Origin of the sequence: Hirschia baltica ATCC 49814 (assembly GCF_000023785.1) — a bacterium.
GTDB lineage: Bacteria > Pseudomonadota > Alphaproteobacteria > Caulobacterales > Hyphomonadaceae > Hirschia > Hirschia baltica.
Genome location: NC_012982.1, coordinates 3,054,632 through 3,169,974, shown reverse-complemented (window position 1 = coordinate 3,169,974; position 115,343 = coordinate 3,054,632). Strand labels below are relative to the sequence as shown.

Genomic DNA, 115,343 nt, shown 5'->3' with positions numbered 1-115,343 from the left:
TTCCTCTAGGGTAAGGGTGTGGGTAATCATTGAGTCGATTTCGATCTTCCCATTCATGTACCAGTCAACGATTTTAGGGACGTCAGTACGACCTTTGGCGCCGCCAAAGGCCGTACCTTTCCAGACGCGCCCCGTCACCAGCTGGAATGGTCGTGTGGCAATTTCTTTGCCCGCTTCTGCAACACCGATCACAATGGAAACACCCCATCCGCGATGACATGCTTCTAGTGCCTGTCTCATCACGACTGTGTTGCCTGTACAATCAAATGTGTATTCTGCGCCGCCATCAGTCAGCTCGACGAGGTGCTGAACGATATCGCCTTCAATTTCATTTGGGTTGACGAAATGGGTCATGCCGTATTTGCGGCCCCATTCTTCTTTGTCATTGTTGATATCAACACCAATAATTTTATTGGCACCAACCATGCGGGCGGCCTGCAAAACATTGAGGCCGATACCGCCAAGACCGAAAACAATGATATTGTCTCCAGCTTCTACTTTGGCTGTATTTGTCACGGCTCCAACGCCGGTTGTCACGCCGCAACCAATATAACAAGATTTATCAAATGGTGCGTCTTCTCTGATTTTTGCGACAGAAATTTCTGGCAAGACTGTGAAGTTAGAGAAAGTGGAGCAGCCCATATAATGGAAAATTGTTTGACCTTTATAGCTGAAACGAGATGTCCCATCCGGCATAACGCCTTTTCCTTGTGTCGCGCGGATGGCTGTACATAGGTTTGTTTTACCTGACAGACAGGATTTACATTGGCGACATTCGGGTGTGTAGAGCGGGATGACGTGATCGCCGGGCTTTACAGAGGTGACGCCTTTACCCACTTCACGGACAATTCCCGCGCCTTCATGACCGAGGACAGACGGAAATAAACCTTCAGAATCAAGACCGTCCAGAGTGTAAGCATCTGTGTGACAGATACCTGTTGCCATGATCTCGACGAGGACTTCGCCATCCTTTGGGCCTTCAAGGTCCAATTCGACGATTTCGAGTGGTTTTTTCGCTTCAAATGCAACGGCGGCACGTGTCTTCATGATGGAAACTCATTCTGGATTTTGCAATTTTGGAAAGTATACCTAATCCTAGTATTGCGATAAACAGACAATATTGAAATATATTATTGCAATATAGGGATAATTAATCCGTCATGAGTTTTAGCGGAGATTGAAGCTCATCTGATTGAAAATATGAGAATGTGTTGATGAATAAATGGCTTGGTATTGAAGAATTTGTAGCGGTAGCAAAGCGGGGGAATTTCAAGCTGGCGGCTGAATATCTTGGGCAATCAACCTCGCATGTAAGCCGTGCTGTGATGGGGCTTGAAGACCGTATCCATGCGCCATTGTTTTTTAGATCGACGCGGCAGGTGACGCTGACAGATACAGGGCGCGCTTTATTTGAACAATGTCGCCAGCTTGTGGATGATCGCGATGAAGCTTTAGCCATGGTAACGGGAAGTGGGGAGCCTCAGGGTGAATTGCGGGTGACGTGTTCTATGTCCATGGGCGAGCGTTTTATTGCGCCAATATTGCTGCGATATGCAGAGCAATTTCCCAATGTTTCTGTGTCTATTCATCTGACAAACCGGATTATTGATCTGACATCAGAAGGCTTTGATTTGGCTATTCGCACGGGGTATCTTGACGATTCCAAACTGGTCGTCACGCGGATTGCTTCGCGTCGGCTTATTTTGTGTGCTGCGCCAGAATATCTTGAAAAACATGGTCGCATAGACAGCATTGCTGATTTAGAAAATCACAATTGTTTGGCCGGAACATCGACGCATTGGCGATTTAAAGTTGATGGATCAGAAGTGAGTTGGCTGCCCAAGGGACGGTGGCGATGCAATAGCGGGGTGGCCGTTAGGGATGCCGCATTATCTGGAATGGGGTTATGCCAATTGCCGGAATTTTATGTCGCTGATTATCTCAAATCGGGGAAATTGGTGCATGTTTTGGAGACTGAAAGCCGCGTCTTTGAACCAATATGGGCTGTGTGCCCTGAGCGGCGTCACTTATTGCCGAAAGTGACGCGTTTATTGGACCTTTTAAAGTCGGATAAAGCTTTAAAGGGAGAGGGCGTTTAAGGCGTGCGCTGCTGAAAAAGGGTGAGGCACGCCTTTATGCTAAGAGAGGATTATTGATCATAGCCAGGATTGGTTCTTTTTAAGCTTCTGATGAGGGCAGGCCACACAAGATTGTCCCCCATGCCCGGCATGAAGGCGGCTGCGCCTTGAGAATAAACCCTGTTTCCCATTTCTGCGGGTTCTTCATGCAAAGCATCTTCGCTGCCAGCAGCTTGAGCGAGTATTTGGGCCTTACAGGCATTTTCAAGGAAATACATGCGTAAGAAAGCAATGGCGCAATTGGGGCCGACTGTTAATGTGCCGTGATTGCGTAGCATGAGTAGACTTTTGGAACCCAAATCTTTGACGATGCGCTCACGTTCATCAAGATCAAGCGCAATGCCTTCATAATCATGATAGGCGAGGTCATCTTGCACTTGCATTGAAAACTGGGTGTAGCGTCTTAAGCCGGCTTTTTGAACGGATACTGCAATGCCATAAGGTGTGTGGACATGGATCACACATCCTGCATCTTCACGTGCGGCGTGCACGGCGCTGTGGATGGTGAAACCGGCTGGATTGATGAAATAGGGTGTGTCCTGACAGATGTTTCCATTCAGGTCGATTTTGACGAGGCTGGAGGCCGTGATTTCACCAAAAAGCAAGCCATAAGGATTGATCAAAAAGCGCTCTTCCATGTCGCCATTGGCATTGGGCTCATCAGGAAGGCGGGCAGAAATGTGTGTAAAAACAAGGTCTGTCCAGCCATACATGGCGCAGAGGCGATAGGTGGCAGCAAGCTGGCAACGTAAACTCCATTCTGCATCAGACACAGATCCTTTTATGGATTCCAAATCTGCCGGATCGGGAATACCAAAACCGGGTTCTTTGTTCATGGCGTTCGACTCAGACATGTGTTTCCTCACTTATTTTGATTGTTTTTTTATACGATGAACGCGCTCAAAAAAATGTCAACTTCTTTACGATTTGACAAATTAATTTACGCCTAGACGTGCCTGTTTTAGAGTTTAGGAGAAGATATCATTTGTATCTATCACAATTTCACGCAGCCATTTATTGGCTGAATCTGCTTCATTGTCGGAATGCCAATATAGGTTTAGCTCAATAGGCGGCATGGAGAATGGCACATCCTGAATTTTGAGTGGGCGCGATTGTATCATGGATTGGGCCAGTCTTTTGGGCATGGTTAAAATTCGGTCCGAGCGCTCAACGATGGCCAATGCGCTAAGATAGTTTTGGCAACGAACTCTGACGTCTCTGAAAATGCCGCGTTGTTCCAATGCAGAATCTTCAAGCACTGTGCCAACGGTTCTGGCGGATACAGCGATGTGTTCTTGGGCGAGATAATCGGCTGCCGTTTGTATTGTGTGGGTTTTGGAAACAATACACCAATCATCAGCCGTGAGTGGATGGTGGCGCAATTGTTTTGAGGTTGGGAGCGCGATGTCTACGCAGATATCGAGTGTATGGCCTGATAGAGAGGCGACCATTTCATTGCGATCATATCTAGCGCTGATAATGCGTACATTTGGAGCCAGTTGTCGGATTTTCTCGACAAATTCAGGAAAGAAAACAATTTCCATGGCATCGGGCATTCCGATGGTGAAAACGATTTTGCTTTGAGCTGGGTCAAATTTTCCCCAGCTTTGCAGAAGGGCGCGCAGCCGGTCTATCTCATCGAGTAAATCTGGTGCCATACGGGCGCACACAGGCGTGGGTCGCATGATGCGTCCCTCTTTGACGAAGAGGGGATCGTTAAGGTGGGCTCTTAGGCGGCGCAAGGCATGACTGACAGCGGAGGGGCTGAGCGATAAGAGGTTGGCCGCACGGGTTAGATTTTGTTCTCGATAAACCGCTTCAAAGACTTTGAGCAGATTTAAATCGAGTCTGTCTGTTCTGCTGTGAATTTTATTCATAGTGTTGGTTTAATATATATCACTTGATTCATCAATCATGAAGGGAGAAGGTGATACACTATGTATGTCAGATCATCCGAAGAGATAGACTGACTTAGCTCATACGAGCAGTTTACGGGGAAGAAACAATGCCAAGCGACACAAGTGCGCAAGCACCATTTTGGACAAAAAATTATCCTGACAGCATCCCCACGACGATTGATCTGGGTGATGATACATTTATTGAAGTCATCAATGAATGCATGAAAAAATTCGCTGATCGTGAAGCGATTGAATGCCTTGGTGCTGTTTGGAGTTATGCTCGATTAGATAAAGAATCGGCGCAGATTGCGGCATCTCTTCAAGCTATGAAGTTGGATGACGGCGCACGTGTTGCGATTATGATGCCGACTATCCCGCAATATCTTGTGACTTTGCTTGGTGTGTTTAGGGCGGGATTGATTGCGGTGAGTGTAAATCCGCTTTATACGCCGCGTGAATTAGAGCATCAGTTAAATGATAGTGGTGCAGAAGTTGTTTTTATACTTGAAGACTTTGCGACAACCCTAAAAGAAGTGATTTCCAAAACACCTGTGAAGCATACGATTGTTACGACAATCGGTGATACAATTGGCGGCGTTAAAGGGCATTTGGCAAATTTTGTTCAGCGCCATGTGAAGAAGAGTGTTTTACCATCTGATATTCCAGCGGCACAGAAATATAAAGACTTCCTCCAGCGCGGAGCATCTCTTCAATGGAAGCCGCAAACACATCATCAAGATGACGTGGCAGTTCTGCAATATACTGGCGGGACAACAGGCGTTTCAAAAGGCGCAATTCTTCAGCAGAAGAATTTATTGGCCGCTGCTAAATGTTCAGGTGCTTGGGTCGATCTTGCACTAAATATCGAACCCAAAATTGATGTGCCGAAATTTTTGATACCTTTGCCATTATATCATGTGTTCACGCTCTATATTGTATCACTTGGATTATTTATGGGCGCGCGCTCGGTGTTTATTCCCAATCCGCGTGATCAAGATTCCATGGTCAAAGTGATGGCCAAATCCCCGTTCAATATGATGATGGGATTAAACACATTATATGCGGGCCTACTTAATCATAAAGATATTGGCAGTGTGGATTTCTCCAAATCGAGAGTTTTTATCGCTGGAGGAACAGCAACGCATAGAAATACTGCTGAAAAATGGAAAGAATTGACAGGCGAACCCATACTTGAGGGATGGGGCATGACTGAAACAACCGGAGCAGGGACATGTACACCTTATCCGCAGTCAGAATTTACAGGTTCAGTTGGTTTACCTGCGCCATCTATTCTCATCTCCATTCGAGATGATAACGGCAATGAAGTGCCAATTGGTGAAGATGGTGAGATGTGGATAAAAGGTCCCAATGTTATGGCGGGCTATTGGAATAGACCTGAAGCCACTAAAGAATCTTTTTGTGAGAATGGGTATTTTGCCACCGGTGATATCGGTCGATTTGACGAGCAAGGGTATGTAAGAATTATTGACCGGAAAAAAGACATGATCCTTGTCTCTGGTTTCAATGTTTATTGTAATGAAATTGAAAATGTACTCGCCAGCTTAGAGGGCGTTGCAGAAGCAGCTGCTATTGGTGTGCCTGATGAACAGACTGGCGAAGCCGTTAAAGTGTTTGTTGTGAAGTCACATTCGGACCTAGTTGAAGAGGATATTCGTCAATACTGCCGCGATGAGTTGACCGGATACAAGCGCCCTAAACACATAGAGTTTATCGACGTTTTGCCTAAATCACCTGTAGGCAAGGTTTTGCGAAAAGATTTGCGCTAGTTTCGGTCGTAAATCCATAAATGGCCCGCACGTTAAATGATGTGTGGAGATGGTGCAGAATATAATAAAATCTGGCTCAGTATCGTTGGTAGGACGGGCCTATTATTCAAAATAGGGGCGGAAGATGAGTAAAATAGATCGTGTATTTATAACGGGTGGAGCTGCTGGTTTAGGCAAAGCACTTGCGCTAAATTATGCCAAACAGGGTGTGAAAGTCTGCATTGCCGATATTGATGATAAAGCCGGTGAAGCAACTCTTGCAGAGCTGAAAAATATAGGGGCCGAAGCTGCTTATCTGCATTGTGATGTGTGTACTTCCAACGATTTGGAAGATGCAGCACAATGGTTATCTGACAATTGGAGCGGCGTTGATCTGGTTGTGAACAATGCTGGTGTGGCGCAAATGGGCCCCATTGAGAAGGTGTCTATTGAAGACTGGCAATGGATTATCGATATCAATATTTTGGGAATTGTGAGATCCACCAAAGCTTTCCTGCCATTATTCAAAGCCCAATGCTCTGGACGTTTTGTCAATGTCGCGTCAATGGCGGGTTATCTTTATATGCCTGATGCTGCGGCATATAACGCGACTAAAGCAGCCGTTATTGCAATGTCTGAAACGCTTATGCTTGAGTTTGAAAAGTATAATGTCGGTGTTCAGGTTGTGTGTCCTGCTTTTTTCAGAACGGATCTGGCAAAGAATATGCGCTCAAGTAGTGCAGAATCTGAGCAAATGACGAAGCGTTTGGTTGAGCGTGCACGTATTGGCGCTGATGAAATTGCAGAAAAAATTGCTGACGGCATCCGGCAGAATACGTCACACATTTTTACGCATCCAGAAGCCGAGCAAGCATTGAAAGCAAAGCACTCAATGCCTTTTGTAGATTTCCTAAATATGCTGCGGGGACAGGTTGCGCAAATAGCTGAACGTATGGCTCGCCCTGAAAGCTAATTAAAAGATCACAATTGTGATGACAAAAAGGTAGTGCATTAAGATGCCAAGACTTCATTTCGTCCGCCATGGACAGGCTTCTTTTGGGGCTAAAGATTACGATAATCTGTCTGAAATCGGGCATTTACAATCGAAGGTCTTAGGAAAGGCAATGTGGCGCGAGGGGGCAGGGAGGCTCTATAGTGGAACGTTAAAGCGTCATTGTCAGACCGCTGAGGGATTTGCCGCTGGAGTGGCATATGAGCAAGAGCCAAGATGGAATGAATTTGATTATTTAAATATCATTGGCGCGATGCGACCTGAGTTTGACTCCTCGCAGGCTATTGGCGATTTCGTTGCCAAATCAAAGAATCCAAACCTTGAATTCCAGGCCATATACGATGCAGCTGTTCAACGCTGGGCAGATGGCGAAAATGATCAAGACTACAACGAAAGCAGATCTGATTTTCGATTGCGTATTCGCAGTGCGATTGATGATTTGGCAAATTCGCTTCCAAAAGATGGAACAGCGTTTGTATTTTCATCTGGCGGTCCGATCAGCGCCGTTGTTCAAGAAGTTATGGACTTAAGCGAAACAACCACACGTCAGGTTGAGCGCGTGCTTCATAATGCAAGTGTCACCACGATCTCGGTCTCATCCAATCGCACACATATGATCGCTTTTAATCAACATCACCATTTGGAGGCAGAAGATGCCAAACTCATCACCCATCGCTGATAAAGCAGATCGTCGTCCAGTTATTGTTATAACAGGTGCAAGTTCAGGTCTGGGGGCAGGCATGGCTGTTCGCTTTGCAAAGAAAGGCTATGATCTGGCTTTGTGTGCGCGGCGTATTGAAAAACTAGAAGAATTGAAATTTGAGATTTTATCTGCTGCGCCTTTGGCTCGCGTTGAATTGGCACCTTTAGATGTGAATGATCATGATGCTGTGTTCACCGTTTTTGAAGATTTCAAAACGCGGTTTGGCAAAATTGATCGTATCATCATCAATGCAGGTATTGGCTCGGGAGCACCTATAGGGAAGGGCGGCTTTCAGAAAAACAAAGCTGTGCTGGAAACAAACCTTATCGCTGCTCTGGCTCAATCTGAAGCGAGTATGCAGATATTTCGTGAGCAAGGAGAAGGGCATCTCGTCATCATTTCTTCTATGAGCGCGATGCGTGGCTTGAGAAGCTCAATTGCTTGTTATTCCACAAGTAAAGCTGCGGTTGCGCATTTAGCTGAATGTATGCGGGCGGACATGTTGCGAAAGCCAAAAATTACAGTCTCCACGATATTCCCCGGCTATATTGAGAGTGAGATGACAGCGCAGGCACCAAAGGATAAAACGCCTTACATTGTCTCAAATGATAAAGGCTGTGACCTTCTCGTCAAAGCTATTGAGGCGAAGAAAGAGAAAGCCTGCGTTCCCGCTTGGCCTTGGGCACCAATGGGATTTTTAATGAGGAATTTGCCATTATCTTGGGTGATGAAACTGATTTAATTTAATAAAAACAGTGCCATGCTGGGGCTGGGTGATGTCCATACATGCTGGATGTTCCAGCCCGCGTTTTGGGCAAGTTGATCAATTTTCGAAACTGAAAACTTACGTGAATTTTCTGTGTGGATGGTTTCACCAGCGAGAAATTCAAAAGTTTGCTCATCTATCGTAACGGTTTGATCCTCTTTACTGACGAGGTGCATTTCAATCGTGTCAGTTGCGTCATTCCAGCGGGCGTCATGATAAAAAGCGCTGAGATCGAAATCCGCATTGAGGTCATTATTGATACGCGCGAGCAGGTTTTTGTTGAACTCCGCCGTGATTTGATCGGCATCGTTGTATGCAGGAATTAGCGTTTCAGGATTTTGGTTTACATCTACACCAAGCAGGAATTGACCATTCTCGGATAAGTCTTGGCGTGCTTTTGAGAGGAAGGTGTTTATCTCTCTATCATTTAGATTTCCAAGTGTGGAGCCAGGAAAAAATCCAAGAGATGGGTCACCGCTTGAGGGGATGTTTAGTTCTGGGTCGAGGAAGTTTCCAGTCACGGGCGAAACCTCTAATTCTGGATATGCTGTTTGCAAGCGTTTCGAGGCGTTGAGCAAAAATGTTTCGGAGACATCAATGGGTACGAACCCAGATGGTGTTTCAAGCGCATCGAGTAATATACGGATTTTGCGTAGAGCGCCTGCACCATACTCTACCACGCGAACATTTTTGGGAATATGAGCTGAGAATTCCGGCGCGCATTCTTTGAGAAGCTTTAGTTCGGTGCGTGTCGGGTAGTATTCATCAAGATTTGTGATCTGTTCAAAAAGGTCAGAGCCTTTTTCATCGTAGAAATATTTGCAGGGTAAGTGTTTTTGAGGTGAGGATAGGCCTGAGATAACATCGGATAGAAATTCACAATCGGGGCGAGTCATGAGGTCTTGCATTAGGTGATATCCTTTGCGAGCCGAAGGCCGGAAAATTGCCAACGTTTATCAGGGTGAAAAAAGTTTCGATAAGTGGAACGTGTGTGAGCGGGTGAAGTTCCACAAGAGCCGCCTCGTAATACCATCTGCCCGCTCATAAATTTGCCATTGTATTCGCCAATAGCGCCGTCATTTATTTGAAATCCCGGATAGGGCAGGAAGGCACTCGCAGTCCATTCCCAGACATTTTCAAACATGCCGGTAAGTGTATCACCGGTTTGAGCTAGCGGTTTTAGTGGCGGAGATGAGGATGGAATTGTTGCGCCGGTTTGTTTAGCAGCATGTTCCCATTCTGCTTCCGTGGGGAGGCGAGCACCTGCCCAACAGGCATAAGCATCTGCTTCGTAAAAACTGATATGACACACGGGGGCATCAAGTTCGACCGGCGCAAAGCCGCCAAGAGTCATTGTCCACCATGCATTGTCTTTTTTTTCCCAATAAAGAGGGGCGTGCCACTCATTTTGTGTCTTGGTGGCAAATCCGTCAGACAGCCAATATTTGGAATTTGCATATCCGCCCGCTTCTATAAAATCGATCCATTCAGCATTGGTGACATTACGATTTGCGAGTTTGAATGCTGGCGTCAGAGCTGGGTGGAGGGGAGTTTCACAATCGAATGCAAAACCATCTCCTGAGTGTCCTATCTGCGGTGTAGCAGGTTCAAATTGGGTCCAAGAAAGTGGGGGAGTGGTTGCTGCGCTTGAGTCCGGCTGCGCGGGAAATTCTGTAAAGGCTGGCTTTAGCGGATTTTGGGCAAAGAGATGTAGAATATCAGTATAGAATAATTCTTGATGTTGTTCTTCATGGGCTAAGCCCAATTCCAGAATATCGAGTGGAACTTTACCCTGTTGGATTAAGGCATGCATATGCGTGTTTACATGATTACGATAAGCATAAATTTCTTCTAGGCTTGGGCGGGTGAGCAAGCCGCGTTTATTGCGCAAATGGCGCGGCCCAACCGCATCATAATAGGAGTTGAAGAGATAGGCGTAAGCAGGATTAAATCTGGCGCTTTCACCTAATTCTGGGGCGATGATAAATTCTTCAAAAAACCAGCTAGTATGCGCTAAATGCCATTTGGCTGGACTTGCATCTGGCATGGATTGAGCTGTCGCATCTGCGTCGGATAGCGTTTTGCACATCGAGACTGTGCGTTCCCGAACTGCTGTAAATTTTTTAGCGAGAGTTGCATCTTTTGAGGTGTTTTGTGGGTGAGTGTTTGTGAACACGTGTCTTCCTCATAATTTGTTGCGTCAGTCTCATGCTGATCTTTTATATACCTTGCGACCAACAAAAATATGTCAGCAGCATCTAGTGAGTGTTTCACGATAATATCAAAACACAAAAATAGTGCGCATGCATGCCCCGACGTTAGATCTTGATGTCGTGGGTTTATGCCGTATCTAATGTTAAGTGCATTAAATACGAAAAGAGATGAGACGATGAAATTTTCCGGATCTGAAACCTATGTCGCGACTGAAGATCTGCAGGTTGCTGTGAATGCAGCGATTGCTCTGGAACGACCTCTCTTGATTAAAGGTGAGCCAGGGACAGGTAAAACTGTGTTGGCGCATGAAGTGGCGCAAGCTCTTGGTCGCCCGCTTATTGAATGGCACATTAAATCCACAACAAAGGCCCAGCAGGGGCTTTATGAGTATGATGCGGTTTCTCGGCTTAGAGATTCTCAGTTGGGTGATCCAAAAGTCGCTGACGTTAGCAATTACATTAAACGCGGAAAATTATGGGAAGCATTTGTTGCGGATGACCAACCAATCCTGCTGATTGACGAAATTGATAAAGCCGATATTGAGTTTCCAAATGACTTACTTCAAGAACTCGATCGTATGGAGTTTTTTGTGTACGAAACTGGAGAGACTATAAAAGCCGAAAAACGGCCTTTGGTGATCATCACCTCTAATAATGAAAAAGAATTGCCGGATGCGTTTTTGCGTCGTTGTTTCTTTCACTTCATTAAATTTCCAGATGCCGACACCATGAAAGCCATTGTGGATGTTCATTTTCCTGAGATTCAAAAACGTCTTGTCGCGAACGCTTTGAGCACTTTTTATGATATGAGAGAAGTTCCGGGTCTGAAAAAGAAACCATCCACATCGGAATTGATCGACTGGCTGAAATTATTGATGTCTGAGGATATAGATCCGGAGACTTTACGGACGAATGATGCGCGCACAGCGATTCCGCCTTTGCATGGTGCTTTGCTAAAGAATGAGCAGGACATTCACTTGTTTGAGCGTTTGGCATTTATGGCACGCAGAGAACGCTAGGCTTTTATAGATTGGCTGGATTTATCCGCTATGTTCACAAAATTTTTCTATGAATTAAAATCGGCGGGCATTCCTGTGTCTGTCAAAGAATACCTTATGTTTCTGGAGGTCATGGATGCTGATCTTGCTGAAAAAAAGGTAGAGAATTTCTATTATCTTTCTCGCGCTAGTTTGGTGAAAGATGAGCGTAATTTAGATAAATTCGATCAAGTTTTCGGACATGTTTTCAAAGGATTAGAGAGCGTTTCGGAAGGCTTGGAAAAAGAAATTCCAGAGGAATGGCTGCGTAAACTGACCGAAAAATTCCTGACCGAAGAAGAGAAAGCCGAAATAGAGGCGCTTGGTGGTTGGGACAAGCTGATGGAGACGCTGAAAAAGCGTCTTGAAGAGCAAAAAGAGCGCCATGAAGGCGGCAATAAATGGATTGGAACGGGCGGTACATCTCCTTTTGGTGCTAATGGCTATAATCCTGAAGGCATCCGCATTGGACAAGACAAAAGCCGTCATAAAAAGGCTGTTAAAGTCTGGGATAAACGTGAGTTTAAAGATCTTGATGACAGCGTTGAGCTTGGAACGCGGAATCTAAAAATGGCATTGCGTAAGCTTCGTCATTTTGCACGTTCAGGAGCAGATGAAGAGTTTGATCTAAAGAATACAATCGATTCAACGGCGCGGTCTGGATATCTGGATATCAAGATGCGTCCAGAGCGCCGCAATGTTGTGAAAGTGTTGATATTTTTTGATGTTGGTGGGTCAATGGACCCATATGTGAAGCTTGTTGAAGAGCTGTTTTCAGCGGCGCGTGCTGAGTTCAAGCATATGGAATATTTCTACTTCCATAATTGCCTCTATGACTATGTGTGGAAGGACAATTCACGTCGTTGGACTGAGAAGCTGAATACGTGGGACATACTCCACACATACCCGCATGACTACAAAGTGATTGTTGTGGGTGATGCTGCGATGTCACCTTATGAAATTGCTATGCCGGGCGGCGCATCTGAATATATGAATGAAGAGCCGGGGGCTGTTTGGTTGCAAAGGCTAGTCGATGTGTATTCTAAATTCTCTTGGATCAATCCAGAGCGTGAAGAGCATTGGAATTATACGCAATCTAATCAAATGATTAGAGAAATCATTGATAATCGGATGTATCCGTTGACAGTGGATGGTATTGGTCGTGCGATTACGAATTTACGCGGTTCCAGGTAAGTGACGAGGGCAGCTTAACTGCCCTCTGATACGAAGACCTATTTATAAACAGGCTTACGTTTTTGCATTTTAGCCGCGATGCTTTCGGCAAATTCGGGTGATTTTAACTGGTCCGCAAAATCAGAGAATTCAGCATTCATGTGGTCTGTCATATTGCCGCGGTAATTGCGGATCAAATCCTTAGATTTGCGCATAGATTCAGGGGCTGAACCTGCAATGCTGTGCGCGAGGGCCTCTATTGATGGCTTGAAATCAGTATCACTGAAGACGCGCGATATTAGCCCAAAGTCGAGTGCTTCTTGAGCGTTTAATGTTCTGCCTGCTAGCAAAATGTCGTTGGCAACTGCCATACCGACTGCTTCAGGCAAAAGCATGGATGACGCTGCTTCAGGCACAACGCCCAGCTTTACAAATGGTGCGCCAAAAGTAGCGCTTTCATGTGCGTAAACGAGGTCACAATGAAGTAGCATTGTGAGTCCAATGCCAATCGCGTGTGCATTGACTGCGGCGATAATGGGCTTGGGGCAATCACGAAGTGCGTCTAGAAAGCGTACCACTGGCGGTTTTTCGCTGCCGACCAAATCTGTTGTGAAGTCTGAAATGTCATTTCCAGAGGTGAACATGTCGCCAGCACCTGTGATGACAAAAGCGCGTGAAGTTTTATCTTCGCCATATGCCAAAATCGCATCAGCCATAGCACTATACATGCCTTTGGTGATCGCATTTTTCTTATCTTGGCGTGTGATAGTCAAAGTTGTGACCATCTCATTCTGGGTGACGACTATAAATTCGCTCATAATTGTGTCCCTCTATTCATTCTTGGGTAGGCGAACTGAAAATGCCTGTCAATAATGCCGCAAGGTGAGGGGAAACTGGTTAAATCAGGTGAATGTATGAGCTTTCACTTTCTTTTCAAAATTGCCCTTAGGGTAGGATTGATCAGGGAATAAATTTTAGTACCATTGTTAAAAAATGGTGCTATTTGTCTCCATTCTCTGCATTCAAAGGAAGTTGATTAATGTCATTGATTACAAATCGTCGCGATATAGATTTCTTGATGTATGAGCTGCTGGATCTCGACCAAATGCTTCAAACGGATCGCTATGAAGCATATGACCGAGAAGCAATTTCAGCTATTTTGGATACTGCGCAAGCGATTGCTGAAGATAAGTATCTCACATGTGCAAGTGAGCTGGATGCGAATGAGCCAACATTTGACGGCGAAAAAGTATCCATCATGCCCGAAGTAGGAGAGGCGCTAAAAGCTTTTGCTGATGCGGGCTTTTTTGGAGCCAGTTTTGATGAGGATGTCGGCGGGGCACAATTACCCGGGATTGTGAATTTTGCATTGGCTGGTTTTTTCTCAGCGGCTAATCCGGGGATAAACTCGTATGCATTTTTGACGATTGGTGCTGCCAATATGTTGAATGCAGTGGGTAGTCAGGAACAGAAAGACAAATATCTTGGTCCAATGCTGGAAGGCCGCTGGTTTGGGACAATGTGTCTATCTGAACCTCAAGCGGGTTCTTCACTGTCTGATATCCGTACCAAAGCAACGCCGACAGATGAGGGGCATTATCTGATTGAAGGCTCGAAAATGTGGATTTCGGGTGGAGATCACGAGCTTGCAGAAAATATTGTTGAAATGGTGCTGGCTAAAATTCCAGGTGGCCCTCCGGGTGTGCGGGGAATTTCTCTTTTTATCGTACCAAAATATCGTGTGAATGATGATGGAAGTCTTGGGCCGAAGAATGATATTTCATTGGCGGGTCTCAATCATAAAATGGGACATCGCGGCACGACAAATTGCCTTTTGAATTTTGGTGAAAATGGCGATTGTCATGGGTATCTTGTGGGGAAGCCGCATGAGGGCTTGAAATCCATGTTTCATATGATGAATGAAGCGCGCATTGGTGTTGGGCAAGGCTCCGTCATGAGTGCATTAACTGGATTTCTTTATTCATTAAAATATGCTGGTGAGCGTTCGCAAGGCCGCCACCCTCAAGATAAAGATCCGACAAAACCTCAAATTCCTATCATTGAGCACACCGATATCAAGCGGTTGCTCATGGCGCAAAAGGCGGCGGTCGAGGGCGCTTCTGCATTGCTTTTTTATTGTATGGACCTTGTTGAACAGCAAAAATTGACTGACGACAAAAACGAGCAGATGCGTTTGGCTTTATTGTTGGAAATTTTGACACCCTTGGCAAAATCTTGGCCGTCAGAATTTTGTTTAGAGGCAAATAAGCACGCAATTCAAATCCTTGGAGGATATGGTTATACGCGTGAATTCCCTGTTGAGCGGTATTATCGCGATAATCGTTTGAACCATATTCATGAAGGTACGCATGCGATACATGGCCTTGATTTGTTGGGTCGAAAAGTCTCTATGCATGACGGGGCAGCGCTAAATTTGCTTATGGCTGAGGTGCAAAAAACGTTAGCAGAGGTCGCTGGTGAAACTTCGCTAAAAGAGTATGCTACTGCATTAACTGGTGCAGTTGAAACGCTGTTGGATACAACAAAAACAGTAAAAGCCTGTGAAAATCAGAATATTCAATTAGCGAACGCCACGATATATCTGGACGCTTTCGGGCATGTTGTTGTGGCGTGGTTATGGCTGCGACAGGCTCAGGTATCTGTAAATGCGTTGAAGACGGCTGAGGGAGATGATGTTGCTTTCTATCAGGGTAAAATAGCAGCTTGCCGGTATTTCTTCCGCTATGAATTACCAAAAGCGGTCACGCAATTTCATCTTGTGGCGGATCTGGATCAAACTTGTTTGGATTTGGTTCCAGAGCAATTGATAGGCAGCAATCCCTTTTAAGTGAAACTAGCGACGCATTGAGATAGCTATAATGCCCCTTCAGAGTATCACTTTGAAGGGGCGTTTTAGTTATTGCGTGATGGTGTTTTTGTAGACAACACCGTCTTTCATCACAAAGTCGATGTCTTCCAGCTCGCTAACATCGGTTAGCGGGTTTGCTGACACCGCAACGATATCTGCGAATTTTCCAACTTCTATTGAGCCAGTGTTGGTCTCAGTTCCAAAGAGTGTCGCATTACCAATCGTAGATGCTTGTATGGCTTGCATGGGTGTCATTCCCCATTCAACCATTTTTGCAAATTGGCGTGCATTTAAACCGTGTGAATAGACACCGCCATCTGTACCAAATGCCATTTTGGCACCTGCTTTAACGGCTGCTTGAAAACGTTCTCTTTGAAGGCGTCCAACTTTACGTTCTTTTTCTAGAGATTCTTCAAGAATGCCGGCGGCTTCTCCTTCAGATAGGATAAAGTCGGACACATAGATATCCATGGAAAGATATGTGCCTTGTTCAATGGCGACTTGAATATCTTCATCCGTGATCATGCTTGCATGTTCAACGGAGTCGACGCCAGCTTTTAGGGCCGTTGCGATGCCATCAGAGCCATGAGCATGGACGGCAACTTTCAATCCTAATAGGTGTGCTTCATCAACAATGGCTGCCATTTCTTCAAAGGTGAATTGCTGTGCACCAAGTTTAGTGCCTTTGGATAAGACACCGCCTGTTCCACAAAATTTGATGACTTCAGCCCCGTATTTATTGTTTTGGCGCACTTTGGCGCGGACAGCCCAAGGTCCATCAGCCACACCTTCAGCTTTGTTTTGATATTCAAAAGGTAGCAAATTGGAATCGCAATGGCCGCCAGTAATCCCCAGAGAGGGGCCAGATGCGATGATACGTGGCCCAATTACTATGCCGTCTTCAATCGAGTCTTTTAATGCGATATCTGCATATCCGGGGGCACCTAAGTTTCTAACACTTGTGAACCCTGCTAGCAGGGTCTTTTTGGCATTCGCCACACCATTAATTGCAGCTCTAGGTGTTGAGATAGTCAGTCTTCTGTAGCCGTGATCAGAAGCGTTGGATGTGAGGTGAACGTGGCTGTCAGATAAACCGGGCAATAATGTAGCGCCGGCCATATCTAGGGTTTCCCAATCTCCATCAGGTGCTTTGGATGCATTGCCAACAAAAGTGATTTTTCCGTTTTCTATTGCGATAGCTTGATTTTTTACGAGTTTGCCTTTTACGACATCAATAAGGTCAGCATTTATAAGTAATGTTTTGGATGTGGTTTCCTGAGCCAAGCTGGGCGAGGAGATAAAGAATGCGAAACAGACCGAGAGCGCGCTTAGAATTTTCATAAATTTACCTGTATGACTGGCAAGGGAAGAATGTGTCTTTTCTTGTTTTCGTATAAGAAGTGGTATGCCAAGCTAAGGGAGAATTAAATTCTATCATAGTGTCTGTTTGGCTAAATTTTCTCCCAATATGGGTCTTCTCCGCCGCAATGTTTTGCAAGATGGTCAACGAGTTTTCGTACGCGGGCCGATAGATGGCGTGTTGGTGGGTATATGGCGTATGCACCAATTTCTGGCCATTTATAGTCGGGAAGTATTTGTACGAGACGTCCGTCTTTTAGAGCTTGGCAAAGTATAAAGCTTGGTTCGATGACAACGCCTTTTCCTGCTATTGCAGCATCTTTTAAAAAGTCTCCATTTGTAGATTTTAGGACAGATGGCATTTCAATTTCTCCTACCGAACCATCGGGTGCTGTATATTTCCAGCTTCTAACGTCTTTGAGGCCATAGCGCAGCTCGTTTAGCTTCTGCAAATCTTCAGGTGTACGCGGTGTACCATTTTTGGCTAGGTATTCAGGACTTGCTGCAGCGATAGCGCGAATAGGTGCAAGCTTGCGTGCAATTAGACTTGAATCAGGCAATTGGCCGATACGAATGGCGAGATCCATGCCTTCAGACACGAGATCAACTTTGCGATCACTAAAATCAATGTCGAGTTCGATATTGGGATTAGCATCGAGAAACTCAATAAAGGCTGCGCTAAGATGGTTTACACCAAAGGTAAGAGGGGCTGTGACTCGGATAGTGCCTGCTAACGCTGCCTGATTAGAAGTAATAGAGGCTTCCGCTTCTTGCCAGTCATGTAGCAAGATTTTAGCCCGCTCAAACAGAGTGTGACCTTGTTCCGTCAGCGTGATTTTACGCGTTGTGCGAATAATTAATTGTGTATCTAGGCGTGCTTCTAAGTCTTGAATGCGTCGGCTGATCGCGGATTTGGCAAGTCCTAATTGTTTAGCAGCAGCAGTAAATGAACCTGATTCAATCGTTCGAACAAAAGCTTCAATATCTTCATACCTGTTCATTGTTTCGTTTTCCAGAACAATAATATCTTAAATTGCACACTAATACTATATGGGTGGACAGTCTATCTGACTTTGTAGGAAATTTAGCAAAGGAAGACATGATGGAAAATCTAAACAAAATTCTTCGTATTGATACGAGCGCACGTGTATCTGACTCCGTATCACGTGGATTAGTCGATGCGATTATTGAACATTTGTCAGCTGAAAAAGCTGTACAAGTTGAGAAGAGAGATGTGTCAAAGGGCCTACCATTTATCAATGAGGATTGGGTTGGCGCAAACTTTACTCCGCCAGAGATGAGAACAGATGCTCAGGCTTCAACTTTGGCTCAGTCTGATCAGTTGGTGAACGAAATTAAGAATGCTGATACGCTTGTTATCGGAATTCCGACTTACAATTTTGGTGTTCCAGCAACTTTCAAAGCATGGGTCGATTTGATTGGACGTGCGGGCGTGACATTCAAATACACAGAAACAGGGCCTGTCGGACTGATGGAAGGCAAGCGTGCTATTATTGCATTGGCTTCAGGTGGTACACCGTCGGGAAGTGAGATTGATTTTGTCACACCATATGTGCGTCACATTCTGGGCTTTATCGGCATAACAGACGTTACGTTTATAATTGCGGACGCAATGGGCCAGCAGGCGGAAGAAAAAATTGCAGCAGCAATGGCGTCAATTAAACAGATTTAAAAAGGAAAATTGCGATGAGTACTCTAAATCTTATTCCTCAAGATGCTTTTACATTACGTCCGGCAGCCGAACGCGGACATGTAAATATGGGCTGGTTGCGTTCAGCTCATTCCTTTAGCTTTGGAAGCTATTTTGATCGTTCCCACATGCATTTTGAATCCCTTCGCGTGATCAATGATGACTATATTGAAGGTGGAAAAGGATTTGGAGAGCATCCGCATCAGAATGCAGAAATTTTCTCATATGTTCTTCAAGGTGCTTTGGCGCACAAGGACAGCATGGGAAATGGTTCGACTGTAAAAGCCGGTGGTATTCAATATATGAGTGCTGGCGCTGGCGTAAGGCATTCTGAGTTTAATCCGTCAGCCACGGATGAAACACGATTACTGCAAATCTGGTTGTTGCCATATGAAGATGGTGGCCAGCCTCGATATGAAACCCTAGACCTAACCAAAGAAGATAAGGACGGTAAATTGAAACTGTTTCTTTCAAAGGATGGCCGTCATGGTTCTATTCAGATGAAAGCAAATGCTGATGTTTATGCGGCTAATCTTGATGGAGATCAGTCAGTTCAGTTTGAAATTTCAGACGGGCATAAAGCTTGGGTTCAAGTTGCGGTGGGTGAAGTTGAAGTGAATGGTATGCATTTGCAGCAAGGTGACGGTCTTGCAATTCCTACGGATGGATTGCTTGAGTTCACCAATGGAAAAGAAGCTGATTTTGTCTTCTTTGATTTTGAAGCAGAGCCATTCAACTAAGCTGTGGAATGAGAATAAAAATAAGAGTGAGCCTTCCGTAGGGGAGGCTCACTTTTGTGTGATTTGGAGATGAAATTTCGGCTTATCATTTGTAAAGCTGAGCAATGGACATAAGTATAGTGCATACAATTCCTCGGTTTCTATATCCTCGGATGGCCAAACACTTATAGAATTTTACCAATGGACATATGCTCATGACAGACAAGCAAACATATACACCACCTGCCGTTTGGACTTGGGAACAGGGTAATGGCGGAAAATTTGCGAATATAAATCGTCCAATTTCTGGAGCAACGCACGAAAAAGATCTACCAGTTGGTCAGCATCCTTTCCAATTGTATTCATTGGCAACGCCCAATGGTGTGAAAGTGACTGTGATGTTTGAAGAGCTTCTAGCGCTTGGCCATAAAGGTGCGGAATATGATGGTTGGATCATTGATATTTCCGAGGGTGACCAATTCTCATCTGGTTTTGTTGAGGTAAACCCAAATTCGAAAATTCCAGCCTTGATAGATCGCAGCGGTGTAGAGCCGGTTCGCGTTTTTGAATCCGGATCAATTCTGGTGCATTTGGCTGAAAAATTTGGTGAGTTTTTACCAAAAGAAGGTGCAAAACGCACGGAAGTCATGAATTGGCTGTTTTGGCAAATGGGGTCTGCGCCTTATTTGGGAGGCGGATTTGGGCATTTTTACGCATATGCACCCGAGAAATTTGAATACCCGATCAATCGTTTTTCTATGGAAGTGAAACGAGAGCTGGATGTTCTGGATAAGGCGCTTGAGAAAAGCAAATTTATTGCGGGTGATGAATATACGATTGCAGATATCGCTATCTGGCCGTGGTATGGGGCGCTTGCCCTTGGTCATTTATATGAAGCGGCTGAATTTTTGTCAGTGCATGAATATAAAAATCTTCAGCGTTGGGCCAAAGAAATTTCCGAACGTCCTGCAGTAATCCGTGGTCGCCGTGTAAACCGCGTATGGGGCGAAGAAAGCAAGCAGCTTAAGGAGCGTCACTCTGCGGCTGATTTTGATTAATTCAAATCAGTGTCACTCGCTGATCTAGTTTGCGACCAGTTTTGAGATCCTCACTTCGACGCCGTTCAAAACGGCGTTGCCAGAGAGTGGGTCTTTGGTCGCTGGATCGGTGAGGTCGTTGATTGAGACACCTGGTTTTTCACCGGCGACAGAGAGTTTAGTGCCTTCTCGTGCGTGGCCGTAACCATGGGGAATTGATACCACTCCCCGCATGACATCTGTTGTGACTTCGGCAATTATTTCTACGCTTCCAACATGGTTTTGCACGCGAACCATATCGCCGGTTTCCACATCACATTTCACAGCGTCGTCTGGATGTATCATCAAAGTACAACGATCTGGTCCTTTAAGGAGGCGATGACTATTGTGCAGCCAGCTATTATTGCTGCGCACGTGCCTGCGGCCAATCAATGTGAGGTCTGGAATATTTGTGGTCACAAGTTCGTGCTTGAAACGTTCTAAATCTGTTAGGCATTCTTCAGGGGCGCAGTGAATTTTCTTGTCAGGTGTTTGTAATCGCTCTGGAAGTTGAGAATAGAGCGCACCTAGATCAACACCGTTGGGACTGTTTTCCAATTGCTCTAAAGTAAGGTCATAAGAAGAGGCTTTGAGCATGGCCGCCAATGCGTCTCTTGGAGTAATAATTGGTGGTGGTTCTTTCCCTATTGCTGTGCTGATTGCAGCAGAGATGCCGGCCACGATTTCCCAGTCTTCGCGTTCATCGTCTTGTCTAGGCAAAAGAGCGGGGGAGTAAGCTGCAAAATTACGGACTGCCATCGGAGCGAGCAATAATGGATAATGGTCGTTTTCTAATGGTCCACATGGCGGCAATATGTAATCGGCATGTCGTGATGTTTCCGTAACATACATGTCGACACAGACCAGCATGTCTAATGTTTCCAAAGCGGCATCCAATTGTCGTCCACCGGGGGCTGAGATGACTGGATTACCTGCAATTGTGAAGAGGGCACCAATTTGGCCTGCGCCTTTTGTGGTGATTTCCTGAGCGAGTTCGACGGTTGGAAGTTCACCCAAGACCTCAGGGCTGTTGCTCACGCGTGTGCTATAGCGTCCGTAGGAACCATTGCCTGCATTTTTTACTGGATCAATTGCGGGCTTACCAAACATCATGCCGCCTTCACGGTCGAGGTTGCCAGTCGCAATATTGAGCAATTGGATCAGCCATTGATTGACCGTGCCAAATGTCTGTACCGAAACACCCATCCGGCCATACACAATCGCTGGTTTGCCGCTGCCCAGCTCAGCTGCAATGTCGTTAAGTGTTTCAACGCTTACGCCGCAATGTTTGGAGAGGACGTTTAGATCATATTTTCTGATTTCGTCCCATGCTTTATCCCAGCCATTATCTAGCATTGGAGCTAGCCTTCCTGGGTTCACAAGGTCTGCATTATCTAGTGCTAGAAGTAATCCAAGGAAAAACGCAGTATCACTGCCCGGACGGATAAAATGATGCTCATCGGCAATTTTCGCGGTTTCGGTTTTTCTGGGATCAATAACCACGAGCTTCCCGCCGCGTTTTTGCATGCGTTGAATACGTTTTTTTACATTGGGCACCGTCCACAAACTGCCATTGGATGCCAATGGATTGCCGCCAACGATCAGCATGTATTGACTGCGATCAATATCAGCAACGGGGAAAAGGGCGTTATGCCCATAGACCCATCTTTGCGCGATCATGTGCGGAAGCTGGTCTAGGGTGGAGGCCGAATATATGCCGCGTACACCAAGGCTTTTTATGAAATTTCTTATCTGAGTTGTTTTGCTGTAATCATGCGTTCCGGGGTTTCCTAGAAAAACAGCTGGTATTTTTTCGCTTGATACAATATTGGCAAAACGTTCTGCAATTTCTGTGAACGCTGTGTCCCAATCAATTTCTTCCCAGCCATTTTCGGTCTTTTTGAGAGGGTGATGTAACCTATCTGGATCGTCTTGAATGTCTGGAATAGCCGTTGCCTTGGGGCAGATATAGCCCTCGCTCAATACGTGATCGGGATTGCCCTTGATGGATACAACCCGACGCTCATCAAGTTCGACAAGGATGCCGCAATTTGCTTCGCAAATGTGGCATGTGCGTGCGTGAATTGTTGTCATGATGTGGCCTCGGGTTGGATCTGGTGCGGGTGTTTAGTCGATTGTTACGACGACTTTACCGATTGCCTTTCGGTCTACGAGCCATTGAATGGCATCGCCGCCCTTTTCCAGAGGCCAAGTTTTGCCCACTTTAGGGTTGATCTTACCTTCTCCCCAGAGGCGCATAAGTTCATTGACGTTTGCTAGGTTTTTTTCTGGTGAGCGTGCTGTAAAGGCACCCCAGAAGACACCGCGAATATCACACCCTTTTAAAAGCGTAAGGTTGAGAGGCGGTGATGGAATACCAGCAGCAAAACCTATAACGAGGTAACGTCCTTCCCAAGCGCAGGCACGCAGAGCTGGTTCACAATAATCACCGCCAACAGGGTCATAAATGACGTCTGCTCCATTGCTTCCAAGAACATCTTTAAATTGCTTGGCGAGTTCTTTGGACTGCGCTTTATCAAATGGCTGGCGGGCATAAACGATTGTGTCATCTGCGCCAGCATCTTTGGCGGCTTGCGCTTTATCTTCACTGGAAACAGCGGCTACGACACGCGCACCCATAGCTTTACCAAGTTCGATTGCGGCGAGGCCAACACCTCCAGCTGCACCAAGAACAAGCAGCGTTTCACCTGGTTTCAAGTTTCCACGGTCTGCAAGTGCATGATATGTTGTTCCATACACGAGCAATAGAGCAGATGCTTGATTGAAATCTTTGTCAGCAGGTAGTGGAAAAGCCAGATTTTCTGGAACACTTATGTATTCAGCAAATCCGCCATGGGGAACTGTTGCGACGACACGGTCACCAACTTCCCAGCCAGATGTATTCTCTCCCACTTTTTCAACAACACCGGCGATTTCGCTGCCGGGGGCAAAAGGGCGAGGTGGTTTAAATTGGTATCTGTCTTCGATGACGAGAGAGTCTGGAAAGTTCACGCCACAAGCATGGATACGCACAACTAATTCATTCGCAGCAGCGTCTGGTTTTGGTAATTCAACGAGCTCCAGCGAGTCTGGACCGCCGGGTGTTTTTGATACGAGTGCTTTCATTGGACGTTTCCTCTTTTTGTCCCGCAGCGTGTATGATGGCGCGTTTTTATTTGGAAATTTTGTGCGCCACCACATTGCACGCAATGTTGCCCTAAGGTGATAAGGCTGTATTGATAGTGCCTTGTTTTGGAAAGTTATTGATACTCTTCTTGTTAGCCCGCAGGCTGGCATAATTTGTACATATGTTCAATATGTGTTTTTGTAGAAGGGTTTTTTAGAGTTGTATTCTCGGGAGTTCGTCTGTGTTAGAAGAAAAAAAAGCTCAGTTAACGATATCTCGATCTGCAAAAATGCGTCGTAAATTACGTGATGCTGTCATCATGGATATAGCCGAGTTTGGATTGTCACGTACAACGCATAGAAGTGTTGCTAAGCGGGCCAATGTCTCGTTAGCGTCGACAACATATTATTATGAAACCAAGATGGATATGATCAAGGACGCGTCTTACGTGCTTGCGAAGAAAAATCTTGAAAGTATGAAAGCTGTCCCAAAACGTAGATTATCGGACCCGCAATTTGCGGTCACATTTCGAGATTTTTGTGTTCGTTCCATTGCTGCTGGGGTCGCAAAGAAATTCAGAACCCCCACCATTGCGTGGCAAGAAATAATGATCGAAGCGGCGCGCAATGATGATTTAAGGTCTGTAGCTATAGAATGGTTTGACGGGCTTGAGGCGATTTGGTTGAAGCTGGCCAATGAATTTCCCGGCGAATTTAGTGAGTCTTTGATCCGTTCAGCATTAGATTCGACAATTGGACAGATTTTTCTTGCTCAACAATTTGGGTTCAACTCTGGTGATATTTATAACATTCTGGATAAGAATAATAATGTTGCAGAATGTATAAAAAACAAGAAATATAACAATCAATTACTTGATGATCCATCACTTGAGAAGGATGGAAAAAAAGCGCAAGCAACTCGTGCTAAAATTTTAGATGCTGCGATTGGGCTGATCGAAGATTATGGCGTTTCAGGGGTCACACACCGGGCGATAGCGGCGCGTGCAGGGTTGGCTCCAACTGCTCCAGTTTATTATTTTAAAAATTTGGAAAGCCTATTGCAAGCAACACAAGTACAGATTTTTGCACGTGCAAAAGCGCGGTACAGACATGTAATGGCGGGGATAGACTATGATGCCCTGAAGATTGATCAGCTTGCAGATCTGACAAGTGCAGTTTTTATGCGCGAAGTCACGGAGTTCAAATCTGTCAATCTTGCCGAATTATCTGTGTTTATGGATTTTCAGCGAAATCCTGCGCTTGGGCCGGTAATGCGGGATGTGAGCCTTGATCAGTATCTGGCTTGGGATCGCCTACTGAAGAGGATAGGCTATGGTGCAAGATCAATGGATGCTTATCTGATCTATGGGCTTTTTATTGGAAAAAAGCTTAGAATTCTGGCGACTGGCGTACAGACACATGACCTAGGGAGAGTTCGTCAGGAGTTTTGTGAGGATATAACCGCCATGATAGATGGGAAATATCTGATATAAGATTTTTCAGTAGTACGTTTGTTAAAAAAAATTTGACTTTGGGTGTGTCTCTGTAGAATAAATGTGTTGAATTGATAGTTCTGACTGTCAGTTTTTGATCAACTTCTAGCAGGAGAGCGCGTATGGATTGGCATAATAAAGTTGCAATTGTCACGGGCGGTAGTCGCGGAATAGGCAAAGCCTACGCTGAAGCGCTTCATGCTGCTGGAGCAAAAGTTGCTGTTGCAGATCTTGTCCGATCCGAAGCAGATGCCGTTGGCAAAGCCTGTGGCGGGTTTGGTGCGAGTGTGAATGTTGCTGATGAGGGTGAAGTTGCTTCTTTCATCACTGAAGTGACGAAACAGCTTGGCCCAGTCGACATATATGTTTCCAATGCTGGTATAGGATCTTCTGATGGCCCACTTTTTGGAGCAGCATCTGCTCCTAATTCGTCTTGGGAAAAATCTTGGCAAGTGAATGTTATGGCGTCGGTCTATGCTGCTCGCCATGTGGTTCCTGATATGGTCAAGCGTGGCGGTGGTAGTTTTGTTGTTGTTGCGTCGGCTGCTGGTTTACTCGCCCAGTTGGGATGTACGTCCTACACAGTGACAAAGCACGCGGCTGTCGCCTTCGCGGAAAGTCTGGCTGTTGCGCATGGTGATGACGGGATATCAGTGGCCTGTGTCTGCCCTCAAGCTGTGAATACGCGCATGATTGAAGATGCAAAAGAAAGTCTTCTATCTGTTGGCGGCGTGGTTGAGCCAAAAATTGTCGCAGAGATGACCTTAACTGCCTTGGAAGACGGAAAGTTCTTTGTGTTTCCGCATGAAGAAGTCGCCGAGTATATCAAAGGCAAAGCCGCAGAACCAGACCGCTGGTTGGGTGGGATGCGCAAACTAAGACGCGGTTTGATGGCAAAGAATAATAGGCCCATGTAGGCCAAAATACATTCGATAATAATAAATAAGGGAGGATGCTTAAAATGGCACGGCAGGATTTAACAGGAAAAGTCGCACTTATCGCGGGAGCTAGTCGCGGTATTGGTGAAGAAACGGCCAAAGCATTTGCAGAGCAAGGCGCGATGGTTATCGTCACCAGCCGTAAGCTAGATGCTTGTACTGAAGTTGCCGAGAAGATTATTGCCGCCGGCGGTAAGGCGCGTGCAATGACGCTCCACCTTGGAGAATTAGCCCATCATGACGCTGTGATCGCTTCTATTGAAAAAGAGGAGGGGCGCCTGGATATTTTGGTCAATAATGGCGCAACGAACCCGCATTTTGGTCCCGCAATTGAGACGCCTGTGGATGCGTGGAGCAAGACAATCGATGTGAACCTGAAAGGCCCATATTATCTGACAGTGAAAGCTGTTCCTTTGATGAAAAAATCTGGTGGCGGGTCGATTGTCAATGTGGCGTCAGTAAACGGATTTAGACCGGGTATGGGGCAAGGTGTCTATTCAATGACAAAAGCTGGTATTATCAGCATGACGCAAGTATTTGCGCAGGAGCTTGGATCTGACGGCATCCGCGTGAATGCTTTGGCACCGGGCCTAACCCAGACAAAGATTGCATCGGCTTTGATGGCAGATGAAGAAGCGACCAAAGCCATTGTGAACAGAAACTTCTCGCTGAAACGTGTGGGTCAACCCGAGGATATGGCAGAAGCTATTCTCTACCTTGCATCAGATGAATCTTCTTATGTGACAGGACACACATTGGTTGTGGATGGTGGTTTGACACAGCGCGGTCCGCTATGAGCCAAGCAGCTGAAAACATAGGTTCTGAAGTTCGCGCAGAAGATGCTTTTGATGTGGATGCCGTTGACGGTGTTCTCAAGCAGGAAATAGAGGGCCTGAAAGGTCAGCCTCTGGTGACGCAGTTTTCTAGCGGGGCTTCCAATCTAACATTCATGCTTAGATACCCTGACCGTGATTTGGTTTTGCGGCGTCCTCCGCGCGGGGCAAAGCCTAAATCAGGTCATTCGATGATCCGTGAATATAGTGTGATGAAAGCACTTAAATCCGAATATCCTAAAGTGCCAGACGTATTGTATTACGCGCCACACGAAGACTCCATTATTGGTGCTGAATTCTATGTTATGGAAAAAGTGCCGGGGCGACTTGTTCTGGATGCTTTTCCCAAAGAATGGAATTGGGGCCCTCAGGAAGTGCGCAATTTCTGTGAGCGTTTTTGGGATAAGCTGATCGAGCTACACGCTGTGGATCCCAAGAATGTCGGGCTGGAAGATTTTGGTAAATCTGAAGGCTATGTTGAACGTCAAATTTTAGGATGGAATAAGCGTTATGAAAAAGCGCTTACACCCGATGCAGATCCATTTGAAGATGTGCGACAATGGTTAGAGGATAACCGACCTTCCACAGAGTCGGGCAGTGCGATTTTGCATGGTGATTTCCGGATCGATAATATGATCATGGATGAAAAAGAACCCCATGAAATCCGCGCAGTGCTTGATTGGGAAATTTCAGCTCTTGGTGATCCATTGATGGATTTGGGCGCAAGCCTCGCATATTGGGTTCAAGCAGACGATCCGATGGAATTGCAAGCATTGAAACGTCAGCCTTCTGATGTTGAAGGCATGATGACACGTCAAGAAATCGTCGATTATTACGCCAAGAAATCAGGCCGTAAGATTGATAATTATCTGTTTTATTATGCCTATGGACAGTTCCGTTTAGCTGGAATCGCGCAGCAAATTTATTACCGTTATTACCACAAACAAACGACGAATGAGCGATACGCCGTCTTTGGTTTGGGGGCAAAAAATCTGGGTAATTATGTCCGCAAATTGATAGCTGAAAATACAAGATAAGTCCTGCAGCCAACGTTAGGGCTGTCGACGATAATAATAGGAAAAGGGAAACGAGAATGACGAGTATGGATTTAGGCCCAAGCGAAAAAGTCAAACCACTTATCGCTGCGGTGCGGGAAATTGTTCGCGAAAAAGTTCTTCCTTTGGAAGTCGAATTTCATAATGAGGTGGGTAAAGCTGAAGGTGGTCGATTTGCACATACCGAGCGCCAGAAAGAAATTCTCGATGAGATTAAAAAGGAGCCTAAAGAACGTGGCCTCTGGAATTTCTGGCTAACAGGATCAGACCGAGGATATGGCCTATCTACTGTTGAATACGCTTATCTAGCTGAAGAAATGGGTTGGTCTCCCCAGCTTGGAGCGGAAGCTTTTAACTGTTCAGCGCCAGACACTGGGAATATGGAAGTTCTCGAACGCTATGGCAATGAAGAGCAGAAAAATGCTTGGCTTTCTGACCTGCTCCAAGGCAATATTCGTTCAGCCTATCTTATGACAGAACCAGATGTTGCGTCTTCAGATGCAACAGCATTGCAATTTGAAGCAAAGCTTGATGGTGATGAGTGGGTTTTAAACGGTGAGAAACACTGGGCCTCTGGTGCCGGTGACCCGCGTTGCCGTGTTTATATTCTCATGGCGAAAACTGAAGATGATAGTGCTGGCCGTCACGGACGTCATTCAATGTTTGCAATTTCATCTGACCATGAAGGCATTGAGATTATCAGGCCCATGCAGGTCTTTGGTCATGATGATGCGCCCCATGGCCACATGCATATCCGCTTTACAAATGTTCGCGTTCCTAAAGATGCGCTTTTGCTAGGGCGGGGCCGTGGTTTTGAAGTCAGCCAAGGTCGCTTAGGGCCGGGCCGTATTCACCATTGTATGCGTGCGATTGGTCAAGCGGAACGTGCGCTGGAATTGCTTTGTAAACGCGCCACATCTCGTGAAGCATTTGGGCGTCCATTGCACAAGCTTGGTGCCAATTATGACATTATCGCCGAAGCACGCATTTCTATCGAGCAAGCACGTTTGCTTTGCTTGAAAGCGGCTTGGATGATGGATCAAGGAGATGCAAAAGCGGCTGGTATTTGGATTAGTCAGATTAAAGTTCAAGCGCCGCGTATGGCATTGAAAGTGATTGATGAAGCAATGCAGATGCATGGTGGCTTGGGTATCTCACAAGATACACCGTTGGCAGAGATGTATACCGGTGTGAGAACACTTCGTTTTGCTGATGGCCCAGATGCAGTGCACCGTATGGTCATCGCGCGGGATGAATTGAAAAAATATACGAATAGATAGGTGGGTATCTGGAACAGGTGTCACGTCCTGTTCCAATTGCCTGTTTTTAAAAGAAATTGTGAAAAGGGAACATAGCAATGGATCTGGCATTCACGAAAGAGAACGAAGAGTTCCGTCAAGAAATCAGAGATTTTCTTGATGAAAACTGGCCCGAAGAGAAACGCACGGGTGAAGTGACTGAGTTTGGCCGTGATGAATACATCGCTTGGCATAAAAAACTGGCGGCTAAAGGTTGGGTTGCACCATCTTGGCCCAAAGAATATGGCGGTCCGGGTTGGACACCAACGCAGAAATATATCTTTGCAGAAGAGATGGCGAAAGCGGAAACATTTAATGTGCTGCCGTTTAATATCGGGATGGTTGGTCCTGTTATTTATACCTTCGCTAATGAAGAGCAGAAAAAGCGTTTTCTTCCTGCAACACTAAACTGTGACATATGGTGGTGTCAGGGTTATTCTGAGCCGGGCTCTGGATCTGACCTTGCATCATTGCGTACTAAAGCTGTACGTGATGGTGATCATTATGTTGTTAACGGCTCTAAGACATGGACAACTTTAGCTCAGCACGCGGACTGGATTTTCTGTCTTGTAAAAACAGACTCTGAAGCCAAAGCTCAGGAAAGTATTTCTTTCCTTCTGATCGACATGAAAACGCCGGGCATAACGGTTCGTCCAATTATCACTATGGGCGGCGACCATGAAGTCAATGAAGTCTTCCTTGAAGATGTGCGTGTGCCGGTGGAGAACCTGATCGGTGAAGAGAATAAAGGTTGGACTTACGCAAAATTCCTATTGATGCATGAACGTTCGGGTATTGCAGGAACACATGTGTGTAAGAAAGCCTTATCTCGTTTACGTGAAGTGGCCAGCGATAAAAGCCTTTATGGTGATGCGCCCATCTTAATGGATGACGCAGAGTTTCGCCGAAAAGTGTCTGAGATCGAGATGGATCTTATGGCGCTTGAATATACCGAGTTACGCGCACTTGCAGGTGAAGAAGCGGGTAAGGGACCGGGTGCTGAAAGCTCGATCTTGAAAATTCGCGGAACAGAATTGCAGCAACGCATTTCTCACCTTGCTGTGGAAGTGGCGGGCTATTACGCCATGCCATTCCAGCGTGGTCTGACGGGTAATGAAACACCTTCTGGTCCAGAGCACACGGTTGATGCAGCTGCGGGATATTTCAATAAACGTAAGACCTCCATTTATGGGGGATCAAATGAGATCCAGCGCAACATTATCGCTAAAGCAATTTTGGGGCTCTAGGGCATAGATTCGAGGAAAGATTATGGATTTTTTGTTCACTGAAGAACAGGACATGTTCAGAGATTCAATCTCGCGTTATGTCCGTGAAAAATATGACTTTGAAACACGTCAAAAGATTATTGCGTCCACTGATGGGTGGAGCAAAGAGGTCTGGGCTGATTTCGCAGAAATGGGTCTTTTAAGCGTACCATTTGCAGAAGAATATGATGGTCTTGGCGGCGGTGCTGTCGATATTATGGTCATTATGGAAGAGCTTGGAAAAGGCAATATCGTTGAACCTTTTCTGCCAACTGTCGTACTAGGCGGTGGCGTGTTGTCTGAAGTTGGCGGCGATCAAGCCAAAACACTTATCCCGCAAATTGCGACAGGTGAGTTGATTGTTGGTTTCGGTGTTGCCGAACCGCGTAGCCGATTTGATCTGTTTCATGTTGAAGCTAGCGCCAAAAAAGATGGTGACTCATACGTTCTTAATGGACGCAAAGCTGTTGTTTTGGGCGCACCAATTGCTGACAAGCTTATCTTGTCATTGCGCACAGGCGGTAATACGCGCGATGAGGATGGTATCAGCCTATTTGTTGTCGATGCAAAAGCAGAAGGTGTGACAATTGAAAGCTATTCCACAATTGACGGTCACCGCGCAGGTGATGTCATTTTGGAAGATGTGAAAGTGACATCAGCTGATTTGCTTGGCGAAGAAGGCAAAGCCCTTCCTATCATCGAGAAAGTCACAGATCAGGGTATTTCCGCGATTGCTGCAGAAGCTATGGGTGTTTGCCGTAAAATGACGGAACTTACCACAGCTTACACGCGTGAGCGTAAGCAATTTGGTACGGCCATTTCAAATTTTCAGGTTCTGCAACACCGTATGGTGGATATGCTGATCCATACCGAAGAGATGATTTCCATGGCGTATCTTGGTGCGCTCAAACTGGATGAACATCCAGATGAGCGGAAGAAAATTCTTTCTGCCGTGAAAGTGCAATTGGGCAAAAGCGTTAAATTCTGTGGTGAGTCTGCAATCCAGCTTCATGGTGGAATGGGGATGACCGAAGAAATGGCGGTTGCGCACTATTTCATGCACGGCACGATGCTGGATGTGATGTTTGGAAATGCAGATCATCACCGCAAAAGATATGAAAGCCTCATGTAAGGCTAGGGGAGAGAGACATGACAAGTTTAGCTGAATTACAGTCCAAAGTTGGTGAAACACTTGGGACATCTGAATGGATTGAAATTGGACAAGATCGCATCAACACATTTGCGGATGTCACTGAAGATCACCAATTCATACATTTGGATGCAGAAGCTGCTGCAAAAACACCCTTTGGCGGAACGATTGCTCACGGTTTCCTAACACTCTCACTCATGAGCAAAATGAGTGAAGATGCCATGCCTGTGCTTGATGGGATCGCAATGGCCGTGAATTACGGGTCAGATAAAGTTCGCTTTATCCACCCAGTGCCATCAGGCAGTCGCATACGGGGACATTTCAAACTTTTGAATGTGGATGTGAAAAACCCAAAGCAAATCCTCATAAAAGCTGAAGGCACAGTCGAAATTGAAAACATCGAAAAGCCGGCAATGATTGTCGAAATGCTGACGATGCAATTTTTGAAATAATAGCAAAATATAACGGGAAATATACGCCATGAGTAATCTGGATTTTACAGGCAAAGTTGCCATCATCACCGGAGCAGGTAATGGTCTAGGCAAAAGCCACGCACTAGAGCTTGCACGTCGCGGTGCGAAAGTTGTGGTCAATGATCTTGGTGGTGCAAGAGACGGAACGGGTGGTTCTTTGTCTGCAGCAGAAGAAGTCGTGAAGGCAATCGAAGCTGCTGGTGGCGAAGCCATCGCCAACGGTGCCAATGTGACTAAGATGGATGAAGTTGAGGCCATGGTTGCAAGCGCCATGGACAAATGGGGGCGTGTCGACATCCTCATCAATAATGCTGGTATCCTGCGGGATAAAAGCTTCTCTAAAATGACAATGGATGATTACCGTCTTGTTATTGATGTGCATTTAATGGGTAGCGCAAACTGTTCAAAAGCAGTTTGGGAGATCATGAAAGAACAAAAATACGGACGTATCATGATGACCTCATCGCCATCAGGTCTCTATGGTATTTTTGGTCAGGCAAACTATTCGGCAGCAAAAGCCGGTGTTGTCGGTTTAATGAATGCGCTCACACTGGAAGGCCGCAAATACGACATTCGCGTTAACGCTTTGGCACCAACTGCTGCCACGCGTATGACAATGGATATCGGTATTCCTGAAGCATTGTTGGAGCAAATGCAGCCGGAATCAATCACAGCTGGTGTTGTGTATCTTGTGAGTGAAGATGCGCCGTCTAAATGTATCTTGTCTGCTGCTGGTGGCGGTTTTGCGCGTGCCTATATGGTTGAAACTCAGGGCATTTATTTAAAACCTGATGAGCAAACAGCTGAGAATGTTGCAGCTCAATTTGATGCCATCAGCGCCAAAGACAATATTCAATATTACGAAGACACTAACGGTCCAATCGCAAACTTTATGGGGCAGGCGCAAGCCGCTCAAAAATCATAAAATACATAAATATACGGGAGATACACTATGAGAGAAGCAGTTATTGTTTCCACGGCGAGAACGCCAATTGGACGCGCCTATAAAGGGGCGTTCAACAATACACCTTCGCCAACGCTTGCGGGGCATGCAATCAAAAATGCCGTCGAACGTGCGGGTATTGACGGTGCTGAAGTGGAAGATGTTGTCTTTGGTGCAGCGCTTCAACAAGGCGTGCAGGGCGGCAATATTGCGCGTAATGCCACATTACGCTCAGGCCTACCTGTGACTGTGTCTGCGCAAAGCCTTGACCGTCAATGTGCGTCTGGCATGATGGCCATTGCAACAGCGGCTAAGCAGGTTGTGCTTGATGGTATGGATGTGGCTATTGGCGGCGGTGTTGAATCCATCTCTATGGTTCAAACGCCAGAATTGCGCATGAAAGCAGACCCAGAATTGCTGGCCATGCACCCCAAAGCGTATATCTCAATGATCGAAACTGCCGAAATCGTCAGCGCGCGTTATGGTATTTCCCGTGAAGCACAAGACGAGTATGCGCTGCAATCACAGCAACGCACGGCTGCGGCTCAGGCTGCTGGCGCATTTGATCAAGAGATCGTGCCAATGGCATCTAAAATGCTGGTCAAAGATAAAGCGACTGGCGACATTTCAGAAAAAGCAGTGACCCTTGAAAAAGACGAAGGCAACCGTCCTGAAACAACACTAGAAGGTCTAAACAGCCTTAAGCCAGTTGTTGGGCCAGATGCTTTCATCACAGCGGGAAATGCGTCTCAATTGTCTGATGGTGCATCTGCATCTGTCATCATGGAAGCCAAGCTCGCTGAAAAGCGCGGCTTGTCTCCTTTGGGTATCTATCGCGGCATGGCTGTCGCAGGTCTTGAGCCTGATGAAATGGGTATTGGTCCAGTGTTTGCCATTCCTAAGCTTTTAAAAGCTAATGGCCTGACAATGGATGATATTGGGCTATGGGAACTCAACGAAGCATTTGCATGTCAGGTTATCTATTGCCGTGACAAGCTTGGCATTCCTGATGAACTTTTAAATGTGAATGGCGGCGCGATTTCGGTGGGTCACCCATATGGAATGTCTGGTGCCCGCATGACAGGACACGCGCTTATCGAAGGTAAGAAGCGCGGCGCAAAATATGTTGTCTGCACAATGTGTGTTGGCGGCGGAATGGGCGCAGCCGGCCTCTTTGAAGTTGCCTAATAAACATTAGGACACAGAATGATGTTGTTGGATGTCTTCAGAAGTCCAACAATATCCGCGGCAGCTATTATTGGGAGTAGCTGCCGCATTTTTTTGTGGTTTGGGGAGGGGGCTAGCCAATAAACAGTCCTCAATTAATGTTTTGAGAGAAAATTTCAGCCGAACCTGTGGTGTCGATTAGCTAGCTGCTGCTAGGCCAAGCCAAAGGGAATACAAGATATAGGTGGACAACAAAATAGCTCCTTCTATTCGAGTAATTCTCCAACGTGTGACTGCAAAGATTAAGAGCAATATAGTCACAGCAAGCATCACATAAATGTCTACCGAAGCGATTGTCTTTGGCACTTGTATAGGTTTGATCAAGGCTGTTGAACCAAGAATAAACAAGATATTGAAAATGTTGCTACCAACGATATTGCCAAAGGCTATGTCCGATTGTCCGCGTCTAGCAGCGGCAATTGTTGTAACAAGTTCTGGCAGCGATGTTCCAACGGCAACAATTGTCAAACCAATGACAGCTTCAGAAACACCAAAGTTTGAAGCAATATTGATTGCACCCGAAACTAGAAATTTCGCGCCAATAATTGTCATGGTTAAACCAGCAATTACGAATAAGACATTTATCCATAGCTTGCCTTGAGGTGGGCTTTCCTGATCACTGATAGCCGGTGAAGGTGTTGCGGTTTGTGAACTGCGTTCTTGTACCACTGTATAAACCACATAGCTTAATAATGCGGCTATGAAGATTGCACCAATCAATGGGCTTAGTTGGCCATATTGGATCGCAGCAAAGCACATCAATGTCGAGATCAGCAGTACTATTCCATCTCGCCGAAACGCAATCTTATCTATTGCCAATGGTGCAAGTACAGCAGCGAAACCGAGTATGAGTAAAGTGTTGGCGATATTGCTGCCGACGACATTCCCTACAGCTATTCCTGGAGAGCCTGCAAAGGCAGCTTGAATGCTAGTCACGAGTTCGGGAGTTGATGTACCAAACCCGACCAAAGTTAACCCTATAACCAGAGGTGATAAGCCAATAAGGCGCGCCAGTTCAACTGCCCCTCGTACAAGAAGGTCACCACCAATTACCAGCGCCGCCAAACCGATAAGAATAAGAAAAGCAGTGTCCATAGATGTGGCCTATTTAACCTGAACGAGAGGCTTTCATTGCTTCTAGCATTTTGCCCATTTCTGCGTGGACCATGTTTACAGCTTTTAGAGGGCGGATCATTACTTTAAATTCTGTGATCAAGCCGTCTTCATTCCATTCAATCATATCAATGCCATTGACGTGAATGCCATTCATTTCGGTTTCAAATTCTAAAACAGCTTTATCGCCGCAATCAAATGTACGCGTATATTTGAATGTGTCATTGCCTATCGTCTGACCAGCGGCCATGAGATAAGCCATTGTGATCATCTTGCCTTTTTGCGGTGTGTGTACCACGGGGCTGATCATCACAGCATCATCATGTAGCAGCGCGCTTAACCCTGCGGGGGAGTGGTCTTTCTCGATCCACTCCATCCAGCGTGTCATATTGGTTTGCTCTGTCATCACTTGCTCCTAGATTATGGCTGCAAGGCGTACACCTTGATCAATGGCGCGTTTTGCATCCAGTTCAGCAGCAACATCTGCGCCGCCAATAAGGTGGGATTTCGTTTTTAGAGTGTCCTGAAGTTCATTGAGTGATGTTTGTCCAGCACATAAAACAATGTTGTCGACATCCAGAATTTTCGGTTGTCCATCTATTGTGATGTGCAAACCTACGTCATCTATTTTTTCATATGAACAGCCCGGTATCATTTTAACACCTTTGGCATTTAAACCTGCGCGGTGAACCCATCCGGATGTTTTACCCAATCCTTTTCCAACCGATGTTGTTTTACGTTGAAGCAGATAAACCTCACGTGGTGATGCTTCTGGTTCTGGTTTTATACCTTCAATTCCCGAGCGCGCTTTTAAAGACATATCAACGCCCCATTCCTTCATGAAGGTTGGGATGTCTGTACTCGGGGATGATTTTCCATGTGTGAGATATTCCGACACATCAAAGCCGATCCCACCTGCACCAATAACCGCGACTTTTTTGCCAACTGGTTTTTTATCTTTGAGCACATCAATATAAGAAAGAACACTCGGGTGGTCGATGCCTTCAATATCTGGTGTACGCGGCAAAATACCGGTGGCGATAATGACCTCGTCAAAATTCATAGCGTCAAGATCAGCAGCAGAAACGCGCGTGTTGAGTTTTAGTTTGATGCCTTTCAGCTCGATCATTTTGTTGAAATATCGGATCGTTTCATAAAATTCTTCTTTGCCGGGAATTTGTTTGGCAATATTGAATTGGCCACCAATCTCGCCGGCGCTATCGAAAATTGTCACATCATGTCCGCGCTCAGCGGCAATGTTGGCAAATCCAAGCCCTGCAGGGCCAGCACCGACAACAGCGATTTTCTTGGGTTTGTCTGTCGGTTCAATCACGATTTCTGTTTCATAACATGCGCGCGGGTTCACCAGACAGCTGGATATTTTCATCTGGAAAGTGTGGTCCAAACAAGCCTGATTACATCCAATACACGTGTTGATTTCATCACTTTTGCCTTGGGCCGCTTTCAGCATGAAAAACGGATCAGCAAGGAAAGGGCGTGCCATTGAGATCATATCAGCATCGCCGCGTTCTAATACTTCTTCGGCAACTTCTGGCGTGTTTATCCGGTTGGAAGTTATCAACGGGATATTCAAATGCTCTTTGAAGCGCGCTGTGACCCATGTGAAAGCTGCGCGGGGCACTTTGGTGACGATCGTCGGTATGCGCGCCTCATGCCAGCCAATACCCGTATTGATAATTGTCGCACCGGCTGCTTCGATCGCTTTTCCTAATTCTAACGCTTCTTCAAATGTGCTGCCGCCTTCCACCAGATCAAGCATAGAAAGTCGATAGATGATTATGAAATTCTCACCAACACTGGCACGCGTGCGCTTAACTGTTTCAACAGCAAGTCGCATGCGGTTTTCATATGAACCACCCCAAGCATCGGTTCTTTGGTTGGTGCGAGCGGCAAGAAATTGGTTCAAAAAATAGCCTTCTGAGCCCATAATCTCCACGCCGTCATAGTTGGCGACCTGCGCATATTTGGCTGTTGTCACAATGTCATTGATTTGCTTTTCGATGCCTTCGTCGTCCAATTCATGTGGGACAAATGGATTGATCGGTGCCTTAATGGCAGAAGGTGCGACAGAGGCTGAATTGTATGCGTATCGTCCAGTATGCAGGATTTGCAGACAGATTTTTCCACCCTCAGCATGAACCGCATCAGTTATCGGTGTGTGGTGTTTTGCGTCTTCTTCACTATGAAGAAATTTGTCTGTCGGGATTGCTGCTCCTTCAAAGTTTGGACCATAACCACCTGTAACTATTAGGGAAACGCCACCTCTGGCACGCTCGGCAAAGAAGGCTGCCTGACGCTCAATGCCATTAGGCGCTTCTTCCAGCCCGGTGTGCATAGAGCCCATAATCATGCGGTTTTTTAAAGTTGTGAAACCAAGGTCAAGTGGTTCAAATAGTTTAGGAAAAGCGGTGTTTGTCATCCTATAAATCCTGTGGTGGCCGGCTGGGATTGTGTGTAGGTAATTTTAAATCGATTATTTAGAGGGTTTCAGAAAGCTCGTATTTATGGGGGCTGGATCTTCGAAATTTGGGTCGGTTTTGGTCATGCGCGCCTGTACAGCCTGCATTATGTCAGATGGTTTCCAATATCCTGCCTGCGCCACAGTTGCCCATTCCAAAGCGTCCTCAGTCGAGTGATCACGTGCATAAGTGATGGAACGTTTACTTCCCGCAATTGCAATAGGTGCTTTTTTAGAGATGATATCTGCCATCTCCATTGCCCGATTTAATGCTGCATCTTTGTCGGTGCAAACATCATTGATCAGGCCTAAATCCTTGGAATCTTTAGCGTTTAAAGTTGAACCAAGATAAGCAAGTTCTCTCACAACACGTTCAGGAATGAGTTTTGGTAGACGTTGCAGACTGCCTACATCGGCCATCATACCAATGTTGATTTCTTCAATACGAAAATAAGCATCTTCACTTGCGACAACCAAATCACAAGCTGCAATAAAATCCAAACCAGCGCCGATACAGGCTCCTTGGACAGCAGCGATGACTGGGAAACGCGCTTTCTCTACCGAGGAAAGTGTGTCTTGAAGGTATCTAACCATGTGTGAGAAGGCTTCACGTTCTTCTGGGGTGTCTGTTTTAGCTATGCCGGCGGAGAAAGCACTTAACTCCATACCTGCGCAAAAATTCTTTCCCTCAGCAGAGACAACAAGAACACGGGTTTCACCAGCCTCATTTAATTTGCGGATAGTGTCTCCAAAAGAGCTCCAGAATTCTTGTCCCATGGCGTTGGAGACCTCAGGGCGCGTAAAAGTGATATGAGAAATACCATTTTTTGTGGTTAGCGAATACGCTGGCATGTTGAGCCTCCCTTTATTGTTTTTCAAAGTTATGCGCCTTGTTTTGCGCAATCTCAAGATGACCTAAGGGCCGGTTTTGTTGCTTTTGGGCGTATAAAATAAGCGTTTCGTTACATGCCGCTGCGGAAGATGGCAGAGATTGAAATGCCAAAATGCCGAACGATTGTCTTGGTTTTAGAAAAAACGAAAATCTAGTTCATTAGGGCTTGCGGCTAACCCTGCGAGAGCAGGTTAGACTAAGGACTTTAAAAACTGAAAAATACGCATCTAGGGAGTAGCATTGTGGAATTTGATGAACTGATACGTTCGCGGCGTAGTATCCGTGGTTTCAAGAATATGCCTGTTCCAAAGGATGTGATTATCGATATTATGGAAGTGGCCAGATATGCGCCGTCTTCAATGAATACTCAGCCTTGGAATGTTTATGCCATTTCTGGTGATATACTGGATAAAATTCGAGAGGGTAATTCCTCTCAAATGCTGGCTGGTGTTCCGCCTAAAAGAGATTTTCCTATCAAAGAAGCATATGAAGGGGATCACCGTCAGCGTCAGATTGACGTTGCTATCCAGTTGTTTGAAGCGATGGGAATTGAGCGGCACGATAAAGAGAGACGTCAAGACTGGGTTATGCGGGGCTTTCGTCAATTTGATGCGCCCGTATCCCTAGCGCTGACATATGATAAATATCTTGAACCTGCCGCGATCAGCCAATTTGATTTAGGTGCATTTTCTCATGCAATTGTATTGGCGGCCTGGGAAAGAGGTATTGGTGCGGTTATCAACGGGCAGGGGATTATGCAGTCCGAAGTGGTCCATAAGCATGCTGGCATACCGGATAATCAGGCAATAATGACATGTATCGCCCTTGGGTATCCTGATTATGACTTCCCGGCCAATAGCGTTAAATCAACACGCGCGGACGTTGATACATTTTTGAACTTTGTTGGATTTGGGAGTGATTCAGAATGACCAAAATTACACAACTTCAAGTCAATCGAAGTGATTACCATGCCACACGCGTCGTGGAGCAAGACATCGCAGATTTGATGGCTGATGAAATATTGGTTTCCATCAGAAAGTTTGCGCTTACATCGAATAATGTGAGCTATGCTGTATCTGGTGATATGATTGGATACTGGAATTATTACCCCGCTGAAGCACCATTTGGAAATGTACCTGTTTGGGGGATTGCAGAGGTCATTCAGTCCCGAAGTCCAGACATAAAAATTGGTGAACGTTTGTGGGGATTTTTCCCAATGGCGAGTGCCACCAAGTTAAAGGTTGGTGTCGTTGCAGACGATAATTTTATGGATGCATCCGAATATAGAAGCCAATTGCCAGCGCTCTATAATCAATACAGGCGTACAACGAATGAACCAGAATTCTTGAGTAAATTAGAGGATGAAAGGTGTTTGTTATTTCCCCTTTTTATAACGTCTTACCTGATCTATGACTATCTGAAAGATAACGATTTTTTTGGCGCGAAACAGGTTATCATTGGTTCTGTATCTTCAAAAACAGGCTTTGGTGTTGCCAAGTTGATTCACGAAGACGCTGACGCGCAAGTCGAAGTTGTCGGAATGACATCGCAACACAATGTTGGCTTTGTGGAGCAATTAGCATGTTGTGATCAAATTGTCGTTTATGGCAATGAAAATCAGATCAATCCAAATTTAAACACGGCATATGTGGATATGTCGGGAAATGGTCCTTTGACGCAAACGCTTCATCATCATTTGAAGGAGCGGATGGTAGATAGTTGCCTAGTGGGTGCGACCCATTGGAAAGAAGATCGTAAACTGGACCCTGCTTTGCCCGGCGCGCGGCCAACATTTTTCTTTGCGCCGGCTCAAATAAGCAAGCGCAATAAAGAATGGGGTGTCGGTGTTGTGTTTGAAAAAGCTACAATAGCAGCTGCTCGAATGGCTCACGACATTAAAGATGACATTGCAATAGAGCGCATAGCTGGTCCTGAAAGCGCAGCTCAAATATGGAAAGATATGTTGGATAATAAAGTCGCGCCAAACAGAGGTGTTATGGTGTCTTTTAGTGATTAGAACACTGCCAATCAATGGCGTTGAAGTTTAGTCTTCAACGCTTTTCCCTGAAGCCAACTGAGAAGCGGAGATTCAGGAAAAGCTGCATTGCCTTTTAGAAGATATCAGAGTAGACACGCTGGAGTGATAACGCAATCATTCTATGCTTTTTGTCAACCGCACTTCGAAACGAAGGTAAAAATATGTCCAGCCCCTCCGTGAATAATCGTGATATGGCGAATGCCATTCGAGCCCTTTCTACTGATGCGATAGAGCAAGCCGGTATAGGGCATCTGGGATTGCCGCTTGGCATGGCTGATGCAGCTACGGTGCTCTTTTCCCAGTTTTTGAAATTTGATGCATCCAAACCTGATTGGGCAGATCGTGATCGGTTCATTTTGTCCGCTGGGCATGGGTCAATGCTTATATATTCCCTGCTTCATCTGACGGGCTACCCGTCTGTATCCATGGAAGAAATTAGAAATTTTCGGCAATTAGGATCTAAGACACCAGGGCACCCAGAAAATTTCGTCACCGAAGGCGTGGAAACAACAACAGGGCCGTTGGGACAGGGTATTGCGACTGCAGTTGGATTTGCTGTGGCCGAACGCAGTATGAATGCAAGATATGGTGATGATTTGGTGGATCACTATACCTATGTGATTGCGGGTGATGGCTGTTTGATGGAAGGTATTTCTCAGGAAGCGATTGCACTGGCGGGGCATTTGAAACTTGGCAAGTTGATCGTGTTGTTTGATGACAATGCTGTGACCATTGATGGTGGAACAGATGTGGCTGATTCAACAGATCAGTGTGCCCGTTTTGCAGCTTCCAAATGGCATGTTCAAGCAATTGACGGACATGATCCTGTGGCAGTGGCAGCGGCGCTAACGGCAGCAAAAGCAAACACTGATCAACCCAGCATGATTGCGTGTAAAACCACAATTGGTTTTGGTGCACCGACATTTGCTGGACAAGGTAAAGCGCATGGCGGTCCATACCCTGCCGATGAGACTGCGGCTCTGCGTGAAAATCTTGGTTTACCTAAAGAACGCTTCACTGTTGTGCCGGAGGTATTAGAAGCTTGGCGCGCTGTTGGCGTGAGAGCTTCAGATGAACGTGCGGGGTGGGAGGCATCGCTTGCTGCTTCGGGAAAGGCTGATGAATTTACCCGTGCGATGGATGGTCGTTTGCCTGCCGGTGTTGATGAGGCTGTAAACGCACACAAGAAAGCCGTGTCTGAGGCAAACAAGTCTGACGCGACACGTAAATGGTCTGGTGCTGCGTTGGAAGTTTTGACGGGTATAATACCAGAAATGATTGGTGGCTCAGCTGATCTGACAGGTTCAAACAATACACGCACATCACACACAAGCGCTCTGAATTCATCCGATTGGGCGGGGCGCTATATGCATTACGGTGTGCGTGAGCACGGTATGGCGGCTGCAATGAATGGTATGGCGCTTCATGGCGGTGTGTTTCCATACTCTGGAACATTCATGGCTTTTGCTGATTATTCTCGAGGCGCTATTCGGTTGGGCGCGTTGATGGAGGCACCGGTGGTTCATGTGATGACGCATGACTCAATCGGTCTTGGTGAGGATGGCCCGACACACCAACCAGTGGAGCATGTCGCGTCATTGCGGGCGATGCCAAACCTTTATGTTTTTCGTCCATGTGATGGGGTGGAAACGATGGAGGCATGGCAAGTCGCACTAGGTCTTAGACAATCACCCTCAATTATGACTTTAACGCGTCAGGGGGTTGTACCAGCGCGTATTGAGCACACGGATGAAAACCTAGTAGCGAAAGGTGGGTACATACTACGTGAAGCCGAAGGTGAGGCGCAGATTGTGCTTATCGGAACAGGTTCTGAAGTTGGTTTGGCGCTTGAAGCACAAGAGTTGTTGAAAGCCAAAGGCGTCGCAGCGCGCGTTGTTTCAATGCCGTGTATGGATTTGTTCTTCGAGCAAAGTGAAGCCTATCAATCAGAAGTGTTGGGCGGAAGTCTGCCCAAAGTCGCCACTGAAGCCGGTGTGCGTTTTGGTTGGGATGCCATTATAGGAACCGAAGGCGGTTTCGTTGGAATGACTGGGTTTGGAGCATCCGCGCCGGCTGAAGATTTATACAAGCATTTTAATATCACGAGCGAAGCGGTCGTTGAAGAAGCATTAAAGCGCGTTTAGATCGATTAGATTATCTGTTTAAACAAAGTCAGCTCACTAAAATGAGCTGACTTTTTCATGTTGGCCGATCAGCAAGCTTCGTCATTAGTGCTTTGATTTAGAACTCTGCAACTCCAAGCTGGATATTCTTTCTCTAGAAGTTCAGCAGGCCACACGCCATACCAAGAATAGCCTGTGCGGCGTTCTTGGTGAATGTCTTCGTATTTTGCGACCCGAACGCTATCCCTGTTTGCGAGAACTATTGTGTTATCTGATAGGTCATAAAAACGTGCCCACAGCGTACCTGCATTGTCGCCTTTAACGAGGACTCTATCAAAATTAGCCGTGTGGTATTTGTATTCTATTGGCGTTTCGAGCTGAATGGTTTCTATTTTCGTATCCGCAATAGCAGATTGTTTAAGCCACTCTATTCCGCCTTGAATGCTTTGTATGACATCTGTGTCTGGTTCTTTAATCGTCATTAAATACCTTAAGATATCAACGGTTTCCTGTGTTACCATCGCAGGTAATTCAAAGCTGCGCCCTTGCGCGGGTGCCAGCGTGACGGGATCATATTGGCCTGCCCAACCTAGACGTTTGCCGTTTTGCTTTATTTGAAGGCTAAGTAGGCAGCTGTCTCCGGCCTTTCTTGCTTCAAGGGCACGTTGTTTCGTTGCATTATCTAAATTTTGAAAAGGCGGTTGAGCTTCTGAAATTTCTCGAAGAAGTAGCATCGGTCCAGAGAAGACTTCATCTGCAATTGTTATGTGGCCGTGATAGCTATTGCTCGATGGGTTGGAATGAGGCCACCCCCCGCATGATGCGATTTGTTGAGAGAGAAGATAGTCTAGCCCTTTTAATGCTGCTTCTTTATGGCGCTCATCGTTCACTTGTTCATAGGCTGACATTAAATATCGGATTTGAGTGTAAATGTTCCGGTTGTCAAAACTAGCAAAAGGATCTGATTTTTCAGCTAAATATTGGTTTGTTGACTCTGCATCAAGAATACGGAGCGGATCTTGGTTCTGTTTCCAGCCGCCATGATCGCGTTGCATAATCAACATGTTGTCCGCGATTAGAGTGATTTCTTTAGGGTCGTGTCTTGGATAATCGGAACCGCGCTTGCTTTGCCAATGATTTATAGCATCTTCAAATTCCAATATGGAGATTGGGGTGGTTTCTGTATTTTCTTGAGCGCATTGGTTCAGAAATAGACAAGCAGTTGCCGTAAGTAATAGAGGGACAAATTTCTTAGGAAGTTGCTTGATGTGATATGAAATTCGCATATGAAATATCGCCTCTAAATTATTACATTAATGTAATAAATTCATATGCGGATTTATTTTAATTGCAACAAAAAAGGCCTGACACGTAATGCATCAGGCCTTTCAAAGTGTGTCTAAATTAGATTTAAACTTTGATACCAGCCTCTGCTGCATCTTTCACAAACTGATCCAAACCAGCTTGTGTAAGAGGGTGTTTTACGAGTGCTTTGATAACACCTGCTGGCGCAGTACCAACATCTGCACCTACAAGAGCACATTCTTTAACATGCATTGGGCCACGAATAGATGCAGCTAGGATTTCTGTATCGAAACCATAATTGTCATATATTGCGCGGATCTCTTGAATGAGTTCCATGCCGTCAACGTGAATGTCATCTAGGCGGCCAATAAATGGTGAAATGTAAGTTGCACCAGCTTTAGCAGCTAGAAGAGCTTGGTTTGCTGAGAAACAAAGTGTGACGTTTGTTTTGATACCTTCTTTTGAGAAAGTCTGACATGCAGCCAGGCCATCCAAAGTTAAAGGGAGTTTCACAACGATATTGTCGGCGATCTGAGCAAGTTTACGGCCTTCCGCTAGCATGCCCTCTGTATCCAAAGCAATAACCTCAGCAGATACTGGGCCATCAGTTACAGAACAGATTTCTGTGATCACTTCAACAAAGTCACGACCGGATTTCTTGATCAATGAAGGGTTTGTCGTCACACCATCAATAAGACCATAGGATTCAAGTTCCCGGATTTCGTCAACGTTTGCTGTATCTACGAAAAATTTCATGAGAATGTTCCGATTTATTTGATGCTTAGGTTGATCAGGTTTTCAAGATATTCCTGACGACCTGAATTGTGCTTACCGTTAATGCCTTCTGTCTTAACGTGATCAGCGATATCAGCAAGGGAAGTTTCTTTAGAAAGGATCATTTTTCCAAGATCACCTTCCCAACCTTTATAGCGGTTGGCTTTGAAGGCTTCAATTTCGCCTTTTTCAATAATGTCGGCTGCGGCTAATAGTGCGCGTGCCAGACAGTCTGCTCCACCAATGTGACCGTGGAAAAGATCAACAGCATCGGAGCTTTGGCGACGCACTTTAGCATCAAAGTTGAAACCACCTGTATCGAGGCCACCAGAAGGCAATAATTCGATGAGAGCCAATGTGATGTCTTTAATGTCAACGTTAAATTGGTCTGTGTCCCATCCGTTCTGGTAGTTACCTGAGTTGATGTCGATTGACCCCATTACACCAAGTGACACTGCGGTTGCTATTTCGTGTGCAAATGAGTGACCAGCGAGTGTGGCGTGGTTTGGTTCGATGTTAACGTGAACTTCTTTTTCAAGACCATAACGTTGTAGGAAACCGAACACTGTCGCAGTGTCGAAATCATATTGGTGATAAGTTGGTTCGTGTGGTTTTGGTTCGATCAGGATTTTACCTTTGAAACCAATTTTGTGCTTGTATTCAACGACTTTGTTTAGCAGTGCACCAAAATTATCAAGCTCTGTGCTCAAGCGTGTGTTGAGAAGTGTGTCATAGCCTTCGCGACCACCCCAAAGAACATAGTTTTCACCACCAAGTTTGAAAGTCGCATCCATACATTCGCGGACTTGGCGAATAGCTGTTGCAGTGACTTCCGGGTCTGGGTTTGTTAGTCCACCGCCCATATAGCGGCGGTGAGAGAATAGGTTGGCTGTTCCCCAAAGAAGTTTAACGCCAGTTTCATCTTGCTTTTGCTGAAGACGGTCAACTGCCCGGGCTAATTCGTTTGAAAGCTCGTCTGGTGTTTCGAGGTGGCCAGCAACATCTACATCGTGGAAACAATAATATGGAAGGCCAAGCTTGGCGAAGAATTCAAAGGCAACATCCATTTTGATGTCAGTTGCTTCTTGAACTGAAGATGCGTTGTGCCAAGAGCGTTCGAAAGTGCCCTGACCAAATGGGTCAGCACCATCCCAGCAGAATGAGTGCCAGTAACACACAGCCATACGCAAGTGCTCGGCCATTGTTTTACCAAGGACGACTTGATCTTTGTTGTAGTAACGGAACGCAAATGGGTTGTTTGTTTCCGTACCTTCGTATTTTACGGCGTCTACGCCTTCAAAATATGTTGTCATGATTAGTTTCCTTCAAATTCGGAAATGAGGTTCTTGTAGAGTGATTGGAATTTTTCAAATTTAGCGTTGAGGAGAGCAACGTCTTGATCGCGAGGGTTGACGATATCTACAACATGAGGTGCGCTGAACATGTCGTTTATATCACCGCCTTCAACACCGTAACGGGCTAGACGTGCAGCCCCCAAAGCGGGACCGGTCGCAGCACCGTCGCGATAGACCAAAGGTCTGCCTATTGCGGCGGAAAGAATGCGGCCCCAATATAAAGAGAGTGAGCCGCCGCCAATAACGGATATCGAATTAACTTCAGCTTTGGATTCTTGGAGCGCTTTAAAGCCTTCTGCCATACCAAATGCGACACCTTCCAAAACTGATTGCGCAAGCGTGGCGGCATCTGTGTCGTGACCGATGCCAAAGAGAACACCTTTTGCATTGGGATTATTGTGCGGCGTGCGTTCACCCGACAAATAGGGGAGGAAATGCTCACTTGTGCCTAATTTATTGCGCTCTTCAGCTTTCGAAACAAAGTTTCCAACATCGCTATTGCCAGTTAGTTTTGCGGCCCAATCAAGGCAGCTTGCTGCGCTTAGCATGACTGACATTAAATGCCAGCGATCTGGAAGTGCGTGACAAAAAGCGTGAACGGCGCGTTCAGGGTAGGGGCGGAACTCATTCGTGGCAAGGAAGATGACGCCAGAAGTACCTAGGGAGAGTAATGCCTCACCATCGTTTACAACGCCAACTCCGGCAGCACCAGCAGCATTGTCGCCACCACCGGCGATAACGGGAACACGCTCCATGCCCCAAGCTTCGGCAAGTTCTTGGCGTAATTTACCTGTGACTTCATGGCCTTCATACAGGCGAGGCATATTGTTGGTCGACAAGCCGCAAGGACCAAGCAGGTCTTCTGACCAGCGGCGTGCAGCAATGTCCACCCATAATGTTCCGGCCGCATCAGAAAGATCTGTAGCTTTCTCGCCGGTCATGCGCAGGCGGACATAATCTTTGGGTAGAAGTACAGTTTTAATTTTAGCGAATGTTTCTGGTTCATTGCGTTGAAGCCAGAGTAGTTTTGGGGCTGTGAAGCCCGGCATAACTAGATTTCCACCGATTGTATGAAAGTCTGGTTGCTCTTGTGTAAGGATGTCACATTCTTCTTGGCAGCGTCCGTCATTCCACAAAATGGCAGGGCGAAGTACTTTGTCATCTGCATCAAGAACAGTGGCACCATGCATCTGGCCAGATAGACCGATTGCTTTGATTTTATGGCGAATATCAACATCCAATTTGGCGACTGCCATATTGGTAGATGTCCACCAGTCGGCAGGGTTTTGTTCAGACCATAATGGTTTGGGACGGGAAATGGGAAGATCAACAGAAGCTTGGGCAATCGGAGTGCCTGTCTCGTCAATCACGACGGTTTTTACACTTGATGTACCAATGTCTATGCCAAGAAACATTATATCAATTCACTCCACTATTTCATGTCCCGTTAAGCGGGCTCTTCCTGATTTTTCTTCTTAAATTCGAATTGAAATCCTCATGTGGGAATGGACGGGCTTCGGTTGAATAAAAGAAAATTGCAAGGTAGTGATAGCGTTATCATTCAAAAACAGCAAGTCAATTTTTATACATGTGATGAAGTTTGTGAAAGTCCTTCGTTATCATGATCGGTTCCGGGCCGAAATCTGTACAAAAGCTGATGCAAACAGCTCACGTATTTTGAAAATTAAAAAAATTGACATGCACAATGTGGCTCTTCACTGTGGGGTGTAATTTGTATTGAATGTGAGAAATGCCGACATGAAAACTGCCAAGCGGAATAATAATTCCCCAGTTACTCTCATTGATGTTGCAAAACATGCAGGCGTTTCTCCGATGACGGTTTCACGTGTTCTCAATAACTTTCCCAAAGTGAGAGTATCTACAAAAGAGAAGGTATTGGCGGCTGTTTCCGAGCTAAAATATTTGCCAAATCAAGCGGCTAGAAATTTGGTAAGTGGGCGAGCACGACGCATATGTTTGTTGTATGCAAACCCGTCTTCTGCCTATTTGGAAAAACTAATGTTGGGCGCGCTCGAAACTCTTGGGAATTATGGGTATCAACTTATCGTCAAAAATGTCTCTCAAGATATAACAGCTGAACAATTGAAAGAGATCCTTACCAATGCTTGGGATGGAGTGATTATTCCGCCGCCTATAAGTGATATGGCGGGCATTCGAAAAATGTTGACTGAAGCTGAGATGCCTGCAGTTTTTTTAGGAAGTATGGCTGGAACGCGCGAAGCTTTTGAAATCGGAATAAATGATTTTCAAGCATCGATAGAAATGACTAAGTATCTAATTTCTTTGGGGCATACGCGAATAGGATTTGTTCGCGGGCACCCAAGTCATAGTACGAGTTCTGCGCGCGAAGATGGCTATAAAAAAGTGCTGCAAGACGCTGGCATAGATATTCAGGATGAATTGCTGGCACAGGGATATTTTACCTATAAATCTGGGTTAGAAGCGGGATTAAAATTGCTGAAAGTCCAAAGGCCGCCAACTGCGATCTTCGCTTCAAATGATGATATGGCTGCTGGGGTATTGGGAGCAGCGGCTTCGCTTGGTGTGAAAGTGCCGAATGATCTCTCGGTAGTAGGGTTTGATGACTCGCCTATCGCAACGACCATTTGGCCAAACCTTACAACAGTCGGCCAGCCTTTGGTGGAAATGGCTGGCAAAGCAGTAGAAATATTACACAATGTATTAGAGGCAGAGCAGGAGAATTCTCCGCCCAAAAAACTTGTTTTCTTACAGCACTCATTGATTGAGCGAGACTCAACTTCTGTTGTTCAAAATGATGTGAAACAGAGTGATTGAGACACGCTAGAGAAGCCGCAAGAGAATTGCTTAGGAAAGAAAAATTCTTTTAAAACAATGATCTTAAATTGAATTTTGTGTCTTCAGCTTGCTCAGGCGATATTGGTGTGTCTGTTGCCAATAGCTTTTTACCAATCATAAATGATGGGGCATCATTGAGGGCGTCGAGTGCTAACAGCTTGTTTTCTTTGAAATACCAAACAGAGAATGATTTGTTTTGTGGTTTCCCACGTATAATCAGCGTGTCAAAACCTTGCATCAAACCAACAGTTTGCAATTTGACGTCATATTGATCAGACCAGAACCATGGCAAAGGATTGTGTATGCTGTCTCCGCCAAGCATGTTTTTAGCGACGACTTTTGCTTGTTCTATGGCATTGGGCACAGATTCCAAGCGCATGCGTTTTTCATAACGCGGATAGGGGAAGTTGGCGCAATCACCTGCTGCCCAGATATTTGGGTCTGATGTTTGGGCGTATTTATCGACAATAATCCCGTTATCTATTTCTAAACCAGCGTCTTGGGCGAGCTTCGTTTCAGGAACCGCACCTATTCCGACAAGAACTGAACCACATGCCAGTTCAGTTCCGTTGTTTAGCTTTATACTATTGATTTTATTGTCTTTAATTATAAAATTTTCAACCATTGTATCTAGCATTAACTCAACTCCAGCACTTCTGTGGAGGTCCTGATAGAAGCTAGAAACAGGCTCACTTGCGACCCGTGCTAAAACGCGGTCGGCGAGTTCTAAGACAGTAACATCGCGGCCGGCGGTTCGGGCGACGGCGGCCACTTCAAGGCCGATATAGCCTGCGCCGATAACGACAATGCGCTCTTGAGAAGATAATGTAGGTGCTAAGCGGCGAGAGTCTTCAAGCGTTCGAAGATAATGAACATTGGAAAGATGGGCGTGATCAAAGGGGAGTTTGCGCGGCGGCGCACCTGTCGCGAGCAAAAGCTTTGTGTAGGATAGAAAATTGCCATTTTCTAATTCAACAGTTTTTGCGTCTTTGTTTATTTGAGTGGCTTTGACGCCCGATATCACAGTAACGTTTTGTTTTTGATAGAAATCTTCTGGACGGAAATAAAGGCGCTCTTCGTCCATTTCGCCTTTAAGGAATGCCTTGGATAGGGGGGGGCGTTGATAAGGTAGCTGCTTTTCCGCGCTAACGAGTGTGATTTCGCCTTCAAAACCTGATTGACGAAGTGAAATGATAGCTTGAGCGCCGGCTTGTCCGCCACCAATTATAATTATTTTTTCCATCGAAAACGCTCTCTAATTCACTATCATTTACGCTATTTTTGTTCTTGGCTTCTCTATCATGAAAAGCGGTAGAAATGCCAATACTTGGGGTGAAATGTTCAAAAAAAGTGCTGACATTCTGTGCGTTTGCTAACGCGTGAATACCAAGTTTCTGTCGCAGTAGTGACGTTTTTATGTTGGCGTCATGTGATGCTGGTGTTGATCTGGTGGGTACAAGGGAAATCCTGTGTAAAAGGGATGTGTTTTCTCATTAGTCTTTGGTAGAGCTATGGCACCAATGCGTTAAAGCGTCCTGATCCATATTTGGTTTTCCAAATCAAATAAACAAGAGAACCGGTACAATGACAGATATAGAAAACCTAAACGATCTGCTGGTGATTGGTGGCGGTATAAACGGGGTTGGAATTGCGCGAGATGCGGCCGGTCGCGGTTTGAAAGTTGTATTGGTTGAGAAAGATGATCTTGGACAACACACGTCTTCTTCCAGTACAAAATTAATACATGGCGGGCTTCGATATTTAGAGCATTATGATTTTAGGCTTGTCGCTAAGGCGTTGCGTGAAAGAGAGGTGCTGTTAAAAGCTGCACCTCATATTATTTGGCCAATGCGTTTTGTTTTACCACATCAAAAAGGGCAGCGCCCGGCGTGGCTCGTGCGATTAGGATTGTTTCTGTATGACCATATTGGTGGCAGGAAAATGCTCCCCGGAACGAAGGTTTTGAGACGAAAATTGACGCACAAATTTGATGCGTTGAAACCTGAATATAAATTTGCATTTGAATATTCTGATTGCTGGGTGGATGACGCCAGATTGGTTGTTCTCAATGCTATGTCTGCGAGTGAAAAGGGGGCAGACATACGCACACAAACTAGATGCGTTCACTTGCGCCGTTTCCTAGATTTTTGGGAAGCGGACCTGAAAAACGCAAATGGTGAAATTGAGACAGTTCGCGCGAAAGTGGTTGTGAACGCAGCTGGACCTTGGGTTGATGAATTGAGCAGTATGGCTGTGAGTGGAGAAAATGCGTCTCATGTTAGATTGGTGAAGGGGTCTCATATAATCACCAATAAGCGTTTTGAAGGAGCGTTTAGCTACTTCTTCCAAAATGGTGACGGGCGCATCATGTTCGCCATTCCCTATCAAAATGCCAGTATGACTTTGATCGGTACAACCGATGAATTATACCTTGGTGACAAGGATAATGTGGAAATATCTGAAGGTGAGATAGATTATCTTTTAGATGCCGCAAATGAATATTTTAAAATGCCCGTTCAGCGGAGCGATATTCTATCGACCTATTCAGGCGTGCGCCCGCTATATGATGATAAAACGGAAAACGTATCCAAGGTGACGCGAGATTATGTGCTTTCCTATGATGATAAAGCGGGAGCGCCGATACTGTCTGTGTATGGAGGGAAGATAACGACATATCGGACTTTGGCAGAAGCGGCGATGAAGGATTTATTACCTGTCTTGCCAGAGATGGGGGATAGCTGGACCAAGTCTGTTAGGCTGCCGGGAGGCGACATACCTGAAGCTGATTTCGACGCCTATCTTGCGCAAATGGAAGCAGAATATGCTTGGCTTGAACAGTCTGTATTAAAACGATTATTGCGCGCTTACGGCACGCGGGTTCACAATATTTTAGACGGCGCAACATCAATCAATATGATGGGAAAAATGTTTGCGAGCGGCGTATCAGAGCGCGAATTGAATTATGTGATCGAAAATGAGTTTGTGCGTCAGGCAGATGATTTTCTTAAGCGTAGAAGTAAGCTGGAGCTTGTTCTGAGCGATGAGGAAATTCAGGAAATAAAGAATTGGTTTCAAAATAAAAAAAGTACCCGAACATCAGATTTAGATTCAATGCGGGCACAGATAAATTAGGGGTAGGAAAGATGGATTCAGGTCAGGTCATACTTGCGATTGATTGCGGGACAACGTCATGCCGGACATTGGCATTTGATCATGACGGTCAGATCCTAGCGACTGAACAATTAGCCTTGAAGCAGTATTTTCCTGAAGATGGTTGGGTTGAGCATGACGCTGTAGAAATATGGCTGAACACACTTAAAACGATCAGAGCTACCATTCAAACTTGCAAAGATATCAATCAGCTTCCCGTCGCAATCGGGATTACAAATCAACGCGAAACTCTCGTCGTTTGGGATCGTAAAACGGGTGCGCCAATTCATAAGGCGCTAGTCTGGCAAGATCGCCGCACGGCTGAGTTTTGTAAAAAGCTAACGCAAGAGGGTAAAGGTGAGCGCGTTCAAAATGCTACTGGATTATTGCTTGATCCTTATTTTTCCGCGTCCAAGATTGCGTGGATATTGGACAATGTGCCGGGCGCGCGTGCACGCGCGGATAAGGGCGAACTCGTTTGTGGCACGGTCGATTCTTATGTCATATGGAATTTAACAGGCGGCAAGTCTCACCTGACAGATGAGACAAACGCATCCCGTACGAGTTTGTACAATATTCATGATGGCAAATGGGATGAGGAAATGTTGGAAATTTTCAATGTCCCTAAATCCCTTTTGCCGGATGTTTTACCCAGCGTAGCTGATTTTGGCACCGCTGCCGCTGACATTATCGGTATGAGTTTACCTATTTGCGGCGTGGCAGGAGATCAGCAGGCAGCGTCTTTTGGGCAAGGATGTTTTGAGGCCGGCATGTCTAAAGCGACATATGGAACAGGGTGTTTCGCGCTGGTCAATACCGGCAACACACCCGTTAAATCAAGCCATAAACTCCTTACGACTATCGCATGTCGTAGTGGAGGGGATGTTCAATATGCGATTGAAGGATCGATCTTTATTGCGGGGGCTGTCGTCCAGTGGATGAAGGAACGAATGGAGCTGGTGGAAGCCAGCGGCGAGACAGAAGAATTGGCCGCAGCCTTGGAAAGCAATAAAGGGGTCTATCTGGTTCCTGCATTTACCGGATTAGGCGCACCCTATTGGGATAGCGAGGCAAGGGGGGCTATTTTTGGGTTAAGGCGTGAGACCGGCAAACGGACAATTGTACGCGCCGGTTTGGAATCTGTTGCCTATCAAACGCGTGATCTTGTTTCGGCGCTCAATGCGGATGGGTATGAATTAAAATCACTGCGGGTTGATGGCGGTATGTCTCAAAACAATTGGCTTATGCAATTTTTAAGTGATGTTTTGAACATTCCTGTTGAGCGCTCTTCGACAATAGAATCCACAGCATTGGGCGTTGCGATGCTGGCAGGGTTATATATTGGCTTTTGGAAAGATGAGCAGGATCTGAAAAAATGCCTCGGAACAACAAAAGCATTTTTACCCAAAATGGATGATGAGATCAGACAACAGCAATTAGCCGGATGGGATATTGCTGTTAAATCGGTGCGCTATCATGCCGAGCTATCGCGGGGATAAATCCTTGCAATAGCCGGCAAATATAGCGCTAATACTGATGAAGTCTGGTTTGTTGAGTTTAAAGGTTCTGAGCTTTAAATGTACAAGCAATTTCAACTTTGTTTTGGAAGCGAGCGATTGCAGCTTGTCCAACTTTCACTGAGTGAACACCCGTTACAGCACCCGTTGTGATGAGCATGCCTTTTTTCAAAGGGCGGCCACGCTTCGCTGTGTTTTCTAGCAAGGCACGTAGGGATTCAACAGGCGTTCCGGGGATGCCTGCCGCGTTACCTGTTCCGATAACTTCTCCTTCTATGAGCGTATCGAAAGTCCATTTTTCACAGTCTAGTGATTTCCAATCTTCGATTGGTTCACCAACGATTAGGCCGTAATTATTGCCTAAGTCTGTGATCGTTACGAGGGGACCATTGTCGTTAATGCCCGTGAAAGGACTAGAGGCAACCTCAATACCAACATATGCATTTGCAATATAGTCGATTGCTTCTTGTGTGGTCCATTCTGTTTTGTCAGCAGGTGTGTCGGCAGCAACTTCAAAAATGATTTCGCTTTCTACGGCTGCAAAGCCTTTTGAGAAGACGGGAGCTGATGTGACTTCGTTTTTATCGTGATAAATTTTCGATTCGAAAATTGGACCGAACAGTCTGTCAGTGCCGTATTTTTCAACGTCGTCACCAACGATTCTTCCGATTTTCCAGCCGACGATTTTTTCTTCGACCATGTCGATTGCTGTGTCTTGATACGCGTATGCTGTTTCAAGGTCCGCCGCGATCGGTGTCGGAAATTGTTCGATAAAACCAGTTCTTTGTCTCGCGTCAACAATCGCATGAGCTGGGTTTTGTGTTGATTGAGTGCTCGACATATTGAGTTTTCCCAAAAATAAAAAAATTAATTGGACATCGAAGGAAACCGGTGTCATTTATATTTTGTAATACATATAAAAACCGAAATGTGAACACTAAAACTGAAAAAAATGGTTTTTCACGTTTTTCATTTGGGGGCGTTAGGCAGAGGAAAGTATGGATATTATGATTAAATATAGCGCGATAGTTGCGACACTTTTTGTGAGCGTGGGGTGTGCTCAGCTCCCTGGTGTTGCTCAGACGGTAGGGCCGGTAGCGGACGCACCAGTTGAGCGTACAAAGATGTCGACGACACCGCAGTATTTTTTTCCAGAAAATATTGATCTAGTCACTGATGGTGGTCGCGGCGGAAAAGTGATCAAAGTAACATCTTTAGATAATGAAGGTCCGGGCACTCTACGTGAAGCAATAGAGGCAGAAGGGCCGCGAATCATCGTTTTTGAAGTTGGCGGTGTTATTGATCTGGATCGCCAATCACTTGTTATTCGTAATTCTGATGTGACGATAGCGGGGCAAACTGCGCCGTCTCCAGGTATTTCAGTTATAAGAAGCGGCATTGTTGTTGCTGCGGATGACGTGATTATCCAGCACATTCGTGTGCGTCCGGGTGATGCGGACTATTTTGAAGAGAAATGGGATACCGATTCTATTACGACAAGCTCGGTATCTGGCGTGATTGTTGATCACTGTACACTAACTTGGTCGACCGATGAAAATCTGTCTGCGTCAGGGCCGCGTTTCACAGGTGAGACACCTGATGAGTGGCGTGAAGGTGCATCTCACGATATTCTCTACAGTCACAATTTGATTGCTGAAGGACTATCCAACGCAACTCATGCTAAATTTGAGCACTCTAAAGGCTCTTTGATCCACGATAATACTTCAAACATCCTGATTTATGGAAATGTGTACGCTCATAATTATGAGAGAAGTCCTTTGTTCAAGGGCGGGGTGCATGGTGCGATCGTCAACAACTTGATTTACAATCCAGGTCAGCGCGCTATCCACTATAACCTTCAGGGGCTTGAATGGGGTGACGAAGAATTCCAAACAGGGCAGATGGATGTAGTCGGCAATGTGTTACGTGCTGGGCCATCTACAGACGGTGCTGTTCCTCTTGTGCTAATGGGCGGTGATGGTGACCTTAAGCTTCACATGGAAGACAACATTGCTGTTGACCATTATGGGAAGGAATTGCCTAAGCTTGGTCGTTATTCTATGGGTGAGGGTGAGCTTCACGAAGTTGCAGACATGCAGCAAAGTATAGAAGGTTTGGATGTGATTCCTGCGCGTCACGTTGAAGGATATGTACTTGCTAGCTCTGGTGCGCGTCCTTGGGATCGTGATAAACATGATGTGCGCGTCCTAGCAGATGTTGCTGAAGGTCGTGGTAAAATCATCGACAGCCAGAACGAAATTGGTGGATATCCACAGCAAGAACCGACTTTCCGTGCTTTTGATTCTAGCCTTTGGGATATGAAAACAATGAAGCCAGTGAGTGAAAAAGCTCTTGATTCAGGGCAAAAATCAAAAGGAACTTAAGCAATTACACAACATCAAGCTGTTGATATTAAAATTGCTTGCAAGTTAATCACCATAACTTCACACTGTGGGGCCATGAAAACCCTTTCAGCTTTTACAGTAGTGAAGTTATGAGTTCTGATGATCCTGAAGAGTTTGACTCTTCCATTCCGAATGAGGAAATCTCTCTTTCGAAACTTGCGGCTTCAAAAGATCGTTCTAGAAGTACGATCAATGATGTTGCACGGTTGGCGCAAGTTTCGAAAAAGACGGTTTCACGCGTTATAAATGGGTCTCCATCTGTACGCGAGGAAACACGAGTACGCGTTAAACAAATCATTAAAGAGATAGGTTTTACCCCTGACCCTCAGGCGCGCGCTTTAGCTATGCGTAAATCCATGCTGATTGGTATGGTGTATGATAACCCTAGTCCGCAATATTTGGTCAATATGCAGCGCGGTATTCTGGAAGGGTTGGTAGATACAGACTATTTGCTGGTGCTTATTGTTTGTGAGCGGGGCGATCTTTCTTATCGAGAAAAAGTAGAAAATTTCGTCATTCAGCAACGACCAATGGGGCTTATCCTCACGCCGTCTGTATCTGAAGATGATAATCTGGCTGAAATACTCCGCGAACATGATTGTGATTATGTGCGGATCGCTTCGGTAGATGTGGATGAGCCATCACGTATGATTCGGTCGTTGGATTTTGATGGAGCCGCTGATGCGGGACGGCACTTGGCGCAGTTGGGGCACAAGCGGATAGGGCATATTCATGGTCCTAAAACATTCTTCTCTCAAAAAGAGCGTATCGGTGGATTGAGAGCCGGTTTGGCTGAGTTTGATGTAATGCTTAGTGATGACCTTGTGGTTGAGGGTGCCTATACATATGATTCAGGGAAAGAATGCATGGCTAAATTGCTGAGCGCTGAGAATATCCCTACTGCCGTGTTTTTAGGTAATGATGAAATGGCTATGGGTGCGTATAGTGCTGCGCGAGAAGTCGGTCTGCGCATTCCAGATGATATTTCCATTGTTGGTTATGATGATACGCCAATGGCAAAACGCATGTGGCCTCCTATGACGACGGTCAAAAGTCCGATTCGCGCCACGGGTAAGGCAGCAGCTGAATTGTTGCGGAAGAAGGCGGCGAAAATTGCCATTCGTGAGTTGGAAACATTTCGCCCCGAGATCGTTATACGGGGATCTACCTGCCCGCCGAAATAAACACAAAACCGGGTTGCGAAGACAAAATTTAGCTGTTATGACACCGGTTACCTAATCAATTAATTTTGTCGGTCCTTTGTTTTGGGGTGCCGCAAAGTTTCGGAGGAATTTCCTATGAAAATCGCACTCATTATTGAAAACAGTCAGGCCGCAAAGAGCGATATCGTTTATGATGCGCTTAAATCAGTCGCCGAGCCTCTTGGAAATGAAGTGTTTCATTACGGCATGTACGGACCAGAAGATGATGCTTCTTTGACGTATGTTATGAACGGTCTATTGGCAGGTATTCTTTTGAATTCAAAAGCTGCGGATTTTGTTGTAACTGGTTGTGGTACAGGTATGGGCTCAATGCTCGCATGTAACACTATGCCGGGCGTCGTTTGTGGTCTTGTGATGGATCCAACAGAAGCGTTCCTTTTTGGTCAAATCAATGATGGAAACGCGATTTCTATGCCTTACGCAAAAGGCTTTGGTTGGGCAGCTGAGTTGAACCTGCAAGATTGCTATCGTAAACTTTTCGAAGTTGAGCGTGGTGTAGGCTATCCGAAAGAGCGTGCTGCGATTATGGCGAAGAACCGCAACATTTTCAAAGACATGAAAGCGGCTGCAACAAATGACATGGTAACTGTTCTTAAGAATGTAGACCAAGATCTTTTGAAGGCTGCTATTGCTGGTGAGCGTTTCCAAGAATACTTCTTTGAAAACGCACAAGATGAAGCCATCGTCGATTACATCAAAAGCGTATTGGCAGCATAATGTCTCACCCATTTGATCTTACTGGAAAAACAGCAATTGTGACTGGGGCCAATACTGGCCTTGGTCAAGGGATGGCTGTGGCGTTGGCTGAGGCCGGTGCTAATCTAACATTGGTTGGTCGTTCAGCTCCTAGCGATACTGTTGAGCTTGTAGAAAAGCTTGGTCGTAAAGCGCATGTTGTTATGGCTGACCTTGGTAGTCTTGATCCAATTGAGAAAATTGTGGGCGAGACAAAGGAAGTGTTTGGCGGCATTGATATTCTTGTAAATAATGCAGGGATTATCAAACGTAATGACTCAATTGATTTCACACCTGAAGACTGGGATAGCGTGATGAACATTAATGTTCGCACTCTTTTCTTTTTGAGTCAGGCTGTTGCGCGTTCTATGATTGCTGCTGAAAAAGGCGGGAAAATCATCAATATCGCTTCCATGTTGTCTTATCAGGGGGGCATTCGTGTTCCATCTTACACAACATCTAAAAGTGGTGTGATGGGGCTGACGCGTATTCTCGCCAATGAGTGGGCGCAGCACGGTATAAATGTGAATGCGATTGCACCGGGCTATTTCGCGACAAATAATACAGCAGCTCTTCAGGCTGATGAGAAGCGTAATACTGAAATTCTCGGACGTATTCCGTCAGGTCGTTGGGGTAAACCTTCTGATCTTGGTGGTGCGGCGGTTTTCCTAGCGTCAGCGGCGTCTGATTACGTTCAGGGAATTACGCTTCCGGTCGATGGTGGCTGGTTGGCGCGTTAATAAAAAAGCATGTTTTGACAAGTCTTTGTCAAATGAATGTGCCCAGAGTGGGGCGTTTTGTGAACGCCCCATCTTAAAATGTATATCGAGGGAGCGGAGCCAGTATAGGTCTCTCGCTCGCTCAGTTTGGTGATAAATTGCGTGTGCTGATTTTGGTTTTGATCTGGCATCCAATTTTCAGCGATTTAATATAACGAATATATCAGAAGTCGAGCAGACAATGGGAAGTGGTTCGCTGGATATAAAGCGATAAATATCGTTCGGCAAACGTGTCTCAATAAGCAGTCTGAAATCGACCTTTAAAAAGGAGAGGGACGCTTATGAATATCGAGAATAATGGAATTTTTTCGCGACGCACGGTTTTGCAAAGTATTGCTGCAGCGACACCATTGATCGCTGTGGGGTGTGCGTCAGCACAGGCTGGCGCGGCGTTTGGTGGCGGATCTGATCCAGTTGTGCAGACTCAGTATGGGCCAGTAATGGGATCCCGTCAGAACAATGTTTATACCTTTAAAGGAATAAGGTATGGGGCAGATACTTCTCAAACACGCTTTGCCAAGCCAAACCCTCCAGCAGAATGGAAAACTATTCTACCTGCTCATGAGTATGGTGCTGCTGCACCTCAGAAAAATCAAAATCTGAAGCAAAGCGAAGATTGTCTGTTTTTAAATGTTTGGACGCCGGATGTCTCGGGCCGCGCTAAGCGTCCCGTGATGGTGTATTTACATGGTGGTGCATACAATACAGGTTCTGGCTCCGATGAACTTTATGATGGAACAAACCTTGTGACCAAAGGTGATGTGGTTGTTATCACGATCAATCACCGTTTGAATGCTTTTGGCTATTTATCACTTACGAATTTAATGGGGGGATCCTATCTAGATTCTGGCAATGCGGGGCAGTGGGATATTGTGCTCGCATTGGAGTGGGTGAAAGCCAATATTACCGCGTTTGGGGGTGATCCTGATCGCGTAATGTTGTTTGGTCAGTCTGGTGGCGGTGCAAAGATTGCGACTTTGATGGCAACGCCAGCTGCAAAAGGATTGTTTCACTCTGCTGCGACAATGAGCGGCCAACAGGTCACAGCTTCAGGACCAATTAACGCGGAAAAAAGAGCGCGCGCTTACCTGCAAAATGTGGGTGTTGGTGTTGGTGATGTTGAGGCATTAGCAGCATTGTCGACTGAGCGTCTTGTTGAGGGTATCCAATCTCAAGACCCAATTGATCCTGAAAAAGGATTGTATTTTGGGCCTGTGCTTGATGAGCGTATGTTGACGCGCCACCCATTTTGGCCTGATGCGCCAAGTCAGTCATCTCATATTCCGATGATATTAGGTAATGCACATGATGAGACTCGTATTTTTATAGGTCGCAAATCGCCGGAGACGTTTGATATGTCTTGGGAAGATCTCCCGAAATGGCTGCCTAAGCATATGCGATGCGATATATCTGCAGATGAAGTTGTGCGCGTTTATAGAAAAGCCTATCCTGATTATAGTGCTACGGATGTGTTTTATGCTGCAACGACAGCTGGTCGCTCTTGGCGTGGGCAGGTAGAAGAGGCGGATGTGCGCGCCAAAGAAAAAGGGCCAACTTGGGTCTACCAATTTGATCTTGGTTCGCCTGATGATGGTGGGAAATGGGGGGCGACGCATACGATTGATATCGCTGCTGCTTTCAACAATCTCGATAAAGAGGGTGCGTTTTTGGGGCAGGGACCGGACGCTGTGCGCGTGGCTGATCAGCTGTCTAGCTCATTTATCGCGCTGGCGAGAAATGGTACGCCCAATAGCGATAACTTACCGGAATGGTCGAGGTATGAAGTTCCTGAAAGAAATACTATGGTATTTGGAAAAACGACTGAACTTGTATCTGATCCGCGTAAAGTTGAGCGTGAACTTTTTGCAAAAGTACCATTTATTCAATGGGGTAGTTGAGCGCTGTGTTAAATTTCAATATTGAAAATGATAAGGGGAGTTGAGTATATGAAACGTGTTGTTCTAACGGGTGTGATGGGTGTGGCATTGTTGAGTGCGGCCTGTGAAGGGGCAGTTGAAACTGAAACCCCAGTTGCTCAATCATCTGATGTTGTTGAGGAAGTCACAGTTGATGATTTGGCTGAGAAGATGGTTTCTGCTGTAGAGATCACTGATCTAGCTGCTGCTGATATTCCGGTGGATATTGTTAATCTCGTCACGATTGCGTCTCCCGGTTTGCAAATTGGTGAAGCGCAAAAAAAGGTTCGTGATGGACGCACATATTTTGATGTTGAAGGCGAAACAGCCGAAGGCGAAGAAATTGAGTTTGATGTCCTAATGACAGAAAACGGGCCCGAAATTGTTGAGATCCAACGTGATTTAGCGTGGAGTGAGGTGCCTGAAATTGCTTCACAAGCTGCATTAGAAGTTGGTGATGTTAATCCGGTGCGGGTTATCGAAAGCAAACAGCCAGACGGTTCGATTATTTATGAATTATTTGCTGAAGGTCAGCCTGGTGATCCTGCAATGGAAGTGCGCGTAGTTGATGGTGTTGCAGAAGTGCTTGCCGAACGTTGGCCGCACTAAGTAGTTTTTGGGTCGGCAGAATCTGACGTTGAAATCATGTGGTTTTAACGTCAGATCGTCGTCTGGTTTTTTAATATCTAATTTATCAGTATGATAAAGCGATATTCTTTCGTATAAAGCTATTGCGCATTTTATGACACCGGTTACCATCGGGCTTTGTTGTCAAGCGTATTTTGGGCTTTAACGAACGAATGAGAATGAAGGAAAGCGGTTTGAGTGGGGCGAATTATCCAAATCCAGTAAGAAGTGCACGGTTAGCGCTTCTGGAAAATGTGGTTGGGGTATTTTCGAACATCGCCCAGAGTGAGGGGGGTAACCTTGATCGTTTAGCGCGTGTTTTTCGCGCGCATATTGTTGAGTTAGTGGCTGAAAAATGTGTTAGTGCTATGATGTGTACCAAAATATCAAATAGATTTCAATATGTGGAACAATAATGTCATGAGTCCCTCTAACGCAGCACGTCTGAACCCTGAAAACATCTCTAAACTTTCTTCGGGTGTGAGATGTTATGATTATGATCGAGATAGTTTGCCTGTTCGCGTTGTGCATTTTGGTGCTGGCGCTTTTCACCGCGCACATCAATTAGATTATTTCGACAGATTAAATGCAATAGATCCTAATTGGGGTGTGTGTAGTGCATCTTTGCGCAGTGCCAAAGTTAAGGATGCGTTGGAGCCTCAAGATGGGCTTTATACATTGGTTGTTCTGGATGATGTGATTGAGTATCGCATTATTGGTACACTCAAAAGTGTGGTGCTAGCAAAAGATCCTGAATTTATAGAGCGTCTAACTGCGCCCGAAACTTTGGTCGTCACATTGACGATAACAGAGAAGGGATATTGCGTTACAGCCGATGGGCAGCTTGATGTTGAGAATCCTGATATTAAGCGCGACCTTGCCACGCCAAGTAGCCCTGTTTCAGCTATTGGTTGGCTGGCGCTATGTTTGAGCATCAGAATGGAGCGGGGTCTCAACGGATTGAATATAGTCAGTTGTGACAATCTTTCAGGTAATGGTGAAAAGCTTCGCGCGGCTGTTTTGGGTTATGTTCAACATACAAATCCTGACCTTGTGAGCTGGATTGAATCCAATTGCTTTTTTCCAAATACAATGGTCGACTCTATTACGCCAGCTACGGACGAAAGTTTGCTTGGCCGCGTGCAGGACGCTATTGGTCTAAATGATGAATGGCCAATTCAAAGAGAAGCTTTTACATCTTGGATTATTGAGCGCAACGTTTCAGAAGATTTTCCTGACCTAGCCAAAGTAGGCGTGACTTTCACATCGGACGTTGCTGCACATGAGAGTGCAAAACTGCGTTTGTTGAACGGCGCGCATTCATCGCTGGCTTATATTGGATTACTGTGCGGGCATGAGACTGTTTATAAGGGCATGTCCGATCCAGACGTGATGACATTCATTGCAAGCTTGATGAGAGATGAAATCGCTCCGTCAGTGAACGTTCCTGAAGGTATGGATATCGAGGCGTATATCAATTCACTGATTTCTAGATTTCAAAACCCAGAGATTGAACATTTGCTATCTCAAATAGCGTGGGATGGTTCGCAAAAATTACCCTTCCGGTTGTTTCAGACTGTTCAAGATAACATTGGGGCAGGGCGGTCCATATCCAAATTGTGTATGGGTATTTGTGCTTGGATGGAATTTGTACGACGTCAAGCGATCTCGGGTACTCAATTGGTTGATCCTAAAGACAAAGAATTACGTGCATTAGCGCTTGCATCTGATGGTAAAAATTACGCCGAAAAATTCATTCGGGAGTCGGGCGTCTTCCCCGCGTCTTTGAGAGAAAACACAATCTTTCTGGAAAATATAAATAATAGCTATGCGTCGCTTGCAGGCTTTAAGAAAAATATCCTAACCAGGGTGGAGTTAAATGACTAAAGAGAAAACTGGTCTCTCGATAGATCGACGAAATATGCTCGTCGGTCTGGGGGGCATGGCCGCATTGTCTGGGTGTTCATTTGAACGCAAGACCCTCATTTCCGCTGATGCGCATCCAGCTGACTATCCAACTGTGCGTGCTGTTGAAGAAATGGCTCGACTGCTGAATGAATATACAAAAGGCGAAATGAAAGTTAAAAGTTTCGCTGGGGGGCAGCTTGGTTCAGAGCGAGATACGCTGGAGATAACATCTTTTGGCGGTATTGATTTTAACCGTGTGAACCTTGCACCGCTCAATGCAATCGAGCCGCTTACTGGTATCGCGTCACTACCATTTCTGTTTAAGACAACACAGCACATGCGTGACACGCTTGATGGTGAAATTGGTGATGCTATTTTGGCTTCATTGGAGCCTCATGGTTTGATTGGATTGTGTTTTTACGATTCTGGTGAGCGGTGTTTCTATAATACACGAAAGCCAATTCGAACCCCTGAAGATATGAAGGGGATGAAGATACGGGTTCAAAACTCTGACCTTTATGTCTCTATGATCAAAGCGTTGGGTGCCGACGCGACTCCGATGGCGCTTGGTGAAGTTTATCAATCTCTCATTCAGGGTGTGATAGATGGTGCCGAGAACAATTGGCCGTCTTACGAGAATGGTCGCCACTTTGAAGCGGCTCCGTTTTACTCTTTGACGCGACATGTGATGACGCCGGAAATCCTTGTTATGTCTGCAAGCCGTTGGAACAAATTGTCCTCAGAAAACCAAGCTCACGTTAAAAAAGCAGCCAAGGAAAGCGTTGGTTTTATGCGTAAGCTTTGGGATGTGCGTGTGATTGAGGCGAAAGAACGTGTGTTGGCGGCAGGTGTTCAAGCCAATGAAGTTGACGATATCACGCAATTTAGCGCTCTGATGAGACCTGTTTGGGACAAGTTTGTCAAAACAGATCAGCAAAAAGAGCTGATGCATGCTGCGATAGAATTGGGCAATTCTTATGATTGAGCTTTTATCGAAATTTACACACAGAATGGCTGATTTGCTTGTGAATCTAGCCGGTGCCGGACTGATATTAATGACGGCAATTGTTGGGTGGCAGGTGTTTGGCCGGTTTGTATTGAATGCAAGCCCGTCATGGTCTGAACAAGCCTCTCTAGTGCTTATGATCTGGTATGTTTGTTTTGCCGCTGCGGCCGGTGTGCGTGAGGGGTTTCATATCCGTATCGTCGCGCTTGAAGAAGCTGTGCCGCCAAAACTCAAGCATGGCATGAAACTAATCAATGAAATTGTTGTAGGTTTTTGTGGAATTGCAATGTGCATTTGGGGCGGGGAGCTTGTTCTAAAAACATGGTCGCATGTCATCCCTTCTTTGGGGCTATCACGCGGTCTTGCCTATTTAGGTCTCCCAATTGCGGGTTTTTTGATCGCGCTGTTCTCTCTTGAACGAATATTTGAAGAATTACACGGCGATGATGTCGAGAATGAAGAGGATCCAAGATGGAACTGATTGTACTTGTTGGGGCTCTGGTCTTTTTTCTTGCTATTGGGGTCCCTGTAGCGTTTTCATTGCTTGCTGCATCAATGGCAGCGTTTTTTGTGCTCGACATTCCTATGCTTGTTGTTTTTCAACGCATGGCTGCGGGTGTAAGTGTGTTTACACTGATGGCAATTCCATTCTTCATATTTGCGGGCGATCTTATGTATCGCTCAGGGATTGCTGAGCGATTAGTTAAGGTAGCTGAGGCTGCTTTGGGGCGTTCCCGAGGCGGGTTAGGGCAGGTGACAGTTGGGGCATCTGCAATGTTTGGAGCAGTCTCTGGGTCTGCGATTGCAAGCGCTTCGGCTATGGGCTCAACGCTTGTTCCTTTGATGGAAAAGAAGGGCTATGACAGCGATTACGCTGTGAATGTAACAGTCACATCAGCTATTGTTGGTCTTCTTATTCCGCCTTCTCACAACATGATTATCTATTCGGCTGCTAGCGGTATTGGCGTTTCGATTGGTGACATGTTCTTAGCGGGTATTGTGCCGGGTATTTTGACTGCTGCATTACTTATGTTTGTTGCGTGGAGGGTGGCAGTTAAAAGAGGTTATGAAAAAGGTAGCTTCCCGGGAATGCGCGCTTTTCTGATGGCTGCAGTCATCGCAATTCCTGGTCTAATGGCTGCGATAATTATAATGGGCGGAATTCTTAGCGGGATTTTCACTGCAACGGAATCTTCTGCTATCGCTGTAATATACACCATTATAATTGGAACGTTTGTTTATCGATCTCTTGGTTGGGATTTGTTTATTAAGGCTGCAACCCAGTCCGTGAAGATTACGGCGATGGTCTTGATGATTATTGGTGCGGCGACTGCTTTTAGTTATGCGCTTGCTATTTTGGAAGTGCCAACACAATTGGCAAATCTGATTACGACAGCGGTTGATAATCCGATTATCATCTTATTGCTCATCAACGTCATTTTATTGTTGCTTGGAACATTCATGGATATGTCGCCATTGATTGTGATCATGACGCCAATCTTGCTTCCTGTGGTTCAAAAAATTGGCGTTGATCCAGTGCATTTCGGCATCATTATGATGTTGAACCTTGGAATTGGGCTTGTCACGCCGCCAGTTGGTTCGGTTTTGTTTGTAGGAGCTGCTGTCGGTAAAATTCCTGTTGAGCGAGCTGTGAAAACGATCTGGCCATTCTATGGTGCATTGTTATTTGCGCTGATGGTTATCACTTTTGTTCCAGCCGTTTCTTTGGCGCTTCCAAATGCGTTTAAGTAAGGAAACTGGTATGAAGTGTTTGTTACACACTGCCGGTATAATCAGTGTAGCTTTGTTAAGCCAAAGCTGCACGACTGTGACTGTTGCGGCTAACGAGACTTTGCCGGCGATGGTTATCGTAGATGAGAATGATGTCGTTATAGACCAGCCCCCGCCTCATGGTGCGATCGGCATGAGTACGGCTTACCGTATTAGTGATGTTGCGCCTAAAAGAAATATGGAATTTCGTAAGCGTAGCCTTCATGTTGGGGCTCAAATAGGCGAGCATATTATCAGTCATGATGAAGTTTATTACGTCGTGTCTGGCAATGGTGTTGTCATAAGTGACGGAGAAGAAGCTGCTTTGTCCGAAGGTATGGCTGCATATCTCTATACCGGTGCAAATGTCGGCATTCGTCAGGTTGGGGATGAGCCGCTTATGTTGATTATTTCATATCCGCTCGCAGCGCGCAAAGAATAGAGGAATACATGTCTTTGAGAAACTTGGGACTAATTGGTATTTTAATATTAGCAACTATTCAGACGGGATGTGTATCTCTTCAGAATAGAGAGAACCAAGTTTCTCGCAGCGCGTTTCCTGAAGAATTGCTGGTTGAAGTGGACCGCCAACCCGATTTGGAAATATCATTATGGCCTGAAGGTGCGCCGGGTTCAAATGAGGCAACGGATGCGCTTTCTCAGCATTATGTTGAAAGAGAAAATCAATATAATTTACCCGATCGTGCCGCTCTTGAAGTGACTGATCCAACGATCAAGTTGTTTCAGGCTGAAAACCCCAATGGTAGTGTTCTGCTCATAATACCGGGAGGGGGATATAATCATGTTGTGGTTGAGAAAGAAGGATATGAGGGCGCTCGTCTCTTCAATAAATTAGGTGTTACTGTTTATGTGATGACTTATCGTTTGCCGCATCAAGGTTGGGGTGATGGGCCAGATACACCATTGCAAGATGCACAACGTGCTGTTCGATTGATACGTTCTCGTGCACTTGTAGATGACATTGATCCTGCACGTATTGCGGTTATGGGGTTCTCGGCAGGTGGTCATGTTGCCGGTTCTTTGCTGACTCGGTACAATGCTGATGTTTATGATGGCATAGACGCAATTGATGATTTGTCAGCAAAGCCAGATCTGGGCGCTCTTATTTATCCAGTGATATCAATGGATAAAGCTATTACGCATACAGGATCACGCGAGAAGTTGATTGGCGAATCTCCCAATTTGGAGCAAGTGCAGAAATATTCGGTAGAATTGAATTTGGAAGATTTACCTCCTCCGACATTCATCATGCACGCTGCTGATGATAGAGCTGTACCAGTTGAAAATTCACTGCGTATGTACAGTGCCTTGCTAAAAAATGGTGTGCAATCAGAATTACATGTCTTTTCTACAGGTGGGCATGGTTTTGGTGTTCGGGGGCTTAAAGATAAGCCGCAAGCTGCTTGGCCGGAGTTGTTTTTTAACTTCGGTTTACATGTTGGCACTTTTGAAAAATGAAATTTGTGGTTTTATAAGATCATAAATTGAGTGTGAATAAAAAAGCACACCAGACAAAATATACGGGCATTCAATATATTTATGTAAAAAACTAAGCTTGACACCGGTGGCATTTTAAATGACACCGGTAGCATAACTAAATTCCGTGGGAGGATATAATGGACGATAATCGTAAATTTGGAATTCTAGCTGGCGTATCAATGATTGCGTTCAGCGTAGGTATGGGACCAGCCTGGGCTCAAGAGACTGCAGAAGCAGCAGCACCAGAAGTGACTGAGCAACGTACGCTTGATACTATTGTTGTGACTGGATTTCGTCAGTCATTGAGTGAAGCGCTAGATGTTAAGCGTAACACAACAGGATCAGTAGATGCGATTTTGGCGGAAGATATTGCTGATTTTCCAGACCAGAACCTTGCTGAATCATTGCAACGTATCCCCGGTGTTGCAATCACACGTGAAAGCGGTGAGGGGCGCGAGATTACTGTACGTGGTCTAGGTGGAGAATATACACGTGTTCGTGTGAATGGTATGGAAGCTATCGCCGGTACTGGCGGAGCATCAACTAACACAGGCCGTGGTTTCGACTTCAACGTTTTTGCTTCTGAGCTGTTTAACCAGATCGTTGTATACAAAACAGCATCAGCTGAGCTGGATGAAGGGTCTCTTGGTGCGGTCGTTGACTTGAGTACTGGTCACCCATTGGATTATGAAGAAGGTTTGACTGGGGCAGTAAATGTTCAAGGTCAATATAGTCCGCTTTCAGAAGCTGTAACACCACGCCTTTCAGGTCTTCTATCATATAAAGACCCTAATGGTGTTTGGGGTGTTTCTGGATCTGTAGCGTATTCAAAAACAGAAACAGTGAATGAAGGTCAGAACACTGTTCGTTGGCAAAAAGCTCGTTTCCAATCCGTTGGCGGTGTAGATTGTGTTGCTGACCCAAATGACACTGGATGTGCAACTGTAACTGATGCTTTCCACCCACGTATCCCGCGTTATGGGCAAACAGATATTACTGGTGAGCGTCTTGGTTTGACAGGAAGTTTCCAATGGGCACCAACTGATGCAGTTAAGCTGACTATTGATGGTCTATATTCCGAGCTTGACGGTACACGTGAGCAGCGTTTTGCTGAAGTTCTGTTCCGTGGTAATGAAGGTGGAATGGACGTACTGGATTACACTTATGATGCAAGTACGAACAATCTAACAAGCATGACAGTGAACAATGCATTCGTACGTAACGAATTGTTCGCTCAAGGTTGGAATACGAAGTTTAATCAAGTTTCGGCCCGTTTGGAGCACGAATTCACAGACACTCTACGTGGTGATTTGTTGATTGGTACATCTAAGTCAGAGCTGACTGTGCCGTATGAAACAACTTTCATGATCGACAATACGACTTACGACAATTTCTTCTATGACTATAGCAATGACGAGTTTCCAGTCATCGCATTTAACGGTCAAGACGTAACTGACCCTGACACATTCTACTTGAATGAATTCCGTAACCGTCCGGCTGCTGTGAACCACGGCTTCGACACAATTTCTTATTCTTTAGAAAAAGATGTTGCTGATTCATACACATTGTCTGGTGGTTTGACTTACAAAAAGTTCTCGTTTGACCGTTACGGCGCTCGTGCTGATACAAGCGCATGTGCATCTGGATTGGTTGATTGTAGCATTGATGGCGTAAATGGTCTTGATGTAACAAGCGCAAACACTGACCTCTACACATTTGGTGGTGATGTTGGTGATGGATCAACAATTACATGGTTGGTGCCAAACCTTGATGCATGGGCTGATGAGACAGGTATATATAACATTGAGCCGACTCCGCGCGTTTCAGACATTTATGAAGTAGAAGAAGAAGATCTTGGTGCATTTGTTAAATTTGCAGCAGATGTAGAGCTTGGTGGTCGCGGACTACGCTACGATATTGGTGTACGCTATGCTGAAACTAAGCAAACTTCCACAGGTACTGTAAGCGGAAGTAATGTTGTTATTGAACGTGAGCCATATTCAGATGTGCTACCGTCAATTAACATTGCTTATGATTTGACTGATGACATTGTTCTTCGTGCGGCTGCGGCTAAAGTTATGACACGTCCGGGTCTTGGTAACCTTACACCAAACTCAAGCGTTGATAGCTTTAACTATAAGGTTTCTGGTAAGAACCCATTCTTGAACCCAACACGTGCTACAAACTTTGATATTTCTGCTGAATGGTATTTTGCAGAAGATGCATTGTTCTCAATTGCAGTGTTCCACAAGGATATTGAAAGTTTCCCGATTAGCACAGAAGTCACAGATACTTTTGCGTCAACTGGTTTGCCTTTGAGCGTGTTGCAGCCAACATCTCCGACTGCAGAAAACCCAGAAGGTGGGCCATTGGAATCTTGTAACCCAGCAAATGGTGGGTCTGGATGTTGGACAATCTCAACATTGGGTGATGGACCAGGTGCTAAAATTTCTGGTGCAGAATTTAGCTTCCAAGTTCCTTTCTCAACGTTTACAGAGCTAGCATTTGTGTCCGACATGGGATTTGTTGGAAACTACACAATGGTTGATAGTGATGTTGACTACACATTCGGTTCTGAAGTGATTTCTGAGCGTCTTTTGGGTATGTCTAAATCTTCATACAACGCGACAGTGTACTATGAAAATGACAAGCTATCTGCTCGTATTGCTGCGGCTTACCGTGATGATTACATCACAAGCACGAGTGGTAACTCAAACGTATTTGAAGGTTATGCGCCTTCATTGCGCGTCGACTTCTCATCTTCATATAGCTTGACTGAGAGCCTTGGTCTTAGCTTCGAAGCGCTTAATCTGACTGATGAGTACACAGATCGTTTCACTGACCTCGAAAATGATCGTCGTTACGAATATGAGCACACAGGTCGTGTATTCATGGTCGGCGCGAAGTATAAATTCTAGTTGAAGCCATTTTTAATGGCTTTGCAGATGACTCAAAATCTCCCGTGAACTGAGTCCTAAACTTGACCCGAAGTCTTTGAAAGGCTTCGGGTTTTTTAGAATAAGGTGAGATTTTGAAAAGATTCGATTTTTTGAAAATTAGTTACCGCCTTAGAGGGGATTGAATTATGAAAGATATTTCGAGACGGCAAGGGTTGGCGTTGTTGGGGCTTGGAGCTGCAGCTGCATGCAGTAAAGTTTCTGAAAATTCCATAGAAAGTTTGCCACATAATAAAGAGTCTTCAAAAGCCGAGCCGCGTGTTTGGGGAAAAGGCTATGAAGGGCAAAGAATCGCTGATCGCGGAGATGGCACTTTCCTAAATCCAATATTTGCGGGGGATCACCCAGATCCAGCTATATTGAAAGATGGCGATACATATTATGTCACGTTTTCATCATTTGAAGCTTATCCAGGGCTTCTGATCTATCGCTCATATGACCTTGTAAACTGGGAACCACTTAAACCAGCCTTGAGCAAATATATTGGTTCGGTGTGGGCACCTGATCTGATCAAGCATGGTGATAGATTTTATATGTATATTCCGGCTCGCACGTCGGACTACAAATCAAATTATGTGATATGGGCTGATGATATTGAGGGGCCTTGGTCTGATCCGGTGGATCTTAAGCTTCATGACCATATAGATCCAGGGCATATTGTTGGAGAAGATTCTAAACGTTATTTGTTTTTATCCAATGGTGACATGATTCAGCTTTCTGATGATGGATTGTCAACTGTGGGAGAGGTCAAGCACATATATGACCCATGGATGTACCCTCAAGAATGGGATGTAGAGTGTTTCTGTCCTGAAGGTCCTAAAATGCTGCGCAAAGGGGACTGGTTTTATATGCTAACAGCTGTTGGTGGAACCGCAGGCCCACCTACAAGTCACATGGTAATCTCAGCGCGTTCTAAATCGGTATTTGGTCCGTGGGAACATGCGCCAAACAATCCACAAGTGCGAACTAAATCAAGGGATGAACAATGGTGGTCGCGTGGGCATGCGTCTTTAGTTGAGGGACCTGAAGGCAAATGGTGGTTGATTTCTCACGGTTATGAAAATGGCTATTGGACGCATGGTCGTCAGGCCCTGCTTGAGCCTGTGAAGTGGCGAGATGATGATTGGTGGGAATCAGAAGGAGGGGATCTGTCATCTTCTTTTCCTGTGCCTAAATCAGATAAAAAAGTTAAGCACGGAATGCCTTTCAGCGATGATTTTGCTGGACCCGGTTTAGCCCCGCAATGGGCATTTTTTAAACCTAGCCCAGATGAATATGACCGTTTATCAATTGGTTCTGGGACGCTGGCTATGAAGGCTAAAGGCTTGGAACCAAAGGATAGTTCTCCTTTGTGTTTTAAAGCTGGTGATTTAGCTTACCAAATAGATATTGAAGTCGAGCGTGACCCCGGCGCACGAGGCGGATTGCTGGCATTTTACAATGAGAATATTTATGCCGGTTTAGCCTTTGATGATGAAGGTTTCATTTTTCATAGATATGGAATGGAGCGCAGACGCCCTAGAGACATTCCTAAAGGTGTGGAGCACTTATTTTTGCGAATGAAGTATGACCATCATATTCTGACTTATTACTATAGCTTTGATAATGAAAGCTGGAATAAATTTGAAGTACAGATGGAAGTGTCTGGTTATCACCACAATGTAGGATATGGTTTTTTGAGTCTAACGCCAGGTATCTATGCTGCACGTGATGGCGAAGTGCGCTTTTCAAACATGAAGTACAAGGCACTCAATAGATAAACCTTGTAGACACTATTGTATTGTAAGTCTTGCGCTTCACACGCGTAAGACTTACACAATGGCAGTTGGAAAGCTGAATTTTATATTTTCAACAGAGAGTAAAAAGAATGCAAGGACGACGAATGACTGAGGCGCAAAACAGTGTTAGTCGTCGTTTGACTATTGTTGATGTGGCGAGAGAAGCAAATGTCTCGGTGAAGACAGTTTCCAGAGTCCTCAATGATCAAAAAGGTGTTGGCGAGACAACGCGTCAGCGGGTTCGTGATATCATGAATTCGATGGGATATCAGATCAACAAGGCGGCTAGGGATCTGAGATTGAATCGGCCCACACTCGTAGCCTTGGTCTTGGACAATCCTACCACCCACATGAGTGCGTATAATGCTGATTTGCAGATCGGCGCGATGCGGGCTTGTAATAAAATGGGATATTATCTCATCGTGGATGACTTTGGTTCGCAAGAATGTATTTTTGAAGAAATACTTGAAAACCCTGATCTTGCTGGAATGATTATCGCACCAAGTCTGGCTGATAATTTCAATATGTTGAATACTCTGGATAAGAGGGGGATTCCATATGTCCGTATTGCACCTCAAAGTGAAATTGATAGGTCGTGCTCCGTATTGATAGATGATAAATCAGCTGCTTATGAGCTTGGTGAGCATCTATTGGAGTTAGGGCATACAAGAATAGGGATTATCAAGGGGCACCCTCAACATCGTGTCAGTGAAATTCGATATCAGGGTGTTGTGGAGGCCTTCTCTTCAGTTGGGATATCTATAGACCCTAAACTTGTTTTGCAGAGTTTCTTTGATTTTAAATCAGGTATGGAAGCCGCAGCTAAATTATTGTGCCTGCCTGATAGGCCTACGGCTATTGTCGCAGCAAATGATGATGTTGCAGCCGCCGTTGTGGCTGTCGCGGCAAAAAAAGGCATCAAAGTTCCAGAACAGTTATCTGTCGTTGGATTTGATAATTCTCCTATATCTCAATCTATTTATCCCTCTCTAACAACCGTCAATCAGCCGGTTATTGATATGTCCAGAATAGCAGCCGAGTTGCTCATTACGGGTGCATTATCAGGAGAAGAACAGACGCGACGCGTTGAATTGGATTATGAGGTTGTATTCAGAGATTCGACATCTCAACTGCGTAATTGATCCAAGAATTCCTTCCAGCGTAATCTTTTTGTTGCCGCATTTCAAAAAATGGCTATAGTCCTCAATGAGACAACGATGGACGTAAATCTACAACAGCGAATTTATATGTTCGCGATACTGGGTTGAACGTCAAAGTTTCAAATGGGTCTAAGGCGAGTGCAATTGTGCAAATCGTCTAGGTAAATGAGAAATTATGACCGCGCTTACTGCGTCTATTTTGGATGAAGTAGGGGATTAGAAGTCAAAAACTCATTTTTACTTGGTTTAAGACCGACCATTGTATTGAGGGTGAGGAATGAGTGTAGTTAGCGAACAAAAGTTGAGCGTTACTGAAAAAGTGGGTTATGCGACGGGAGACCTTGCCGCGAATCTTGTTTTTCAAACTTTGATGACATTTTTAGCTTTTTTTTATACCGATATTTATAAATTACCGACAGCAACTGCAACCATGCTCATATCGACAGTGGGAATTGGTGCTGCTTTGATTATTAATCCGGTTATGGGGTTTATTGCTGATCGGACCAATACAAAATGGGGGAAGTTTCGTCCTTGGATTTTGTGGACAGCCATTCCGTTCGGTGTGATTGCCATTTTGACATTCTCAACTCCTGATTTCGGGCCGCAGGGGAAGGTTATATACGCTTTTGCGACCTATACTCTTTTGTTGGTCGTCTACGCTGCGAATAATCTTCCTTATTCAGCGCTGAGCGGTGTCCTCACGGGCAGCATGTCTGAACGCAATAGTTTGTCATCTTACAGATTTGTGGCTGTGATGCTGGCGCAATTTATTGTTCAGGTCTTCATGTATCCAATTGTTGAAATCGTCGGTGGTGGGGATCAGGCAGCAGGCTTTGGAAAGGTTATGACCTCCCTTGCAATATTGGGGTCTTGTTTGTTGCTCGTGACTTTCTTCACCACTAAGGAAAGAATTGTTCCTAAAGCTGATCAGGTTTCCAGCGTCTTTCAAGATGTTGAAGACATGGCATCCAATCGGCCTTGGGTCATCATTCTTGCTCTTACTACGATGATTTTTCTCGGGCTTGCCCTCAAAGGTGGGATGTATATCTACTTTTTTGAAAATTATATGAATGAAAAATCTATGGGGGATTTCTTCCAAGGTTTGGGGTTCTCTAATATTGAAAATCCAAGTGCATATGCTTTTGGTATTTTTAATGGCGGCGGCATCATCATGATGATTGTCGGAATATTATTCTCAAAAAATTTGGCTGATCGGTTTGGTAAAAAAGCGACTTTTGGCGGGGCTTTGTTTGTTGCAACTTTGTTTGTGATGGCAATTTATCTTGTACCTTCAGAAGCTGTTCTAATGGTTTTCATCGTTCAGATATTACACGGTTTCTTCTATGGGATCACGGTGCCAATCTTGTGGGCGATGGTGGCAGATGTGGCAGATTTCTCTGAGTGGAGAACAGGCCGACGTGCAACTGCGATTGTGTTTTCTGCAATGATGATCGGATTGAAGCTTGGTTTGACTTTTGGGCAGACGGTGCTGACAGCGACGTTAGGCTTGTATGGCTATGATGCGACGCTAGCGGTTCAAAGTCCCGAAACAATTCAAGGAATTAGGTTTGGAGTCAGTGTGTTAGCTTCAGTTCCTTTCCTCCTAGGGTGCGGTTTGTTGCTGATATACGAGATAGATAAAAATATGGAAAAGACAATTGAGCGTGAGTTGGCAGAACGGCGCCAAGCTTAAGTTGGCTGTTTTTGTAATTTAAATCCGAAGGCAAGTTAAAATGAAATTTCATCTCGTCACAGCGTCTATTCTTTCGCTCTTCTTGGTTGCGTGTTCTGAAAAATCACCTTCTGTCACAACAGATGCGAGACCTTTAGAGCAGGCACAAACATCGTTGAAAGATGCTTATATTGATGCGTTTCTGATTGGAGCTGCATTAAATGAAGATCAAATCTATGAGCGTGATTCTGAGGTTGATGATATAATTACATCGCAGTTTAATTCCATTGTTGCTGAAAACTGCATGAAAGCAGAAAATATTCATCCTGAAGAGGACGATTTCTTCTGGGAAGAAGCTGACGCTTTTATTGCTTTTGGCTTGAAAAATGAGATGAGCATTATTGGTCATACATTGGCTTGGCATTCCCAAACACCAGACTGGTTATTCGTTGATGAAAATGGTGAAGACGTCAGTCGTGACGTTTTGCTTGAGCGTATGCAAAACCACATCACTACGATTATGCAGCGCTATAAAGGTAAGGTTAAAGGGTGGGATGTTGTCAATGAAGCTATTCTTGATGACGGCTCCATGCGGGAAAGCAAATTCTATGAAATCATAGGGCCGGATTGGGTGGAGAAAATGTTCATTTTTGCCAATCAGGCAGATCCAGATGCTGAGCTGTATTACAATGATTATTCTATGGCCATTCCAGAAAAGCGTGAAGGAGCATATGCCCTTGTGAAGGGGATGCAGGACAAAGGCATTCGTGTCGACGGCATTGGTATGCAAGGGCATATCAATTTGGATGGACCGACGTTGGAAGCCTTTGAAGAAAGTCTGTTGCGATTTGCAGAACTTGGTCAGGTTATGATCACTGAATTGGACGTTACTGTTTTACCTTGGCCGGGGACTGAGGTGGGAGCTGAAGTTTCAATGTCTGTTGAGTTTCAGGATGAATTTAATCCGTATCGCAACGGGTTAACACCGGCAGTTGAGGCGCATTTACACAAGCGTTATGTAGAAATGTTCTCTTTATTTCATAAGCACGCCGACAAAATTGACAGGGTCACTTTGTGGGGAGTTACAGACGCTAATTCATGGCGGAATGACTGGCCTATGGATGGACGGACGGATTACCCTTTGTTGTTTGATCGTGCCAACAAACCCAAACCGTTTGTTCAAGAAATCATCACTATTACAAATTGAATTGAGACTAAAGTAAGTAAAATGAGACACTTAGTACGCCATCTATATACTGCAGATCCATCGGCACATGTTTTTGATGGCCGCATCTATATTTATCCATCGCGAGATGTTGAAGGGGGAATTCCTTTCAACGACAACGGTGATCATTTTGATATGAAAGACTACCATGTTTTTTCTATGGATAGTGTCGATGGAGAGGTGATTGATCATGGTGTAGCACTTCACGTGGATGATGTTCCATGGGCTAAGCGCCAAATGTGGGCTCCTGATGCTGCGCGCAAAGACGGTAAGTATTATTTCTATTTTCCTGCCAAAGACCATGATGATGTATTTCGTATTGGCGTTGCAGTGGGAGAGCGTCCAGAGGGACCATTTATTGCGCAAGCTGAAGCGATTCAGGGGAGTACAAGTATAGATCCCGCTGTTTTCGAAGATGATGATGGCAGCCATTACATGTATTATGGTGGTATTTGGGGAGGGCAACTTCAGCGTTGGAAAACCGGTGAATATACGGAAGACGACTCTGAGCCAGCCGATGATGCGCCAGCACTTTGTCCTAAAATGGCCCGCATGCGTGAAGACATGTTGGAGTTTGATGAAGCTCCCAAAGATGTTGTCATCTTAGATAAGAAAGGTGAGCCTTTAAAAGCGGGTGATCACAATCGTCGCTTCTTTGAAGCGGCTTGGGTGCATAAATTTAATGGTAAATATTATTTCTCTTATTCAACTGGGAATACGCATCTTCTTTGCTATGCGGTTGGTGATTCTCCGTATGGACCATTCACATATGGCGGCGTGATTATGACGCCTGTGGTTGGGTGGACGACGCATCACAGTATTTGTGAAGTCGAAGAGAAATGGTATCTCTTTCACCATGATAGCAAATTATCCGGCGGCGTTACGCATTTAAGAAGTATAAAAATTGCAGAGCTTAAGCATCGTCCGGATGGTACAATAGAAACACTGGACGGGATGGCAGAGTAGAATCAAGAAAATAACTGATTTTTAGTAGTTGAAGTTACTTGCAAAAAGAGGTTTTTTCAATATTCTGACAACGGTAGACAATTTTGCGTAGTGTGGCTTTTGAGTTTGTTGCTGTGTTTTGTGGATAATAACATAAATAAATACAGACACTTAAAAAAGTTACATTGAGATAATTTGTAAAGTAAACTGAGGGTTAGTCGAGAATATTGCGTTGACCACTCTTTTTTAAGGGTATAGAGACAACGTTGGACCTAATGGAGTTGGAAGTCCTTAGGTAATCGGGGTGTGGACTAAAAAATATTCGAGTTTGCATGCTTCGAAAAATAAAAATTAAAGTCGAAGAAAAAATTCCTGGGAGGAAAAAATGAGTAGTAATAAAGTTCTACATAATTTCGGATTTGGTTTGGGCTTGTTGAGTGGTGTTTCCGCTCTGACAATAATGGCTACGATGCCTGCTGCTGCTCAAGAAGCAGCACAAGAGGCGGCTGAGGAAGAAAGCCGCACATTGGATACCATCGTTGTGACAGGTATTCGTGCATCTATGCAAAACGCGATGGACATGAAGCGTGAAGCAAGTGGTGTTCTTGATGCGATTTCTGCTGAGGACATTGGTAAATTTCCAGACACCAACCTAGCTGAATCATTGCAACGTATCACAGGTGTTTCTATTGACCGTCAGAACGGTGAGGGTTCTTCAGTAACGGTTCGTGGTTTTGGTCCAGGTTTTAACCTTGTTACATTTAACGGACGTACATTGCCAACAGCAGATATCGAAGCGGTTGGTTCACGCGGTAACTACGGTATTGGTGGGGGTCGTAACTTTGACTTCTCAAACCTCGCGTCAGAAGGTGTTAGTGCACTAGAAGTTTACAAAACAGGTCAAGCTATTTTGCCGACTGGTGGTATTGGTGCAACGATAAACATCGTGACACGTAAGCCGCTAGACACAGATGGTTTTGATGCAACTGTTCAAGCTAAATTGGTCAATGACACAAGTGTTGAAGCCGGTGATTCAGTCACACCTGAGCTTTCAGGTCTTATGAATTGGTCGAACGATGCTGGTACATTCGGTGTAGGCTTGTTTGGTTCATACTCGAAGCGTGACTCTGGCGCGCCGACAATGCAGATCAACGACTGGATCACACGTGAAGCTGGTGTTGATGGAAGCATTGATAGCTCTTACTTGCGTGGTGATGGATCAACAGTTATTACGAATGGGCCGGAAGCTGGCCAGCTTTATGCCATCCCTCAAGATAGTCGTTATGACTTCTCTGACATTGAGCGTGAACGTATAAATGGTCAATTGGTTCTACAATACCGTCCTATGGATGCTTTGACGCTGACTGCGGACTATACTGTTGTTGCAAACGAGTCTTCTGAACTTCGCTATGAGCAAACAAACTGGTTTGCTACTCCGATGGATCAAATCACATTTGCGCATGACGGACCTGTTGCGACTGCGATTTTCATGCAGGAAAACAACAACGGTTCAAAAGATATTGGTTTTGAGCAAACAGACCGTGCAACAAAAGACCAACTACAATCTCTTGGCTTTGGTGCTGAGTGGGAATTAAACGATTCAATGAGCGTTATCTTTGATGGTCACACATCTAAAGGTAAATCAGCTGGTAATAACCCATTGGGTCACATTGCTACATTTGTGACTTTTGGCGCGCCTGTAATTCAACAACATTCTGTTGATTATAGTTCAGGCTACCCTGTGCAATCATACACAACCAACGATTCTGTTCGCGGAAACGGGAATGGGGTTTTGGATGTGGGTGACTTAGGTACACAGGTTCAGCGTTCTAACACTGGACAAATGACGCACGATGTTGATGAGTTTGATCTGCGTTTTGTCTGGGAAAACGACAACTCCAGCCTAACAGTTGGTGCAAACCGTCGTAACACAGAAATGAATCGTATACAGCTTACAACTCAGCAGGACCTTGGTTCTTGGGGTATCGGTAACCCTGGTGATGTTGAGCAATTTGCTCCTGGCCTCGTAGAGCAATTCTGTATCTCATGTACTTATGACGACTTGTCTGTCGGACAAGGTGATATCGCTTTTAAATCATCACCTACTCAGTTATATCCGCTATTTCAGCAAGCATATGCGGGAAATGCAGTTACAACAGGATCTAACGACAATACTGTAAGTGAAGATATTACTGCTTTGTTTGCTCAGTTTGGCATGGAATCTGAATTCATGACGAAGCCGGTTCGCTTGAATGCAGGTTTCCGTTACGAAGAAACAGATGTACAAGCGGACACTGTTCAAACAATACCGACAGGTATTATTTGGGGGTCTGACAACGACTTCCTTGTTACTAATAATGGCGGTACAGAGAATTTTTCTGAAGAAGCTAGTTATGATCACTTGTTGCCAAACTTTGATTTCTCAATTGATCTATCGGATAATCTGGTTGCGCGTGCGTCTTACTCTAAGACAATTGCACGTGTGGGATATTCTCAGCTCTTTGCTTCGACAGCTGCTAATGCACCTGCTCGTCCAACGGCTCTTGGTGGTACTTTGTCAGGTACGTCACAAAACCCAGGTCTATTACCTCTAGAATCAGAGAACTATGATGTTTCTCTTGAATGGTATTACGGTGATGCAAGTTATGTATCTGTTGGTTACTTCAACAAAGATGTGAAGAATTTCACTGGTCAAGGTGTTGTCGAGCGTAACTTGTTTGGTTTGCGTGACCCAGCATCTGGAGCAGCCGGTTCAGTTTCTGGTCAAGCGCTAGACCTTATCAATGGTATTGCAGGTGTCGACCAATCTGAAGCCAACCTCTTCACAATGTCAGCTCTGATTATCAAAAACGGTGGTGATCAAGCAGCAGCTTCTGCTGAATTTCAGGCCGCTCTTGGAACAGATGGTGCGCTAGCAACTGCTCTTCCTCAGAGTTATGTTGACCAGATAGCCACTGACTATGACATCACGAGTTCTGCAGCTGATCCTTTGGCGAACTTCGCTGTACAACAACCAACTCAAGACAATGATGGTAACCTTCACGGTTATGAGTTTGCTGTGCAACACTTCTTTGGTGACACTGGATTTGGTGTTTCAGCCAACTACACTATCGTAGATGGTGATGTTGTTCTTGATCCTGGTGCACCGATTGACGAGAACCAATTTGCTCTTATCGGTCTATCGGACAGTGCAAACTTTGCGGCTATCTATGAGAAATATGGTTTGTCAGCACGTCTTACATATAACTGGCGTGATACATACCTGACACAAATCAACCAAGGTGATGACCGTTCAGGTATCTATGCTGAAGATTATGGTCAGTTCGACTTGAACGTTAGCTATGAAGTGAATGACCACCTTGGTCTATCATTTGAAGCTATCAACCTAACTGGTGAAGACCAACGTCAATATCACCGTGTTTCAAACCAAGTTTACTATGCATACGAATTATCACCACGCTTCGTGGCTGGTGTTCGTTACAAATTCTAAACTTTGAAATAGACCTCTCTCTTCTTTAAAATTAAAAGGAGAGAGAGCCTATTTGTAGGTAAATGAAGAAAGCCGTTGACCTCGTCACCGGCTTTCCTTCCTTTTGCTTCTATATCATTATCTGATACGCATTAGATACTGCCAAACTAATTGCTTTTGTTATTGAAACATGGCGAGATCAGCGCAACTATTCCATTCTGAATATGAGTAAACCGATATGTCGAAAATTGTTCTTCTAAATAATATTGATCATCAAGATTTACGTGTAGGTGTTATGCGAGGGGCAGCCATTGGAGATAGTATCAATCAAGTGCTTGTTGTTCCAACAGAATTTCAAGAATTGCAGCGTGAATATCCCATCTTCCTTCGTCGGGATAATAATGAGATTAAAGCAGTCGCATTGCTTGGACTAGATCCAGGTGAAAACCTTTACCTAGATGGGAATAATTGGAATGCTCGTTACATTCCAGCCATTCAGGCGAGGGGCCCTTTTTCAATAGGACTGCAGAAATCGGAAGAAGCTGGTGAAGAGCAGGTTGAAGCAAAGATCAATATAGACATGGACCATCCGTCAGTGGGCAAGGATGAAGGATATCCTTTGTTTTTACCTGAAGGCGGCAATGCGCCGTATCTGGAGCATGTGAGTGCTATTTTGCGCTTGTTGCACGATGGCGTAAATCTCCAGAATGATTTCTACAATACGCTTGAAGAAATGGGTTTGATTGAAGAAATCGTGATGAAAGTCGATGTTAATCCGACCGTAAGTTATGACATGCCCGGTTTTTTGACTGTTGGGTTGGATAAATTGCGCAATTTGGATGGTGCGAATTTGGAGAAGCTGAGCAAGTCTGGGTATTTGCACCTAACCTATTTGTTGGCCTCTTCTACTAGTAATATCAATCGCTTAATCGAGATGAAGAACAGAAAGATCCAAGCGGCTGAGCTAAATACAGCAACATCGTAAAAGAGGTGGTGGATTGAGTGTATTAAGTGGCTGCCCCAAAACACAGATTGTGGAGGTTGAGAGCCTTGATGCTCTGCCGTTTCGTGAACTCGCGGCTTTAAACAGTCCAGTTATTGTAAAGAATATCGCGGGGCGTTGGCCAATAGTGGAAGCGGGGAAGTGCTCTCACCATGAGGTGATGAGCTATCTTGAAGGCTTTTATTCTGGTCGACCTGTGACGCTTTACACACTCGCTCCTGAACATCAGGGCCAGCCTTTCTACGATGAAAATCTCACGGGTATGAATTATACAGCTGAAAGGGTGCCTTTACAGAAATTCTTTGATCTAGTGCGCGAGACATTTGATATTGAAGGGCTTAAAAATGGGTATTATGTAGGCTCCACAGATCAAAACCAATTTTTCCCAGGGTTAGATGCGGAAAATGGACTAAAGCTAGAAACTTATTCGCTATTTGAAAGTGGTCCGGTTTTAAGCTCATTGTGGATGGGTGGACAGACAACTGCTCGTGCTCACTATGACATGTCCAACAATATCGCTTTTTGTGTTGCTGGTAAGCGACGTTTTATTTTGTTCCCGCCCGATCAAATCCATAATTTATATCCAGGGCCGCTTGCGCCAACGCCGGGCGGTCAGGTGTTGACCATGGTTGATATTCACAAACCAGATTTTGAGAAATACCCCAAATTTGAAGAAGCGATAAAACATGCTCAGATTGCAGAGTTGGAACCGGGCGATATGCTTATGTATCCAGCGTTATGGTGGCATCAGGTCGAAGCATTGGCACAATTCAACATATTGCTAAACTATTGGTGGAATAGCGTTCCAAGCTTTGCTGATTCACCTATGAACACATTATTACATGGACTGATTAGTTTAAGGGACCGTCCACAATCCGAGAAGGATGCTTGGCGAGAGGTCTTTGATTATTATGTTTTCAAGGATGGCGGCAATTCAGCATCGCATTTACCCGAGCATGCGCGTGGCCCGCTTGGCGAGATGGATGGTCATATTGCGCGGCAATTACGGGCGCAGCTACTACAAAAATTAAACCGATAATAATAAATAAATCAGGAGGTTGAGGTGGAAAGACAGACAATCAATAGAGTAGTCATCGCAGGAGGTGGTACTGCCGGTTGGGTAACTGCTGCGTCTTTGTCTCATAATCTGGGGCCTGCTCTTGATATAACATTGGTTGAGTCTGAAGCTATCGGTACAATTGGCGTTGGGGAGGCGACAATTCCGACCCATACGTCTTTTCATGCGATGCTTGGCATTAATGAAGCTGAGTTTATGCGGGCCACGCATGCAACGTTTAAATTGGGTATTCAGTTTGAAGGGTGGAAAGACAAAGGCGAGAGCTATATTCACTCTTTTGGGCAGGTTGGTAAGCACACCTGGATGGCACCATTCCATCATCTTTGGCTGCATGCCAGAGATCTAGGTATTGAGGGAGACTTTGAGGATTATTGTCTGGAGTTAAAGGCTGCAAAAGCGGATAAATTCTTTACATCCGACAAGCAGAAACCTTTAAATTACGCCTATCATCTGGATGCAGTTGCTTATGCGAAATATCTTCGCGGCTTTTCCGAGAAGAAAGGCGTTAAGCGTGTCGAGGGGAAAATCCAGAATGTGCTCCAATACGCAGAAAGCGGGAACATCAAGGCTGTAGAGCTTGAAAATGGAGCTTTAATTGAGGGTGACCTTTTCATTGATTGCACTGGATTTAATGGCCTACTGATCGAGAAAACCCTCAAAACAGGATATGATGACTGGCGTCATTGGTTGCCGATGGATAGCGCTTATGCTGTGCAAACACAGAAAACGGGCCCAGCAATCCCATATACGCGTGCTATAGCGCACGAGAATGGCTGGAGATGGCGCATTCCTTTGCAACACCGCGTTGGTAATGGATTTGTTTTTACAAGTGAAAAACTATCTAATGATGATGCTCGCGAGCAATTTGAAAATGCATTGGAAGGTGAAGCCTTAACCGAGCCACGTCTGATCCGATTTATAACTGGCCGTCGTAAGAAGGTTTGGAATAAGAATTGTGTTGCCCTTGGGCTGTCATCGGGTTTTTTAGAACCTTTGGAATCCACAAGTATTCATTTATTTCAGCGCGGTGTGACCGAGTTGGTCAAGCATTTCCCTTATCATGGAATTACGCCGGCGCTTGCTGATTTATACAATGATAAAATCTCTAAAGAAGTTGAGCAGATTCGGGATTTCTTGATCCTGCATTATAAGGTCACGCAGCGCGACGATAGTGAATTCTGGCGCGAACGTCAGGCAATGGACATTCCTGATACGCTGGCAGCTAGGCTTTCGCTATTTGAAGAAAATGCTCATGCATACAATGGGTGTGATGAATTATTCTTGTTGGATTCTTGGATACAAGTCATGTTTGGGCAGGGGATAGAGCCCAAAGGATACCATGCCATCGGGCAGTTATTTCCAAAAGATAGATTGGAAAATGCGCTTAAATCACAGCGCGAAAAAGTGGCTTCCACCCTAGCTCAACTTCCTTCGCATCAGGAATTTATTGATCAATATTGCAGTTAAATTCCTCACTTTCTGTGTGTTTGGTGTCGAAATATTGGGGGTATTATGGTGAAAAAGTTTCTTGTCATTGTCGCGCTAGTTTCGACTTGCTTGCAAGCGTGTTCATTGGGAGGCTCATTGCAACCAAATTCTATTATTGAGGAAGGGGGACATCAGGCGGAGGTGGTCGATTGGATGAAATCGCCTTCAATTTTGGTGTTTTCTAAAACTTTGGAATGGCGTCATGATGGCGGTATTTCCGGGGCTGATTTGTTCTTTGTCAAGCTTGCTGAAAATAAGGGATATGATCTGCTTACGACGGTAAATAGTGCTGTCTTTAATGAAGCTGATCTTGAACGTTTTGATGTTGTTGTTTTCAATAATGTGACTGGGGATGTCCTCAATAAAAATCAGCGTGTGGCATTTCAAAAATGGTTTGAGAAAAAAGGTCGCTGGATTGGGTTACACAGCATTGGCGACAAGAGTATTGCAAAATGGGATTGGTTTCAGACCAATTTCATTGGCACAGGATTTATCGGTCATACAATGCAGCCTCAATTTCAAGAGGCGGAGGTAGTTGTGTTGAAACCGGATCACCCTGTTGTGCAGGGGCTGCCGCCTTCTTTTAACCTAACAGACGAGTGGTATAGTTTTGACCAAGTGCCGCCAAGTGATGAGTTTATACCGCTTTTAGGGCTTGATGAGGCAACTTATGCACCAACTAATAAAGTTGTTGAGAGATGGCCTGAAGATTTAAGAATGGGAAATAAAGCAATTGATCACCCGATTGCATGGTCATTCTGCCGAGGGGATGCAAAAGGTGTGTATTCTGCGATTGGACATAGTTATGAAAACTATGAAGAGCCTGAATATCAAAAATTTCTGGTGAATGCTTTTGATTGGGTGACATCACCCAGTGTTGAAGCTGAGTGCAACTAGTTTGTAAAACTGGCGCGGTGCTTTCTTAAGTCGATAAACAACTAGACAGGGTAGCAAGCATTTTGCTTGCTACCCTTTTTATTATCTAGTTGGAGTAATCAACACTTACAGATGTGTACGGCGCATCAAACCCTGGCTGTCCACCACCAATAGACAATGTAAAGCTACCATCCTCAGGGAAGGTGAGTTTTCCATTCTCGTTAAAATAGCCAATGGCATCAGGTTTTATGCTGAGTGTTACAGTTTGGCTTTCTTTAGGTGCAAGCTCAATTGCATCAAAGGCTGCAAGCTCGACACGTGGTGTAGAGACATTCGCCAACGTGTCGCGTGTGACATAAGCCTGAACAATTTCGCGACTGGCTTTGTCGCCGCTATTTGTCACTTTGACACTAACTTGTAGGTTTTCATTGGCTGCGTAGGCTGTTTCAAGTTTTAGGTCTGAATATTCAAAACTTGTATAGCTAAGACCGTGACCGAATGGATAGAGTTGTTCACCTTCATAATATTTGTAGGTTCTGTTCTCCATTGAATAATCATCAAAGGCTGGCATGCCTTCAAGTGATTTATAGAATGTCACAGGCAGACGACCAGATGGGCTAAATTCACCCCATAACAGATCAGCTATAGCTGTTCCGGATTTTTCACCCGGATAGAAAGCTTGAACAATAGCTGGGAGATTTTCATCTTCCCAGTTTAGTGCCATGGCACTACCAGAGAAGTTTACCAGCACGACAGGTTTGCCTGTTGCGTGAAGTTCTTTGAGGAGTTTTTCCTGAGGTGCAGGCAAGTTGATGTGTGTGCGGTCTCCGCCAAGGAAGCCATCAAGCTCCACACCCATTTCTTCGCCCTCAAGATTGGCATCAATACCACCGAAGAACAAAATAACTTCTGCATCTTCTGCAGCTGCAAGTGCTTCTGCTTTGTAATCGCGAGAAACATCTGTCCAGTTTAGGTAGGCATATTTGTCGAGTTGATCGCGTGGCCAGCCTGAATCAAATTTCAAGCTTTGTGTGAATTCATAAGATTCACCAGCTTTCATTTCGATGTCATCCGTGTCGGTAACTTCTTTTCCATTGATCTCAAGTGTGGACCAGCGAGATGGCTGGAACCGGTAGCTGCCGGTTTCTTCTGGTACAATAACACCGCTCCAAATCGCGCCAAATTCATCGTTTAGACCGTCGGTTGTCGGTGTGCGTAACCAGTAGTGATCAATATTTTCTTCAACAGTTTCAATGCTTGGCTCACCTGATAGGAATTTATCTTCATAATAGGCGGCTTTAACACCAGGGACTAATTCGCCAGCTTCATTTTTGTGGAAGAGAGTGTTTGATGGCACAGCCTTATAGTTTGAATAAATGTCACCTGCGATTGTTGAGCCGACGGAATAGCTTACATTTTCTGCGCCAATTTTCGCCTTGATACCTTTTAAAGCTGTCACGGGTGCGGTTGGTTGACCGTAATAGTTTGCAACCAGTGTCCACCAATTGTCTGCATTTGGTCCAATCACTGCGACTTTTGTGTCGGGTTTTAGTGGAAGAATGCCGTCATTTTTGAGTAGAACGAGAGAAGCACGCGCGGCTTCTTCTGATTTTTCCAAATGGCTAGGGCTGGCAACTGTATCAATTGAGATATTGGACCAAGGCACAAGGGATGGGTCGTCATACATGCCAAGTTTGAACAAAGCAGAATATAAACGCACCACTGATTGATCAATTGTTTCTTCAGTGATCAAACCTTCTTTTACAGCTTGGGGTAAGGCGTCCATTTTATTGCCTTCACCATCACCACAGTTGAGGTCAGTTCCCATATTCACAGACAGGGCTGCGGCTTGCGCGCGCGTGTCCACATGGTCATGCGCAGCATATGGTGCTGTGCCTTCTGCTTTTTTCTCTTCGTCATAGTAGAAATCGCCAATGGCACCACAATCAGAAACGACATAACCATCAAAGCCTAATTCTTCACGCAGCAAGTCTTTCATGAGGCGCTCGGAACCACAGGCAGGATCGCCCCAGACAGCATTATAGGCACACATGACAGAAGCGACTTCTGTTTCATCAAATGCTGTTTTGAAAGCAGGGAGGTATGTTTCATAAAGGTCAGCGTCTGTTGCGATATAGTTGTCGCGGTGACGAGATGGTTCAGGGCCAGAGTGAACGGCATAGTGTTTTACTGTGGCGACGGATTTGAAGTATTTGTCATCATCGCCTTGAAGACCATTAATGAAATTGACCGCCATTCTACCAGTTAGATACGGGTCTTCTCCATATGTTTCTTGTCCGCGGCCCCATCTTGGGTCTCTAAAGATATTGATATTAGGCGACCAGAAAGTCAGTCCGCCATACATGGCGTACACATCTTCATTGGCATAAAAATGATGCTTGGCGCGGCCTTCATCGGAAATCACATTTGCCACTTCCAACATGAGGTCTTCATCCCATGTGGCTGCCATACCGATAGCCTGAGGGAAGACAGTTGCATGACCCGCACGGGCAACACCGTGGAGAGCTTCATTCCACCAATTATATTCATGTAGACCAAGACGCGGAATTGCAGCGGCTTTGTCGTACATTTGTGCTGCTTTTTCTTCGAGTGTCATGTGTGACACGAGGTCAAGCGCGCGTTCTTTGGGGGAAAGAGATGGATCCATGAAGCGAAATTCAGAGGATTTTGCTTCTTCAGTTGTTTGAGCTGTTTCAGTGTCTGTTTGAGAGCTACTGCATGCGGTTGCAAAAGCAAGGGACGCTATCGTTCCCAATAAAATTGATTTCACTGATTTCATTATTGAATCCTCCAAGAGTTTTTATTGGCATCGTTTGAGCGCCTTCATCGAGCTATAAAAGATATAGCAAGATGCCGGTGATCAAGGATGCGTTATTCTTTGTTTTATGCGTTGGTTTATATCCTTGGTTTTATATATAAGTCCATCGTTGTCTCTGTCTAATTTTTGATTTAGGTTCACGTTTAAGTGAGGAGCAGATTTTCGGACTTTAGGCCCTACATCTGGCTCAGGCGTGGTTGACAGAATTCTATAGTGCAGAATAAATTGGACAGATAGATTTTTAAAATTGGTCTGACATAAATTGTAGTATTAGAGAGTGTCTTCATTCCTGTTTCCAGCGAGATAAGTCTAATCTTCGGGCAGGATGTTGGGGTATTTCCCAATGCAGGCATACGGGTGATGTAGACTAAAAAGATTACGGTTCCGCATGAGACGGAAACTGAAAAATAAATATAAACAAACACTAGGGGAGAGTGAGACGTGCGAATTCAGTTCTTGAATACGGTTGGCATCAAGGCGGCGCTTATATCTGCAATGGTTTGTGGAGTTGTTGCATGTGATTCAACGACATCTGGTTCAACAGCATCCTCGGTTGAGGAAGGTAAGAGCGCACCAATTTTGAGCAATGTGTTCTCAGATCACATGGTATTACAACAAGGGTATGAAATTCCGTTTTGGGGGCGGGCTGGCTCGGGTCAAAAAATAAATCTGACCTTTAATGGTGAAACCAAACAAGCAGAAGCAGACCTTGTTGGTAATTGGCGGATAAGTTTTGATGAACCAGACGTAATGGGGCCATATCAGGTTAAAGTTGAAACTGAAGATGGTCAGGTTCAAGTGCTGGAAGATGTCTTAATTGGCGATGTGTATCTGTGTTCTGGACAGTCCAACATGGAATTTCCAGTGTCTCGTGCGCTTAATCCCAATCGCGAAATTCCGGCAGCTGACGGCTCTAATATTCGTTTGTTTCAAATGCCAATGCGCTCATTCAATGCGCCGCAAAAAAGTGTCACTGGCGATGTTTCGTGGGAAATGGCGAGTGCAAAAACAGTTGAGAATTTTTCAGCGGTTTGCTGGTTCTCGGCTAAAGAGTTGGAAAAGAAATCAGATACTCCCATTGGCCTAGTGCAGGCAGCATGGGGCGGAACACGTATAGAAGCGTGGATGAATGAAGCTTCGTTGGCGGAAACGGGTCTGGTTTCAGATGAGTTGGAGATGCTGCAAAACTATAGGGAGACTCCCAAAGCAGCGATATCCAAATTCGGAGAAAGACTAAATACGTGGTGGGATAGCACGTTTCCTTCAGCATCAAAGCCTTGGGAAAATGCGTCACAAAGTATTGATCAGGCGTGGAAAAAAGCACCTGAAACCATGGGCAATTATCAAGCCTGGGGCATTGAAGAAATAGAGGAATATAAAGGCTTAATCTGGTTTCAAACTGAATTGAATTTGCCAGAAGATTATGACGGATCAGCGTTGGATTTATCTGTCGGGCTGACTGATGAACGCGATTATGTTTGGGTGAATGGTGAGTTCGTTGGCTCTGGCTATGGCTGGAGTGTAGCCTCGGTTTATGAGGCAAGTGCAGGCTTGCTGAAGTCAGGCAAAAACATAATTACGATTGCGATTGAGAATGGCTGGAAGGCTGGTGGAATTTTAGACCTTAGCGATTCTGGTGTGAACTGGCAGCAGCAAAATATTGGTTTTGAAAATTGGCAATGGCAGCTGATTGAAAACGGACCAAGCTCTATGGATCGTGCGCCATGGGAAACAATGAATGGTTTGTCTGGTATTCACAATGGTATGGTGTCGCCTTTGGATGGTTTGAAATTCAAGGCGGCATTCTGGTATCAGGGTGAAAGCAATGCGAGCAATCCAGAAGATTATGAGCAAATGTTGGCTGGGTTGATTAAAGGCTGGCGGCTCATGTTTACTTCTGATTTGCCGGTTGTGGTTATCCAGCTTGCAAATTATGGAAATTTGCCATTTGAGCCGGTTGAGAGTGGGTCATCAGGTGTGCGTGATGCACAGAGACGGGCGGCTTTAGCTGATGAAAACACCGGACTGGTTGTCACAATTGATATTGGAGATCGCATTGATATCCACCCTGCAAATAAGCAGGTTGTGGCGCAGCGTGTCGTTGAGTCTTTGGGGTATCTGCAAACGTCGGATCGTAAGCAATTGGGCGATAATGCCCAGCCTGTAAGGGCATATTATAGCGATGATGGAATTGTTGCTGAGTTTATGAATACGCAGGATGGCTTGCGCATTTATGGCGGTGATAATTTATCTGGTGTTGAGTATTGCACGCCGTTGGAAGGATGCCGTTTTGTGCCAGCAAGCCTTGAAGGGCAGGATAGTCTTCGCATTTCAATTGACGACAAAACCCAAGGCGCACGCATTCGTTATGCGTGGGCGGATTCGCCAATTCCAACCCTATTTGAAGGTGACTATGTGCCGGTCACACCATTTGAATTGGTGGTAGAAGATGAATGAATTTCAATTTGAAAACAAGCATGTGGACGCGTTTGAGGAAAAATCACAAATGAAGATGATTTTTGGAAAACTGGGGAAAGTGTTTGCATCCTCAATTGTCGCACTAGGGCTTGTGGCTGTGATGCCTATGCGTGCACAGGCAGAGGATGGTTATGAATTATGGTTGCGCCATGCTCGCATGGACCCAGAGGCGGCGGCATTTCCAACTGGCTTCATGCTTGATTGTGAAACAAATTCGCCAACGCTGAATATTATATCGGATGAGTTGCAATCGGCTTTCATGGCGATGACCGGCAGTGAACTGGTACGTCATGACAAGCTTGAAGATGGAACACTTATACTAAGTAGTACGCAGTGTTCTGGTTCTCTCCAGAGTGATTTAGAAGCTGTAGAAAGCGATGAGGGATATATCATTCGCAGTGAAAACGGCGAAGAGATAGGCCATACACTGATTGGCGCGAAGACAGATATTGGTCTGCTCTATGGTGTGTTTGACTATCTAAGGCAGGTGGCTTCAGAAGCGGATCTGACAAAACTGGATATCACACAAGCACCCGCCATTGATTTGCGCGTACTTAATCATTGGGATGATCTGAATGGTCATGTCGAGCGCGGTTTTTCAGGTGAGTCCATCTGGGATTGGTTTCGTATGCCCGACTATATGTCGCCCCGATACACAGATTATGCGCGCGCGAATGCATCTGTCGGTATCAATGGAACAGTTCTAACAAATGTGAATGCGGACGCGACCGTTTTAACGCCGCGATACCTTGAGAAAGTTGCAGCGCTCGCAGATGTGTTTCGTCCATATGGCATAAAAGTCTATTTAACGGCGCGTTTCTCGGCACCAATGGAGCTGGACGGGTTGGAGACAGCGGATCCGCGCAATAGCGATGTTCAGGAATGGTGGAAAACCAAAGCGGATGAAATTTACGAATATATCCCAGATTTTGGTGGTTTTCTCGTCAAAGCAAATTCAGAAGGCCAGCCCGGGCCGCAAGATTACGATCGTGACCATGCTGAGGGTGCAAATATGCTAGCAGACGCAGTGGCCCCAAATGGCGGCGTTGTGATGTGGCGGGCCTTTGTTTATTCCGCTGAAGAGCCAGATGATCGTGTCAAACAAGCATATGACGAGTTTGTTCCGCTTGATGGCAAGTTTAGAGACAATGTGCTGGTTCAGTCTAAAAACGGACCATTGGACTTTCAACCACGTGAGCCCATCCACCCATTATTTGGCGGCATGGAAAAAACGCCTGTGATGCTCGAACTTCAGCTGACTAAGGAATATCTGGGGTTTTCAACGCACTTGGCTTATTTGGGGCCGATGTGGGAAGAGGTGCTTGATACGGACACTCATGTGAAGAAAGAAGACGCCAGTGTCGCCGATATTGTAGATGGCAAAACTTTTAATCACAAACTGTCAGGAATAGCCGGTGTGGCCAATATTGGGCGCGATCGCAATTGGGCTGGTTCCATATTTGATCAAGCCAATTGGTATGCTTTTGGGCGTTTGGCATGGAACCCGAAACTATCAAGTTCATCTATTGCAGAAGAGTGGATTGATCAGACGTTTGATTTATCAAATGCCGGTGAAGAAACCGTTTTGAGCATGATGATGGGATCGCGGGAAGCGGTTGTCGATTACATGACACCTCTAGGCTTAACTCACCTTATGGGCACAGGCCATCATTATGGACCCGGGCCTTGGGTGGATGATCTGGGGCGCGCTGACTGGAACCCGTATTATTACCACCGTGCGACCGCCGATGAAATCGGTTTTGATCGCACAAAAACAGGGTCAAATGCACTGGCTCAATATGCAAAACCTTTGCGTAAAAAATGGAGCAATTTGGAAACCGTGCCGGACAATCTTTTACTATGGTTCCACCGAGTTGGTTGGGATTATGAGATGAAGAGCGGTTTGACGCTTTGGCAGGAAATGGTGCGCCATTATGATCGCGGTGTGGATGCTGTGGCGAAGATGCAATCTGATTGGCTAAACCTTGAAGGCGAAATTGACGCTGAACGGTATCAGCAAATTTCTGATTTTCTGGGTATTCAACATAAAGAAGCAAAATGGTGGCGTGATGCTTCTCTCGCTTATTGGATGAGCATTAACGGATTGGAACTTCCAGAGGGAAGTGCGCAGCCTGAACATAGCCTGGAGTATTATAAGGCGCTTTCATTTCCGTTTGCGCCGGGACAAACACAATAGTTTAGAAATGAAGAGATCTTCTCAAGAAAAAGCCTCCCCCATAAAGGGGAGGCTTTTTATTTGCTGTTGGTTTGTGGAGTTATTGTACGGAAGAGTGACAATAGGGGCCAATGATTGTGCCGACAAATCCGCCTGCCTTTGCGGTGCTTAATAGCGTTGCATCAATGTCTTGAGCCAACACTGTTTGCGCTCCGTCAATTGTGTATTCAAACTGCATCAGTCCGGCATCGCTGCTTAATGTCAGGTCTATATTCTCAAGATTGGTTATTGGCGCTGAGGCCAGCAATGTGTCGTTGTCGGAATTGTCTTTTGTTCTAACAACAATATTGGTGCCGTTCTCGTCTTTCTCAATTCCGAAAAATACCAATGATGTATCATTTTGAATGGCAACTAAACCGGCCTGATCACCGTTAGCTTGAGGTGTATAGGAGAGGGATGTTGTGGCTGTCGCGATGTGGTGCTGTTGGCGGCGGCCGATAAATGAAGGTGCGTGAGAAAGATCACCAAAGGCATAATCACACCTTAGATTAAGTGCGCCGTTTTCAACGGAATAAAATGCGCTTTCAGGATTGCGAACTCCAACCCATTGTTGAGATAGAGCGCTTCTTTCAAACTCATCGCGATAGCTGAAATTACCAGTTAGCGGCAAGGCTGGGGCTGCCTGAGCAGGCAGGTTTGGTTTGGCGTGGGCAAAAGGAATTGCTTCTCCAGCGGGCAGTATGTAAGGCCAGCCATCATTCCAGCTAACGGGAAGTAAGAAGGTTTCACGGCCAATATTATAGTGGTCTTCTGCATCATATGGACGTGTGCTTAAAAAAGTTGCCCACCATTCTCCATTTTGCGTTTCAACAAACTTTGCATGCCCTGCAGCGGAAATAGGGTGTGTTCTATCTGGGGCTAAATCTCTTTGCGTAAGGATGGGATTGTGGTCTGCAGGAAGGAATGGACCTCTGACGTCTTTGGACCTGAATATGGTCTGGGAGTGATTGACGCTGGTTCCACCCTCGGCGGCGGTGAGGTAATAATAATTATCGCGTTTTAATATATGTGGGCCTTCAATCCAGACAGGTTCGGTAATGATATCTACGCCGCCATTAATTAGCAGGGTACGCTCTCCGACCATTTTGAGATTTTGCCAGTCAAATTCTTGAACCCAAATTGCGCGATGCCCTTCATATATGGGGGCTCCGATCGGTGCATCATTATTGACGATATAGGCTTTCTCGCCTTCCCAAAAAATGGATGGGTCAATGCCGTCAAAATCTAGCCAAATCGGATCTGACCATGGGCCGGTAGGATTATCTGCGGTGATAACGAAATTACCTTTGCAATCAACGCAAGTGGTGACGATATAAAACACCCCATCATGGTAGGAAATATCAGGTGCAAACACACCTCTAGAAACGGTCAGTCCTGAGAAATCAAGCTGGTCTGATCGATCAATTGCGTTGCCGATTTGAGACCAATTTACGAGGTCTTTTGAATGAAAAACGGGGATGCCAGGAAAGTGCGAGAAACTGGAATTGACCAGATAATAATCTTCATCGACGCGCAAAACAGAAGGATCTGGATAATAGCCAGCTAGAATTGGATTTTGGTATTGGTTGTCCGCCAATTCGACTGTTTCTGGTGTTTGGCCTGAATAAGAAAAATATTCAAAACTTGCCGTTTTTTTTTGTTGGGTTTCTTCAATAGAAGAGGCTTTATCTGTTGGTTGACATGCCGCCGTAAAAGCGAGTGCGAGTACAGATGTGTAGAGCTTTAGTGCTTTGTTTTTCATGTTTAATCTCCCCATTTAATGTCATTGTTTTAAAGCCCCGCATTTTTTATTTTTGCTTTTGTTACTGAAATACACTTGGCAGGAAAAGCGTCAAGCTTGGTATGTAAGCCGTCAGCAAAAGCGCCGCTATGAGTGCAAGATAGAAAGGCCAAATTGTTTTGACTGTTTCTTCAATTTTAATGTCACCAATGGCTGCTCCCACGAAAAGCACGGACCCAACTGGCGGCGTTACGAGACCTATGCCTAAGGTGAGAATAAGCACGATACCAAAGTGAACTGGATCAACACCCAATTCCATCATCATGGGTAAGAAAATCGGTGTGGTGATAATGATAAGAGGGGCCATATCCATGAAAGTTCCTAGAATGAGAAGAACCAAAATCACCATCAACATGACCAGTGTTGGATTATCTGAAATCGACATGACAAGTTGAGCCAATTGCGTAGGCGCGTGCAAAAGGGCGAGTAACCAACCAAACACTGCTGCTGATCCAATTATCATCATCACGATTGCTGTCGTTTGCACAGCGCCTCGACATGCGAGTGCAAAGGTTGTTGGAGTCAGGGTTCGGTACACAAAGGCGGCAACTATCAATGTGTAGACAATGGCAACAGCAGAGCTTTCAGTTGGCGTGAAGACACCTCCAAGTATGCCCACCACAATAATAACGGCTGTAAACAGGCCCGGCAAAGCGATAATGCTCGCTTTTAGAAAGGCAGGCCATCCAGGGAAGACGCCTTTAGGGTAGTTGCGTTTGCGAGCAATTATCCAAGCTGTAATAGCTAGCGCTATACCGGCGATAATGCCGGGAAATATCCCAGCCAAAAACAGATCACCAATTGATATGCCTAAACCTGAAGACGCGGCATAGATGATCATATTGTGAGATGGAGGGATGATGACACCCAAAATTGCGGCGCAGCACGTCACATTGACCGCATAGTCTTTGTCATAACCTTTTTCTTGCATTGCAGGCATGAGCGAAGAACCAAGTGCGGAAACGGACGCTATTGAAGATCCAGAGACGGCTCCAAACAGCATAGAAGCGCCCACATCAACTTGACCTAATCCGCCCTGAAGCCTGCCGAGCGCTGCATCTGCAACCTGTAAAAGCTTTTCTGCTATTCCTGAGCGATACATGAGGTCGCCTGCGAATATAAAGAATGGGATGGCCATAAGAGAGAAGACATTGATACCAGCGGCCAATTGCTGAACAGCAATCACTGGTGCGATGTCTAGATATACAAGTGTCAGGACTGATGCGGAAAGCAGCGCAAATGATATTGGCACACCAGCAACTAGAAAAATAGCGAGTGCAAGGAGAAGAAGGGTTAGCGCCATGCTGGTATCACCTTCTCATTGCGACTATTGGCGATGATGTGTTCTATCGCAAAAAAGCAGATTAGAGCTCCGGCAAGTGGAAGAGGCAAAAATGCAGATCCACGGGGCAGCCCCAAAGACGGGATTGGATATTGCCATAGACGAGAAACTAATTTTGTGCCGTAGATAGCAAGAGTGAGGCCCGCACTCGCTGTGACTAAATGGGTGAATATGATTGTAGGCAAACGGGTTTTATTCAGACCATTCTGGAATACGGTGATGTGAATATGAAATTGTTCCCTAACGCCTGCAGCTGCTGCGAACAGGACTGTCCAGACCAGAAGATAAAGCGCGAGTTGTTCGCTCCAAGACGGGCTAGCATTGAAAATATACCGTGCAATGACTTGCCAGAATATAATCGCGGTTATGGCAACAATACCAATGCTGGAAATCCATAAACATAGTCGTGATAGAAGGAATGATAACTTGGAAATAGTTTCTGCTATGGACTCAAACATCGGCAGACTCCATGTCCTGAATCTCTTCCATAAGCTCACGCAAGTTGGGTGTTAAAAAGCGATCATATACAGGCTGCATGCATTTAATGAATGGATCTTTATCAATTGTCTCAATGATTTCGACGCCGCTTTTTTTGACGACTTCCATCGCGCTGTTGACGCGTGCATCCCAGATTTGACGCATGAAAGGCACAGATTCACGTGCAGATTCCATCACAAGCTCTCGATCATTGTCAGACATCATTTTCCAGCGTCTAGCAGACATCACTAGAATTTCCGGTGTCATGAGATGTTGGGTCAGAGAATAATATCGGGCAGCTTCAAAATGGCGTGTGTTTTCATAGGAGGGCCAGTTATTTTCAGCGCCATCAATCACGCCTTGCACGAGGCTTTGATACACCTCAGAAAATGACATCGGAGTGGCATTTGCGCCTAATGCTTCCACCATGGCGACATAGAGGTTCGAATTTTGAACACGTATCTTCATGCCTTTAAGGTCATCGGGCGTGCGAATGGGTTTGATTGTATTGTAGAAACTGCGCGCACCAGAATCGTAAAAGCACAAACCAATCAAATCATGCTCGGCTAGGCTAGCGAGAATTTTTTGGCCGGGCGCGCCGTCCATGGCCGCTCGCATATGCGGAATGGACCTAAAGACGAAAGGCAGGGATGGAACAATTGTTGATTTGGCAATCGGGTTTAATGGGGCAAGATTAACTCGGTTAAAGTCTATGCCGCCAAACATGGAGATTTCTAGAGTATCTCTTTCAGCGCCTAATTGTGCACCGGAATAAATCTCTGTTTTGATGCGACCATCGGTTTTCTCTCTCAAACGGTCCGTCATGAAAGTGAGGGCGGCCACTGTTGGATAGTCAGCGCTTAATGCATCGGCGGCTATCAAAGCTGGTTGATTGGAATTGCATCCTGATAACGGAAAAGACAGGCAGGCACTGCCAGCGATAGACATAACATGCCGGCGAGAAAATTGAGTCATAGACTGCATCCTTTTTCGCCCAAATTGTAAGCCTTATCAAACTGAAAGAGTGTTATGGAGCAAGCGGTGATCAATTTTTCTTTTGCCCGAGATAGTGATCGCGTCTGGCTTGGGCTTTGTTTTTTGCCTTTTCTACATCATCGGTTTCTGTCACTTCCAGAAGTGCATCAATGACGCGGGTGAGGTGATCAAACATTGCTTTTCTGGCACCAGCCGGATCACGATTTTTGAGGTTGTAGAAAATGTTTCTGTGGTCTTCGACCATGGGCTGAACACCATATTCGCGAGACCGGTTTAGCATTTCGATCACCACGGGACTGGAATCACGAACAGCCCATAAATCTTCGCTCATTTTTACCAAAGCTGAGTTTTGGGTCGCATTGGCTATCATCATGTGAAACTGACGGTCTGCGCTTTCACTATCACTGATATTACCGTTTGCGTTTTCCTGCACCATTTCGACAAGAAGCTGTTCAAGTTTAGCAAGGGTGATGTCGTCTATGCGGGTTGCAGCTAATTCAGCGATGTCACTTTCCAGATAAATACGTGCTTCCATCATTTCAAATGGACCAATATCTAGATCGTTTGCTGCATCACTATTGGCGCGATCAGAAATAACATGAACACCCGAACCATTTTTGACTTCGACTAAGCCCATGATTTCAAGCGCAATTATAGCTTCTCTAATAGTAGGTCTAGATACATTGAACTCTTCAGCGAGAATTCGTTCGGCTGAAAGTCGCTGACCAATTTCATATTCACCAGCTTCAATCTTGGATTTGAGTGTATTTGCGACTGTTTGATATAATCGTTTCATGTGAGCGAGCCATAAGTTTTATCGGAAAATTGTATTATGCTTGCATAGACTGAAATTACCAATTCCACATAGTTCCGTCTTTGAGGCGTGCAATTGGTAATTGGCGCGGATCATAGGGATATTTAGCTGCTAATTTTTCGTCTAACGTGACGCCATGCCCAGGGGTTTCAGCACATATCATGTGGCCGCTTTCAAACTTGTAGTCATGCGGGAAGACTTCATCTGTGGCTTCTGTATGGCGCATATATTCCTGTATTCCAAAGTTTGGAACCCACGTGTCAAAGTGGATGGCAGTTCCCATACAAACAGGAGAGAGGTCTGTTGCACCATGGCTTCCTGTTCTAATCTGATAGAGTGCAGCAAGGTCAGCGATGCGGCGCAAATGTGTGATCCCGCCCGCATGAACAATAGTGGTGCGGATAAAATCAATGAGCTGGTTTTGAATCAGTTCACGGCAATCATGGATACTGTTAAAAATCTCACCCACTGCCAAAGGGGTTGTTGTGTGCTGGCGAATGAGACGAAATGCTTCTTGGTTTTCTGCTGGTGTGGCATCTTCCAGCCAGAACAGGTCAAATGGTTCTAAGGATTTACCAAGTCTTGCAGCCTCTTGTGGTGTCATGCGGTGGTGTCCGTCATGAAGGAGTGCTGTTTCAGTGCCGACAGCGTCACGAACTTTTTCAAACAATTTGGGTATGAAGTTCAGATATGCTCGCGTGTCCCAGAGCTGTTCTGAGGGGAGGTGGCTGTCGGCGGGTTCATAATACATTTTGTCTTTAGAAACGCCATAAGCCACATCAAGACCGGGTACGCCGGATTGCGCTCTGATGGCTTGATAGCCCATTTCTTTGTAACGTAGAACTTCTTCAACTGTGTGGGATGCATCTGTTCCGTTTGCATGGCCATAGACTAGAACGCTGTCGCGACTTTTTCCGCCGAGTAATTGATAAAGTGGCATATTGGCCATTTTGGCTTTGATATCCCAAAGCGCTGTATCAATTGCAGCAATTGCAGACATCGTAACAGGGCCGCGACGCCAATAAGCGCCTTTGTAGAAATATTGCCAGATATCTTCAATTTGGCCGCAGTCTTTGCCAATCAATGCAGGAATAAGATGGTCATTCAAATAAGATGCTACGGCAAGCTCGCGCCCATTTAATGTTGCGTCTCCATACCCGACAACACCACCTTCTGTTTCGATGATAAGCGTGACAAAATTTCGATTTGGAGAGCATACATTTACGCGGGCTGAAGTGATTTTGCGATCGCGCATAGATGAACTGGCTTGAGATGTGGCGTTCATTAGAAGTGTCCGGCAGGAGAGAGAAGTGTAAATATCAACCTGTATTACCAATTGTGATATTTGGCAAGATAGGGATGGTGCCTCAATACAAATACGTGTGCTAGTTTGGGAGATCACTTTAGGCCTAATCTTCGTGATCTGCGAGTGCACTTAGAAGCTTGGTATTAGCGAAACCGCATTTCTTATTGTGAGTTGAACTTGTTTGAAGTTTATGGGGCTCCTGCCGTTGCACTTCATATGAGATTTGTTAGAGAGATGCAGCGATGGCCATGTAAACAAAATTGGCAACGCGGCGTAAATCACGCGTCCTTAATAATATGAAGGAGCTGAATTTCGACTCTGCGTTTTTCAGCAAATAGTTATGATACACACTTTATCAGCGGCTTTTCTCGCTTTTCGTCAGCTCTTTTCATTGCAAACTAAAGTATTGGGGCGGTATGTTCTGGCTTTTTTGATAGCGGCAATGGTTTTGCCGGCAGCGCAGGCACAGGAACCAAAACAAGAAAACACATTGCCGCAAGATAGCGGTGCTTATGTTGGGGATTTGGATAAGGTCGTACAGGAGCCTGATAAGCCGCTATATTCGCCATTTACGGCTAGATATATTCTTGACGAAGTACGCCATTTAAGAATGGATTATGAGCGTTCACGCGCAAATATGCTGGAGCGGCAGGTTACAAGAGAATATGAGATCGCAAAAGATGCTGCTGGCTATGCGCGTAATGCTGTAGAGCTTTTCTTTTTCGTGATTACAGCGGTCACAACATTGCTTGTGTTTTTCGGTTGGAATTCGCTTAGAGATATTCGATCACGCGTGAGCCAGATTGCGGAGGCGCGGGTGGAAAGCCTGATTGCCGGATATGCAGAGCGTATGGACGCTGTAGAAGCTGAGCTAAAGCTTAAATCCAAGCGGTTGATTGAAGCACAATCGGAAATTGATGAGACGAACGAAATTCATTCTCTATGGTTACGTGCGAGTCAGGAGACAGCTGCATCTTCGAAAATTGCTATTTACGACGAAATTTTGAAAATGCGCCCAGAAGATACAGAGGCAATGACGTTTAAAGCAGATTCTGCTTTGCAAATGGCTGAACCACAATGGGCTTTAAGCCTAGCAAATCGCGCGCTTGTCATTGATCCAGATAATGCGCACGCATTTTATCAACGTGCATGTGCGCACACCGCTATTGGTTCAATAGAGGAAGCAATAGCTGATTTAGAGACCGCTGTTTCGATGGCAGATACATATCGCGCGCAGGCGGCATCAGACCCAGCATTCAATCCCATAAAAGAGCTTGAAGCCTTTCGCGCTTTAACTGAGCGCGATGATGGGAAATCTTGATCCGTGCATAAGTTTTGTTGAGCGTAATTGACTGATCAGCTCATCAAAAATGTCGGTTTAAATCTTTAACTCACTAAGGTCAGAAGAGCGCGTGTTTGCTCGATTATTGTGCAACCTCTGCTTTATTGTGGGTGTATTCTTGTCAAATTGCATCAAGATTGGGCAGTGAGAGATGTCGAGCTTGAAAGTTTTATTAACATATTAGAAACAGGAAATGCGCAGTGACGATGCTGCACTAAGTATTCGTAGTCCGCCGCGGGACTCGATTCGTATCTTGGGAGTTCTTAATCAGAACTTTCCCATTGTTTTTCGAATTTTCCAATTTTTTTTGGTTGAGGCCACAATCTCTTCGATTGCCTCAAGCCCCGCTTAGGAGACGTTATATGACTGCGTTAGCGACTTTTTTTAAAACGACCCCGCATATGCCCTCAATGCGTAAAATTGTAATGGGTACAGCCTTTATCGCGGCCTCTATGCTTGCTGCATGTGGTGACAATTCATCTAGTTCTGTAAAGCCGTCAGCGGATGTTGATGTGGCTCCAATTTCAACGCTTGCGCTTGAGAAAACAGATCTGACTTTTGGCTTTATCAAGCTGACAGATATGGCTCCCTTAGCGATTGCTTATGAAAAAGGCTATTTTGAAGATGAAGGTCTTTTCGTAACAGTTGAACCGCAAGCGAACTGGAAAGTTCTTCTGGATCGCGTGATTGATGGTGAGTTGGATGGCGCGCACATGCTAGCTGGCCAGCCAATAGCGGCAACAATCGGCTATGGAACGAAGGCTGATATTATTACGCCATTTTCAATGGATTTGAATGGGAATGGTATTACCGTTTCCAATGAAGTATGGGCTGAAATGAAGCCTAATATTCCTAAAATGGATGATGGGCGTCCCGTTCACCCAATCAAAGCAGAATACCTCAAGCCAGTTGTTGAAAAATACAATAATGAAGGCAAGCCCTTCAATATGGGGATGGTTTTCCCAGTATCCACACACAATTACGAGCTTCGCTATTGGCTAGCATCTGGTGGTATCCACCCAGGTTTTTATTCGCCGGATGACACATCTGGAAAAATTCAAGCTGAAGCATTCTTATCAGTGACGCCTCCACCGCAAATGCCTGCAACTTTGGAAGCGGGTACAATATATGGATATTGTGTGGGTGAGCCTTGGAATCAGCAAGCTGTATTTAAAGGCATTGGTGTTCCAGTCATCACTGACTATGAAATCTGGAAAGACAACCCAGAAAAAGTATTCGGTATCACAAAGGAATTTGCTGAGGAAAACCCGAATACCACACTTGCTCTGACGAAAGCGCTTATTCGTGCGGCAATGTGGTTGGATGAAAATGACAATGCCAACCGTCCTGAAGCTGTCGAGATTTTATCGCGTTCAGAATATGTGGGTGCGGATGCTGAAGTTATTGCAAACTCAATGACGGGTACTTTCGAGTACGAAAAAGGCGATAAGCGCGACGTTCCGGATTTCAACGTGTTTTTCCGTTATAATGCGACATACCCATATTACTCAGATGCAGTTTGGTATCTTTCACAAATGCGCCGTTGGGGACAAATCCCTGAAGGCAAGTCTGACGCTTGGTATGATGAAATTGCTAAAAATGTATACCGCCCAGACATATACCTAGAAGCAGCCAGAATGCTGGTTGATGAAGGTAAGGCAAATGAAGCTGATTTCCCTTGGGAAACAGACGGTTACAAAGCTCCAACCCCAAGTGAAGACATTATTGACGGTATTGCTTTTGATGGCCGTGCGCCAAACGCATACCTCGATAGTTTGCCTATTGGTCTGAAAGGTAATCAGCGTGTCGAAGGTTCGACAATTGTAGAGTAGTCGGTTTCAACGCCCGATACTTGGCGGGGGCCTATGTCTCTCTAAGTCTCCGCCAATTTTTATAGAATGAGCTTTTTATTGCTGCAGTTGTTTTGCAGTGAAACATACGGAAATTATACATGTCCATCGTCCAACCTGCAGAAACACAATCAGATGCTTCGTTAGAGGTGACTGTTGATAAAGACGCTGCAAAAGAAGCACGCAAAGAAAAGATTTTTACTGCCATTAACAAGGCTTCCAAATTTTTGGATGCCGTAGGCTTGTCTTGGGTGACACCGCTCTTGATGATAGCGGCAGGTGATAGCCCCAAAGAGCAGGGCAAGGCGTTATGGATGCGTCTTGGTGTGCCAATTCTAGCGCTACTGATTTTTATGTTTGCTTGGGCGCAATTGGCACCAACTGTTAAAACATCTCTAGGAGCTATTCCGGGGCCTTCTCAAGTTTGGGAACAAGCTGTCGTTTTGCATAAAGACCATGTTGCAGAAAAAGTGAAATCTGATGCTTTTTATGCGCGTCAGGATGCACGCAATGATGCTTTGATCGCAGCAGGCCGTGAAGGTGAAGTGCGCGACAGAGATTACACAGGTAAGCAGACTTATTACCAGCAAATATGGACGAGTTTGAAGACTGTGTTCTTCGGATTTATCCTCGCTACAGTTATTGCAGCGCCGCTTGGTATTATTATGGGTATGTCGCCTGCAATGAGCGCGGCTTTCAACCCTATTATCCAAATATTTAAGCCAGTATCTCCCTTGGCGTGGCTGCCCATCGTGACGATGGTCGTGTCTGCGACTGTGGCGACAGATGGGAATATGTCCAAATCGTTCCTGACATCGGCAATCACTGTGACTTTGTGTTCGTTATGGCCAACTTTGATCAATACAGCTGTGGGTGTTGCCTCTATCGACAAAGATCTCGTGAATGTGGGTAAAGTATTGAAGCTGGATGCTTGGACCAAAGTCACCAAGCTGGTGCTTCCATCTGCATTGCCGCTGATTTTTACAGGTATGCGCTTGTCTCTTGGGGTTGGCTGGATGGTGTTGATCGCCGCTGAAATGCTGGCTCAAAACCCTGGTCTTGGAAAATTCGTCTGGGATGAATTTCAGAATGGGTCATCTCAATCTCTCGCTAAGATCATGGTTGCTGTGCTGACGATCGGAATAATCGGGTTCATTCTCGACCGCTTCATGGCTGCACTTCAAACAATGTTCACTCACTCAACCAACCGCTAATATTGGAGGCTGTCATGGCGATACTTTCGCTAAAAAATGTATCCAAATGGTATGGTGATGGACCAGATCGTGCGGAAATTCTCAAAGATGTAAATCTTGAAGTCGCTGACACTGAATTTGTTGCCATTCTAGGGTTTTCAGGATCGGGCAAAACCACGTTGATCAATTTGATCGCTGGGCTTGAATTTCCTGATGCGGGTGAAGTCTTTAGCAAAGGCGAGAAAGTGGAGGGGCCAGCCCCTGACCGCGGTCTCGTCTTTCAAAGCTATTCGTTGATGCCGTGGATGACAGTTAAAGAAAATGTCGCCTTGGCTGTAGATACTGTCTTTAAAAGCGAGTCCAAAAAACAACGCGAAGAACGTACTCTGCGTTATGTTGAAATGGTGGGGCTTGGGCACGCCACTGACCGCAAACCATCCGAGCTTTCGGGTGGTATGCGTCAGCGTGTATCTGTTGCGCGTGCTTTGGCAATGAGCCCAGATATTTTGCTGCTGGATGAGCCTCTATCTGCTTTGGATGCACTTACGCGTTCTAAACTTCAGGACGAGATCACTGAGATATGGGATCAGGAAAAGAAGACTGTTGTTCTCATCACCAATGATGTGGATGAGGCTATATTGCTGGCAGATCGGATCATTCCGCTAAACCCGGGACCAAATGCATCGCTTGGACCTGATTTCATCGTTGATATCCCGCGTCCGCGTGACCGCACCAAAATGAATGAAAGCGAAGAGTTTAAAAAGCTTCGCAAAGATGTCACCGCCTATCTGATGGGGGTTGGTGCAGCCGCCAAAACAGAAGGTGATGAGCCACCTTTGCCAAATGTTGTGCCGATTACGCAAAAGCCACCTAAGGTCTATGAAGATGCGACCAAAACCTCAGGCCTGCATGAAGATCGCTATCTTGAATTTTCTCAAGTGTGTAAAGTTTACCCAACGCCCAAAGGCCCGCTAACGGTTGTCGATGGTTTTGATACACTCGTGAAAAAAGGTGAGTTTATTTCCATAATCGGACATTCAGGCTGTGGAAAATCGACAGTTCTGACAATGGCCGCTGGTCTAAATGATGTATCCAAAGGCGGTATTATTCTTGACCATAAAGAGGTCGCATCTGCCGGTCCTGACAGAGCCGTTGTCTTCCAATCTCCATCTTTATTTCCTTGGCTGACTGCTAAACAGAATGTGGCCATAGGGGTTGATAAAGTTTATCCAGATGCAAGTCAGGCAGAACGTGAGCAGATTGTCGAATACTATCTCTATCGTGTTGGTCTAAAAGACTCGATGAATAAGCTGGCTCAGGATTTATCCAATGGGATGAAGCAGCGCGTGGGTATTGCGCGGGCTTTCGCGCTTAGTCCGAAATTGCTCCTGCTTGATGAGCCATTTGGTATGCTCGACAGTTTGACCCGTTGGGAGCTTCAAGAAGTTCTTATGGATGTCTGGCAAAAAACCAAAGTGACAGCGATGTGTGTAACGCATGATGTTGATGAAGCCATTCTGCTTGGTGATCGTGTGATCATGATGACGAATGGTCCAAATGCCCGCATTGGTTTGGATATGCGCGTGGATATCGAACGTCCGCGTACACGTAAAGCGCTGCTTGAGCACCCAGATTATTACGACTATCGCCAGCGCGTTCTTCAGTTTCTTGAAGATTATGAAGGCGGCGCAAATCCGACGCCTCCAGCTGATGAATCTGAGCCGGATGTTAAAAAGGAAAAAGAGGATGCAGCGTAAAATCATGTCCTCATATTTCGATAAAATACAAATATTTAACCCGCATATTGAGACAGGAGCGTTTCAATGAAACCTAGACTTGTCGTTATAGGGAATGGTATGGCCCCAGGCCGTGCACTTGAGACCCTTTTTGAAGCTGCACCAGATGCGTATGAAGTCATTATCTTCAACGCAGAACCGCGCGTGAATTATAACCGTATTATGCTTTCTCCAGTTCTTTCTGGTGAGCAGAGTTTTGATGATATCATCATTCACGGGGATGGCTGGTATGAAGAGCATAATATCACGCTTCATCGCGGTGCCCGTGTTACGCAAATTGACCGAGAAGCAAAAACTGTCACGTCCGCTGCAGGTATAACTGAAAGCTATGACAAGCTGATCATCGCGACCGGTTCTAACCCATTTATTATTCCATGCCCGGGACATAAACTTCACGGCGTTTTGGCGTATCGCGACCTCGATGATGTTGAGAAAATGATTGAGTTTTCCAACAAAGAAAATTCAAGCGCTGTTGTCATCGGGGGCGGGTTGCTCGGGCTAGAAGCGGCGGCAGGCCTAAAAATGCAAGGCATGGACGTGACTGTGTTGCATCTCATGCCAACACTAATGGAACGCCAGCTTGATCCGTCCGCAGGATATCTTCTTGAGAAAGAATTATCTTCTCGCGGCATCAAAATTATGACGAAAGCTAACACAAAAGAGATTGTTGGAACTGATTGTGTCGAGGCGGTGCTGCTTGAAGATGGTACTCGTCTCAAAGCCGATATGGTGGTCATGGCTGTAGGTATTCGTCCAAGTGTTGAACTGGCCAAAGAGGCTGGATTGGACACGGGTCGTGGGATTCAAGTATCCTCAAACATGCAGACATCTGATCCAGATATTTATTCTGTTGGTGAGTGTGTGGAATTTGAAGGCAATGTGTATGGTCTGGTTGCGCCGCTATATGAACAAGCGCGTGTTCTGGGTATGCATTTGGCCGGTGAAGCTGATCATGCATTTGCTCACTCTGAGACATCGACAAAACTGAAAGTAACGGGAGTTGATCTTTTCTCTGCAGGTGATTTTGCGGAGGGTGAAAACCGCGAAGAAATTGTTTTCCGTGATGCGGCTCGCGGTATTTATAAACGTTTGGTTCTTGAAGAAGATCGCCTTATTGGAGCCGTTCTCTACGGTGAAACAGCAGATGGTGCCTGGTTCTTCCAGAAAATTAAAGAAGGTGCTCCGATAGCATCAGAAGATCGTGAAAACCTTATATTTGGCCAAAGCTTTTCGGGAGCAGCTCCGCTGGACCCCACGGCGGCCGTTGCAGCCTTGCCGGATGATGCAGAAATCTGTGGTTGTAACGGCGTTTCCAAAGGTAAAATCGTATCTGCTATTGAAAAAGAAGGACTAAAAGACCTAGCTGGTGTGCGGTCTTGTACGAAAGCGTCTGCATCATGTGGAACGTGTACAGGGCTTGTGGAAAGTTTGCTCGCATACACGCTTGGCGATGAATTTGGCGGCACTAAAGTTACAGTCTGTGGCTGTACAGATTTGGGGCCGGGTGATGTGCGTCGTTTGATCGTTGCCAAAGAGCTGAAATCAATCCCAGCGATTATGCAGGAGCTTGGTTGGAAAACCTCTGGCGGATGCGCCAAATGTCGTCCAGCTCTGAACTATTACCTCATTGCGACATGGCCGGGTGAATATGTTGATGATCAGCAATCACGTTTCATCAATGAGCGTGTTCATGCCAATATTCAAAAAGACGGAACTTACTCCGTAGTTCCTCGTGCATGGGGTGGTTTGACCACATCCAAAGAATTGCGAGCTATTGCGGATGTTGTTGATAAATTTGAAATTCCAACCGTAAAATACACAGGCGGTCAGCGAATAGATTTGCTTGGTGTTAAAAAGGATGATCTGCCTGCTGTTTGGAAAGATTTGAACAATGCCGGAATGGTTTCCGGGCATGCATATGCAAAAGGCCTGCGTACAGTCAAAACCTGTGTTGGGACTGACTGGTGTCGTTTCGGAACCCAAGATTCGACTGGGCTAGGTGTTAAACTTGAAAAATTGATGTGGGGCTCATGGTCGCCAGCAAAGGTCAAGTTAGCCGTATCCGGTTGCCCAAGGAATTGTGCAGAATCAACATGTAAAGACATTGGTGTTGTCTGTGTGGATTCAGGGTATGAGCTGCATTTTGGCGGTGCAGCTGGGATGCATATCCAAGGCACTCAAATCCTCTGCAAAGTGGAAACTGAAGAAGAAGCAATAGAATATTGCGCGGCATTGCTTCAAGCTTATCGAGAGCAGGGCTGGTATCTTGAGCGCATCTATAAATGGGCTGATCGCGTTGGATATGATACGATCCGTTCCATGATCGCAGACGATGAAGAAGGGCGCAAAGCCTTTTATCAACGATTCTTGCATTCTCAACAATTTGCACAAGACGACCCTTGGGCACAGCGCGCATCGCAAGGTGTTGATGCTCATGAATTTGCACCTTTGACATTGGAACCAGCGGAGTAAATCATGCCACACGATACTGCAGTAATTGATTGGATCGACCTTTGTGCCATTGAGGATATTCCGCTTCAAGGGTCTCGGCGCGCAATCATTAGAGGACGTGAAATAGGTCTCTTTCGGACAATGGCGTCAGAAGTCTACGCGATTGACAATGCATGTCCTCATAAAAAGGGACCGCTTACCGAAGGTATTGTTCATGATTGTTCCGTCACTTGTCCTTTGCATAATTGGGTTTTCGATTTGAAATCTGGTGAAGCAACAGGGCCTGATGAAGGGCGCGTCCAGACCCATGCGGTCGAGATCAGAGATGGTCGGGTATTTATTCAGATTGAAGGCTAAATAAGTGTCCCAATCAGAGTCCGAATTGAAATCTACAGCAACGACCTGTCCTTATTGCGGGGTTGGGTGTGGTGTTTTGGTGACGCCATCTGAAGATGGGCAAACTGCTCAAGTTAAGGGTGATCCTGATCATCCTTCTAACTTTGGTAAATTGTGCTCAAAAGGATCTGCATTGGGTGAAACCCTGACGCATGAAGAACGTTTGTTGGATCCTGTTGTTTATGGACAAAAGTCAGACTGGAATTCTGCACTTGATCTAGTCGCGGGTAGATTTTTGCAAACTATCGCCGAGCATGGTCCAGACAGTGTCGCGTTTTATGTGTCTGGACAATGTCTGACTGAAGATTACTACATCGCCAATAAGATGATGAAGGGATTTATTGGTTCTGCCAATATTGATACCAATTCGCGGCTTTGCATGGCCTCATCTGTGGCGGGCCATAAACGGGCATTTGGGGCAGACACAGTTCCGGGTTGTTATGAAGATTTAGATCACACGGATCTGGTTATTCTTGTCGGTTCAAATTTTGCCTGGTGCCATCCGGTTTTGCACCAAAGGCTTCTCGTAGCAAAAGAACAGCGCGGCACCAGAATAGTCACAATAGATCCACGCCAGACCGCAACTAGCGACGCAGCAGATCTGCACTTGCCTATCAAACCTGGCGCAGATGTGGCGCTATTTAACGCATTATTTGTACACCTTTCTAACTCCACCGCCTTTGATAAATCTTATGTGGATGCCTACACGGATGGCCTTGAAGAGGCGCTGAAAGTGGCTTCTGAGCTCTCTCTTGAAGAGGTTGCGGTTGAGACAGGGCTATCCATTGAGCAATTAGTGACCTTTTTCGATCTTGTGACTCAGACCGAAAAAACGATGACAATCTATTCCCAAGGGGTGAACCAATCCTCCACTGGAACAGATAAAGTCAATGCGATTATCAACGGACATCTGGCAACCGGACGCATTGGTCGCGCAGGCATGGGGCCGTTTTCAATTACGGGACAACCCAATGCTATGGGTGGACGCGAAGTTGGTGGTTTAGCCAATCAACTCGCCTGTCATATGGATTTTGATGCTGGAAGTTTAGATAAGGTCCAGCGTTTCTGGGACGCACCTAATTTGGCGCAAGGGCCGGGGCTTAAAGCTGTCGACATGTTCGATGCGATCGGGAATGGCAAGATCAAAGCGTTGTGGGTTATGGCAACCAATCCAGCGGTTTCTATGCCCAACGCAGATAAAGTGCGTCGTGCGATTGAAAATTGTCCTTTCGTTGTTGTGTCGGATATTGTGGAGACAAGTGACACGGTAAAACTGGCACACGTTAAATTACCTGCGACGGGATGGGGTGAAAAAAGTGGAACAGTTACAAACTCTGAGCGCAGAATTTCTCGTCAACGTAGCTTTTTGAAACCTGCTGGCAATGCGCGACATGATTGGGATATCATGTGTGATATTGCACGCCGGATGGGCTTTGAAGGTTTTGCGTTTGATAATCCATCCGATATTTTTAAAGAATATGCTCAGATGTCAGCATTTGAAAATAATGGCACACGTGATTTTGATATCGGGCATTTTGATGAGATTACGACAAACCAATATGATGATTTAACGCCGTTTCAGTGGCCTTTGGCAAAGAATGAAACGCAGGCTAGGGCCAAACGCTTTTTTGAAAACGGCAATTTTTATACAGCCAACAAACGGGCCAAATTTGTATCGACGCCTGTTAAAGCACCTGCATCAAAACCGAATGCAGAGTTTGAGTTTGTATTGAATACTGGGCGTATTCGCGATCATTGGCATACAATGACGCGGACAGGGAAAACCCAGCGTTTATCCACGCACATTGCGGAGCCATTTGTCGAAATAAATTCAAGGGATGCTTTAAAGCTTGGCCTTGTAGATTCTGATATTGCAATTGTTAAAAGCAAATGGGGCAGTGCGCATTTGCGTGTACTCGTTACAGATCGATTGGCAGATGGTTCGGCGTTCGCACCCATGCATTGGACACGGCGATATGCCTCCAAAGGATGTGTAGACGCTATCACTAGCTCTAATTTTGATAAGGTTTCTGGCCAGCCAGAAATGAAATACACACCTGTTTCTATTGAAAAATTTAAACTAGATTGGTGGGCGTATGCAGTGATTTCAGAAGAGCCATCTCCTGAAATTCTGGCTAAGTTTTCATACTGGGCACTAGCGCGTCGTAATGATGGGTGGAGTGTAGAACTTGCGGGAGACAATTCTATTTGGGATTATAAAACCTTAATGGAAGAATTGCTGCAGGTTGACCCACAAGATGAAGAATTGTCCTTTGTGGATACCAAAACTGGCAATATGCGTCGTTGTGTTATCTCGGATAACCTATTGAAAGGGTTTGCAATTCTCTCAACACAGGGAAGTGTGGAAGCGGACCGTGCTTGGTTAGGGCAAAATATAGGCAAAAAGCTCGATGACACCGTTAGATTGCGTCTTCTAGCTGGTCGTCCACCAGCCGGAGAGGTTAGTGGTAAAGTTATCTGTGCATGTATGGGGGTTGGTGCAGGTGAAATTGAGGCGGCTATAAAATCTGGGGCTGAAACGGTCGTAGAAGTTGGAAAAGTTACGTGTGCAGGAACAAATTGTGGGTCTTGCAAACCTGAAATTTCCGTACTGATTTCTGAATATATGCATGCGTCTAAATTGGATCAAATGGAAGCGGCAGAATGAAAAACGGCAATGACTGCAATCGCTTAAACGGCAAGTTGACTCTGATCGGATGTGGACCAGGGGCTGCCGATCTATTGACTTTACGTGCTGTATCCAGAATCCAAAATTCGGATTTAGTTTTGTATGATCGGTTGGTTAGCTCGGAAGTGCTCGATCTGATACCGGCAGATGTTGAAAGCTGTTATGTCGGGAAAGAAGCTGGAGATGGTGGTGTTCAGCAGGCTGATCTGAATCGCACAATTCAGGAAAATGTTGCCAAAGGTCGGCACGTTTCTCGGCTAAAATCTGGCGACCCCATGATTTTTGGCCGTGCTGCAGAGGAAATCGCTGCAGCTTCAGTCGTTGGTGCTGAAATTGAAATTGTTCCCGGCGTGACCGCTGCTTTGGCAGCAGCTTCAGAAGCAGTGATTACCGTGACTGAGCGTGCAGAATTGCAGAGCTTTGTTGTTACCACAGGAAGAACTGCCGAGGTTGACTCGGTGCCGGATTGGGCAAAAATCGTGAAGCCGGGTGTTTGTGTTGCTTTCTATATGGGGGTTGCGCAAGCTTGGAAGATTCAATCAACGCTTATGGCTGCCGGTGTACCTGCTGATGCGCCCGCTGATTGGATTGAGCGAGCGGGGCAACCGCAAATGAGATCTGTAAAAACAGTTTTGGGTCGCCTTGCACACGATACAAAAGAGCAAGGCGTTAAAAATCCTGCAATTTTGCTTATCCGTTATCCATATAGTCTTTGCAATGCAGCGAGCCTGCAGGCCACTCTAGCTTAATTTAACTGGACTTCTATATCGGTTTTACTCGCTTCTGAAGCGCGACTGGCAGATGAATTTGAAAATCCATTCAGGTAAGAATTAATTTCAGCTGGGTTGAAGACGCGGCCATCAATAAACTGGTTGGCACCCATGGCTATGGGTTGTGTTGCTTCCTTTAAGACCCACGCATGCTCTTGAGCTCCTTCAACTTTTTCATTGATCGTAGGAGCTGCGATATTCAGTTCGGCTGCTGCTTTACGGTAAATTTCTGGCTGAAATGCTGAAGAGGCTGCCGCGTCAAATTCCACATCATCTGTGAGTTGTCCCCATCGCACCATTTGCGTTAAAATCCATTTCGCTTGGGATATCCAAGGGAAGTTTGCTGCATAACGATGAAAGACATTGAAATCTGGCATATCTTGACGAAGATTGCCGCCTGTCTGTCTATTTTTGCCTGTCAGAGAGCTAACGATCTCATCAAGCGGTGCATCTACATACTCAGCGGATGCAATCATTTGTGCGGCAGTTAAACGATTATTGGGGCTGTCCACCCAGACGGCGGCTTCTAGAAGTGCCTTGATCAATGCAAGGTGAATATCTTCATGTTGATTGGCCCAGCTGTGACGCACTGCTAGCACTTTTTCTATATGCCCTGACCATATTTCTGAAGAGGTGATGAGTGTGTGACCCAGCCCTGCAAGGACTGCAGTATTATTCCATGGTTCGCCGACACAATAGCCATCGATTTGTCCTGCACGTAGGCTATCAACCATTTGAGATGGAGGAATAACAACAAGTTCAACATCTTGATCTGGATCAATGCCAGCGGAAGCTAGCCAGTATTTTAGAATATAGGCATGCATGGAATAGTGGTAGACATGGGCAAAAACAAGCTTTGGCTGACCTGTTGCTTTTCTAACATCTACCACATGCTTCAGTCCATGCGCGCTTAAGGGGCGGCGTAACATTGTGTCTGGAGAAATATGCTGCATGCTCTGGAAAAGAGCATTGGAGACGGTGATCGCATTGCCATTTAAGTTAAATGCAAAACTACTCGTGAATATTTCAGGGTAAGGGCTGATGCCAGCTGCTGAAGCAACGACCATGGGTGCAAGCATGTTTGCAGCATCTATGACTTTATTGGCTAGACCATCGCGCATAGCTGCCCAAGATTTATAGCGCTTAAGCGTGACGTTCAGATTGTATTTTTCAAATAATCCACGCTCTTTGGCGACGGTGAGAACAGCGCAGTCTGAGAGGCGAGCAAAACCTATAGCTAAATTATGTTGGTTCATCGTGGTCATCCTTTTGCGACTACCCTTCGAGCAAGCCAAGAATAGAGATCACATTTTCTGCAATATCTTTCATTGGACTACCGCGCTCTTGAGACATGGTTCTCATGGCAGCAAAGGCCTCATCTTCGGTCATGCCGCGTTTATGCATGAGCATGCCCTTTGCTTTTTCGATTACCTTGCGAGCGGCGAGGTCGTCTTTGGTTTTTTTGAGTTCTGTGCGTAAACCGTCCATGACTTTAAAGCGTGCAATAGCGACATCTATGACAGGCTTCACGCGCTTGGGCGTTAGGCCATCAACAACATATGCACTGACGCCTGCATCAATTGCTTGCTGAAAGCCAGACGGGTTTTCTTCTTCAACGAACATAACGATAGGTTTGGGATTATTTTGAGCAACTGTTCTAAGGCTTTCGATAGAGTCTCTACCTGGTGAATAACAATCAACGATGATGACATCGGGTTGTATCTCAGCAATGAGGTCCAGTAGGGCGCGCCCGTGAACCTGATTTGCTGTGTGAACAATTGCTGCATCACTAAGTCCTTGCTCCACAAGTGCGGCGCGTTCAGGAAGGTCGTCTATGAGCAAAACACGCAAAGGCGCAGCAGCAAGTGAATCCTGCTGGCCTTTGTTTGCTATGGCTTGATCGATTTGTTTAGAATGCGAAGTCAATTGAGGCCCATATTTTTGAAGTATCGGTGGAGAAATCATTTGCGTTGTAGTCGGAGTATTTCAGTGTGAGTGCGTGAGAACCCAGTTTTGCAGAGGCAACGAAGTTTAGTTCGGATCCGTAATCTGCTGAACCTGTTTCTGCTGAAAAATCATGATACAAGGCTAGGAATTTGAGACCTTTTAAAGGGCCTGCATCGCCAAGTGTATATCCGATTTTAGCATATAGGTCTTCAATACCATTTGTTGGGGTGACAAGGAATTTGTCATTCCAACCTTGGAATTTGTGCAATGTTGCAAAAGGTGTATTGAACGCTCGTTGGTCGTCACCGCCAAGAACTTCATACCCAGCCCCAAAAACAAATCCTTGAATACCGTACGCAGCGTCTAACAGGTAATAGTCAGCGGAATAATCTAGATTTGATGAGCCATAATCTTCTTGCTGGGCATAAGAAAAAGCGTAGCTTAATTTGCCGGCACCGGCGTCTTTCTTACCAGCTAAACGTGCTCCGACAGTTTGAGATGAGGCTGCGCTGGCTTCATCAGCATCTATCAAATAGGCAAAACCTGTCAGGTTGCCCAATGGTGTTGGGTGAGAGGCGTTGATGAGGTAGCTATCGCCAGTCCAGTGACCATTCGTTGGGTGCTCGTCGCCAAATATACGATTGACGCGGTTCACATAAGCAGCATCAAGTTTTAGCTTTCCGATACTTTCATTTGTCACACGAAGTGCATCGAATGTTTGTTCATTCTGACGCCATCCCACATTTCCAACAAATCTGGCATCATCCATAATAATGCGCTGGCGACCTAGAACAATTGTCGTATCAGGTAGGGATTTGTTCGTTAATTGCAGGCGGTTGAGTTCTGTTACATTTGGGTCGGCTACGACAGGGTAGGTGCCTTTGCCATTTGTTGTTGAATTAAAATCATCAACCAAGTCACCGATGTGCTCAAAATCAATGAGGAAAGATGTATTTTTATAACTGCCTGTTTCTAAACCAGCACGAATTCTATAAGTGAGTGCATCTGCGCTGTTATTGAGGCCGTCTTGGTCGACGCCTTCATATCTCAGACGAAAGTTAAACAGCGCTTTTGATGCGCTCAAGGCTTCCTTAATTGTGGCTGGAGGTGCAGCTTTTGCCTCCTCCGCATATGCTAGGCCTGAAATAGACGAAGTCATGATAGTTCCAGCTAGAAGGCTTGTTGTCAGAAGGTTGAGTTTACCGATATTTTTCATAGTCGTTTCTCGTCATTTATGCTCGGACTTTCAAAGAAAGCCAGCAAAGGAGGAAGAAGTGAGAAAGAAGCCTGTAAATC

At 45.4% G+C, this 115,343-nt stretch carries 90 protein-coding genes (1 of these 90 cut by a window edge); 60 read left to right on the top strand and 30 right to left on the bottom strand.

What is annotated here, in order from left to right:
* Positions 1-1,047, bottom strand: the 5' portion of a protein-coding gene (locus tag HBAL_RS14425) for an S-(hydroxymethyl)glutathione dehydrogenase/class III alcohol dehydrogenase (RefSeq protein ID WP_015828688.1). The gene continues 63 nt to the left of window position 1, outside the view; the window shows 1,047 of its 1,110 coding nt (coding positions 1-1,047); it begins with the start codon at positions 1,045-1,047; its stop codon lies off the left edge, out of view.
* Between the two features lie 167 nt (positions 1,048-1,214).
* On the opposite strand from HBAL_RS14425, the gene HBAL_RS14420 reads away from it, so the two are divergent.
* The gene (locus HBAL_RS14420) at positions 1,215-2,099 is read left to right on the top strand and encodes a LysR substrate-binding domain-containing protein (protein ID WP_015828687.1); all 885 of its coding nucleotides are present in this window, start codon (positions 1,215-1,217) and stop codon (positions 2,097-2,099) included.
* Between the two features lie 50 nt (positions 2,100-2,149).
* Here the strand turns inward: HBAL_RS14420 and HBAL_RS14415 are convergent, their stop codons facing one another.
* On the bottom strand, positions 2,150-2,992 hold the full coding sequence (locus HBAL_RS14415) for a class II aldolase/adducin family protein (protein WP_015828686.1): 843 nt from the start codon (positions 2,990-2,992) through the stop codon (positions 2,150-2,152).
* A 114-nt stretch (positions 2,993-3,106) separates the two neighbouring features.
* Entirely contained in the window at positions 3,107-4,015 is a 909-nt protein-coding gene (locus HBAL_RS14410) for a LysR family transcriptional regulator (RefSeq protein ID WP_015828685.1), read from the bottom strand.
* 128 nt (positions 4,016-4,143) lie between these two features.
* Between HBAL_RS14410 and HBAL_RS14405 the strand changes: the two genes are divergently transcribed.
* The 4 genes from HBAL_RS14405 to HBAL_RS14390 all read left to right on the top strand — a co-directional run bounded on the left by HBAL_RS14405 (position 4,144) and on the right by HBAL_RS14390 (position 8,259).
* Positions 4,144-5,823, top strand: coding sequence for an AMP-binding protein (locus tag HBAL_RS14405; RefSeq protein ID WP_015828684.1), 1,680 nt, complete (start codon positions 4,144-4,146; stop codon positions 5,821-5,823).
* A 124-nt stretch (positions 5,824-5,947) separates the two neighbouring features.
* On the top strand, positions 5,948-6,775 hold the full coding sequence (locus HBAL_RS14400) for an SDR family oxidoreductase (protein WP_015828683.1): 828 nt from the start codon (positions 5,948-5,950) through the stop codon (positions 6,773-6,775).
* Between the two features lie 43 nt (positions 6,776-6,818).
* Entirely contained in the window at positions 6,819-7,493 is a 675-nt protein-coding gene (locus HBAL_RS14395) for a histidine phosphatase family protein (protein WP_015828682.1), read from the top strand.
* Positions 7,468-8,259 carry an SDR family oxidoreductase gene (locus tag HBAL_RS14390; RefSeq protein WP_015828681.1) on the top strand — a complete coding sequence of 264 codons (792 nt, stop codon included), beginning with the start codon at positions 7,468-7,470 and terminating at the stop codon, positions 8,257-8,259. Before HBAL_RS14395 ends, HBAL_RS14390 begins: the two co-directional genes overlap by 26 nt.
* On the opposite strand, the gene egtD is transcribed toward HBAL_RS14390, so the two are convergent.
* Together egtD and egtB are read right to left on the bottom strand one after the other, a co-directional pair.
* Positions 8,256-9,191 (bottom strand): L-histidine N(alpha)-methyltransferase, encoded by a 936-nt coding sequence (egtD, locus tag HBAL_RS14385; protein WP_015828680.1) that lies wholly within the window; start codon positions 9,189-9,191, stop codon positions 8,256-8,258. The two genes, HBAL_RS14390 and egtD, sit on opposite strands and share 4 nt — an antisense overlap.
* A complete protein-coding gene (egtB, locus tag HBAL_RS14380; RefSeq protein WP_015828679.1) occupies positions 9,191-10,459 on the bottom strand; it encodes an ergothioneine biosynthesis protein EgtB in 1,269 nt (422 codons plus the stop codon). Before egtB ends, egtD begins: the two co-directional genes overlap by 1 nt.
* 213 nt (positions 10,460-10,672) lie before the next feature.
* Here egtB and HBAL_RS14375 point away from each other — a divergent pair, with 213 nt between their 5' ends.
* Entirely contained in the window at positions 10,673-11,515 is an 843-nt protein-coding gene (locus HBAL_RS14375) for an AAA family ATPase (RefSeq protein WP_015828678.1), read from the top strand.
* Positions 11,516-11,545: 30 nt separating this feature from the next.
* Positions 11,546-12,727: a vWA domain-containing protein gene (locus HBAL_RS14370; protein ID WP_015828677.1), complete on the top strand. Its 1,182-nt coding sequence runs from the start codon at positions 11,546-11,548 to the stop codon at positions 12,725-12,727.
* A 38-nt stretch (positions 12,728-12,765) separates the two neighbouring features.
* Here the strand turns inward: HBAL_RS14370 and HBAL_RS14365 are convergent, their stop codons facing one another.
* Positions 12,766-13,524, bottom strand: coding sequence for an enoyl-CoA hydratase/isomerase family protein (locus HBAL_RS14365; RefSeq protein WP_015828676.1), 759 nt, complete (start codon positions 13,522-13,524; stop codon positions 12,766-12,768).
* 221 nt (positions 13,525-13,745) lie between these two features.
* Here HBAL_RS14365 and HBAL_RS14360 point away from each other — a divergent pair, with 221 nt between their 5' ends.
* Positions 13,746-15,554, top strand: coding sequence for an acyl-CoA dehydrogenase (locus tag HBAL_RS14360; protein WP_015828675.1), 1,809 nt, complete (start codon positions 13,746-13,748; stop codon positions 15,552-15,554).
* Positions 15,555-15,623: 69 nt separating this feature from the next.
* On the opposite strand, the gene HBAL_RS14355 is transcribed toward HBAL_RS14360, so the two are convergent.
* Both HBAL_RS14355 and HBAL_RS14350 read right to left on the bottom strand, forming a co-directional pair.
* Entirely contained in the window at positions 15,624-16,916 is a 1,293-nt protein-coding gene (locus HBAL_RS14355) for a Xaa-Pro dipeptidase (RefSeq protein ID WP_015828674.1), read from the bottom strand.
* 110 nt (positions 16,917-17,026) lie between these two features.
* Positions 17,027-17,935 (bottom strand): LysR family transcriptional regulator, encoded by a 909-nt coding sequence (locus HBAL_RS14350; RefSeq protein WP_015828673.1) that lies wholly within the window; start codon positions 17,933-17,935, stop codon positions 17,027-17,029.
* Positions 17,936-18,036: 101 nt separating this feature from the next.
* On the opposite strand from HBAL_RS14350, the gene HBAL_RS14345 reads away from it, so the two are divergent.
* The 3 genes from HBAL_RS14345 to yghU all read left to right on the top strand — a co-directional run bounded on the left by HBAL_RS14345 (position 18,037) and on the right by yghU (position 20,422).
* Positions 18,037-18,627, top strand: coding sequence for an FMN-dependent NADH-azoreductase (locus HBAL_RS14345; protein WP_015828672.1), 591 nt, complete (start codon positions 18,037-18,039; stop codon positions 18,625-18,627).
* A gap of 14 nt (positions 18,628-18,641) precedes the next feature.
* Positions 18,642-19,385 carry a pirin family protein gene (locus HBAL_RS14340; protein ID WP_015828671.1) on the top strand — a complete coding sequence of 248 codons (744 nt, stop codon included), beginning with the start codon at positions 18,642-18,644 and terminating at the stop codon, positions 19,383-19,385.
* A gap of 194 nt (positions 19,386-19,579) precedes the next feature.
* Positions 19,580-20,422, top strand: coding sequence for a glutathione-dependent disulfide-bond oxidoreductase (yghU, locus tag HBAL_RS14335; protein WP_015828670.1), 843 nt, complete (start codon positions 19,580-19,582; stop codon positions 20,420-20,422).
* A 24-nt stretch (positions 20,423-20,446) separates the two neighbouring features.
* Here yghU and HBAL_RS14330 read toward each other — a convergent pair whose 3' ends face one another.
* Positions 20,447-22,534, bottom strand: a complete 2,088-nt coding sequence (locus HBAL_RS14330; RefSeq protein WP_015828669.1) for a molybdopterin oxidoreductase family protein — start codon at positions 22,532-22,534, stop codon at positions 20,447-20,449.
* 33 nt (positions 22,535-22,567) lie between these two features.
* Positions 22,568-23,566, bottom strand: a complete 999-nt coding sequence (locus HBAL_RS14325; RefSeq protein WP_015828668.1) for an NADPH:quinone oxidoreductase family protein — start codon at positions 23,564-23,566, stop codon at positions 22,568-22,570.
* 242 nt (positions 23,567-23,808) lie between these two features.
* On the opposite strand from HBAL_RS14325, the gene HBAL_RS14320 reads away from it, so the two are divergent.
* From HBAL_RS14320 to HBAL_RS14275, 10 genes are all read left to right on the top strand, one after another.
* Positions 23,809-25,059 (top strand): TetR/AcrR family transcriptional regulator, encoded by a 1,251-nt coding sequence (locus tag HBAL_RS14320; RefSeq protein ID WP_015828667.1) that lies wholly within the window; start codon positions 23,809-23,811, stop codon positions 25,057-25,059.
* A 122-nt stretch (positions 25,060-25,181) separates the two neighbouring features.
* The gene (locus HBAL_RS14315) at positions 25,182-25,976 is read left to right on the top strand and encodes an SDR family NAD(P)-dependent oxidoreductase (RefSeq protein WP_015828666.1); all 795 of its coding nucleotides are present in this window, start codon (positions 25,182-25,184) and stop codon (positions 25,974-25,976) included.
* Positions 25,977-26,020: 44 nt separating this feature from the next.
* The gene (locus tag HBAL_RS14310; RefSeq protein WP_015828665.1) at positions 26,021-26,794 is read left to right on the top strand and encodes a glucose 1-dehydrogenase; all 774 of its coding nucleotides are present in this window, start codon (positions 26,021-26,023) and stop codon (positions 26,792-26,794) included.
* Positions 26,791-27,867, top strand: coding sequence for a phosphotransferase family protein (locus tag HBAL_RS14305; RefSeq protein ID WP_015828664.1), 1,077 nt, complete (start codon positions 26,791-26,793; stop codon positions 27,865-27,867). Before HBAL_RS14310 ends, HBAL_RS14305 begins: the two co-directional genes overlap by 4 nt.
* A gap of 56 nt (positions 27,868-27,923) precedes the next feature.
* Entirely contained in the window at positions 27,924-29,165 is a 1,242-nt protein-coding gene (locus HBAL_RS14300; RefSeq protein ID WP_015828663.1) for an acyl-CoA dehydrogenase family protein, read from the top strand.
* Between the two features lie 77 nt (positions 29,166-29,242).
* A complete protein-coding gene (locus HBAL_RS14295; RefSeq protein WP_015828662.1) occupies positions 29,243-30,430 on the top strand; it encodes an acyl-CoA dehydrogenase family protein in 1,188 nt (395 codons plus the stop codon).
* Positions 30,431-30,452: 22 nt separating this feature from the next.
* A complete protein-coding gene (locus HBAL_RS14290) occupies positions 30,453-31,580 on the top strand; it encodes an acyl-CoA dehydrogenase family protein (RefSeq protein ID WP_015828661.1) in 1,128 nt (375 codons plus the stop codon).
* 17 nt (positions 31,581-31,597) lie between these two features.
* A complete protein-coding gene (locus HBAL_RS14285; protein ID WP_015828660.1) occupies positions 31,598-32,050 on the top strand; it encodes a MaoC family dehydratase in 453 nt (150 codons plus the stop codon).
* A gap of 28 nt (positions 32,051-32,078) precedes the next feature.
* The gene (locus tag HBAL_RS14280; protein ID WP_015828659.1) at positions 32,079-32,996 is read left to right on the top strand and encodes an SDR family NAD(P)-dependent oxidoreductase; all 918 of its coding nucleotides are present in this window, start codon (positions 32,079-32,081) and stop codon (positions 32,994-32,996) included.
* A 27-nt stretch (positions 32,997-33,023) separates the two neighbouring features.
* Complete coding sequence (locus tag HBAL_RS14275) at positions 33,024-34,202, top strand: acetyl-CoA C-acyltransferase (protein WP_015828658.1); 1,179 nt, start codon at positions 33,024-33,026, stop codon at positions 34,200-34,202.
* Positions 34,203-34,379: 177 nt separating this feature from the next.
* Here HBAL_RS14275 and HBAL_RS14270 read toward each other — a convergent pair whose 3' ends face one another.
* From HBAL_RS14270 to HBAL_RS14255, 4 genes are read right to left on the bottom strand one after another with little or no spacing between them, the layout of a single operon-like run.
* Positions 34,380-35,336, bottom strand: coding sequence for a calcium/sodium antiporter (locus HBAL_RS14270; protein WP_015828657.1), 957 nt, complete (start codon positions 35,334-35,336; stop codon positions 34,380-34,382).
* 13 nt (positions 35,337-35,349) lie between these two features.
* Entirely contained in the window at positions 35,350-35,760 is a 411-nt protein-coding gene (locus tag HBAL_RS14265; protein WP_015828656.1) for a nuclear transport factor 2 family protein, read from the bottom strand.
* A 9-nt stretch (positions 35,761-35,769) separates the two neighbouring features.
* Positions 35,770-37,794, bottom strand: coding sequence for an NADPH-dependent 2,4-dienoyl-CoA reductase (locus HBAL_RS14260; protein ID WP_015828655.1), 2,025 nt, complete (start codon positions 37,792-37,794; stop codon positions 35,770-35,772).
* A gap of 54 nt (positions 37,795-37,848) precedes the next feature.
* Entirely contained in the window at positions 37,849-38,685 is an 837-nt protein-coding gene (locus HBAL_RS14255) for an enoyl-CoA hydratase-related protein (protein ID WP_015828654.1), read from the bottom strand.
* A 282-nt stretch (positions 38,686-38,967) separates the two neighbouring features.
* Here HBAL_RS14255 and HBAL_RS14250 point away from each other — a divergent pair, with 282 nt between their 5' ends.
* The 3 genes from HBAL_RS14250 to tkt all read left to right on the top strand — a co-directional run bounded on the left by HBAL_RS14250 (position 38,968) and on the right by tkt (position 42,907).
* Positions 38,968-39,654, top strand: a complete 687-nt coding sequence (locus HBAL_RS14250) for a nitroreductase (RefSeq protein ID WP_015828653.1) — start codon at positions 38,968-38,970, stop codon at positions 39,652-39,654.
* Positions 39,651-40,742 carry a DUF2855 family protein gene (locus HBAL_RS14245; protein ID WP_015828652.1) on the top strand — a complete coding sequence of 364 codons (1,092 nt, stop codon included), beginning with the start codon at positions 39,651-39,653 and terminating at the stop codon, positions 40,740-40,742. Before HBAL_RS14250 ends, HBAL_RS14245 begins: the two co-directional genes overlap by 4 nt.
* A gap of 182 nt (positions 40,743-40,924) precedes the next feature.
* Positions 40,925-42,907 carry a transketolase gene (gene tkt, locus HBAL_RS14240; protein ID WP_015828651.1) on the top strand — a complete coding sequence of 661 codons (1,983 nt, stop codon included), beginning with the start codon at positions 40,925-40,927 and terminating at the stop codon, positions 42,905-42,907.
* A gap of 68 nt (positions 42,908-42,975) precedes the next feature.
* Here tkt and pelA read toward each other — a convergent pair whose 3' ends face one another.
* The 4 genes from pelA to xylB all read right to left on the bottom strand — a co-directional run bounded on the left by pelA (position 42,976) and on the right by xylB (position 47,735).
* Positions 42,976-44,172, bottom strand: coding sequence for a pectate lyase (gene pelA / locus HBAL_RS14235; RefSeq protein WP_015828650.1), 1,197 nt, complete (start codon positions 44,170-44,172; stop codon positions 42,976-42,978).
* Positions 44,173-44,296: 124 nt separating this feature from the next.
* Entirely contained in the window at positions 44,297-44,947 is a 651-nt protein-coding gene (gene fsa / locus HBAL_RS14230; protein WP_015828649.1) for a fructose-6-phosphate aldolase, read from the bottom strand.
* Between the two features lie 14 nt (positions 44,948-44,961).
* A complete protein-coding gene (gene xylA, locus HBAL_RS14225; RefSeq protein ID WP_015828648.1) occupies positions 44,962-46,278 on the bottom strand; it encodes a xylose isomerase in 1,317 nt (438 codons plus the stop codon).
* Between the two features lie 2 nt (positions 46,279-46,280).
* Entirely contained in the window at positions 46,281-47,735 is a 1,455-nt protein-coding gene (gene xylB, locus HBAL_RS14220) for a xylulokinase (RefSeq protein ID WP_015828647.1), read from the bottom strand.
* A gap of 343 nt (positions 47,736-48,078) precedes the next feature.
* On the opposite strand from xylB, the gene HBAL_RS14215 reads away from it, so the two are divergent.
* Positions 48,079-49,137, top strand: coding sequence for a LacI family DNA-binding transcriptional regulator (locus HBAL_RS14215; RefSeq protein WP_015828646.1), 1,059 nt, complete (start codon positions 48,079-48,081; stop codon positions 49,135-49,137).
* A 49-nt stretch (positions 49,138-49,186) separates the two neighbouring features.
* On the opposite strand, the gene HBAL_RS14210 is transcribed toward HBAL_RS14215, so the two are convergent.
* Positions 49,187-50,401: an NAD(P)/FAD-dependent oxidoreductase gene (locus tag HBAL_RS14210; protein WP_015828645.1), complete on the bottom strand. Its 1,215-nt coding sequence runs from the start codon at positions 50,399-50,401 to the stop codon at positions 49,187-49,189.
* A 341-nt stretch (positions 50,402-50,742) separates the two neighbouring features.
* Here HBAL_RS14210 and HBAL_RS14205 point away from each other — a divergent pair, with 341 nt between their 5' ends.
* Together HBAL_RS14205 and glpK are read left to right on the top strand one after the other, a co-directional pair.
* The gene (locus HBAL_RS14205) at positions 50,743-52,290 is read left to right on the top strand and encodes a glycerol-3-phosphate dehydrogenase (RefSeq protein WP_015828644.1); all 1,548 of its coding nucleotides are present in this window, start codon (positions 50,743-50,745) and stop codon (positions 52,288-52,290) included.
* Positions 52,291-52,301: 11 nt separating this feature from the next.
* On the top strand, positions 52,302-53,807 hold the full coding sequence (glpK, locus tag HBAL_RS14200; RefSeq protein ID WP_015828643.1) for a glycerol kinase GlpK: 1,506 nt from the start codon (positions 52,302-52,304) through the stop codon (positions 53,805-53,807).
* A gap of 58 nt (positions 53,808-53,865) precedes the next feature.
* On the opposite strand, the gene HBAL_RS14195 is transcribed toward glpK, so the two are convergent.
* The gene (locus HBAL_RS14195) at positions 53,866-54,666 is read right to left on the bottom strand and encodes a 2-keto-4-pentenoate hydratase (RefSeq protein WP_041301665.1); all 801 of its coding nucleotides are present in this window, start codon (positions 54,664-54,666) and stop codon (positions 53,866-53,868) included.
* A 166-nt stretch (positions 54,667-54,832) separates the two neighbouring features.
* Here HBAL_RS14195 and HBAL_RS14190 point away from each other — a divergent pair, with 166 nt between their 5' ends.
* The 23 genes from HBAL_RS14190 (at position 54,833) to HBAL_RS14075 (ending at position 85,366) form a co-directional block, all read left to right on the top strand.
* Complete coding sequence (locus HBAL_RS14190) at positions 54,833-56,209, top strand: pectate lyase family protein (protein WP_149037430.1); 1,377 nt, start codon at positions 54,833-54,835, stop codon at positions 56,207-56,209.
* A 110-nt stretch (positions 56,210-56,319) separates the two neighbouring features.
* Positions 56,320-57,414, top strand: a complete 1,095-nt coding sequence (locus HBAL_RS14185) for a LacI family DNA-binding transcriptional regulator (RefSeq protein WP_015828640.1) — start codon at positions 56,320-56,322, stop codon at positions 57,412-57,414.
* A gap of 114 nt (positions 57,415-57,528) precedes the next feature.
* Complete coding sequence (locus HBAL_RS14180; RefSeq protein WP_015828639.1) at positions 57,529-58,170, top strand: RpiB/LacA/LacB family sugar-phosphate isomerase; 642 nt, start codon at positions 57,529-57,531, stop codon at positions 58,168-58,170.
* On the top strand, positions 58,170-58,928 hold the full coding sequence (gene kduD, locus HBAL_RS14175) for a 2-dehydro-3-deoxy-D-gluconate 5-dehydrogenase KduD (RefSeq protein WP_015828638.1): 759 nt from the start codon (positions 58,170-58,172) through the stop codon (positions 58,926-58,928). Before HBAL_RS14180 ends, kduD begins: the two co-directional genes overlap by 1 nt.
* A gap of 320 nt (positions 58,929-59,248) precedes the next feature.
* The gene (locus HBAL_RS14170) at positions 59,249-60,865 is read left to right on the top strand and encodes a carboxylesterase/lipase family protein (protein WP_015828637.1); all 1,617 of its coding nucleotides are present in this window, start codon (positions 59,249-59,251) and stop codon (positions 60,863-60,865) included.
* Between the two features lie 48 nt (positions 60,866-60,913).
* Positions 60,914-61,492: a hypothetical protein gene (locus HBAL_RS14165; protein ID WP_015828636.1), complete on the top strand. Its 579-nt coding sequence runs from the start codon at positions 60,914-60,916 to the stop codon at positions 61,490-61,492.
* Positions 61,493-61,930: 438 nt separating this feature from the next.
* A complete protein-coding gene (locus HBAL_RS14155) occupies positions 61,931-63,397 on the top strand; it encodes a mannitol dehydrogenase family protein (protein WP_015828634.1) in 1,467 nt (488 codons plus the stop codon).
* On the top strand, positions 63,390-64,403 hold the full coding sequence (locus HBAL_RS14150; protein ID WP_015828633.1) for a TRAP transporter substrate-binding protein: 1,014 nt from the start codon (positions 63,390-63,392) through the stop codon (positions 64,401-64,403). The genes HBAL_RS14155 and HBAL_RS14150 overlap by 8 nt, the downstream gene beginning before the upstream one ends.
* Complete coding sequence (locus HBAL_RS14145) at positions 64,396-64,905, top strand: TRAP transporter small permease (protein ID WP_015828632.1); 510 nt, start codon at positions 64,396-64,398, stop codon at positions 64,903-64,905. Before HBAL_RS14150 ends, HBAL_RS14145 begins: the two co-directional genes overlap by 8 nt.
* Complete coding sequence (locus tag HBAL_RS14140; RefSeq protein WP_015828631.1) at positions 64,896-66,176, top strand: TRAP transporter large permease; 1,281 nt, start codon at positions 64,896-64,898, stop codon at positions 66,174-66,176. The genes HBAL_RS14145 and HBAL_RS14140 overlap by 10 nt, the downstream gene beginning before the upstream one ends.
* Before the next feature lie 109 nt (positions 66,177-66,285).
* Positions 66,286-66,636, top strand: a complete 351-nt coding sequence (locus HBAL_RS14135) for a cupin domain-containing protein (protein ID WP_049763224.1) — start codon at positions 66,286-66,288, stop codon at positions 66,634-66,636.
* 8 nt (positions 66,637-66,644) lie between these two features.
* Positions 66,645-67,673 carry an alpha/beta hydrolase gene (locus HBAL_RS14130; protein WP_015828629.1) on the top strand — a complete coding sequence of 343 codons (1,029 nt, stop codon included), beginning with the start codon at positions 66,645-66,647 and terminating at the stop codon, positions 67,671-67,673.
* A 158-nt stretch (positions 67,674-67,831) separates the two neighbouring features.
* Positions 67,832-70,612, top strand: coding sequence for a TonB-dependent receptor (locus HBAL_RS14125; protein ID WP_015828628.1), 2,781 nt, complete (start codon positions 67,832-67,834; stop codon positions 70,610-70,612).
* Positions 70,613-70,779: 167 nt separating this feature from the next.
* Positions 70,780-72,411, top strand: a complete 1,632-nt coding sequence (locus HBAL_RS14120) for a family 43 glycosylhydrolase (protein ID WP_015828627.1) — start codon at positions 70,780-70,782, stop codon at positions 72,409-72,411.
* Positions 72,412-72,533: 122 nt separating this feature from the next.
* Positions 72,534-73,571 (top strand): LacI family DNA-binding transcriptional regulator, encoded by a 1,038-nt coding sequence (locus HBAL_RS14115; protein ID WP_015828626.1) that lies wholly within the window; start codon positions 72,534-72,536, stop codon positions 73,569-73,571.
* Positions 73,572-73,866: 295 nt separating this feature from the next.
* Positions 73,867-75,282, top strand: coding sequence for an MFS transporter (locus HBAL_RS14110; protein WP_015828625.1), 1,416 nt, complete (start codon positions 73,867-73,869; stop codon positions 75,280-75,282).
* A gap of 40 nt (positions 75,283-75,322) precedes the next feature.
* On the top strand, positions 75,323-76,468 hold the full coding sequence (locus HBAL_RS14105; protein ID WP_015828624.1) for an endo-1,4-beta-xylanase: 1,146 nt from the start codon (positions 75,323-75,325) through the stop codon (positions 76,466-76,468).
* A 21-nt stretch (positions 76,469-76,489) separates the two neighbouring features.
* Positions 76,490-77,452, top strand: a complete 963-nt coding sequence (locus HBAL_RS14100) for a glycoside hydrolase family 43 protein (RefSeq protein WP_015828623.1) — start codon at positions 76,490-76,492, stop codon at positions 77,450-77,452.
* A 364-nt stretch (positions 77,453-77,816) separates the two neighbouring features.
* Positions 77,817-80,921, top strand: coding sequence for a TonB-dependent receptor (locus HBAL_RS14095; protein ID WP_015828622.1), 3,105 nt, complete (start codon positions 77,817-77,819; stop codon positions 80,919-80,921).
* 217 nt (positions 80,922-81,138) lie between these two features.
* Complete coding sequence (locus tag HBAL_RS14090; RefSeq protein ID WP_015828621.1) at positions 81,139-81,885, top strand: SapC family protein; 747 nt, start codon at positions 81,139-81,141, stop codon at positions 81,883-81,885.
* A gap of 13 nt (positions 81,886-81,898) precedes the next feature.
* Positions 81,899-82,942 (top strand): cupin-like domain-containing protein, encoded by a 1,044-nt coding sequence (locus tag HBAL_RS14085; protein ID WP_015828620.1) that lies wholly within the window; start codon positions 81,899-81,901, stop codon positions 82,940-82,942.
* Between the two features lie 24 nt (positions 82,943-82,966).
* Positions 82,967-84,448 carry a tryptophan halogenase family protein gene (locus HBAL_RS14080; protein ID WP_015828619.1) on the top strand — a complete coding sequence of 494 codons (1,482 nt, stop codon included), beginning with the start codon at positions 82,967-82,969 and terminating at the stop codon, positions 84,446-84,448.
* Positions 84,449-84,493: 45 nt separating this feature from the next.
* Positions 84,494-85,366 (top strand): ThuA domain-containing protein, encoded by an 873-nt coding sequence (locus HBAL_RS14075; protein WP_015828618.1) that lies wholly within the window; start codon positions 84,494-84,496, stop codon positions 85,364-85,366.
* 85 nt (positions 85,367-85,451) lie between these two features.
* On the opposite strand, the gene HBAL_RS14070 is transcribed toward HBAL_RS14075, so the two are convergent.
* Positions 85,452-88,145, bottom strand: a complete 2,694-nt coding sequence (locus HBAL_RS14070; RefSeq protein ID WP_015828617.1) for a beta-glucosidase — start codon at positions 88,143-88,145, stop codon at positions 85,452-85,454.
* A 480-nt stretch (positions 88,146-88,625) separates the two neighbouring features.
* On the opposite strand from HBAL_RS14070, the gene HBAL_RS14065 reads away from it, so the two are divergent.
* Positions 88,626-90,641, top strand: a complete 2,016-nt coding sequence (locus HBAL_RS14065; RefSeq protein ID WP_015828616.1) for a sialate O-acetylesterase — start codon at positions 88,626-88,628, stop codon at positions 90,639-90,641.
* Between the two features lie 49 nt (positions 90,642-90,690).
* Positions 90,691-92,859 (top strand): alpha-glucuronidase family glycosyl hydrolase, encoded by a 2,169-nt coding sequence (locus HBAL_RS14060; protein ID WP_149037536.1) that lies wholly within the window; start codon positions 90,691-90,693, stop codon positions 92,857-92,859.
* A 79-nt stretch (positions 92,860-92,938) separates the two neighbouring features.
* Here HBAL_RS14060 and HBAL_RS14055 read toward each other — a convergent pair whose 3' ends face one another.
* The 6 genes from HBAL_RS14055 to manD form a co-directional block, all read right to left on the bottom strand.
* Complete coding sequence (locus HBAL_RS14055) at positions 92,939-94,639, bottom strand: glycoside hydrolase family 43 protein (RefSeq protein ID WP_015828614.1); 1,701 nt, start codon at positions 94,637-94,639, stop codon at positions 92,939-92,941.
* Between the two features lie 61 nt (positions 94,640-94,700).
* Positions 94,701-95,981, bottom strand: coding sequence for a TRAP transporter large permease (locus tag HBAL_RS14050; RefSeq protein ID WP_015828613.1), 1,281 nt, complete (start codon positions 95,979-95,981; stop codon positions 94,701-94,703).
* Positions 95,972-96,478: a TRAP transporter small permease gene (locus HBAL_RS14045; RefSeq protein WP_015828612.1), complete on the bottom strand. Its 507-nt coding sequence runs from the start codon at positions 96,476-96,478 to the stop codon at positions 95,972-95,974. Before HBAL_RS14045 ends, HBAL_RS14050 begins: the two co-directional genes overlap by 10 nt.
* On the bottom strand, positions 96,471-97,472 hold the full coding sequence (locus tag HBAL_RS14040; protein WP_015828611.1) for a TRAP transporter substrate-binding protein: 1,002 nt from the start codon (positions 97,470-97,472) through the stop codon (positions 96,471-96,473). The genes HBAL_RS14045 and HBAL_RS14040 overlap by 8 nt, the downstream gene beginning before the upstream one ends.
* A 70-nt stretch (positions 97,473-97,542) precedes the next feature.
* Positions 97,543-98,289 (bottom strand): FadR/GntR family transcriptional regulator, encoded by a 747-nt coding sequence (locus tag HBAL_RS14035; RefSeq protein WP_015828610.1) that lies wholly within the window; start codon positions 98,287-98,289, stop codon positions 97,543-97,545.
* Positions 98,290-98,344: 55 nt separating this feature from the next.
* A complete protein-coding gene (gene manD, locus HBAL_RS14030; RefSeq protein ID WP_015828609.1) occupies positions 98,345-99,592 on the bottom strand; it encodes a D-mannonate dehydratase ManD in 1,248 nt (415 codons plus the stop codon).
* A 361-nt stretch (positions 99,593-99,953) separates the two neighbouring features.
* Between manD and HBAL_RS14025 the strand changes: the two genes are divergently transcribed.
* The 8 genes from HBAL_RS14025 (at position 99,954) to cobA (ending at position 112,079) form a co-directional block, all read left to right on the top strand.
* On the top strand, positions 99,954-100,934 hold the full coding sequence (locus HBAL_RS14025; protein WP_015828608.1) for a TPR end-of-group domain-containing protein: 981 nt from the start codon (positions 99,954-99,956) through the stop codon (positions 100,932-100,934).
* A 383-nt stretch (positions 100,935-101,317) separates the two neighbouring features.
* Positions 101,318-102,787, top strand: a complete 1,470-nt coding sequence (locus HBAL_RS14020; protein WP_015828607.1) for a CmpA/NrtA family ABC transporter substrate-binding protein — start codon at positions 101,318-101,320, stop codon at positions 102,785-102,787.
* Positions 102,788-102,906: 119 nt separating this feature from the next.
* Positions 102,907-104,019 carry an ABC transporter permease gene (locus HBAL_RS14015; protein ID WP_015828606.1) on the top strand — a complete coding sequence of 371 codons (1,113 nt, stop codon included), beginning with the start codon at positions 102,907-102,909 and terminating at the stop codon, positions 104,017-104,019.
* A 14-nt stretch (positions 104,020-104,033) separates the two neighbouring features.
* Positions 104,034-105,755: an ABC transporter ATP-binding protein gene (locus tag HBAL_RS14010; protein ID WP_015828605.1), complete on the top strand. Its 1,722-nt coding sequence runs from the start codon at positions 104,034-104,036 to the stop codon at positions 105,753-105,755.
* Positions 105,756-105,821: 66 nt separating this feature from the next.
* The gene (gene nirB / locus HBAL_RS14005; protein WP_015828604.1) at positions 105,822-108,266 is read left to right on the top strand and encodes a nitrite reductase large subunit NirB; all 2,445 of its coding nucleotides are present in this window, start codon (positions 105,822-105,824) and stop codon (positions 108,264-108,266) included.
* Positions 108,267-108,269: 3 nt separating this feature from the next.
* Positions 108,270-108,602 carry a nitrite reductase small subunit NirD gene (gene nirD, locus HBAL_RS14000; protein WP_015828603.1) on the top strand — a complete coding sequence of 111 codons (333 nt, stop codon included), beginning with the start codon at positions 108,270-108,272 and terminating at the stop codon, positions 108,600-108,602.
* Positions 108,603-108,606: 4 nt separating this feature from the next.
* Complete coding sequence (locus tag HBAL_RS13995) at positions 108,607-111,309, top strand: nitrate reductase (protein ID WP_015828602.1); 2,703 nt, start codon at positions 108,607-108,609, stop codon at positions 111,307-111,309.
* Positions 111,306-112,079 (top strand): uroporphyrinogen-III C-methyltransferase, encoded by a 774-nt coding sequence (gene cobA, locus HBAL_RS13990; protein WP_015828601.1) that lies wholly within the window; start codon positions 111,306-111,308, stop codon positions 112,077-112,079. Before HBAL_RS13995 ends, cobA begins: the two co-directional genes overlap by 4 nt.
* On the opposite strand, the gene HBAL_RS13985 is transcribed toward cobA, so the two are convergent.
* From HBAL_RS13985 to HBAL_RS13975, 3 genes are read right to left on the bottom strand one after another with little or no spacing between them, the layout of a single operon-like run.
* On the bottom strand, positions 112,076-113,356 hold the full coding sequence (locus tag HBAL_RS13985) for a CmpA/NrtA family ABC transporter substrate-binding protein (protein ID WP_015828600.1): 1,281 nt from the start codon (positions 113,354-113,356) through the stop codon (positions 112,076-112,078). The two genes, cobA and HBAL_RS13985, sit on opposite strands and share 4 nt — an antisense overlap.
* Before the next feature lie 19 nt (positions 113,357-113,375).
* Positions 113,376-114,026, bottom strand: coding sequence for an ANTAR domain-containing response regulator (locus HBAL_RS13980; RefSeq protein WP_233356698.1), 651 nt, complete (start codon positions 114,024-114,026; stop codon positions 113,376-113,378).
* Complete coding sequence (locus HBAL_RS13975) at positions 114,010-115,263, bottom strand: alginate export family protein (protein WP_015828598.1); 1,254 nt, start codon at positions 115,261-115,263, stop codon at positions 114,010-114,012. Before HBAL_RS13975 ends, HBAL_RS13980 begins: the two co-directional genes overlap by 17 nt.
* Positions 115,264-115,343 lie beyond the last annotated feature (80 nt).

What these genes read in the sequence shown, in the direction of transcription:
- HBAL_RS14010 (WP_015828605.1), top strand. Translation starts at nt 104,034, where the DNA reads ATGGCGATACTTTCGCTAAAAAATGTATCCAAATGGTATGGTGATGGA.
- HBAL_RS14345 (WP_015828672.1), top strand. Translation starts at nt 18,037, where the DNA reads ATGGAAAATCTAAACAAAATTCTTCGTATTGATACGAGCGCACGTGTA.
- HBAL_RS14115 (WP_015828626.1), top strand. Translation starts at nt 72,534, where the DNA reads ATGACTGAGGCGCAAAACAGTGTTAGTCGTCGTTTGACTATTGTTGAT.
- glpK (WP_015828643.1), top strand. Translation starts at nt 52,302, where the DNA reads ATGGATTCAGGTCAGGTCATACTTGCGATTGATTGCGGGACAACGTCA.
- HBAL_RS14135 (WP_049763224.1), top strand. Translation starts at nt 66,286, where the DNA reads ATGGTTATCGTAGATGAGAATGATGTCGTTATAGACCAGCCCCCGCCT.
- HBAL_RS14275 (WP_015828658.1), top strand. Translation starts at nt 33,024, where the DNA reads ATGAGAGAAGCAGTTATTGTTTCCACGGCGAGAACGCCAATTGGACGC.
- HBAL_RS14340 (WP_015828671.1), top strand. Translation starts at nt 18,642, where the DNA reads ATGAGTACTCTAAATCTTATTCCTCAAGATGCTTTTACATTACGTCCG.
- cobA (WP_015828601.1), top strand. Translation starts at nt 111,306, where the DNA reads ATGAAAAACGGCAATGACTGCAATCGCTTAAACGGCAAGTTGACTCTG.
- HBAL_RS14420 (WP_015828687.1), top strand. Translation starts at nt 1,215, where the DNA reads ATGAATAAATGGCTTGGTATTGAAGAATTTGTAGCGGTAGCAAAGCGG.
- HBAL_RS14245 (WP_015828652.1), top strand. Translation starts at nt 39,651, where the DNA reads ATGACCAAAATTACACAACTTCAAGTCAATCGAAGTGATTACCATGCC.
- HBAL_RS14280 (WP_015828659.1), top strand. Translation starts at nt 32,079, where the DNA reads ATGAGTAATCTGGATTTTACAGGCAAAGTTGCCATCATCACCGGAGCA.
- HBAL_RS14075 (WP_015828618.1), top strand. Translation starts at nt 84,494, where the DNA reads ATGGTGAAAAAGTTTCTTGTCATTGTCGCGCTAGTTTCGACTTGCTTG.
- HBAL_RS14070 (WP_015828617.1), bottom strand. Translation starts at nt 88,145, where the DNA reads ATGAAATCAGTGAAATCAATTTTATTGGGAACGATAGCGTCCCTTGCT.
- HBAL_RS14170 (WP_015828637.1), top strand. Translation starts at nt 59,249, where the DNA reads ATGAATATCGAGAATAATGGAATTTTTTCGCGACGCACGGTTTTGCAA.
- yghU (WP_015828670.1), top strand. Translation starts at nt 19,580, where the DNA reads ATGACAGACAAGCAAACATATACACCACCTGCCGTTTGGACTTGGGAA.
- HBAL_RS14365 (WP_015828676.1), bottom strand. Translation starts at nt 13,524, where the DNA reads ATGAGCGAATTTATAGTCGTCACCCAGAATGAGATGGTCACAACTTTG.
- HBAL_RS14140 (WP_015828631.1), top strand. Translation starts at nt 64,896, where the DNA reads ATGGAACTGATTGTACTTGTTGGGGCTCTGGTCTTTTTTCTTGCTATT.
- HBAL_RS14190 (WP_149037430.1), top strand. Translation starts at nt 54,833, where the DNA reads ATGATTAAATATAGCGCGATAGTTGCGACACTTTTTGTGAGCGTGGGG.
- HBAL_RS14400 (WP_015828683.1), top strand. Translation starts at nt 5,948, where the DNA reads ATGAGTAAAATAGATCGTGTATTTATAACGGGTGGAGCTGCTGGTTTA.
- HBAL_RS14375 (WP_015828678.1), top strand. Translation starts at nt 10,673, where the DNA reads ATGAAATTTTCCGGATCTGAAACCTATGTCGCGACTGAAGATCTGCAG.
- HBAL_RS14015 (WP_015828606.1), top strand. Translation starts at nt 102,907, where the DNA reads ATGTCCATCGTCCAACCTGCAGAAACACAATCAGATGCTTCGTTAGAG.
- egtD (WP_015828680.1), bottom strand. Translation starts at nt 9,191, where the DNA reads ATGCAAGACCTCATGACTCGCCCCGATTGTGAATTTCTATCCGATGTT.
- HBAL_RS14285 (WP_015828660.1), top strand. Translation starts at nt 31,598, where the DNA reads ATGACAAGTTTAGCTGAATTACAGTCCAAAGTTGGTGAAACACTTGGG.
- manD (WP_015828609.1), bottom strand. Translation starts at nt 99,592, where the DNA reads ATGAACGCCACATCTCAAGCCAGTTCATCTATGCGCGATCGCAAAATC.
- tkt (WP_015828651.1), top strand. Translation starts at nt 40,925, where the DNA reads ATGTCCAGCCCCTCCGTGAATAATCGTGATATGGCGAATGCCATTCGA.
- HBAL_RS14360 (WP_015828675.1), top strand. Translation starts at nt 13,746, where the DNA reads ATGTCATTGATTACAAATCGTCGCGATATAGATTTCTTGATGTATGAG.
- nirB (WP_015828604.1), top strand. Translation starts at nt 105,822, where the DNA reads ATGAAACCTAGACTTGTCGTTATAGGGAATGGTATGGCCCCAGGCCGT.
- HBAL_RS14370 (WP_015828677.1), top strand. Translation starts at nt 11,546, where the DNA reads ATGTTCACAAAATTTTTCTATGAATTAAAATCGGCGGGCATTCCTGTG.
- HBAL_RS14325 (WP_015828668.1), bottom strand. Translation starts at nt 23,566, where the DNA reads ATGAAAGCACTCGTATCAAAAACACCCGGCGGTCCAGACTCGCTGGAG.
- HBAL_RS14045 (WP_015828612.1), bottom strand. Translation starts at nt 96,478, where the DNA reads ATGTTTGAGTCCATAGCAGAAACTATTTCCAAGTTATCATTCCTTCTA.
- HBAL_RS14305 (WP_015828664.1), top strand. Translation starts at nt 26,791, where the DNA reads ATGAGCCAAGCAGCTGAAAACATAGGTTCTGAAGTTCGCGCAGAAGAT.
- HBAL_RS14060 (WP_149037536.1), top strand. Translation starts at nt 90,691, where the DNA reads ATGAAGATGATTTTTGGAAAACTGGGGAAAGTGTTTGCATCCTCAATT.
- HBAL_RS14025 (WP_015828608.1), top strand. Translation starts at nt 99,954, where the DNA reads ATGATACACACTTTATCAGCGGCTTTTCTCGCTTTTCGTCAGCTCTTT.
- HBAL_RS14195 (WP_041301665.1), bottom strand. Translation starts at nt 54,666, where the DNA reads ATGTCGAGCACTCAATCAACACAAAACCCAGCTCATGCGATTGTTGAC.
- HBAL_RS14095 (WP_015828622.1), top strand. Translation starts at nt 77,817, where the DNA reads ATGAGTAGTAATAAAGTTCTACATAATTTCGGATTTGGTTTGGGCTTG.
- pelA (WP_015828650.1), bottom strand. Translation starts at nt 44,172, where the DNA reads ATGCGAATTTCATATCACATCAAGCAACTTCCTAAGAAATTTGTCCCT.
- HBAL_RS14035 (WP_015828610.1), bottom strand. Translation starts at nt 98,289, where the DNA reads ATGAAACGATTATATCAAACAGTCGCAAATACACTCAAATCCAAGATT.
- HBAL_RS14185 (WP_015828640.1), top strand. Translation starts at nt 56,320, where the DNA reads ATGAGTTCTGATGATCCTGAAGAGTTTGACTCTTCCATTCCGAATGAG.
- HBAL_RS14155 (WP_015828634.1), top strand. Translation starts at nt 61,931, where the DNA reads ATGAGTCCCTCTAACGCAGCACGTCTGAACCCTGAAAACATCTCTAAA.
- HBAL_RS14050 (WP_015828613.1), bottom strand. Translation starts at nt 95,981, where the DNA reads ATGGCGCTAACCCTTCTTCTCCTTGCACTCGCTATTTTTCTAGTTGCT.
- HBAL_RS14410 (WP_015828685.1), bottom strand. Translation starts at nt 4,015, where the DNA reads ATGAATAAAATTCACAGCAGAACAGACAGACTCGATTTAAATCTGCTC.
- kduD (WP_015828638.1), top strand. Translation starts at nt 58,170, where the DNA reads ATGTCTCACCCATTTGATCTTACTGGAAAAACAGCAATTGTGACTGGG.
- HBAL_RS14100 (WP_015828623.1), top strand. Translation starts at nt 76,490, where the DNA reads ATGAGACACTTAGTACGCCATCTATATACTGCAGATCCATCGGCACAT.
- HBAL_RS14020 (WP_015828607.1), top strand. Translation starts at nt 101,318, where the DNA reads ATGACTGCGTTAGCGACTTTTTTTAAAACGACCCCGCATATGCCCTCA.
- HBAL_RS14055 (WP_015828614.1), bottom strand. Translation starts at nt 94,639, where the DNA reads ATGAAAAACAAAGCACTAAAGCTCTACACATCTGTACTCGCACTCGCT.
- HBAL_RS14180 (WP_015828639.1), top strand. Translation starts at nt 57,529, where the DNA reads ATGAAAATCGCACTCATTATTGAAAACAGTCAGGCCGCAAAGAGCGAT.
- HBAL_RS14390 (WP_015828681.1), top strand. Translation starts at nt 7,468, where the DNA reads ATGCCAAACTCATCACCCATCGCTGATAAAGCAGATCGTCGTCCAGTT.
- HBAL_RS14260 (WP_015828655.1), bottom strand. Translation starts at nt 37,794, where the DNA reads ATGACAAACACCGCTTTTCCTAAACTATTTGAACCACTTGACCTTGGT.
- HBAL_RS14290 (WP_015828661.1), top strand. Translation starts at nt 30,453, where the DNA reads ATGGATTTTTTGTTCACTGAAGAACAGGACATGTTCAGAGATTCAATC.
- HBAL_RS14265 (WP_015828656.1), bottom strand. Translation starts at nt 35,760, where the DNA reads ATGACAGAGCAAACCAATATGACACGCTGGATGGAGTGGATCGAGAAA.
- HBAL_RS14090 (WP_015828621.1), top strand. Translation starts at nt 81,139, where the DNA reads ATGTCGAAAATTGTTCTTCTAAATAATATTGATCATCAAGATTTACGT.
- HBAL_RS14120 (WP_015828627.1), top strand. Translation starts at nt 70,780, where the DNA reads ATGAAAGATATTTCGAGACGGCAAGGGTTGGCGTTGTTGGGGCTTGGA.
- HBAL_RS14165 (WP_015828636.1), top strand. Translation starts at nt 60,914, where the DNA reads ATGAAACGTGTTGTTCTAACGGGTGTGATGGGTGTGGCATTGTTGAGT.
- HBAL_RS14415 (WP_015828686.1), bottom strand. Translation starts at nt 2,992, where the DNA reads ATGTCTGAGTCGAACGCCATGAACAAAGAACCCGGTTTTGGTATTCCC.
- nirD (WP_015828603.1), top strand. Translation starts at nt 108,270, where the DNA reads ATGCCACACGATACTGCAGTAATTGATTGGATCGACCTTTGTGCCATT.
- HBAL_RS14270 (WP_015828657.1), bottom strand. Translation starts at nt 35,336, where the DNA reads ATGGACACTGCTTTTCTTATTCTTATCGGTTTGGCGGCGCTGGTAATT.
- HBAL_RS14210 (WP_015828645.1), bottom strand. Translation starts at nt 50,401, where the DNA reads ATGGAAAAAATAATTATAATTGGTGGCGGACAAGCCGGCGCTCAAGCT.
- HBAL_RS14395 (WP_015828682.1), top strand. Translation starts at nt 6,819, where the DNA reads ATGCCAAGACTTCATTTCGTCCGCCATGGACAGGCTTCTTTTGGGGCT.
- HBAL_RS14315 (WP_015828666.1), top strand. Translation starts at nt 25,182, where the DNA reads ATGGATTGGCATAATAAAGTTGCAATTGTCACGGGCGGTAGTCGCGGA.
- HBAL_RS13975 (WP_015828598.1), bottom strand. Translation starts at nt 115,263, where the DNA reads ATGAAAAATATCGGTAAACTCAACCTTCTGACAACAAGCCTTCTAGCT.
- HBAL_RS14205 (WP_015828644.1), top strand. Translation starts at nt 50,743, where the DNA reads ATGACAGATATAGAAAACCTAAACGATCTGCTGGTGATTGGTGGCGGT.
- HBAL_RS14330 (WP_015828669.1), bottom strand. Translation starts at nt 22,534, where the DNA reads ATGACAACAATTCACGCACGCACATGCCACATTTGCGAAGCAAATTGC.
- fsa (WP_015828649.1), bottom strand. Translation starts at nt 44,947, where the DNA reads ATGAAATTTTTCGTAGATACAGCAAACGTTGACGAAATCCGGGAACTT.
- HBAL_RS14130 (WP_015828629.1), top strand. Translation starts at nt 66,645, where the DNA reads ATGTCTTTGAGAAACTTGGGACTAATTGGTATTTTAATATTAGCAACT.
- HBAL_RS14355 (WP_015828674.1), bottom strand. Translation starts at nt 16,916, where the DNA reads ATGAAAATTCTAAGCGCGCTCTCGGTCTGTTTCGCATTCTTTATCTCC.
- HBAL_RS14405 (WP_015828684.1), top strand. Translation starts at nt 4,144, where the DNA reads ATGCCAAGCGACACAAGTGCGCAAGCACCATTTTGGACAAAAAATTAT.
- HBAL_RS14300 (WP_015828663.1), top strand. Translation starts at nt 27,924, where the DNA reads ATGACGAGTATGGATTTAGGCCCAAGCGAAAAAGTCAAACCACTTATC.
- HBAL_RS14350 (WP_015828673.1), bottom strand. Translation starts at nt 17,935, where the DNA reads ATGAACAGGTATGAAGATATTGAAGCTTTTGTTCGAACGATTGAATCA.
- HBAL_RS14215 (WP_015828646.1), top strand. Translation starts at nt 48,079, where the DNA reads ATGAAAACTGCCAAGCGGAATAATAATTCCCCAGTTACTCTCATTGAT.
- HBAL_RS14125 (WP_015828628.1), top strand. Translation starts at nt 67,832, where the DNA reads ATGGACGATAATCGTAAATTTGGAATTCTAGCTGGCGTATCAATGATT.
- HBAL_RS14040 (WP_015828611.1), bottom strand. Translation starts at nt 97,472, where the DNA reads ATGACTCAATTTTCTCGCCGGCATGTTATGTCTATCGCTGGCAGTGCC.
- HBAL_RS14255 (WP_015828654.1), bottom strand. Translation starts at nt 38,685, where the DNA reads ATGCCAGCGTATTCGCTAACCACAAAAAATGGTATTTCTCATATCACT.
- xylA (WP_015828648.1), bottom strand. Translation starts at nt 46,278, where the DNA reads ATGACAACATATTTTGAAGGCGTAGACGCCGTAAAATACGAAGGTACG.
- HBAL_RS14105 (WP_015828624.1), top strand. Translation starts at nt 75,323, where the DNA reads ATGAAATTTCATCTCGTCACAGCGTCTATTCTTTCGCTCTTCTTGGTT.
- HBAL_RS14110 (WP_015828625.1), top strand. Translation starts at nt 73,867, where the DNA reads ATGAGTGTAGTTAGCGAACAAAAGTTGAGCGTTACTGAAAAAGTGGGT.
- HBAL_RS14145 (WP_015828632.1), top strand. Translation starts at nt 64,396, where the DNA reads ATGATTGAGCTTTTATCGAAATTTACACACAGAATGGCTGATTTGCTT.
- HBAL_RS14150 (WP_015828633.1), top strand. Translation starts at nt 63,390, where the DNA reads ATGACTAAAGAGAAAACTGGTCTCTCGATAGATCGACGAAATATGCTC.
- xylB (WP_015828647.1), bottom strand. Translation starts at nt 47,735, where the DNA reads ATGTTTCTTGGCATAGACATTGGTACATCAAGTGTAAAAACCGTCGTG.
- HBAL_RS14295 (WP_015828662.1), top strand. Translation starts at nt 29,243, where the DNA reads ATGGATCTGGCATTCACGAAAGAGAACGAAGAGTTCCGTCAAGAAATC.
- HBAL_RS13985 (WP_015828600.1), bottom strand. Translation starts at nt 113,356, where the DNA reads ATGAACCAACATAATTTAGCTATAGGTTTTGCTCGCCTCTCAGACTGC.
- HBAL_RS14310 (WP_015828665.1), top strand. Translation starts at nt 26,021, where the DNA reads ATGGCACGGCAGGATTTAACAGGAAAAGTCGCACTTATCGCGGGAGCT.